Genomic DNA, 85,634 nt, shown 5'->3' on the forward strand with positions numbered 1-85,634 from the left:
CCGGTTGGAGGCATAGGTACCCTTGGTCTCGGGCAAGGCCTCCCGCAGTACCCGCACAAAGGGCTCCCCCATGTAAAAATCGCCATAAAGTTCGTCCAAAGTACCCTGGCTCCAGTCCCCATCCACCTCGGCCTCCGCGGTAACCAGGATGCCCCGGGTCATGGGCACCAGGTGGGGCACAAAGGTTAAGCGCACCTCCCCCACCGGCCCGTGGGTCCTCACCCTCGGCCCCTGGGCCAATAGACGCCCCAAGTTTCTCTCCATCTCCGGGATATGGCGGTGGGTACCCCCTACCTTGTAGGGCTTGAGGTTCTCGTTGACCTCGGCAAAGAAAGTCCCTTCCCCCTCTCTCCCCGCCCCGGAAACCCCGCTAAGGCCCACCACAAAAGCCCTCCGCAGGACCCCTGCCGAGGCCAGGGGCGCCAGGGCCAAGGTGGCGGCCGTCACGTAGCAACCGGGATTGGCCACCAGCCTCGCCCCCTTTAGCTCCTCCCGGTGGAGTTCGGGAAGGCCATAGATGGCCACCGGGTAAAGCCCCGGGCTCTTATGGGGGATGCCATACCAAGCCTCGTAGACCTCCGGCGGAAGCCGATAGTCCCCGGAGAGGTCTATTACCCGTTTACCCGCCTCCAGGAGCTTGGGGGTAAGCTCCATGGCCAGACCGTTGGGCAGGGCCAGGAAGACCACCTCGGCCCGGTCCAGGACCTCCTCTTGGGAATGAAAGGGCCTACTATCCCACAGCTGGGGCCAGGCAGCCGAAAGGGGCTTCCCCTCGTATTTGCGGCTGCTAAACCCCACCACCTCCACCCCGGGGTGGGCCTTCAGCAAGCGGAGAAGCTCAGCCCCCCCGTACCCCGAAGCCCCCACAATCCCCACCCTCACCACGGCACCTCCAAAGGGATCTCGCCCCTAGCTTAGCAAGCGCAGGAGGACGGCCTTGGCGGTGTAAAGACGGTTCTCTGCCTGGTCAAAGACCCGGCTTTGGGGCCCGTGCACCGCCTCCTCGGTGGTTTCCTCCCCATAATGGGCGGGAAGGCAGTGGAGAAAAATGCCCTCGGGCCGGAGAAGCTTCAAGAGCTCCCCGTTAACCTGAAAGCCGTGGAAATCCTGGAGCCTTCTTTCCCGTTCCGCCTCTTGGCCCATGCTGGTCCAGACATCGGTGTAAAGGGCATGGGCCCCCAGGGCCGCCTCCTTGGGATTATGGGTTAAGAACGCCCCCGCCTTTTGCAAAAGGCCAGGATCCGGCTCGTACCCCTTGGGCGTGGCCACCCGTACGCGAAGGCCTACAAAGGGGGCCACCTCCAGAAGGGAGTTCAAGACATTGTTCCCATCCCCCACCCAGGCCACCTCGAGGCCCTCCCATCCCCCGAAGGCCTCCTTTAGGGTGAGGAGGTCCGCCAGGGCCTGCAGGGGATGGGCCCGGTCGGAAAGGGCATTGATCACGGGAATCCGGGCGTGGCGAGCGAGTTCCTCCACGGTTTCGTGCCGGTACACGCGAGCAGCGATCCCCTCCACAAAGCGCTCCAGGTTCTTGGCAATATCCCTGACAGGCTCTCGCTCGCCGATGCCCACCTGCTTTTGGTCCAGGTAAACGGCATGCCCTCCCAGGTGAAGCATGGCCACCTCGAGGGTGGTGCGGGTACGCAAGGAGGGCTTCTCAAAGAGCAGGGCCAGGACCTTCCCCTTAAGGTCCTCCCCGCGGTAACGCTCCCTTTTCAGCCTTTCCGCCAAGGTCAGGAGGGCCAAAACCTCCTGGCGACCGTGGGCCGAGAAGTCCAAAAGGTCCTTGGGCCGAGTGAGGGCATCTCCCACCATGAGGCTTCCAGGATACCGCACCTTTGCAAACTTATGCAACCCCGAGGCCCTCGTTGACAGGCGGGAAGCCTGCGGGTTAGCATCCCCATAGCCTCCGAGCCCGGATAGACCCTCAGGGCCTTCCGGGCCGGGCTTCTGGCCCCGGGGTGTCGGGGGCAACCCCGCCGCCTGCCGCGGTTGCAAAGGAGGTAAAGATGTTAAAAAACAGCCTTCTGGTGGTTTTCCTAGGGGTCCTAGGCCTTAGCCCAGCCTGGGCCCAGCCGAGGCAGGTAAGGGTGGTAGCCGCTGCCGACCTGCAGTACGCCTTATCGGACGTAGCCAGGGCTTTTGAAGCCCAGAACCCAGGCATCCGGGTGGTCCTCACCTTCGGCTCCTCGGGGAAGTTCTACACCCAGCTCACCCAGGGCCTCGAGGCGGACATCTACTTCTCCGCTGAAAAGATCTACCCCCAGCTCCTGGAGGAAAAAGGGCTTGCTGAACCGGGTACCCGCAAGCCCTACGCCATAGGGCGCATGGTGATCTGGCTGGATCGGAGCCTAGGCCTTAAGCCAAGCCCCGAGGCCCTCGAGGACCCCAGGATCACCCGGCTCGCCATCGCCAACCCCATGCATGCCCCTTATGGCCGGGCTGCCGTCACCCTCTTGGAGCACTATGGTCTTCTCAAGCGCCGGGCTGACGCCCCCATTTCCGGCCTCAAGAAACCCTTCCTTAGCCTCTCCTGGGAGGAGATCCCTTGGGAAACCCTGTCCCGGGGTGTGGAGGCCTACTGGGACGCCTCACCCCTCCGCCAAGGCAAGTCTAGTTTTGAGTTCGTGTACGGGGAAAATATCTCCCAAACAGCCCAGCTGGCCCTCACCACCACCAAGGCCGGCATCCTGGCCCTCTCCCTTGCCGTGCATGAGAACCTATCCAAACCCGGGGTCTACTGGCTTTCCCCCTTAGGGAGCCACCTTACCCTGGAACAGGACTACGTGATTCTGAAAGGAAGGATGCGGCCTGAGGTTATGGCCTTCTACCGGTTTGTGGGAGGCCCTGAGGCCCGGGCCGTCTTCAAGCGGTACGGGTTCCTACTGCCCGGAGAGAAACCTGAGTAGCCATGGACCCCCTCTTTTGGACCGCCCTCCGCCTATCCCTCCAGGTGGCCCTCGTATCCTCCCTAATCCTTCTCCTCCTGGGCATTCCCCTGGCCTGGACCCTGGCCTTTCATCGCTTCCCAGGAAAGTCCCTGCTGGAAGCCGTCTTTCTCCTTCCCCTGGTCCTACCGCCCACGGTGCTGGGCTTTTACCTTCTCCTGTTCCTCGGGCCGGAGGGCCTCTGGCCCAGGATCACGGGCCTCTCCTGGGCCTTCCGCTTTGAAGGCCTGGTCTTCGCCAGCGTCCTCTTCAGCCTGCCCTTCGCCCTCACCGCCTTCCGGGAGGCCTTTTTGGCCCTGGACCGCAACCTCCTGGAGGTGGCCCGGACCCTCGGGGTGGGTAAGGCCAAGATAGGGACACGGGTGGTCCTACCCCTGGTCTGGCCGGGTCTCCTTTCCGGGACCCTCCTGGCCTTCGCCCACACCCTGGGGGAGTTCGGGGTGGTCCTCATGGTGGGGGGCTCCATCCCCGGAAAGACCCAGATGGTCAGCATTTACATCTACGACCTCGTGCAGGCCCTGCGTTTTGAGGATGCAGCCAAAGCCGCACTGGTCCTCCTCGGTCTGAGCCTAGCCGTATTGGTGGCCGTGCGCTCTTTGGAGGCTAAGGGGCGGGCATGGAAGTCCATTACCTGATCAGAAAGCCCATTCTCCTCGAGGCCCGCTTTCACATCCGGGGCTTCACCGTCCTCTTGGGGGAAAGCGGGGTGGGCAAAACCACTTTGCTCAGGGCCTTGGCCGGCCTGGTAAAGGCCGAAGGCACACCGTACGGCGGGCTTCCCCCGGAACGAAGGCCCGTGGGCTACCTGCCCCAGGACTTGGCCCTTTTCCCCCACATGACCGCCTGGGAGAACGTGGCCTTTCCCCTAAAGGGCGGAAACCTCAAGGAGAGGGCCCTTGCCCTTTTACAACGGGTGGGGCTTCTGGAGCATGCCCATAAGCGCCCGCACCAGCTTTCCGGTGGGCAGAGGCAACGGGTGGCCCTGGCCCGGGCCTTGGCCAGAAGCCCGGAACTCCTCCTCCTGGACGAGCCCACCAGCGCCCTGGACCCCCTCACCAAGGACCGCATCCTGGGGGAGCTGGTGGACCTCATCCGCCAGGAGGGGATACCGGCCCTGGCCGTCAGCCACGACCCCGCCTTGGCCCGCATGGCCGACTGGCTCTTGGTGATGGGGCGGGGGAGGATCCTTCAGGAAGGCCCCCCCGAGGAAGTCCTGGCCTCCCCCAAGGAGGTGGAGGTGGCCCGGCTTTTGGGGTACGAGAACCTCTTTCCTGTGCGCATCGGGGAAGAAGGGGTCTGGCTTGGCCCCGTCCACCTACGCCTTCCCCTTCCTCCTTGGGCCCGCCCAGGGCAAGAGGCCTGGCTGGGGGTGCGGGCGGAGGAGGTGATCGTGGTGCGGGAGGATCGGCCGCCCCCACCCCAGAATGTGCTGGAAGGCGTTCTAGAAAGCCTGTATCCCGAGGGGTTGGCCTACCGTGGGCACTTCCAAGGACCTGTGGCCTTGAGCCTCCTCCTGCCCCGCCACGTGCAGGAAAGGCTGGGCCTGCATCCCGGCCAACGGCTTCGCGTGGCCTTGAAGCCCCACTACCTGCACCTGATGCCAGGCCAGGCGGACTAGCTCCTCCTCGGGCAGACCGAACTTGTTCCTAAGGCCCCTCAGGTAAAACCGGGCCCGGTGCGGAGGAATGCCAAGATGTCGGGCCAGAGCCCCGCCCTTGGGAACAACCCCCTGGCCCAAGGCCCAAAACACCCCCCACTCCCCAGGCAAAAGCCCTAATCCCCCCTTCCCCTGAAGCCCCTCGGCCAGGGTCCTAGGGTCATCCTTGCGGGTCAGGAAAAGCTGGTACCTGGGATCATAGGCCCGAAGGCCCCAGGAGGTCCGCCAGCACCACACCCAGCCTTTCTCCAGATGGGCCAGGTCCGCCAGGACCAGGCCCTCTCCACTTTTCCAAGACACCTTCCAACCTTTTTCCGTCAGTGCTGCGTGGATTGCGGCATATAGCGCAAGGTCCTCGGTGAACACCACCGCTCGCATTCATCCCTCCTTTCGCCCCACAAGCCCTATTGGCCGAAACCCCTAGGCTTGGGCGAAAGGAGGAGCCCGCGGGACAAGGAAGGCCCCCACGGGCGCTGGGAAACCCCTTTCCGAGGAAAGGCGTTCCTTGAGGACCTGCAGGAGGGTAGGGGGCGCAGGGCCCTCCATCAGGGGAAGCCCCGGGGCCACCTGGAGGCCGCAGAAGAGGGAGTGGTCCACCTCCTTCTCCTCCCCGGGGGCCTGGCAGAGGTCCGCCCTAAGCCCAGGGTTTTGCACCTGCATGAGGTACACCTGCAGGGCCACCCCGGTGGAGGCGGTGAGGGTGAGGAGGATGTAGAGGAGGACCCCTGCTGTCCACCCTAAACCCCTCTGGGCCATGGCCCAACTATACAAAGGGTTGCGGTAAAGTGTAAAGGTATGGCGGTTCGCGGCGCCAAGGACCTCTTCGGCGTGGAGCTAAGGCTCCACCAGCAGATCGTGGCCACCGCCCGCCGGGTTTTGGAGGCGGCAGGGGCTTTGGAGCTCATCACCCCCATCTTTGAAGAAACCCAGGTCTTTGAAAAAGGGGTGGGGATCGCCACCGACATCGTCCGCAAGGAGATGTTCACCTTCCAGGACCGGGGCGGGCGCTCCCTCACCCTCCGCCCTGAGGGCACCGCCGCCATGGTGCGGGCCTATCTGGAGCAGGGGATGAAGGTCTGGCCCCAGCCGGTAAGGCTTTGGATGGCGGGGCCCATGTTCCGGGCGGAAAGACCCCAGAAAGGGCGCTACCGCCAGTTCCACCAGGTGAGCTACGAGGCTTTGGGCTCGGATAACCCCATCCTGGACGCCGAGGCCGTGGTGCTTCTTTGGGAAAGCCTTAAGGAGCTGGGCCTGAGGCGGCTTACCCTGAAGCTTTCCTCCGTGGGGGACCCGGAGGACCGGGCCCGCTACAACGCCTACCTGAGGGAGGTGCTCAGCCCTTACCGGGAAGAGCTTTCCCCCGACTCCCAAGAGCGCCTCGAGCTCAACCCCATGCGCATCCTGGACTCCAAAAGCGAAAAGGACCAGGCCCTTTTGCAGGAACTTGGCGTCAAGCCCATGCTGGACTTCCTGGGAGAAGAGGCCCGAGCCCACCTGAAGGCGGTGGAACGGCACCTGGAGAGGCTCTCCGTGCCCTACGAACTGGACCCAGCCCTGGTGCGGGGCCTGGACTACTACGTACGCACGGCCTTTGAGGTGCACCATGCGGAGATCGGGGCGCAAAGCGCCTTGGGAGGCGGGGGAAGGTACGACGGGCTTTCCGAGCTCCTGGGGGGACCGAGGGTACCCGGGGTGGGTTTCGCCTTTGGGGTGGAGAGGGTGGCCCTGGCCCTGGAGGCGGAGGGGTTCCGCCTTCCCGAGGAGGGAGGACCCGACGTCTACCTGATCCCCCTGACGGAGGAAGCGGTGGCCGAAGCCTTTTATCTGGCGGAGGCCTTAAGACCCCGCATCCGGGCGGAGTACGCCCTAAGCCCCAAGAGGCCCGGCAGGGGCGTGGAGGAAGCCCTAAAGCGGAACGCGGCCTTCGCGGGCTTCTTGGGAGAGGATGAGCTGAAAACCGGTGAGGTCACCTTGAAGCGCCTGGCCACCGGGGAACAGGTGCGCCTTCCCCAAAGGGAGGCCCTGGGCTTCCTCCTTTCCGCCCTGGCGTGAGAATCCGTTAAGATTTGGGGGATTATGCGCCGCACCCACTTCGCCGGAAGCCTAAGGGAAGAACACGTGGGGGAGGAGGTGGTCCTCGAGGGGTGGGTGAACCGCCGCCGGGACCTGGGGGGGCTCATCTTCCTGGACCTCCGCGACCGCGAAGGGCTGGTCCAACTGGTGGCCCACCCGGAAAGCCCCGCTTACCAGGAAGCCGAACGCGTCCGCTCGGAGTGGGTGGTCCGGGTAAAGGGCACCGTGCGCCTGCGCCCCGAGCCCAACCCTCGCCTGCCCACGGGGAAAGTGGAGGTGGAGCTTTCCTCCTTGGAGGTGCTTTCCGAAGCCAAAACCCCTCCCTTTCCCATAGATGCCGGCTGGCGCGGCGAGGAGGAAAGGGAGGTCTCGGAGGAACTCCGCCTAAAATACCGCTACCTGGACCTCCGCAGGAAGAGGATGCAGGAAAACCTGCGCCTACGCCACCGGGTCATCAAGGCCATCTGGGACTTCCTGGACCGGGAAGGCTTCATCCAGGTGGAAACCCCCTTCCTGACCAAGAGCACCCCGGAAGGGGCCCGGGACTTCCTGGTGCCTTACCGCCAGCAACCGGGCCTTTTCTACGCCCTGCCCCAATCCCCGCAGCTTTTCAAGCAGATGCTGATGGTGGCGGGCTTTGACCGCTACTTCCAAATCGCCCGCTGCTTCCGGGACGAGGACCTCCGGGCCGACCGCCAACCCGACTTCACCCAAATGGACCTGGAGATGAGTTTTGTGGAGGTGGAGGATATCCTAACGCTTAACGAAAGGCTCATGGCCCACGTGTTCCGCGAGGGCTTGGGGGTGGAGCTTCCCCTTCCCTTTCCCCGCCTCGCCTACCAGGAGGCCCTGGAGCGGTTTGGCTCCGATAAGCCCGACACCCGCTTTGGCCTGGAGCTCAAGGAGGTGGGGCACCTCTTCCGGGAAAGCGCCTTTCAGGTTTTCCGGGAAGCGGAAAGGGTAAAGGCCCTGGCGGTGCCCAGGGCCCTCTCCCGAAAGGAGATCGCCGAGCTGGAGGAGGTGGCCAAGCGCCACGGGGCCAAGGGCCTGGCCTTTGCTAGGGTGGAGGAAGGGGGACTGGCAGGCGGGATCGCCAAGTTCTTGGAACCCGTACAGCACCATCTCCTAGAGACCACGAAAGCCGGCCCGGGGCAAACCCTCCTCTTCGTGGCGGGGCCCGCCAAGGTAGCGGCCACCGCTATGGGGCAGGTGCGGCTTAAGCTGGCGGAGCTCTTGGACCTCCCCCGGGAAGGCTTCCACTTCCTCTGGGTGGTGGACTTTCCCCTCCTGGAGTGGGACCAGGAAAGGGGCCAGTACACCTATATGCACCATCCCTTTACCCGCCCCCATCCTGAAGACCTACCCCTTCTGGACACCGATCCGGGAAGGGTCCGGGCCTTGGCCTACGACCTGGTGCTGAACGGCACCGAGGTGGGGGGTGGGTCCATCCGCATCCACGACCCGGTCCTTCAGGCCAGGATGTTCCGGGTGCTGGGCATCGGGGAGGAGGAGCAGCGGGAAAAGTTTGGCTTTTTCCTCGAGGCCCTCACCTACGGGGCCCCACCCCACGGGGGCATCGCCTGGGGGCTGGACCGCCTGCTGGCCCTCATGACCGCTAGCCCCTCCATCCGCGAGGTCATCGCCTTCCCCAAGAACAAGGAGGGCAAGGACCCCCTCACCGGGGCCCCAAGCCCTGTGTCCGAGGAGCAGCTTCGCGAACTGGGTCTTATGGTGATCGCCCATGGCTAGGATTCCCTACGTGATCGTGGACGCCTTTGCCTCCACCCCGGGAACCGGCAACCGGGTGGCCATCGTTTTGGATGCCAGGGGAATGGGCCTGGAGGAAATGCAAAGCCTTGCCCGGCGCCTGGGCGAGCCGGAAACCGCCTTTGTCACGGAAAAACAAGGCACCCTTTTTTCCGTGCGCTTTTTCACCCCTACAGGGGAGGTGGAGTTTTCCGGGCATGCCGCCTTGGCCCTGGGCCTGACCCTGGTGCGCCTGGGCCTGGCCCCGGAAGGGACAGAGCGGCTTTACCTTCACACCCCCACTGAGGCCCTGCCGGTGGAGATCCTCTATGAGGCCGGGGAGCCCAAGAAGGCCCTGGTGCGGGGCCCTGCCCCCAGGTTCCGCGACCTCCCTCCCTACCAGGCCTTGAAGGAGGTCCTCGAGGCCCTGGGCTCCGACGAGCGCTACCTGCACCGGGGACTTCCTTACGGCATCGCCTACACCGGGCTTTGGAGCCTCTTTGTCCCCCTGATTGCCCCCGGGGTAGTGGACGCCCTGGAGCCGGAGATGGAGGCCCTGGCGGCGGTTTCCCGGAAGCTGGAAGTGGCCACGGTGCACGCCTACGCTCCCATGGGGCCAAGGAGCTTCTACGCCCGGGACTTCGCCCCCCTCTTGGGCATCCCCGAGGACCCGGTAACGGGCTCCGCCAACGCCGCCTTGGGGGCCCTCTTGGCCCGGGCTGGGGTGGTGCCCCGGAGGGAGGGCCGGGTGGTCCTCACCATCTACCAAGGCCACCGCCTGGGTAACCCCGGGGTGGTGGAGGTGGTGGTGGAGTATAGCCCCACCGGCCAGCCCTATAGCGTCCAGATCGGTGGGGAAGCGGTCCAGGTCTTCGCTGGGGAACTCTGATGGTGGGGTTGGTCTTCCTAGATGTGGACGGCACCCTGGTGGGCAGGGACGGAGTCCCAGATTGCGTCTGGCCCGCGGCGGAGGCCCTCAGGAACCAGGGGATACGCCTTAGCCTCATCACCGGCCGGCCGGGCCGGGGCCACGCCCTGGCCTACGCCCGCAGGCTGGACCCCACGGGCCTGCACGTGTTTGAGTCGGGGGCGGTGGTCCTGGCCCTTTCCCAGGACCCCCACTCCCCACCTACCCAACCCCTCCTAGTGGAGGCCCTGCCCCAAGAGGCCGCCCGGAGGGCGGTGCGCCTGACCCGCAGGCTTGGGCTTCCCCTGGAGGGCTACACCGCCCTGGGGGACTTCTTCGTGGAGGGGGATAGCCCCCTCCTGAAGGCCCACCAGGAGCTCCTGGGCGTGGCCGCCGAGGAGGCCGATCTCCTCGAGCTTCCTAGCCCCCTGGTCCGCCTCCAGGTGTTGGCCGATCCCCAAGCTCCCCTGGGGGCCCTTATGGACTCTTTGCCCCAAGAACTCCAGGCCCACGTGGCGGAAAGCCCCCGGATGCCTGGGGTGCGCTTCGTCTCCCTCACCAAAAAGGGGGTGAGCAAGCTCACCGCCGCCCGCTTTGTGGCGGAAAGCTACGGCCTTACCCTGGCCCAGTCCGCCATGGTGGGGGATGGGGAGAACGACCTGGAGGTGATCCAAGGGGTGGGCTTGGGCATCGCCATGGGAAACGCTGCCCCTAAGGTGAAAGCCGCCGCCAAACGGGTGGTGGCCCCCGTGGAGGCGTGCGGCTTGGCAGAGGCCCTCCTCGCCCTTCTGGATTAGACTCTAGGGGTATGCGGGTCTTCATAGACGAGATCGCTCAGCATGAGGGCCGGGAGGTGGAGATAAGGGGCTGGCTTTACCAGAAGCGCTCCAAGGGCAAGATTCACTTCCTCATCCTCCGGGACGGCACCGGCTTCCTCCAGGCCACCCTGGTTAAAGGGGAGGTGCCCGAGGACGTCTTTGAAGAGGCGGATCACCTGCCCCAGGAAACCGCCCTAAAGGCCTTCGGCCTGGTGCGGCAGGACGAGAGGGCCCCCGGGGGGTTTGAGCTTTCCGTGCGCCACCTCCAGGTGATCAGCCTGCCCCAAGGCGAATACCCCATTGGCCCCAAGGAGCACGGCATTGACTTCCTCATGGACCACCGCCACCTTTGGCTTCGCCACCGCCGGCCCTTTGCCGTTATGCGCATTCGGGACGAGTTGGAAAGGGCCATCCACGACTTCTTCGCCCAGCGGGGCTTCCTACGCTTTGACGCCCCCATCCTCACCCCTAGCGCCGTGGAGGGCACCACCGATCTCTTTGAGGTGGACCTTTTTGACGGGGAAAAGGCCTACCTCTCCCAGTCGGGGCAGCTCTATGCCGAGGCCGGGGCTTTGGCCTACGGCAAGGTCTACACCTTTGGCCCCACCTTCCGAGCGGAAAGGAGCAAAACCCGACGCCACCTCCTGGAGTTTTGGATGATCGAACCCGAGGTGGCCTTCATGACCCACCAGGAGAACATGGCCTTGCAGGAGGAGCTGGTGAGCTATCTGGTGGGCCGTGTTTTAGAAAGGAGGGCCAAGGAGCTGGCGATGCTTGGGCGGGACCCTAAGGCCCTGGAGCCTGCCGCAGAGGGCCGCTACCCCCGCCTCACCTACAAGGAAGCCGTGGCCTTGGTCAACCGGCTGGCGGAAAAGGACCCGGAGGTGCCACCCCTGCCCTACGGGGAGGACTTCGGGGCTCCTCAGGAGGCCGCCATCAGCCGCCAGTTTGACCGGCCCGTTTTCATAGAACGTTACCCCGCCCGGATTAAAGCCTTCTACATGGAGCCGGACCCAGAGGACCCGGAACTGGTCTTGAACGATGACCTCCTAGCCCCCGAGGGGTACGGGGAGATCATCGGGGGTAGTCAGAGAATCCACGACCTGGAGCTCCTACGCAGGAAAATTCGGGAGTTCGGCCTTCCGGAGGAGGTCTACCACTGGTACCTGGACCTAAGGCGCTTCGGCAGCGTACCCCACTCGGGTTTCGGGTTGGGCCTGGAGCGCACCGTGGCCTGGATCTGTGGCCTAAGCCATGTGCGGGAGGCCATCCCCTTCCCCCGGATGTACTCCCGGATGCATCCCTGATGCTTAGAGCAGATTCATTCCACCGTAAAACCCCTCACGCTCTCTGGCGTGAGGGGTTTTCGCTCCATGGGGATGCAATCAGGGCTTCCTATATTTCACATATCGAAAAATAATACCGAGGCTTGACAAATAAAGCAACTCGTGTTTCTATAAGTGCGTCACCAACCTGCTGCGCTGCTCCCAAAGGTTTTATCGCTCTGTCCTGGAGGGGGACCATGAAGAAGAACCGGAGGAACTTTCTTCGCAAGCTGGTCACTGGCGTGGCGGCGAGCTCAGTGTTTAGCCCTCTTGCCATCGCCCAAGCCCCTAGGTTTCGCTGGCGCATCCAGTCGGCTTGGGATGCGGGCACCGTAGGCTATACCTTGTTCCAGAAGTTCGCTGAGCGGGTCAAAGAGCTCACCGACGGACAAATTGAAATCCAAACCTTCCCTGCCGGGGCAGTGGTGGGCACGTTTGACATGTTCGACGCCGTCAAGACCGGGGTCTTGGATGGCATGCATCCCTTTACCCTTTACTGGGCCGGGAGGATGCCTGTAACCGCCTTCCTTTCCTCCTATCCCCTGGGCCTGGACCGGCCCGACCAGTGGGAAACCTGGTACTACGCCCTGGGGGGATTGGAGTTAGCTCGCAAAGCCTACGAGGAACAAGGGCTCTTTTATGTGGGGCCGGTCCAGCACGACTATAACCTTATTCACTCCAAAAAACCCATCAAGAGCTTTGAAGACTTCAAGGGAGTAAAGTTAAGGGTACCTGGAGGCATGATCGCCGAGATCTTCGCTGCTGCAGGGGCGGCCACGGTGCTCCTGCCGGGGGGCGAGGTGTACCCTGCTTTGGAACGGGGGGTTATCGATGCAGCTGACTTTGTGGGCCCGGCGGTGAACTACAACCTGGGTTTCCACCAGGTCACCAAGTACATCATCATGGGCCCACCTGAAACCCCCTGCATCCACCAGCCCGTGGACCTGGCAGATATCACCCTGAACATCAACCGTTGGCGTGCCCTGCCCAAAAATCTTCAGACACGCTTTGAGGCAGCGGTTCACGATTGGAGCTGGATTCACTATGCCGGTATCCAGAAAGCAAACCTGGAAACCTGGCCTAAATACAAAGCAGCAGGCGTGCAGATCATTCGCTTGTCCACGGTAGATGTGCGCAAATTCCGCCGCGTGGCCATCCCCATCTGGTTCAAGTGGGCCAAACAGGACAAGTACACCCGGGAAGCCTTTGCTAGCCAACTTGAGTACATGAAGGCCTTAGGGTACGTCACCGATGCAGATCTTCGAGGGTTGAGCCTCTAACCTCGAGGGTTGTACCGTGATGCAAACCCTGCTACGTTTCCTCAGCCTTATTGACGCCTTAAGCCTGTGGTCTGGACGCTTGGTCGCCTGGCTTACCTTCCTGGCGGTCCTTATCCTTACGAGCGAAGTGGTACGGCGCTACTTCTTCAACGCCCCCACCCAGTGGGCCCACGAGGTGTCCACGCTTCTCTTTGGCCTCCTATATGTGCTAGCCGGGGCATATGCCCTAAAGGAGAAAGCTCATGTGGGCGTGGATATCTTCTATAGCCGGCTCCCCCGTAAGGGACAAGCCTGGGCTAACATCCTAGGCTTCATCTTCCTGATGCTATTTGCTGGCACCCTTGTGGCATATGGCTGGAAGTTCTTCCTAGCTTCGTGGCAGAACCGCGAGTTTTCCCTCGCCAACCAAGCCATCCCCATATTCCCCTTCAAGCTGGCCATCCCGGTGGGTGCCGCCTTGCTGCTTCTCCAGGGTTTAGCTAACACAATCCGGGACATCCTGGTGCTTCTGGGAAAGGAGGAGGAAGATCGTGCCCATTGAAACGCTCACCTGGCTGATGTTCGGGAGTCTCTTCCTTCTCCTTTTCACCGGTTATCCTCTGGCTTTCTTGATAGGAGGCCTCGCCGTAACCTTCATTGCCTGGCTATGGAGCCCAGACGCCCTGGCCCTGGTGCCCCAGCGCATGTGGAACAACATGACCCAGTACCTTCTGGCAGCCATCCCTCTCTTCATCTTCATGGCTTCGATGTTGGAAAAGTCTGGGCTCATAGAGGAAATCTTTGACGTGGCCTACAAATGGCTGGGACGGGTACCAGGGGGTTTGGCGGTCGCTACGGTTGCGGCCTCCACCCTTCTAGCCGCCATGGTGGGCGTCATCGGCGCAGCAGTGGTAACCATGGCTTTGGTGGCCTTACCTGCGATGCTGCGCCGGGGGTACAGCCCCGTGCTAGCCGCCGGCACTGTGATGGCAGGAGGCACTCTCGGCATCCTTATCCCCCCAAGTGTTCTCGCCATCATCTATGGTCTGGTGGCCAACCAGTCCGTGGGCGAGCTTTATTTGGGCTCTGTGCTTCCCGGGCTGGTCCTTTCAGGTCTGTATATGCTCTTCTCCATCGTCTATGCCCTGCTCTATCCCCAGGCTGCCCCTAGGATCCCCAAAGAGGAAATGCCCACATGGCCGGAGCGCTTGCGCGCTCTAAGGACCATCTGGGCCCCCCTCCTTCTCATCTTTCTAGTGCTCGGTACCATCTTCCTGGGTTTGGCCGCCCCCACGGAAGCGGCGGCGGTAGGAGCCTTCGGATCCTTGGTGGTGGCCGCCCTACACCGCAAGCTTACCTGGCGAAACCTGCAGCTGGCTTTAGAACAGACCGCCAAAGCTACCGCCATGGTGCTTTGGATCGTCTTTGGAGCCAATGCCTTCGTGGCCTTCTACGTAGCCCAGGGAGGGGATCGCTTTGTCAGCGAACTTCTTCTGGGCACTGGGTTATCCCCTTGGGGAATCTTGATCCTGATGCAGGTGATCCTCATCATCCTGGGGATGTTCTTGGACTGGGTGGGAATACTCCTGCTAGCGGTTCCCGTCTTTGTACCCATTATCCGCAGTCTCGGGTTCGATCCCTTGTGGTTTGGGGTTCTCTATCTGGTAAACATGCAGATGTCTTTCCTTTCTCCCCCTTTTGGTTATGCCCTCTTCTATGTACGTGGGGTAGCTCCCCAGATCTCCATGGGTACCATATACAGGGCAGCCATCCCCTTCCTGCTTCTTCAGCTTACGGGTCTGATCCTCCTCATGCTCTTCCCAGGATTGGCCACATGGTTACCAAGCCTGGTTTACAACAACAAGTAGCCACCCTTACGTACCCGCTAGCTCTAGGAAGTACTGGTGAAGCCTGGGGTCCGGGGTGAGCTCGGGGTGGAAGGCGCTGGCGAGGATCTTGCCCTGGCGCACCAACACGGGAAGGCCCCCTAGTTCCGCCAATACCTCCACCCCCTCCCCCAGGCGGCGGAAGGCGGGGGCCCGGATGAAGACCCCGTGAAAGGGCCCCAGACTCCGGACCTCGAGGTCCTCCTCAAAGCTCTCCACCTGGCGGCCGAAGGCGTTGCGCTCCACGGCCACATCCAGCACCCCTAACCGGGGTTGCTGCGGATAACCCAAAATCTCCCGGGAAAGCCATATGGCCCCAGCACAGGTGCCGAAGACGGCAAGGGAGCCCTCCTCTACCCGCCTTCGCACCTCCTCCTCCAGGCCGTACTCGCGAGCCAGCTTGCCGATGGTGGTGGACTCACCCCCCGGCACGATAAGGGCTTTAACCCCCTCCAGGTGCTCCCTCTTGCGCACCTCCTTGGCCTCGATCCCAAGCCGCTTCAATGCCTCCTTGTGCTCGCGGAAATCCCCCTGTAGGGCCAAAACGCCAACCACGCCCCTCATCCTGGACCTAGGCCCGGCCCCTGTCAAGGGAAGCCCGCACCAGAGCGAAGCCCAAAATCCCGGCCAATAAGGAGGCGGCCATCACCCCCACCTTGGCCTGGTCCAAAAGGTCCCCTTCAAAGGCAAGGCCCGCAATAAAGAGGGCCATGGTAAAGCCGACGCCCGCCAAAAACCCCACCCCCAGAATGGCCTTCAGGTCCACCCCCTGGGGCAAGGTCCCAAGCCCCAGGCGCAGGGCCAACCAGACCATAAGGAGGATTCCCAAGGGCTTGCCCAGCAATAGCCCCAAGGCCACGCCCAGGGCCACGGCTCCAAACTCCAAGCCCACCAAGGCCACCCCTGCGTTGAAAAAGGCAAAGATGGGCAGCACCCCATACACCACCCAAGGGTGGAGGGTGTGCTCCAGGCGGTGCAGGGGGCTTTGCGCCTCCTCCACCTCCTCCTCGAGGCCCTCCAGCTCCCCCTCCAGATCCTCCGGATCTTGGGCAGAAGTAGCTCCTTGGAAGGGCCTAGCCCGCCGCAAAGGAATAGCCAAGGCCAGAAGCACCCCAGCCAAGGTGGCGTGGAGGCCGGACTGGAGGACAAAGTACCAAAGGGGCAATCCCAGGAGCATGTACGGCCAAAGGTACCAGACCCCCAAGCGGTTAAGAAAGAGAGCAAAAACCAGCGTCAAGGCCGCCAAGCCCAAAGGGAAGGGTTCCAGGCCCCCGGTGTAAAAGAGAGCGATCACCAAAACCGCTCCCAGGTCGTCCACGATGGCCAGGGCTGTGAGGAAAAGCTTGAGCCCCAAGGGTGCCCGAGGGACTAGGGCCAACACGCCCAAAGCAAAGGCGATATCGGTGGCCATGGGCACCCCAAAGCCCCGGGCCTCGGGCATACCGGGATTGAGCATGAGGTACAGAAGGGCTGGTACCGCCATTCCCCCCAGAGCGCCCGCCAAGGCTAGCCCTGCCCTTCTTGGGTCTTTAAGCTCACCGGAAACCAGCTCCCGCTTGAGCTCCAAGCCCACCAGCAAAAAGAAAAGGGCCATCAAGAGATCGTTGATCCAAAGAAGCAGGGGCTTTTCCAAGGAGAAACCCCCAAAGCGCAGGCCCACCGGGACTTCCCGCAACCCAAAGTAGCCTGACGCCCCCGGAGAGTTGGCCAGCATAAAGGCAAGAAGAGCCGCCAAAAAAAGAACCAGCCCCCCTTTAGCCTCACTCTCCAGAAACTGCTCCAGTAACCGGGGATAACGGCGCTTCGGCATGTCCCGACTATACCCGGCTCCACAGGAGGCGCAAACTGTTCACCGTCACCAACACTAAGGCCCCGTTGTCTGCCAACACCGCCGCCCAAAGCCCTGTATACCCCAACAGGGTAGTAATGAGCACCAACCCCTTGAAGCCCAGCGCCAAAGCGATGTTCTGCCCCACCACCCCCAAGGTCTTGCGGCTTAGGCGTATGGCCCTGGGCAGGGCCGTGAGGGAAAGGAGCCCCACATCGGCAGCCCTCAAAGCAGCCTCCGTCCCCTCCACCACCGCCAGCCCCACCGTGGCCCGGGCCAAAGCAGGGGTATCGTTCACCCCATCCCCCACCATGGCTACCCCACCCCTTTCCGACAGTTCCTCCACCAACCGGAGTTTGTCCACGGGGGAAAGGCCGGCCTTCACCTCGTTGACCGAAAGCCCCAACTCGGCAGCCAAGGCTAAAGCCGAGGCCTCCCGGTCCCCGGTGAAAAGGAAAGGCTTAAGCCCCAAAGAGCGAAGGCCCTTTATGGCCTCCCTGGCCTCGAGCCGGGGTTCATCCTGGAAAACCAAGAGGGCCAAGGGCTCACCTTCCCGCAGCAAAAGGGACAGGCTATACCCCTCCCAAGCCTCCACCTGCCGCCTTAGGTCCTCGGGAAGGTCCGCCACCTCAGGGCGTACCAAGCCCACCTCCTGCCCGCCAACCCGGGCAAAGGCCCCTAGGCCCGGTTGCGTGCGATGCCCCTCACCGGGTAAGGCCACGCCCTCCGCCTCCCGCACCGCTCGGGCCAGGGGATGCCCTGAGCCTTCGGCCACGGCCTTGGCCAGGGCCAAGGCCTCCTCCCGCAAGACCCTAAAGGGAACCACCTCCACCAGCTTGGGCCGCCCGAGGGTCAGGGTACCCGTCTTGTCCAGGGCCACAAAGGTTACCCTGCCCAACCGTTCCAAGGCGGCCCCCGTCTTGAAGAGAACCCCGCTCCGGGCCCCCCGGGCCACCCCGGCGGCGATCGCGGCCGGCACGGAAACCACCAAGGCACAGGGACAGGCGATGAGGAGAAGGGCCAAGGCCTTGTACACGTGTCCTAGGAAATCCCCCTGGAAAAGGGGCAGGATGAAGGCCACCACACCGGCCAAGAGGAGCACCGCCGGCGTATAACGACGGCTGAAGGCGTCCACCACCCGCTCCACCTGGCTCTTCTTCGCCAAGGCCTCCTCGGCCATGCGCTCCATCTGGGCCAGGAAACCCTCCTTGGGCAGGCGCTCCACCCTCAGGACCAGGCTTCCCTCCACCAGGAGGCTACCCCCATAGACCCGGTCCCCTATCCCCTTAGGCTGAGGCAAGGGCTCCCCGGTAAAAGCCGCCTCCTCCACGGCCCCTTCTCCCGCCAGCACCACCCCGTCGGCGGGGACCCGTTCCCCCGGGGGCACGCGCACCAGGTCCCCCACCCCAAGGGCGCTTAAGGGTACCTCCTCCAACCCGCCCTCCTTCAAGCGGTAGGCCCTCTGGGGAAGAAGCTCTCCCAAAGCAAAGAGGGCCTTTCTGGCCTGGGCCACGGAGTAGGCCTCCAGCACCTCCCCCACCAGAAAGAGGAAGACCACCACGCCCGCCTCGGCCTCCGCCCCGATGAGAAGGGCTCCCAAGGTGGCCACCGTGACCAAGGCCTGCATGCTGAAGGGGTTTTGCCGGAATAGGGCCGCCGCCCGACGGGCCAAGGGGAACACCCCCACCAAGGCGGCCAAAGCATAGGCCCAGGTGGCCAGGGACGGTACAAAACGGGAACTCACAAAGGCCCCAAGGAGAAGCCCTCCCGAAGCCAAGGCCCATGCCCAAGGCCCGGGAAGGCGGGGGGTCCATGCCCCACTTTCCTTTTGTCCCCCGATTTCCGACACCTGGGTTGGAACCAGGCGGTAACCCAAGGCGGCCACCGCCATCTCGGCTTCCTTCTCCGCCTGGGGAACCTCGAGGTGGAGATAGGCCTTCCCGCTGGCAAAGCTCACCTCAGCCCGCACCACCCCGGGAACCTGCGAGAGGGCCTTCTCCACCTTCAAGGCGCAGTCGGCGCAGTCCATCCCCTCCACCTGGAACACGCGAACCCTGGGGGCCTCCATGCCCCCAGGGTAGCATCACTTGAGCACTTATTCAAGTGTTTTCTGCCGCATGCTCCAAAGCCCCATCCAGAAGCCGCTCCACATGCTCGTCCGCCAGGCGGTAATAGACCTGCTTTCCCTCCCGGCGGAAGGCCACCAGCCTAGTCTGGCGCAAAAGCCTAAGCTGGTGGCTTACCGCAGAAACCGAAACCCCGGCCAAAAGGGCCAGGTCGCACACGCAAAGCTCCCCCGCCGCCCTCAAGGCCAAGAGAAGGCACATCCGGGTGGGATCGGCCAAGGCCTTGAGGAGGAGAGCGGCTTCCTTAAGCACCGCCTCCTGGGGCAAGCCGACACGGGCCTTGGCCACCCGCTCGGGGTGGATCTCGTAGACCCCGCAGACCGCCTTGGCCATGCCCTCACCAGCCCCGCTTGGCCAAGCGCTCCTCCTCCTTAAGCTGGTCTAGGTTGATGCCCACCATGGGCTCACCCAGGTCCTCGGAAACCTCGGCCAGCACCTCGGGGTCGTTAAAGTGGGTCACCGCCCGCACGATGGCCCTGGCCCGCTTCTTGGGATCACCGGACTTGAAGATACCGCTACCCACGAAAACCCCATCCATCCCCAGGTGCATCATCAAGGCGGCGTCGGCGGGGGTGGCGATGCCGCCAGCGGCAAAGTTCACCACCGGGAGGCGGCCATGCTCATGGACCCAGCGAACCAGCTCCAAGGGAGCCCCGATCTCCTTGGCGTAGGCCACCAGCTCGTCCTCCCTCAGGGATTGGACATAGCGGATCTGTTTCCACATGGTGCGGGCGTGGCGCACCGCCTCCACCACGTTGCCCGTACCCGCCTCTCCCTTGGTGCGGATCATGGCCGCCCCTTCGGCGATCCGCCTCAGGGCCTCCCCCAGGTCCCGGGCCCCGTTCACAAAGGGAACCTTGAACTTCCATTTGTCAATGTGGTGCTCCTCGTCCGCGGGGGTAAGGACCTCGGACTCGTCGATGAAGTCCACCCCGATGGCCTCGAGGATCATGGCCTCCACGAAGTGGCCGATGCGCACCTTGGCCATCACGGGAATGGAAACCGCGGCCATGATCTCCTTGATGACCTTGGGGTCGGACATGCGGGCCACGCCCCCCTGGGCCCGGATGTCGGCGGGCACCCTCTCCAAGGCCATCACCGCCACCGCTCCCGCCTCCTCGGCGATCACCGCCTGCTCGGGGGTGGTCACGTCCATGATCACCCCACCCTTGAACATCTCGGCGAAGCCGGTCTTGATCTGGAAGGTTCCCTTCTCCATCCCGTCCTCCATCCTCCAGCTTACCGCCCAGAGGGTCAAGCCAACAGAAGCCGGGGGCCCAAAGGCCCCCGGTCCGCTCACGTACGCCTAAGGGAGGTAGGCCAAGGGGTTACGGGCCACTCCGTTCACCCGCACCTCAAAGTGCAGGTGGGGACCCGTGGACCATCCCGTAGAGCCCACGTAGCCGATCACCTGCCCGGCCTCCACCCACTGCCCTGGCCGCACCGCAATGCGGGACATGTGGGCATAAAGGGTTTCCACCCCGGCGCCATGGTCCAGCACCACGTGGAAACCATAGCCCATGGAGCTCCAACCCGCCACCTCCACCTGGCCCGCCTTGGCGGCCACGATGGGCGTACCATAGGGTGCTGCCAGATCAATCCCCGTGTGGTAGCGCTGGAAAGCCCCCCGCTGGCCAAAGTAGGCGGTGATGCGGAAACCGGAAAGGGGCCAGCGCATAGCCCCCTCCTGGTAGCTCACCCGGCGCACCTGGGGCCGTTGGGTCTGGGCCTGCTGCACCTGCCGGGTCCGCCGCTGGACCAAGGCCTGCTGCCTGCGCCTCTCCTCCGCCAGGCGCCTAAGCTCCTCCTGGCGGCGGCGCTCCGCCTCGAGGCGGGCCTTGCGCTCCTCCTCCTGCTTGGCCAAAAGGCGCTGGTAGGTGGTCTTGGCCTGGATACCGGGCAGGAGTACCAAATCGCCAGGGCGAAGCTCCGTGGGGTTCTCCACCCCATTGGCTCGGGCCACCTGCACCGGAGAAAGGCCAAAGCGGGCCGCTAGGTCCACCAAGGTTTCCCCCTCGGGCAAGGCCACCAGCAAGCCCTTGGCCTTTTTGGGAACGTACAAAACACTACCTGCCACCAAGCGATCCAGGCTCTCCAAAGAGGGGTTGGCGGAAACCAGTTCCAGGATAGATATTCCAAACCGGCTAGCTAGGCTTTGCAGGGTATCTCCCGGGCGAACGCGGTAGGTCTCCACCCCAGGAGGTATACGGGGAGGACGTTCCTTTTCGGCCGTCAGCGGAATAAGAATCCGCTGCCCAGGTTGCAAGCGATCGCTTTGCAGGCCGCTGGACCACATGATGTGCTTGGGGTCTACCCCATAGCGGGCCGCGACCCCTGCCAAGGTATCCCCAGGCTTGACCTCATAGAGAACCCACCCTTTTTTGGCCGCCCGGCCCACCTCCACCGTGTTCTCGGGAAGGGGAAGGGGGCTAAGAACAGGCAGCTTGGCGAAGGCCAAGGAGGAAACCAAGAGGCATAAAGTTCCCCATATTCCCCGCAACGCTCACCTCCCAACGAACCTAACCCCAACCTCGGGGGGATTATACCAGGGGCAAGCGGGCTAAAGGCAAGGGGCAAAGGACCCTGGGGGGCAAAAACCCCGCCCCCCAGGGAAGAATCCCGCCTAGCGGGCAGCCAAAGAAGCCAGAAACTCCTTGTTGTTCTTGGTGCGCGCCAAGCGGGCGAGGAGCATCTCCATGGCCTCCGCCGGATCCATGTCCGCCAAGACCTTGCGCAAAAGCCACATCTTGTGCACCACCTCCTCGCCCAACAGAAGCTCCTCCCGACGGGTCCCGGACTTCAGGATGTCTATGGCCGGGAAGATGCGGCGCTCCTCGAGGCGACGGGAGAGGTGGAGCTCCATGTTCCCCGTCCCCTTGAACTCCTCAAAGATCACATCGTCCATGCGGCTTCCCGTCTCCACCAAGGCGGTGGCCAGGATGGTGAGGCTACCCCCGCCCCGGATGTTGCGGGCTGCCCCCAGGAAGCGCTTGGGGAAGTAGAGGGCCGCGGAGTCCAAACCGCCGGAAAGGGTGCGGCCCGTGGGCGGGGTCACCAGGTTGTTGGCCCGGGCTAGGCGGGTGATGGAATCCAGAAGGATCATCACGTGCCCCCCTTCCTCCACGATGCGCTTGGCCCTTTCGTGCACGAACTCCGCCACCCGAATGTGGTTCTGGGGCGGCTCGTCAAAGGTGCTGGCGATGACCTCGGCCCCCTGGACGCTTTCCCGGAAGTCCGTGACCTCCTCCGGCCTCTCGTCAATGAGGAGCACGATCACCTTGATGTCGGGCTCGTTCTTCAAGACGGCGTTGGCAATCTTCTTAAGGAGGGTGGTCTTACCCGCTTTGGGTGGGGCCACAATCAGCCCCCGCTGCCCCCGACCAATGGGGGCCAGCAGGTCGATGACCCGGGTGGAGAGCTCATCCGGGGTGGTTTCCAGCCGGATCTGCCGGTCGGGGAACTGGGGGATGAGCTCGTCAAAGCGGGGCCGGTTCTTGGCCGCTTCGGGGTCTAGGTCGTTCACCGCCTCCACCTTGAGGAGGGTGCCGTAGCGCTCGTTCTCCCGGGGCGGCCGTACCCGGCCCACGATGTAGTCCCCGCTTCTTAACGCATACTGCCGAATGAGCCCGGCGGACACGATGGCGACCCTGGATTCCAGGTTGTACAGGTTTTCGGTGATGAAGCCATACCCATCCGGGCTGATCTCCAGGTAACCCTTGACCAGCTGCAAGCCCTCCCCCTGGGTCTGCCGCTCCAGGAGGGCCATGATGAGCTGGTCCTTCTTCATGCGCTTGTAGTTCTCGATCCCCGCCTCCTGGGCCAGGAGGTGAAGCTCCGGAAGGATCTTAGCCGAGAGCTCCTGGTAGGTGAGGGGTACTTCCTGCTGGGTATCCGCTTTTCTCCTCATGGCTTAACCTTCTCCCAATCCTCCATGAAGCGCTTAAGGCCGATGTCCGTAAGCGGGTGCTTGAGTAGCTGTTTGAACACCCCGTAGGGCATGGTGGCGATGTCCGCCCCCAAAAGGGCGGCCTCCGTAACATGACGGGGGTGGCGGATGGAGGCGGCGATGACCTTCACCGGCAGGTTCTGCACCTGGATCAGCTCCACAATCTCCCGCAAAAGCTCTCCCCCATCCCAGGAGATATCGTCCACCCGCCCCAAAAAGGGGGAGACATAGCTTGCCCCTGCCCGGGCCGCCAGGAGGGCCTGGTTGGCGGAAAAGATCAGGGTCATATTAACCTTAATCCCTTCAGCGGCAAGCCGCTTGCAGGCCTGCAAACCCTCCTCGGTGGCGGGCAGCTTGACCACAATCTGGGGGTGGATGGCCGCAAGCCGCCGTCCTTCCGCCACCATGGCCTCCGCCTCCAAGGTGGTCACCTCTGCGGACACGGGCCCCTTCACCACCTCGCATATGGTCCATAGGTGGGCGAACAAAACCTCCTCCGTCAGCTTGGCCCCGCGGCCCGCATACTCCTTCGCCACCAAGGTGGGGTTGGTGGTCACCCCGGAGAGCACTCCCCAAGCAGCGATCTCCCGTATCTCCTCCAAGTTGGCGGTATCCAAGTACAGCTCCATGGGCACTCCTTTTGTCGGGAAGCGGACCGGCTTAGCTCGATTCTAGCAGACCCTACCGGGGCGTTGTCAAGAAAGGGGAAGGGCTGCTAGCATGGGCTTAGCCGCCAACGGGGGATTTTACCCCAGGGGGCATGAGCTGTAAAGGCGAGGATGGGGAGAGTACCCCTTTCCAATAGCCCCAAGCGAGCCGGGGAGGGTGGAAGCCCGGTGGTGAGGAAAGGTGGGAAGATCACCCCGGAGCCGCGGGAGGAAAGGGGCTAAGGGCCTCGAGTAATGCCCGCCGGGAGCGCCCGTGATCGCGCCAATGAGGGCCTGGAGGTCGCCTCCAGGAAGCGCGGTGGTACCGCGGAAGCCCTTTGCGCTTTCGTCCGCGCCCGAAGGGCGCGGGCGTTTCTTTAAGGGAGGTAAGGTATGTTCAAGGAGGTCGGCGAACCCAACTTTCCCAGGCTGGAAGAAGAGGTTCTGGAGTTTTGGAAGCGGGAGAGGATCTTTGAAAGAAGCGTGGAAAACCGCCAGGGAAGGCCCCGTTACACCATTTACGAAGGCCCCCCCACCGCCAACGGCATGCCCCACGTGGGCCATGCCCAAGCCCGCAGCTACAAGGACCTTTTCCCCCGCTACAAGACCATGCGGGGCTACTACGTGCCCCGCCGGGCCGGATGGGATACCCACGGCCTTCCGGTGGAGCTGGAGGTGGAGAAGAAGCTAGGCCTTAAAAACAAGCGGGAGATCGAGGCCTACGGCATTGAGCGCTTCAACCAAGCCTGCCGGGAGTCGGTCTTCACCTACGAAAAGGAATGGGAGGCCTTTACTGAGCGCATGGCCTACTGGGTGGATCTCAAGAACGCCTACGCCACCCTGCACCCCACCTATGTGGAAAGCATCTGGTGGAGCCTGAAGAACCTCTTTGACCGGGGGCTTCTCTACCGGGACCACAAGGTGGTGCCCTACTGCCCCCGGTGTGGCACCCCCCTTTCCTCCCACGAGCTCTCCCTGGGCTACAAGGAGATCACCGACCCCTCGGTCTACGTGCGCCTGCCCCTTCGGGAACCGGGGAGGGTGGGGTTAGAAAGGGCCAGCCTCCTCATCTGGACCACCACCCCCTGGACCCTGCCCGGAAACGTGGCGGCGGCGGTCCACCCGGAGTTCACCTATGGGGCCTTTGCCCTGGGGGAGGAGGTGGTGATCCTCGAGGAAACCCTGGGGCAAAAGCTCCTGGGGGAGGAAACCCCTATCGTGAAGACCTTCAGGGGAAAGGAACTGGAAGGCCTGGCCTATGAACCCCCCTACCCCCAGGTTTTAGAGAAGGGGTACTTGGTGGTCCTGGCGGAGTACGTGAGCCGGGAAGACGGCACGGGCATCGTCCACCAAGCCCCCGCCTTTGGGGCCGAGGACCTGGATACGGCCAGGGCCTACGGCCTCCCCCTCCTCAAGACGGTGGACGAGGAAGGGAAGCTCCTGGTGGAGCCCTTTAAGGGCCTCTTCTTCCGCGAGGCCAACCGGGCCATCCTAAAAGACCTCCGCTCCCGGGGCCTACTCTTTAAGGAGGAAAGCTACCTCCACAGCTACCCCCACTGTTGGCGCTGCTCCACCCCCCTCATGTACTACGCCACGGAAACCTGGTTCATCCGCAATACCCTTTTCAAGGAGGAGCTCATCCGCAAGAACCAGGAGATCCACTGGGTCCCACCCCACATCAAGGAGGGGCGCTACGGGGAGTGGCTCAGGAACCTGGTGGACTGGGCCCTAAGCCGCAACCGCTACTGGGGCACGCCCCTTCCCATTTGGGTCTGCGCCACTTGCGGGAAGGAAGAGGCCATCGGCAGCTTCCGGGAGCTCAAGGAGCGGGCCATCCACCCCCTCCCCGAGCCCTTTGATCCCCACCGCCCCTACGTGGACGGGGTGGAGCTTGCGTGCACCTGCGGGGGAACCATGCGCCGGGTTCCCTACGTCATTGACGTCTGGTACGACTCTGGGGCCATGCCCTTTGCCTCCTTGCACTACCCCTTTGAAAACCAGCTGGAGTTCCAGGAGGCCTTCCCAGCGGACTTCATCGCGGAGGGCATCGACCAGACCCGGGGCTGGTTCAACTCCCTGCACCAGCTTGGGGTGATGCTCTTCGGCTCCATCGCCTTCAGGAACGTGATCTGCCACGGCCTCATCCTGGACGAGAAGGGCCAGAAGATGAGCAAGTCCAAGGGGAACGTGGTGGACCCCTGGGACATCATCCGGGAGTTTGGGGCGGATGCCTTAAGGTGGTACATCTACATCTCCGCACCCCCGGAGGCCGACCGCCGCTTTGGGCCCAACCTGGTCCGGGAAACGGTGCGGGACTACTTCCTCACCCTCTGGAACGTGTATAGCTTCTTCGTCACCTACGCCAACCTGGACCGGCCGGACCTTAAGAACCCGCCTCCCGTGGAGAAACGGCCCGAACTGGACCGCTGGCTCCTGGCCCGGCTTCAGGACCTGATCCAAAGGGTGACGGAGGCCCTCGAGGCCTACGACCCCACCCAAAGCAGCCGCGCCCTGCGGGACTTCGTGGTGGAGGACCTGTCCCAATGGTACGTGCGCCGGGGCCGGAGGCGCTACTGGAAAAACGAGGACCCCCTGGACCGGGAGTCCGCCTACGCCACCCTGTACCAGGCCCTGGTTACCATTAGCCAGCTTTCCGCCCCCTTCACCCCTTTCCTCTCCGAGGTGCTTTGGCAGAACCTGGTGCGCCCGGTCCACCCTGAGGCCCCTCTTTCCGTGCACCTTTCCGACTGGCCGGAGGTGGACCCGAAGCTTCTGGACCAGGAGCTGGTGGCCAAGATGCGGGCGGTGCTCAGGGTGGTGGACCTGGCCCGTTCCGCCCGGGCCAAAAGCGGGGTCAAGACCCGCATCCCCCTGCCCCTTCTTCTGGTCACCGCCCCCAGCGCCTTGGAACGGGAGGGCCTACGCCATTTCGCCTCGGAAATCGCCGAGGAGCTCAACGTGAAGGAGGTTCGGGTTTTGGAGCCTGGGGAGGAAGTGCTCCGCTACCGGGTCCTGCCCAACCTGAAGCTGCTCGGCAAGAAGTACGGGAGGCTTCTCCCCAAGATCCGCGAGGCCATGGAGAAGGAGGCCTCGAGGGTGGCCCATCTGGTCCTCAAAGGGGAAAGGGTACCCCTGGAGGTGGAAGGGCAAACCCTGGCTCTGGAGCCCGAGGAGGTGCTCCTCGAGGCCCAGGCCCCCGAGGGCTACGAGGCCCTGGAGAAGGAGGGGTACGTGGCCGCCCTGGAGGTGCGGGTCACGGAGGAGCTCAAGCTTGAGGGCCTGGCCCGGGACCTGATCCGCCACCTGCAGCAGACCCGCAAGGAGATGGGCCTCAAGGTTTCTGACCGCATCCGGGTGGGCTACGAGGCGGAAGGCGCCTACGGGGAAGCCTTGAAACGCCATGGCGGCTGGATCGCCGAGGAGGTCTTGGCCCTAGAGTTTGGGCAAGGCCTCTTCCCCGGTCATACCACCTCTTTGGAGGATGAGGAAGGCCGGGTGCGCTTCAGCCTGGAAAGGCTAGGATAGGGCTATGGGCCAGCCCGCCCGGAAGCCCCTTAGCCTCGAGGCCTACCTAAGGCTGGAGGAGAAAAGCCCCATACGGCATCATCTGGTGGAGGGAACCCTATGGGCCATGGCGGGAGCAGGCCGGGCCCACAATCAGATCCTGACCCGGTTACTCCTAAAGCTGGGGCCCAAGGCCCTAGAGGAAGGGTGCGAGGCCTTTGCAGTGGATCGTAGGCTTAAGGTGTCGGAGGATACCGTCTTTTACCCCGACCTCATGGTGGTGTGCGGTCCCTCCCCCTCCCTTTACGAGGAAGCCCCCTGCCTTTTGGTGGAAATCCTCTCGGAGAGCACGGAGGACCTGGATCGGGGGAAAAAGCTATGGCACTATCTGCGCCTACCCTCGCTGCGGGCGTACCTTCTGGTGGATAGCCGTCGGGTGAGCCTCGAGGCCTACCTGCGGGAAGGAGACAAGTGGACCTACCTCCGCCTGGGGCCAGGGGAGAGCCTTCCCCTCCCCTGTCCCACCCTGGAGTTGACCGTGGACCACCTGTACCGGGGCGTGAACCTGGAAGAGGGTTAACGGGTGGTATAGTAGGCCCCGTGCTGGAGCCCAAGACCCTCTTAGAGCCCTTGGGGCTGGATGCCCTCTACATCACCCGTTCGGAAAACGTCCGCTACCTTTCGGGCTTTCCCCACCCCGAGGATGCCCAGGTCCTGGTCATGGGGGAAGCCTCCTTCCTCCTCACCGACCCCCGCTACCCCGAGGCGGAGCGGGAAAGCCGCATCCCCGCTAAGGTGCTGAAGCGGGAGGAAAAAGAGGCCTTTCTGAGGGAGCTCAGGGGCCGGGTAGGCTTTGAGGCCGAGCACCTTCCCTACGCCTCCTTGGAGCGCTTGCGGGAGCTTGCCCCTGCGGAGTGGGTGCCCACCAAGGGGGTCATAGAACGGCTTAGGCTCAAGAAAACCCCGGAGGAGGTGGAAAGGATCCGCAAGGCCCAGGCCCTGGCGGAAGAAGCCCTGGCCCACGCCCTCACCCTCCTGAAGCCCGGCGTTTTGGAGCGGGAGGTCGCCTTGGAGATCGAGTTTTTCCTGAAACGGCGGGGGGTTGGGGTGGCCTTCCCTCCCATCGTGGCCTCGGGGACACGGGGAGCCCTGCCCCACGCCGGGGCCTCGGGAAAAGCCCTGGAGGCCGGGGAACTGGTCACCCTGGACCTGGGGGCGGAGGTGGAGGGGTACCACTCGGACATGACCCGCACCGTGGCCTTGGGCAAGGTGGAGGGGGAGCTCAAGCGGGCCTTCGAGGCCACCCTGGCCGCCCTGGAAAGGGTCCTAGACGTCCTAGGCCCAGGCAAAAGCACCAAGGAGCTGGACGCCTTGGCCCGGGAGGAGCTAAGGCGCTTTGACCTGGACCGCTACTTCGTCCACTCCCTGGGGCACGGGGTGGGGCTTGCCGTCCACGAGGGGCCGGGGCTTTCCCCGTACACGGAGGAGACCCTCGAGGCGGGCATGGTGGTCACCGTGGAGCCCGGGGTCTACCTGCCGGGAAGGGGCGGGGTGCGGATCGAGGAGCTGGTCCTCATCACGGATACGGGGATGGAACTCCTCTCCCGCTTTCCCCGCGCCTGGCAGGAGGTTTAGGTGCGCGCCCTAGTCCTAGCCCTTTTCCTCTCCGGCGCCCTGGCCCAGACCTATACCGTACAGAAGGGGGACACCCTTTACCGCATCGCCAAGGCCCACGGCCTGAGCGTGGCGGAACTGAAGAGGTTCAATGGGCTCACCTCGGACCTGATCCATCCAGGGCAGGTCCTCAGGGTGGGCAAGGGGGAGGCTTCCAGGAGGGTTCCCTTTGCCCAGGAGGGTCTGGCCGTCTGGTACGGCCCGGGTTTCCACGGAAGGCGCACGGCCAGCGGGGAACGTTACGATATGCACGCCCTCACCGCCGCGCACCCCTCCTTGCCCTTTGACACCCGGGTGCGGGTCACCAACCTGAGGAATGGCAGAAGCGTGGTGGTGCGCATCAACGACCGGGGGCCTTTTGGGGGCAGATACATCATTGACCTCTCCTACGCCGCCGCCAAGGCCATTGGGGCCCTTTCCGCCACCCGGGTACGGGTGGAGGTGCTGGAGGAGTGAGATGGTGCGCTATGGCTTTCACCTTTCCATCGCCGGGAAAAAGGGCGTGGCCGGGGCCGTGGAAGAAGCCCAGGCCCTGGGCCTCTCCGCCTTCCAGATCTTCGCCAAAAGCCCCCGAAGCTGGAAAACCCGTGCCCTTTCCCCAAGCGAGGTGGAAACCTTCCGCGCCCTAAAGGAAATGGCCGGGGAGCTTCCCGGGGTGATCCATGCCTCCTATCTGGTGAACCTGGGGGCGGAGGGGGAGCTTTGGGAAAAGAGCGTGATGAGCCTGGCGGACGACCTGGAAAAGGCCCGCATCCTGGGACTGGAGTACGTGGTGGTCCATCCAGGCTCAGGTGACCCCAAACGGGTGAAGGAGGGCCTATTAAAGGCCCTGCGCCTCTCCGGGGTAAAGGAACGGCCCACCCTCCTGGTGGAGAACACCGCCGGAGGCGGGGAAAAGGTGGGGGCCCGGTTTGAGGAGCTGGCCTGGCTCATAGAGGACACTCCCCTGGGGGTCTGCCTGGACACCTGCCACGCCTATGCCGCCGGGTACGACGTGAGGGAGGAACCCCAGGAGGTCTTGAGCCAACTGGACCGCCTCGTGGGCCTAAAGCGGGTGCCGGTGGTGCACCTAAACGATTCCGTGGGGGGCCTAGCCAGCCGCATAGACCACCATGCCCATCTTCTCCAGGGCCAGATCGGGGAAGGGCTTAAACGCGTTCTCCTGGACCCCCGCCTCAGAAACCGGGTCTTCATCCTGGAAACCCCAAGAAGCCCCGAGGAAGACGCCTGGAACCTGAAGGTCCTGCGCAGCTGGCTAGAGGAGGCCCCCACCCAAGAAAAGGCGTAAGGCGGAGACCATCATCACCAAAAGGCCCAGCTTAAAAGCCCGTTCCTCCCCAGAAAGCACCCCCAACCCCGCCGCCAAAAGGGCCAGGGGCAGAACCAGCCAGTTGAGCCAGCCCACAAGGGGCAAAAGGGCCGGAAGCAGTAACAAAAGGGACAGCACGGCCAGCACCAGGCTCAGGGTGCGCATGGCCCCAGTTTAGCCGAAGAAAAAGCCAAAGAACACCCTGCGGGCCAAACGCAACACCTCCTGAATGGGCCCCCGCAACACCGTAAGGATGAGGAGGAAGGAAAGCCAGGCGTACTGCTCCAGCCGCCAGAGAAGGGGTTGCCAGGAAAGGGGCAAAAGGCTTTGCAGTATTTTGGAGCCGTCCAAGGGGGGAATGGGCAGGAGGTTGAAGACCGCCAGGACCAGGTTGATGGAGCTGGCGAAGAAGGCGGCCAGCGCCAAAAGTCCCGATAAGGTCTGCTCTTCTCCCCTTAGGGTCAGGACCACCCCAAGAGGATCCAGGGCAAAGATCCCCCGCACTAGGAGGGCGAAGAGCACGGCCAAAGCCAGGTTGATAACGATCCCGGCGATGGAGACCACGAAAAGCCCCAGCCGGTAAGAGCGGAAGGCCGGGGGATAGATGAGCACCGGCCTGGCCCAGCCAAAGCCCACCAGGAGAAGAAGCACCGTGCCCAAGGGGTCCAAATGCTTCAAGGGGTTAAGGGTAAGCCGCCCCTGGCGCTTAGCCGTGGCGTCACCGAAGAGGTAGGCGGCATAGGCGTGGCCCAGCTCATGCAAAACCAGGCTGAAGACCAAGGCGGCAAAGGCCAGTACGAAGGCCAAGGGGTCTTGCTGCCAAAGCCCGATCATAGCCCCAAAGCCCGATAGAAAGTTTCCAGAAGCCCCGCCAGCCCCCGGACCACCGAGCCCGTGACCCCGGTAAACGAGAGGACCAGGAAGATGAGGATAAAGCCCAGGGGCCCGTATGAGGCCACCTGATCCAGAAAACGCCGGGCTTCATACCCGCCCACCGCATAAAGGGCCTTGGCCCCATCCAAAGGGGGCACGGGGAAAAGGTAAATGGCGGCGTGCAGGAGCATGAGCCTTTGGGCCACCCAAAGCCCCTCCCCAAAGGGGTAGGGCAAAAAGCGGGCGAGAAGGCCATACAGGAAGGCGGCCACAAAGAAACCCAAGGGGCCCATGAGGGCCACCATGGCCCCCTTCCTCCCCGGAAGGCCAGTGGGCACGAACCGAGGCCAGCCGAAGCCCAGAAGGACCAAGAGGACTAGGCCCAAGGGCTCCAGGTGGGCCCGGAGGTCCAGGGAAAGGAAACCGTAGCGCCGGGGGGCCGTATCCCCGTACCGGTCTGCCAGGTAGGCTTGGAAAAGGTTGTGGATCACCAGGCCAAAAACGGCAAAGGCGAAGGCCACCAGGAAGACCGGGGGGTCATTGAGGTACGGAAAAAGACCCATCGCCTATCAGTCTACGGGCTAAAGCCAGCTCCTCCTCAAAGGTCCTCACCTCGCCCTTAGCCCGGGCCTCGGCCACCTGGCGCAGGATCTCCCCCACCCTGGGGCCCGGCTTAAGGCCCAGTTGCAAAAGATCCCGCCCCATGAGGACCCGCCTCTTCTCCGTAAGCCAGCCCTCCTTCTCGGGAAAAAGGGCCAGAAAAACGCTCCGCAGGGGCTCCTTCGCCAGGGCTTCCTTTTCCACCTCATTCCAGGAACCCTTCAGCAAGAGGGTTAGGGCCTCCTGAAGCCGCTTGGGAAGCCCCAGGGCTAAGGCCTTCTCCAGGGGATCTTCCTGGAAGCAAAGGAGAAGGAGGAGGCGGGCTTCCACCCTCAGCCGCTCTGCAGGGATTCCCCCCTCCTCGGGGTACCTCCACCTCAACCTGGCAAAGGGCTCCCGCGGCGGAAGCCTAAACCCATAGAGAGGTCCCAGGGCCCCAAGTTCTTCCAGGAGGGAGAGGGCCTCGAGGAAGGTATCCTCCTCCAGCGTGAGCAAAAGCTCGTCTCTCAGGCGGCTTTTGCTGGCGGTCTTCAGCACCTCGGGCAGGAGGGCCGGAGGCAGGGCCTTCAAGGCCTCCTCGGAAAAGCGGAAGGCCAGCCGGCTGGCCAACCGTGCCCCTCGGACGATGCGGCTAGGGTCCTCCACGAAGGACAGGGGATGAAGGGGACGTAGTAGGCGGGCCTGGAGATCCTGGAGGCCCCCGTAAGGATCCAAAAGCTCCAGGGTGGCCGGGGAAAGGGCCATGGCGTTCACCGTGTAATCCCGCCTCTCCAGGTCCTTGGCGATGGGGGCTGGGCGCACCTGGGGCAGGGCACCGGGGTAGGGGTAGACCTCCTCCCGGCTTTCCGCCAGGTCCACGGCAAGGCCGAAAGAGAGGCGCACCCGCGCGGTGCCGAAGGCGTAGTGGAGGCCAAAGCTCCCCCCAAAGCGCTCCACCAGGAAGCGGGCCACCTCCCCCAGCCTAACCCCCGGTTCCAGAACCAGGTCCAGGTCGGGGCCTGACCGGTCCAAAAGGGCATCCCGCACCGCTCCCCCCACGAGGTAGATCCCCTGGGGAAAGGCCTCCCTAAGGGCAAAGACCACCCGCCTAGCCCCCTCCGGTAAGGCCTCGAGGATCTTCTCCCCCAAGGGTTTCTCCAAGGCAGGCCTCTTGCGGTAGAGGTCGGTACGGGTGAAGATCCCAAGAAGCCTGACGCTCTCCCCCAGCTTCTCCCCCACCAAAACCCTTCCCCCGCCGGCCTTTAAGTGGGGCTCCACCTCGGACAGGGGGGTTTGGGGAGGAAGGACCAAGGCCCGGGCCAAAAAGCCCTCCACCGGGTGTTCAGCCAGGCCGAGCCTTTCCGCCTTCCTGAGATCCCTTCTGCGGGCTAGGCCCAAGACCCGCACCCCCCCTCGTTCCAGGGGCTCCACCACCGGCATGGCCCCGTACCCGCGGTCCTCCAGAACCCGGAGGGCCTCCCGCACCGTGGTGGGGCGCAGGGTTTCCACGGGCGAGGTCATAACCTCGCCCAAAGTGGGCTCAGGCTCCAGGTACCGGGGAAGGCTCTCCAAAAGGCGCTTCACCGCATTACGCACCCCCCGCACCCGGGCGAAGGCCGCCCGGGGGTGCCCCCCGCCCCCCACCTGGGAAAGCCAGCGGCCCACATCCAACCGCTCCCGGCTCCGGGCAATGAGGAGGACCTCGCGGGAAAGCCTAAGCACCAGCAACACCCCCTGGGCTTCGTGCAGGTCCAGTAGCGTATGGGCCAGGGGGGCTAGGGCCGGCACGTACCCCTCCTCCTGGGCCCGGGCGATAAGGAGCCGAAACCCCTGGCGCTCCACCACCTTGGCGGTGCGGATGAGGGTCTTCAGGATCTCGCGGGCTTCCTCCCCCAGCTGGGGCCGCACCCACTCGCGCACCCGGGGAATCTCCGCCCCTTGCTGGGCGAGGAAATGGGCGGCCTCCAGGTCCTGGGGGGTGGTGGAGGGAAAGCTAAACCCCCCGGTGTCCTCCCAGATCCCCGCATAGGCCAAGGTGGCCTCCAAGGGGGTAAGCGTCAGGCCCCGCTCCCGAATAAGGGGCACCAAAAGGCTCACCGTGGCCCCCACCTGGGCCACCCTGCCCCCCACCGCAGGTACGTCCCCGGGTGCCCGGGGGTGGTGATCGAAGACGAGGAAGGGTACCCGGCCCACCAAGGCCTTGAAGGGCCCGATGCGCTCGAGCCGGGCGTTGTCCACCAGGATGACCTCGCCCACCCTCCCCAAAGGGATCTCCCCAGCCGGGACCAGATCCAAACGATCCTCCAAAAGGGGAGCGATCTCCTTTAGGGGCCCCTCGAGGCCCCCCACCAAGGCCAGAATGCTCCCCGGGAATAGCCTTCCTGCCAGGACCATGGAGCCCAGGGCATCAAAGTCCAGGTTCTCGTGGGCCACCACCACCCGCACACCACCAGCTTACTTGACGTTAAAAAGGGGCCTTGTTAAACTCAGGCTTGGCACTTGGAGAGGTGCCCGAGTGGCTGAAGGGACACGACTGGAAATCGTGTAGGCGGGCTTAAACCTGCCTCGCGGGTTCGAATCCCGCCCTCTCCGCCAAAGGCCCCTTGCCCTTCAGGGCAAGGGATTCTTTATCTCCACCCCTTTTCCTGCCCTCCGGGCCTCTTCCGCCAAGAAGGTGAGCCGGTGGGCCTGGACCGCCTCGGAGAAGGGCTCAAGAAGGCCCTCATCCCCCCGGGCCAGGGCCTCCAGGAACGCCTTCACGAGGCCAACGTCCCCGCCCCCGTGCCCGCTGCGGATGGAACCCTCCCTTTCCGTCTCCAGGTCGTACACCCTCTCCCCCTCCCCGAACCGGTAGAGCCTCAGGTACCGCCCGTCCCCAAAAAGCTCCCCCCGGGTGCCAAAGATGCGGGTCTCCCGAAACCGCATCCGGCTTAGACCCTCCACGTGCAGGCTGGCCGTGCGTCCGTCCCGGTATTCCAACATCACCACCTGATGGTCCGCCACGTCGTTCCGCCCCAGGTACACGCACTCCCCGTAGGGGCCCTCCTCCAAGGCCTGCATCAGGTTCTCCCAGGCCACCGGGTAGGCCACCACGTCCAAAGGCCAGCCCCGCTCCCCCCTCTCGTAGGCCTCCAGGTAGATGCGTTTCGCAGAGAAGGGGCAGGACCCCTCCACCTCCTCCGGGCAGTCCAGGCACCGGTCCGCCGCCCCTTGGGGCCGGTTCTCGGGGCGGAAGTGGTACAGCCCCCCAAAAGAGGCCACCCGGGCCACCTCCCCCGGCATCAGGAAAAGGAGCCAGTCCAGGTCGTGCACGCTCTTGGCCAGGAGGAAGGGGCTAGACTCCGCCTCCTTCCGCCAGTTGCCCCGCACGAAGCTATGGGCGTAGTGCCAGTGGCCCACGGGCTCCAGGTGTTGCACGGACACCACCTCCCCCACCGCCCCCTCCCCCAAAAGCCCCTTCAGGGCCCGGGCGTAGGGGGTGTAGCGCAGCACGTGGGCCACGGCCACCATCCGCCCCGTGCGCCCCTTGGCCTCGGCCACCCCTTCCACCTCCCGCCAGGTGGGGGCGATGGGCTTTTCCAGGAGGAGGTGGTAGCCCTTTTCCATGAGGGCCACCGCCGCCTCGGCGTGCAGGCGGTCGGGAAGGGCCACCACCGCACCCTCCCCCAGGAGGGGGGCCTCCAAGAGCTCCCGCCAGTCGGCAAAGGTCCGCTCCACGGAAAAGGCCTCTTGGAAGGCCTGGAGGCGTTCAGGCCGGGGGTCCGCCACCGCCACGATGCGGGCGCCCAAGGCTTGGGCATGACGCGCATAGGCCATGCCCCGGTTTCCCGCTCCCAGGAAGACCAGGCTGGGCCCCATGGCCCCATCCTGCCATGGCCTATCCCCTTGGGAAAGACCAAAAGAACGACGCCCGAGGGATGTCCGCACCCCGGGCCTCACACCCCGTAAGCAGTAGTTGTGCAGTAAAACCTACCCCCCGGCCACGCTACCGGGGGGTAAAGCATTGTGTCCCGGACTTGGTGGAGCGGAGGGGATTTGAACCCCTGACCTCCCGCTTGCAAGGCGGGTGCTCTCCCTCTGAGCTACCGCCCCAAGCCTAGGGGAGTATAGCCCAAAAGGGGGGGTTACGCAAAGCCCCTCTTCCCTCTATAATCGGAGAGGTGTGCCGGGCCAGCCCACGGGCAGGGGAAGGTCCCGTGGGAGAGAGGGCGGCGCACAGGAAACGCCAAGCCCAACCTTCCCCGAACGGGAGGAATATGCCTGTAAACATCAGCGTTAAGGAGCTTCTTGAGGCAGGGGTTCACTTCGGTCACGAGCGTAAGCGCTGGAACCCCAAGTTCGGGCGCTACATCTACGCGGAGCGCAACGGCATCCACATCATTGACCTGCAGAAGACCATGGTGGAGCTGGAGCGCACCTTCCGCTTCCTCGAGGACCTGGCCATGCGGGGAGGCACCATCCTCTTCGTGGGCACCAAGAAACAGGCCCAGGACATCATCCGCATGGAAGCGGAACGGGCGGGGATGCCCTACGTGAACCAGCGCTGGCTGGGTGGGATGCTCACCAACTTCAAGACCATCTCCCAGCGGGTAAACCGCCTGGAGGAGCTGGAGAACCTCTTCGCTTCCCCGGAGATCCAAGACCGGCCCAAGAAGGAACAGGTGCGCCTGAAGCACGAGCTTGAGCGCCTGCAGAAGTACCTTTCGGGCTTCCGCCGTCTGAAGCGCCTTCCTGACGCCGTCTTCGTGGTGGACCCCACCAAGGAGGCCATCGCCGTCCGGGAAGCCCGCAAGCTCTTCATCCCCGTGGTGGCCCTGGCGGATACCGACTCCGATCCTGAGCTGGTGGACTACATCATCCCCGGCAACGACGACGCCATCCGTTCCATCCAGCTCATCGTCTCAAGGGCCGTGGACCTCATCATCCAGGCCCGGGGCGGGGTGGTGGAGCCCTCCCCCTCCTACGCCCTGGTGGAGGAGGCCGAGAAGGCCGAAGCCCAGGTCCAGGGGGCATCCGACCTTGGTGAGGACGAGGTGGAAGCATGAGCCAGATGGAACTCATCAAAAAGCTGCGCGAGGCCACGGGGGCCGGCATGATGGACGTGAAGAAGGCCCTGGAGGACGCCGGCTGGAACGAGGAGAAGGCCGTCCAGCTCCTCAGGGAGCGGGGAGCCATGAAGGCGGCCAAAAAGGCGGAGCGGGAGGCTAGGGAAGGGGTCATCGGCCACTACATCCACCACAACCAACGGGTGGGGGTCCTGGTGGAGCTCAACTGCGAAACGGACTTCGTGGCCCGGAACGAGATCTTCCAGAACCTGGCCCGGGACCTGGCCATGCACATCGCCATGATGAACCCCCGCTACGTTTCCGCCGAAGAGATCCCTGCCGAGGAGCTGGAGAAGGAGCGCCAGATCTACATCCAGGCCGCCCTCAACGAGGGCAAGCCTGCCCAGATTGCCGAGAAGATCGCCGAGGGCCGCCTGAAGAAGTACCTGGAGGAGGTGGCCCTTTTGGAACAGCCCTTTGTCAAGGACGACAAGGTCCGGGTCAAGGAGCTGATCCAAGAGGCCATCGCCAAGACTGGGGAAAACATCGTAGTGCGGCGCTTTTGCCGCTTTGAGCTGGGGGCATAGGCCATGCTGGACACCCGGGGTCCTTTAGCCAAGGGGCCCCGGTTTTTCCCTTACCATGAAGTACAAGAGGGTTCTCCTTAAGCTTTCCGGCGAGTTTCTGACCGCAAACGGCTTCGGTATTGAGCCCGAGGCCACCAAGGCCTTGGCCAAGGAGATCAAGGCCGCCTACGACACCGGGATCCAACTGGCCATCGTGATCGGGGCGGGGAACCTCTGGCGGGGGGCGAGGCAGGGCGTGGGGATGGACCGGGCCACCGCCGACTACATCGGCATGCTGGCCACCATCATGAACGCCCTGGCCCTCCAGGACGCCCTGGAATCCTTGGGTATTCCCACCCGCGTCCAGACCGCCCTCACCATCACCCAGGTGGCCGAGCCCTACATCCGCAGGCGGGCCCTAAGGCACCTGGAGAAGGAGCGCATCGTCATCTTTGGTGGGGGAACGGGCAATCCCTTCTTCTCCACGGACACCGCCGCCGCCCTAAGGGCCTTGGAGGTGGGGGCCGAGGTGGTCCTCATGGCCAAGAACAAGGTGGACGGGGTCTACTCCGATGACCCCCGTAAAAACCCAAATGCGGTGCGCTTTGACCAGCTCACCTACCTGGAGGTCTTGAACCGGGGTCTCCAGGTCATGGACACCACCGCCATCACCCTGTGCATGGAGGCCGGGCTTCCCATCGTGGTCTTTGACATCTTTAAACCTGGCGCTCTGGTGGGTATCATCCAAGGGGAAAAGGTGGGTACCCTGATCCACACCTGAAGGAGGTGCTATGAGCCTAAAAGAGCTTTATGCGGAAACAAGGGCGCACATGCAAAAGAGCCTCGAGGCCCTGGAGCATAACCTGGCGGGCCTGCGCACCGGGCGGGCCAACCCCGCCCTGCTCCTCCACCTCAAGGTGGAGTACTACGGCACCCATGTGCCCCTGAACCAGATCGCCACCGTCACCGCTCCCGACGCCAAAACCCTGGTGGTGCAGTCCTGGGACCAAAACGCCCTGAAGGCCATAGAAAAGGCCATCCGCGACTCCGACCTGGGCCTGAACCCCGCCAACAAGGGGGATGCCCTCTACATCAACATCCCTCCCCTCACCGAGGAAAGGCGCAAGGAGCTGGTGAAGACCGCCCGCCACTACGCCGAGGAGGGCCGGATCGCCATCCGCAACCTCCGGCGCGAGGCCCTTGAGAAACTAAAGAAACTTTCCAAGGAACTTCACCTTTCCGAGGACGACACCAAGCGAGCAGAAGCCGAAATCCAAAAGATCACCGACGAGTTCATCGCCAAGGTAGACGAGCTTTTGGAGAAGAAGGAAGAGGAGATCCTGGGCTAAGAGCCCCTGGGTCCCACCCTTGGTCTGCTGTGGCCGGTCTGCCCAAAGGTCATCGCCCCCTCGCCCCCAGGCCCAGGGGGAAGGAGGGGTGATGGAGGGGAAGGAGGACCTTCCCACCCGGGTCCTTTCCGCCCTGGCAGGGGCCCTTGTGCTCCTGTGGGTGCTGTGGGCCGGCTTGCCCTTAATCCTCCCCACCCTGGTTTTCGTCCTGTGGCTGGGGAGTCTGGAGCTCCGGGATATGCTGGCTAAAAGGGGCATCCGGCTGAACCTTCCCTTTTTGATGGGCGGAGGGGTCCTCCTCTTCCTTTTCTCCTTGCCCCAGCTCTACTGGCACTTCCCCCAGGTGCCCTGGCGGGAGGTGGCCCTGGGGCTTTTCCTCTTGGGAAGTTTCAGCTACGAGCTCCTTAAGGGCGCCGACCTCACCCGCTTCGCCTTTACCCTCCTGGCCTTCTTGTACCTGCCTTGGACCCTGGGGTATGTCCTCCTTCTGCGGGAAACCCCGGATGGCACCCTGGGCCTTTGGACCCTTTCCCTGCCCCTGGTGGCCAGCTTCGCCACCGACATCGGGGCCTACTTCGTGGGCCGGGCCCTGGGCCGGCAAAAGCTGGCCCCGGAAATCTCCCCCGGCAAAACGGTGGAGGGCTCTTTGGGGGGGATTGCGGTGAGCTTTCTGGCCCTGGCCCTGTACACTGGCCTGGTACAGGAGGTCTTCCCCTTTGGCCTCTTGGAGCTTTGGCTTTTCAGCCTCCTCCTCTCCTTGGCGGCCCAGCTTGGGGATCTGGCGGAGTCCATGCTGAAACGGTACTGTGGGGTGAAGGACTCGGGGCATTTCCTTCCCGGACACGGAGGGCTTCTAGACCGGATCGATAGCCTTCTCTTCACCTTCCCCCTCACGTACTTCCTGGTGGTGCTCTTCACATGAGGGTGGTGATCCTAGGCTCCACGGGCTCCATTGGGCGGCAGGCCCTGGAGGTCTGCCGCTGGCAGGGCTTTCGGGTGGTGGGCCTGGCGGCCGGGAAGAACCTGGAGACCCTTTCCCAGCAGATCGCCGAGTGGCGGCCTTCCCTGGTGGCGGCGGAAGAAAGCCTTCACGGGGAGCTCAAGTCCCGTTTCCCCTGGCTTAAGCTGGCCTCCCCCGAGGAAGTGGCCGCCTTGGAAGCCGAGGTGGCGGTAGCCGCCATTCCCGGGCTTGCGGGCCTTTCTCCCACCCGGGTGGCGGCCCAGACAGGCAAGCGTATCGCTTTAGCCAACAAGGAAGCCATGGTGGCCGCAGGGCCCCTCCTCTGGCAGGAGGTGGAGGCCCATGGGGCCGAGATCCTCCCCGTGGACTCGGAGCACTCCGCCCTCTTCCAGGCCCTTTTGGGGGAGAGGCGGGAGGACGTGGCCGAGCTCATTCTGACGGCCAGCGGCGGGCCTTTCTTAAAGGAGCCGCAAGACCTCTCCCAGGTCACCCCGGAGATGGCCCTCAACCACCCTCGCTGGCGCATGGGCCCCAAGGTGACGATAGACTCCGCCACCCTCTTCAACAAGGGCCTGGAGGTCCTCGAGGCCAAGGAGCTCTTCCGCTTTCCCTTGGAGAGGATCAAAGTTTTGGTCCACCCTCAGGCCTACGTGCATGGGTTGGTGCGCTTTGTGGACGGAAGCCTCAAGGCCCAACTGGGCCCCACGGACATGCGCCTTCCCATCCAGTACGCCCTCACCTACCCCGGGCGGGCGGAAACCCCCCTCAAGGGCCTTCCCCTCCCCGGGGAGCTGGAGTTTTTGGAGCCAGACCTAAACCGCTTTCCCGCCCTGGAGGTGGCCTTTGAGGCGGGAAGGCGGGGCGGGGTAGCCCAGGTGGCCGTTTCCGCCGCCGACGAGGTGGCGGTGGAGGCCTTTTTGGCCGGCCGGATCCCCTTCACCCACATCCCCAAAATCCTGGCCCAGGTCATGGAAAACACCCCTTCCCTTCCCCTAACATGGGAGAACCTCTTCGCCGTGGACGCCTGGGCCCGGGAGGAGGCCAAGAGGTGGGCATGAGCCTGATCTGGTTTTTGATCATCATCGGGGTCAGCATCTTCGTGCACGAACTGGGGCACTACCTGGCGGCGCGGGCCCAAGGGGTGCGGGTCAAGGCCTTCAGCCTGGGCTTCGGTCCTATCCTGTGGAAGCGCCAGGCCTGGGGCACGGAGTGGCGGCTTTCCGCCATTCCCCTAGGGGGGTATGCGGACATCGAGGGCCTCCTCCCCGAGGAGCGGGGCCGGGGTTACGACGCCCTTCCCTTCCTGGGCAAGCTCTTGGTCCTGGTAGCTGGGGTGGTGATGAACGTCCTCTTGGCCTGGGGGCTTCTGGCCTTCCTCTTTAGCGCCCAAGGGGTACCCGAGGCCACGGGACGGGCGGTGATCCTCGAGGTCCTCCCAGGAAGCGTGGCGGAAGAGGCGGGCTTAAAGCCTGGGGATATCCTCCTGGCCATAGACGGCACCCCCCTTGCCCAGGCCCAGGGGATCGAGCGGGTCAAGACCCCAGGGACCCATACCCTTACCGTGCTCCGCCAAGGGCAGGAGCTCACCCTTTCCCTCACCTGGAAGGAGGGTATGGAGCGGCTTGGGGTGGTGTACCAGCCGGAGGTAACCTTTCGCCGGGTGGGCTTCCTAGAGGGGCTCGGGCTGGCCGTACACCGCACCCTAGCCTTCGGACCCCAGATGGTGAAGGCCTTGGTGGGGGGGCTTTTGGGGGTGCTTGCCGGAAACCCCGACAATGGGGTAGTGGGACCCGTGGGCATCGTGGCGGAAACGGGCCGGGCTGCCCAAGAGGGTCTTTTCCGGCTCCTGGAGCTCACCGTGGCCATCAACCTCTCCTTGGCCCTTTTCAACCTCCTGCCCATCCCCGCCTTGGATGGAGGGCGGATCCTGATCCTCTTCCTCTCCCGCTTCCTCCGCATCCGGCCCGAGCAGGAGGCCATGGTCCACTACCTGGGCTTTCTCTTCCTCGTCCTCCTGGTCATCCTGGTCACCTTCCAGGACCTAAGAAGGCTACTGGGAGGCTAGATGGAGGCCACGGTCCTCATCCCCGCCTACAACGAAGAGGCCACCGTGGCCCGGGTGGTAAAGGTGGCCAAGGAGGCGGGGTTTCCCGTGGTGGTGGCCGACGACGGCTCCCAGGACGCCACCTCTGAGGAAGCCGCCAAGGCCGGGGCCCAGGTGGTGCGCCTTGGCCAAAACCGGGGCAAAGGGGGCGCCGTGGCCCAAGGGCTTAAGGAGGTTACCACCCCCTTCGTCCTCCTCCTGGACGCCGACCTGGTGGGGCTAAAGGCAGAGCACCTCCATGCCCTTCTGGCCCCGGTTTGGGAGGGTAAGGCGGAGATGACCGCGGGGGTCTTCCAAGGGGGCCGGTTTTCCACGGATCTTGCCATGCGCCTCACCCCCTTCCTTTCCGGGCAACGGGCCCTAAGGACGGAGGCGCTAAGGAGGGTGCCGGGCCTCGAGGCCGCCCGCTACGACCTGGAACTCCTCCTTACCCGCCACGCCAAAAGGGAGGGATGGCGGGTCCTTTATCTGCCCCTAACCGGGGTGAGCCAGGTGATGAAGGAGGAAAAGCGAGGGCTCATACCGGGCTTCCTTCACCGCCTGCGCATGTACCGGGAGATCCTCCGCTACTACCTCAGGGCCCAGCTCTAAGGGGCCTCGGGAAGCCTTAAGAGCTCCACCCACGACCCTCCCGTGCGGTAGGCCACCACCCCCAGGCCCGGGACCAAAAAGAGCTCCTTGAGGTCCGTGCCGCCCCTTTCCGTGGTAAAGGCCACCCGCACCCGGTAGGCGTTGAAGGCACCGGCCTTTACCCTCACGCCTTCTATCCCCTCCACCCGGGCGGAGAGGGCCACCCGTTGCCCGCGAAACTGGGCGCTTCCCCCCCAGGAAAGCCCCACCTCCAACCTTGAGGGGTAGAGAAGGAGAGGGGGCGTAAAGGGGAAATACCCCTCGGGCAACCCCACCCCGAGGAGAACAAGCCCCTCGGATCCCCCCTTGAGCCGGTCTTCCCGAAAGACCCGCCCCTCCCTTAGGTAGCGGAGACGGAAGCCCTCCGGGGTGGGCACCAGTTCCTGCACCACGCCATCGGAATACCGGTACCGCCCACCCGCCTGGGGAAAGACCTGGCCCAGGGCCAAGGAAAGGAAGACCGGCACCACCCAAAGAAACCGCCAATGCCCCCCACCCTTAGCACCCCCCATGGGCCTTTACTCCGCTTCTCCCAGCTCGTGCCCCCGCCGGGTAGCCGCCTCCACCGCCTCGTAGAAGGCAGCGCGCAAGGCACGGGCCTCCAGGGCATGAAGGCCGTGGATGGTGGTTCCCCCAGGGCTTGCCACCTCGTCCTTCAGCTGGGCGGGATGGCGGCTTTTCAAAAGCTCCCCCGTGGCCGCCAAGGCCTCCGCCGCCAGGCGCAAGGCCAGGGCCCGGGGCATGCCCATCTTCACCCCGGCATCCGCCAGGGCCTCGGCCACCAGGGCCAGATAGGCGGGCGCCGAGGCGGACATGGCGGTAAAGGGGTCAAAGAGGTGCTCAGGGATCTCGTACACATCCCCCACCGTGGCGAAGAGGGCCTGGGCAAAGGCCAAATCCCCTGCCTCCCTGGCCTCCTTTAAGGCGGTGAGGGCGGTGGAGCTTTCCCCGATCACCGCCGCCAGGTTGGGCATGGCCCGCACCACCCGCCGGGTGTCCAGCCTGCGGGAAAGCACCGCCGTGGACACCCCGGCCATGATGGAGATGTACCCCACCCCGGGATGGGCCATCTCCGGGGCCAGATGGGGAAAATCCCGGGGTTGGACGGCGAGAAGCACCCGTTCCGCCTGGGCGAGTTCCTTCAGGGTCAGGGGGCGGAGGCCAAAGGCCTCGGCCAGCTCCCGGGTACGCTCCGGGGTCCGGCCCACCACCCCCACCTCCTCCGGCCTCAGGAAGCCCCGGTCCAAGGCCCCCTTCAGGATGCTCTTCCCCATCTTGCCCAGGCCCACAAACGCCAGCTTCATGCCCTAGAGTTTACCTTCCTCAGGCGGAGGTAATAAAACCCATCCAACCCCCCTTCCGGGACCACGTAGACCCCGAGCCCCGCCTTGAGAACCGGAAGGGGACAAGGGAAGGGCTCGGGCACAAACTCCGGATGCCGGCCGAGAAAGGCCTGGGCCACCCCCTCCCCTTCCTCCTCCGTCAGGGTGCAGACGCTATAGACCAGCATCCCCCCTTCCTCCGTGGCCCGGGCGGCGGTTTCCAGGAGCTGAAGCTGCAGCCTTGCCATGCGCCCGGGGTCTTGCGGCGCCAAACGGTAGCGCAACTCGGGGTGGCTGCGAAAGGTACCGGTGCCGGTGCAGGGAGCATCCAGGAGGACCTTTTTAGCCTTCTCGGGAAGGGGCTCCCTCAGGTCCTGGGTGCGGTAGGCCACCTGTAGGCCCAGCCTCCTGGCCGTCTTCTGGCCCGCCTCCTGGCGCTTTCGGTTCAGATCGTAGGACACCACCTCCGCCCCCTTGGCGGCCAGGTAGAAGGCCTTAAGCCCCGCCCCCCCGCAAAGGTCCAGCACCTTTTCCCCTGGGGACGGGTTTAAGAGCTGGGCGGCGAAAAGGGAGGCGGGGTTCTGGGGCTGGAGGCCCAAGGAGGAGAAGTCCGTCTTCCCTCCCTCCCAGATGTAGCTATCGGGAACCGGACCTGGCCGCAATCCCTCCACGGGGCGGTAAGCGGTGACGAAGAGGGGGGCGGGTTCGTTGAACCCCTCGGCGAAGGCCACCTGGCCGAAGAACCCTTGCCAGGCCTGGCAAAGCCAGTCGGGAAGGCTTAAGCGCACGCACTCCGGGGCCTCCCGTAGGTGCAGGCGGCGGAGCACGGCGTTAACCAAGCCGGCCAGGCGGGGGGATACCCTCTTGGCCTCCTCCACCCAGGGGCTCACCCGGGCATGGTCCGGCTTGCCGGAAAGCCATTCCCAGGCCCCCAGGCGCAGGATCCAACGGACGGGGGGAGGGAGTTTCTCCGGCCTCTTGAGGTGGGGCTCCAGGATAAAGTCCAGAAACCGAAGGCGGCGAAGGGCCCCGTACACCAAGTGGGTGGCGTAGGCCTTATCCCGCTCTGGCCAGGAGAGGCGATCCAGAGCCCGGTCCAGAAGCAGCTGGGCCCTGCCGCCCCGCTCCACCTCGAGGAGGATGCGAACGGCCAGGGCCCTGGGGCTTTCCGGCCTCAAGACTCCAGGGGATGGGCCTTGATGCTGAACTTAAGGGCGGTCCGCTCCTCGTTCTCCAGGTCCAGCTTGACGAAGGCGGGCTTGACCACCAGGTCCAGGTTATCGGGAGCGATGTACCCCCGGGCGATGGCGATGGCCTTCACCGCCTGGTTCACCGCCTGGGGACCGATGGCCTGCACCTCCACCTCCCCTTTGGTACGCAAAAGCGCCGCAATGGCGCCGGCCACGGAGTTGGGGCGGGACTTGGAAGATACGCGCAACGTCTCCACTTTGACCTCCTGAAAGCTCCTGGGCCACCCTGCTTTGGAAGGACATGGGCGGCTTCAGGCCCATGGTAGAGCAAAAGGGCCCCGTGCGCAACTAGGAGGCCAGAACCCGCTCCTCCAAGCCCTTGAGAAGGCTTTCCACGTTCTCTTGCATGAGCTTTTGCACCAGCTTCTGCAAAAGACCGCCAAAGATGGGTATGGTGAGCTCGTAGGTGAGGCTCAAGACCACCCGGGTGCCCTCCCCTTCCGGCAGGAAGACCCAGGTGCCCTCGTACCGGTCAAAATCTCCCTCGGGGGAGTAGAAGCGGTTTTGGAGGTTTTGGTCGTCCCACTCCTCCTCCTCCAGCCAGCGCACCTTCTTACCCATGGCCACTGCCACCCATTCGCTTCGGGTGCGTTGGCCCTCCTGGGCAAGCACCTTGAGGCTTTCCACCTCCTTGAGGTAGGGCTTGAGGCCCTCCAGGTCCTTGGCCAGGGCATACACCTTTTCCGGTGGGGCCTTGATGAAGCGTTCCGCGCGTACCTCGGGCATGGGCTCTTTTTACCCGCTTTCCTCCTCCTTGACAAGCCGGTAGGCCTCCAAGGCCACGGAAAGAGGGAAACCCCGGCCCTGGAGGAAGCGCACCGCCTTGGCCTTGTCCTGACGCCGGGGGTAGCGGCGGAGGACCCTTAGGGCCGCCTCCAGGTTTTCCTCCTCCCCATAGGCGCCAAGGACCTCCTCCACCACCGCCTCCGGCACCCCCTGGGCCCTGAGGAGATGGCGGAGCTTATGGGGACCGTACTTCCGCCGGGAAGCCACGAAGGCTTCCGCAAAGACCCGGTCGTTCAGGTAGCCCATGTCCTCGAGGCGGGCCAGGACCCTTTCCACCTCCCCTTCGGGAAAGCGGCCCAGAAGCTTCTCCCTTAGGCGGGCCCGGCTCAAGGCCCGCCTGGCCAAGAGCCTGAGGGCGTAGGCCATAGCCTCCGCCTTTTCCATACCCATAGGGTACGCTATGGCCCATGCGGGTCTTCGCCATCGCCGACCCCCACCTCTCCCGCCTCCATCCCAAGCCCATGACCATCTTCGGCCCCAACTGGCAGGGACACCCGGAGGCCTTCTTCCGAGGCTGGCGGGAGGTGGTGGGGGAAGGGGACCTGGTGATCGTGCCCGGGGACATCTCCTGGGCCATGCGCTTGGGGGAGGCCTTGCCGGACCTTTTGGACCTGGCCGCCCTTCCCGGAACCAAGGTGCTCCTAAAGGGCAACCACGACTACTGGTGGCCCTCCATAAGCCGCTTAAGGGCGGTCCTGCCCCAGGGTATGTACGCCCTACAAAACGACGCCCTGGTGCTGGAGGGGGTGGGGGTGGCGGGCACTAGGGGCTGGCAGTACCCACCCCCTACCCCTGAGGACGAGAGGATCTTCGCCCGAGAGGTGGAAAGGCTTAAGCTCTCCCTCCAGAACCTAAGGGGCAAGCCCCACCGCTACCTTGTGGTGGCCTTCCATTTCCCTCCTTTTGGCCCCAAGGGGGAGGCCACCCCCCTCTTGGAGCTGGCCGCGCAGGCCAGGCCCCAAGCCATCGTCTACGGCCACCTGCACGGGGCGGATCCAGAAAAGCTTCCCAAGGAGTACCAGGGCATCCCCCTCCACCTGGTGGCCGCCGACGCCCTGGGCTTCCGGCCCAAGCTGGTCCTGGAGGTGGAATGAAAAGGTGGCCTAGGGCCTGGCTTCCCGCACCCTTGGGCCTCCTCTTTTTCCTCCAAGGGATCCTTCTCCTCGTTGGGGCCTCGGGCATGCTCCTTTTGGGGCTGCCCTTTGGCCAAGGGAGCCTAGGGGGACTAGCCTTGGCCCTGGGCCTTCTCCTAGCCTTAGCCCTTTTGGAAGAAGCTTTCCGCCGGCTTTTCCCCTCCTCCTTCCCGGAAGCGGAAAGGCTCCACCGCACCTTGGGCCAAGCCCTACGCCAGGCAGGGGCAGGTCCTTCCCTCCTGCTCCTCCTGGCCCTCCTTTCGGGGGTGGCGGAGGAGGTCTTCTTCCGGGGCCTCCTGCAAAGCCTCCTGGTAGCCTGGCTGGGGCCATGGGGGGTCTTCCTTCAGGCCCTGGTCTTCGCCCTCCTGCATCCCGCCCCCAAGCGGGCCTTTGCCTATCCCCTTTACACCGGGCTTGCCGGGCTCCTTTTCGGCCTCACCTACCTCCTCACGGGAAGCCTCCTCCCCGGTATTCTGGCCCATTTCCTCCACAATGCCCGGGGGTTCTACGAGATCTCAAGGAGCTAGAGAAGCTTAGCGCAAACCCTCTTCTCCGGCTAGAACCGGGGCCACATTCTCCGCCCAGAACCTGCTACAATAAAGATATAGCTATCAAAACCCGTCCCTAGCCGGTATGAAGGAGGGCGTCCATGAACGAACTGGAACGCATCCGTCGCCGTCAAGACCTCGAGGCCTACCGGGCCCTGAGCTGGGAGGGTTCCTTCGCCGATTACCTAAGCCTCCTAAAGCAGGACCCCAGGCCCCTAAGGACCAGCTTCCAACGGGTCCATGACATGATCCTCTCCTACGGGGTGGAGGAGTATACCCTTTTCAAGGAAAAGCTCCTCCATTACCGCTTCTTCGACGACCCCTTTGAAGGGGGGAAAGACGCCATCTTCGGCCTGGATAAACCCCTCATGCGCCTGGTGGCCACCCTAAAGGCCGCCGCCCACCGCCTGGGGCCGGAAAGGCGGATCCTCCTCCTGCACGGGCCCGTGGGCTCGGCCAAAAGCACCATCGCCCGGCTTCTCAAAAAGGGCCTCGAGGCCTATAGCCGCACGGAGGAGGGGAAGCTTTTCACCTTCTACTGGAAAACCCCAGAAGGTCCCCTCCCCTGCCCCATGCACGAGGAGCCCCTCCTCCTCCTGCCCAAAGAGATTCGGAATGAGTTTTTAGAAGAGCTGAAGCACCTCCATCCCGAGTACCCTTACCCCCTCGAGGTGGAAGGGGACCTCTGCCCGGTGTGCCGCTTCCAGATGCGGGAGGCCCTAGCCCGGCATGGGGGGGATTTGGCGGCGGTATTGGAGGAGGAGGTCGTGGTCAAGCGCTTGGTCCTTTCGGAGAAGGACCGCATCGGCATCGGCACCTTCCAGCCCAAGGACGAGAAGAACCAGGACTCCACCGAGCTCACCGGGGACATCAACTACCGCAAGGTGGCCATCTACGGTTCCGACTCCGACCCTAGGGCCTTCAACTTCGACGGGGAGCTCAACATCGCCAACCGGGGCCTGGTGGAGTTCATAGAGATCCTCAAGCTGGACGTGGCCTTCCTCTACGACCTCCTTACCGCCAGCCAGGAGCACAAGATCAAGTCCAAGAAGTTCGCCCAGACGGACATAGACGAGATCATACTTGGGCACACCAATGAGCCTGAATACCGCAAGCTCCAGGCCAACGAGTACATGGAGGCCCTCAGGGACCGCACCATCAAGATAGACGTCCCCTACATCCTGCGGGTTTCCGACGAGGTGAGGATCTACCAGCGGGACTTCAGCAGGGTTAGGGCCAAACACATCGCCCCCCATACCCTGGAGATGGCCGCCACCTGGGCGGTCCTCACCCGGCTGGAACCCCCCAAGCGGGCGGGGCTTACCCTGATGCAGAAGCTCAAGCTCTACGACGGCAGGCTCCTTCCCGGCTGGACGGAGGAGGCGGTGCGGGAGCTCATGGCCGAGGCCAAGCGGGAGGGCCTGGAAGGCATCAGCCCCCGGTACATCCAGGACAAGATCTCCAACGTCCTGGTCACCTCGGAGGAGCCCTGCATCAACCCCTTCATGGTGATGAACGAGCTGGAAGAGGGGCTCAAGCACCACTCCCTCATCTCCGACGAGAAGACCAAGGAGCGGTACAAGGCCCTCTTGCAGGAGGTAAAGGCGGAGTACGCGGAGATCGTGAAAAACGAGGTGCAAAGGGCCATCGCCGCCGACGAGGAGGCCTTAAACCGCCTCTTCCACAACTACATTGACCACGTGAAGGCCTACGTCCTGGGGGAGAAGGTGAAAAACCCCTACACCGGCGCCCCCGAACCCCCCAACGAGAGGCTCATGCGCTCCATAGAGGAACGCATAGAAATCCCCGAGTCCCGCAAGGACGACTTCCGTCGGGAGATCATGAACTACATCGGCGCCCTAGCCCTGGAAGGGAGGCAGTTCACCTACAAGGACAACGAAAGGCTCCGACGGGCCCTGGAGCTCAAGCTCTTTGATGACCAGAAGGACACCATCCGCCTCTCCGCCTTGGTCTCAGGGGTGGTGGATCCGGAAACCCAGGCCAAGATCGACGTGGTGAAAGCCCGCCTCATCCGCGACCACGGCTACTGCGAGCACTGCGCCAGCGGGGTTTTGGAGTTCGCCGCCTCCATCTTTGCCCGGAGCGAGCGATGAGACCCATTGAGCGGGACCTCTTACGTTTTAAGGAGATCGTGCGCGGCGAGGTTAAGAAAAGGGCCCGGGAGTTTCTGACCCGGGAGGAGCTTTTCGGCCAGGTGGAAGGCCGCCTGGTCTCCATCCCCCTGCCCCAGCTGGAGCTCCCTAAGATTGTCTACGGGGAACCCTTAGGGGAGGGCCTGGGCCTTGGGGGCCCGGGAACAGAAAGCCTGGGCCCCGGAGGGCACGTGCCCGTGGCCGAGCTGGAGCTGGAGGAGTTTTTGGACCTCATGGGCGAGGCCCTAAGGCTTCCCCGGCTCAGGCCCAAGGGGGAGGGGGAGGTTACGGAAGAGGCTTTCCGCTACACCACCATCGCCCGCAAGGGACCAAGGGGCCTCCGCCACGTGCGCCGCACCCTTAAGGAGAGCCTCAAGCGGGCCCTCATCACCGGGGAATACCGCCCGGAGGAGCCCCTCTTGGTCCCCGAGCGGGAGGACCTCCGCTACAAGGCCCCCAAGGCCAAGCCCCGCCCCCACGCCCAGGCGGTGGTCCTCTTTGCCCTGGACGTATCGGGCAGCATGCGGGAAGAGGAGCTTAGGCTGGTGAAGACCCTTTCCTTCTGGATCACCCTCTGGATCAAGCGCCACTTCCCCCGGCTGGAAAGGCGCTACCTCCTGCACGACGCCGAGGCCTGGGAGGTGAGCGAGGAGGAGTTCTTCCGCGCCCGGGAAGGAGGGGGAACGAGGCTTTCCAGCGCCCTTCTCCTGGCGGAGGAGATCCTGAAACCCTACCCCGAGGCCTTTTACAACCGCTACCTTTACCACTTTTCCGACGGGGAAAACTGGCAAGGGGACACCCCCCAGGCCCTGGAGGCCCTAAGGCGGCTTCTTCCCACCCTGGCCCTTTACGGGTATGCCCAGGTGGAGGGGCCCTACGGCCAGGGGCGGTTCCTCGAGGACCTGAAGGAAGCCTTAGGCAAGGAGGAAGGGCTGGCCGCCACCGAGGTGCGGGGCAAGGAGGACCTGCCCCTGGCCCTGAGGCGGCTTTTGGGAGGCTAGAGGATGCGCAAGGAGCTTCGCCGCTGGGCCGAACGCTTACGGGAGCGCGCCTTGGCCGAAGGCCTCTCCTTTCCCCCGGTGCTCTTTGAGGAGGTGGGCCCGGAGGAGATGGCCATGCTGGCCGCCTACGGGGGGTTTCCCCGGCGCTACCCCCACTGGCGCTTTGGCAGCGAGTATTTGCGCTACCGGGAAACCTACCGCTATGGCCTCGGGCGCATCTACGAGCTGGTGGTGAACACCCACCCCGTACGAGCCTACCTCCTTGAGGGGAACACCCTCCTCGCCCAGAAGCTGGTCATGGCCCACGTTTATGCCCATGCCGACTTTTTCCAGAACAACCTGGCCTTCAAGCCCATCCCCAAGGATATGCATGAGGAGATGGCTCACCATGCAGCCTTTGTGGAAAAGGCTATGGAGCGGCACGGGGCAAGAAGCGTGGAGGAGTTCTTGGACCTGGCCCTCTCCTTGGAAAACCTCATCGACCCCCAAGCCCTTTACATCCAAAGAAAAGAGGACGCCTCCCCCGAGGAAAGACCCCCTGGCCGCCTGCGGGTACGCCCCTACCTGGATCCCTACGTGAACCCCCCACCCGAGCCCCCAAAGGAGGCCGAGGAAGGGGCAAGCCCCACCCCCCTTCCTCCCCGGCCCACCCGGGACATCCTGGGCTTTCTGGCCCGGCACGCCCCCCTGGCCCCTTGGCAAAAGGGCATCCTGGAGATCATCCGGGAGGAGAGCCTATACTACGTTCCCCAGGCCGCCACCAAGATCCTCAACGAGGGCTGGGCCACCTACTGGCACACCCGGCTCCTCCTCCCCCTCCTCTCCCCGCAGGAGGCCTTGGAGTTTGCCGAGCTCCAGGCGGGGCTTCTGGCCCCCCACGGGTTCAACCCCTACCGCCTGGGCTACCTGCTCCTGAAGGAGGTGGAGGACCGCTGGGATAAGGGGCGGTTCGGCCCGGAGTACAAGGCCCTGCCCCTAGGGGAGCGGCTCACCTACGAGAGGCCCACCGGGGAAGGCCTGAAAAAACTCTTTCAGGTGCGCACCATCCACACGGACCTGGGCTTTTTGGATAGCTTCTTGACCCCGGAGTTCGCCTTAAGGCAGAGGCTAATCTCCCCTGAGGACCTCCCCCGGTTCGCCGAGGCCAAGAAGGCCCTCCTATTCCGCCTCACCAACGGAGGCTATCCCATCGTGGAGCTGGTGGACGCCAACTATGGCAATCGTGGGGAGCTTCTTCTGGAACATGCTTACGAGGGCGTAGAGCTGGACCTGAGAAAGACTAAAGCGGTGCTGGAGAACCTGCACCGCCTTTGGGGCCGGCCCGTCCACTTGAGGACGGTGGTGGAGGGCAAGGAAGCCCTGCTCTCGGCCGGGGGCTAGCGCAAGGCCCTCAGGTACCCAAGAAGGAGGGCTTCGGAAAGCTCCCCCATGTGCCGGGCCACCAGGCGCCCTTCCCGGTCAAAGAAGAAGGTGGTGGGCAGGCCCTGGGTCTTTAGGGCCTGGGAAAGTTGGGTTTCCGGATCCAGGAGCACCCATTCGGGGGCCAGCTTCTGCTCCTCCAAAAAGCCCCGCACCACGGCTGGCCCCTCCCCTTGGCTGGCGAAGGCGAAGCGCACCTCCGGGTTTTCCTGGCTTAGGCGCACCATCATGGGAAGCTCCCGCCGGCACGGGGGGCACCAGGTGGCCCAGAGGTTCAGGACCAGGGGCTTCCCCCGGAAGTCCTGGAGGTTCACCGGGGTACCCCCCAGGCTGGTGAGGGTGAGGGAGGGCAGGCGCACCTCCTCTCCCCCTCGCCTTTGCACCAGGAAAACCCCAAAGACCAAGCCCGCCGCCAAGGCGGAGAACAGGGCATACCGCCAAAGGTTCTTGGGCAGTGCCATCAGCGTGTACCCTCCCGCTGCCAGGATACCCCAAAGGGGGCTAAACCCCCCTTGCCAGACGTAAAGCACGGAGAGGGGGTCCCTGGCGAACACCGAAGCGTTTTCCAGAACGAAGCCAATCCGGGCTCCAAGAAAACCCGCAAGGATGGCGTTGTAGGTCCACGGGGCAAGCCTCTGATCCACCCTTCGGGCCAGGACCTCGGCCACCGCCACCATGGCCAGAAGGGCCAGGAAGACCTGGAACCTGGCCCAGGGAATGGCCAAAGGCCCCACCTGCACCGCATCCATCAGCGAACCAAGGGAAAGCCCGCCCGTTCGATGGCCAGGACCCCGCCTTCAAGGTTGTACAGGTTGGTATACCCCTTCCGCTTCAGGTACTCCGCTGCCTGGCGGCTGCGGTTACCGCTACGGCAGTAGAGGTAGACCGGCTTGTCCTTGGGAAGGGTATCCCCCCATCGGACGATGTCCTCCACGGGCAGGTTGATGGCCCCGGGTACATGCCCCTGGGCGAACTCCTGGGGGGTGCGCACGTCCACCACCAGGGCCCCTTGGTCCAGGGCCTGGTAAAGCTCCTGGGGGCCTATGTTTTGGTAGCTCCCCTTGGGTCCGCAGGCCGAAAGGACCAGGAGGGCGAAAAAGCCGAGAAGCGCCCGCCGGGTCATGCTAGGCGCTCACCCCCACGGCCTTGCGGATGGCCTGGAGGAACTGGGAAAGGGGCTGGGCCCCAAGAACCCTTTCCTTGCCATGGTTCACGATGGTGTCGGGCACCCCGTGGATGTGGTAGCGGTTGGAAAGCTCGGGGAACTCGTTGGCCTCGATCATCTCGCCCCATACCTTGGGAGAGGCGTAGGCCATGCGGTGGGCGGTGCGCACCGCCTGGGGGCAGTAGGGGCAGGTGGGGGTGACGAAGACCTGGAGCACCACCTCCTCGGGGAGGTTGTTAAGCTCCTGAACCACGTTCTCCGGCAGGCCGTGGCCATCGCGGCCCAGCATCTCGATGTCCTCGAGGAGGCTGGCAAACTCATACCCTGCCGGAATCCCCCGGTAGCGCAGGTTGATGGCCTGTGAACCCTTCTCCCGCAGGATCAGGGTGGGGGGATCCTCCACCTTGTGCTCCTTGGCCTTCTCCTTGCCCTCGGGGGTGGCCAGGTCGTAGACCACCAGGTAAAGCTTGTCGGAAAGGGCCGCCAGCTCCTCCAAAAGCTGCTTGGTTTCCTTGCAGTAGAGGCAGGGCTCCTTCCCCGGGGCGATCAGGGTGGAGGTATCGGTGAAAAGCACCAGCTCCACGTCCCGCACCAGGTTGGCAAGCCGCTCGCGTACGATTTCCTGCTCCTTAGGTCCCAGCAACGCCATGTTTTCCTCCCGGATACCCCTACCGGGGTACATCCTCACACCACTATAGCAAAGATCGGGCGCCAGGAGAATGTGCCCGTTAACCCCATCCGGGCTTGACCCATATACCCTAGATGGGTATACTACGGGCCGTGGGGGCAGATGTCCCTACCCGGAGGTGAAGCATGGTTTTCCGGCAAATCTACGAAGAAGGTCTAGCCCAAATGAGCTACTTCCTGGGTTGCGCCGCCACGGGGGAGGCCTTGGTGGTGGACCCCAAGCGAGACATCGACACCTACCTGGAGATGGCCCAGAGCCTGGGCATGCGCATCGTGGCGGTGGCCGAGACCCACATCCACGCCGACTACCTCTCGGGGGCCCGGGAGCTGGCCAAGGCCACCGGGGCCACCCTCTACCTTTCCGATGAGGGAGACGAGAACTGGAAGTACCAGGGCCTGGATGGCCTCTCCTATGTCCTCCTCAAGGATGGGGACGAGTTTGGGGTGGGGAACATCCGGGTCAAGGCCGTGCACACCCCCGGCCACACCCCGGAGCACATCTCCTTCCTGGTGGCCGATGGGGCGGTGACGGAGGAACCCCTTCTTTTCCTCACCGGGGACTTCGTCTTCGTGGGGGATATCGGCCGGCCGGACCTTCTGGAGGAAGCCGCCGGCATCAAGGGCACCGCCCTGCCCGGGGCCCGGCGCATGTTCCGAAGCCTTAGGGAGAAGTTTCTCACCCTTCCCGACCACGTCCAGGTCTGGCCTGGGCACGGGGCAGGCTCGGCCTGCGGCAAGGCCCTGGGAGCCCTTCCCGCCACCACCGTGGGCTACGAACGGCGCTACGCCTGGTGGGCAGAGTACCTGGAAAAGGGCGACGAGGAAGGGTTTGTCAAGGCCCTTTTGGAGGGCCAGCCCGAGGCCCCCACTTACTTCAAGGAGATGAAGCGGCTGAACCGGGATGGCATGCCCATCCTGGGGGGTGTCCCTCACCCTGGCCGGCTCACCAAGGCCCAGTTTGACCGGTACCTGCGGGAGGGCGCCATCCTGGTGGACACCCGGGACAAGTTCGCCTTTGCCGGTGGGCACATGCCCGGGGCCATTAACATCCCTGCGGGGAAGAACTTCTCCACCTGGGCGGGGTGGCTTTTACCCTACGACCGGCCCCTTGTTCTCCTGGCCCACCCTTCCGAGGTGGAGGCCCTGACCCGGGCCCTGATCCGCATCGGCTTGGACGAGGTGGTGGGGTACATCCCGGGCCTCGAGGGCTACGCCGACGGGGAACTGGAAACCGTGCCCCAGATTACCGCCAAGGGGGCCCATGCCCTTTGGCAAAAGGGCGAGGCGGTGATCCTGGACGTGCGGGGCCGGGACGAATACCTGGCCGGGCACATCCCCGGGGCCCTCAACATCCATGCGGGCCGCATCTTGGCTCACCTGGATAAACTCCCCAAGGATAAGCCCCTCATCGTTCACTGTGTGGGCGGGGACCGCTCCAGCACCGCCATCAGCGCCCTCCTATCCCATGGCTTTAAGAACGCCCTCAACCTCACCGGGGGGATCAAGGCCTGGCAAGAGGCGGGCCTCCCCGTGGTGAAGGGGGAGGAACTGGTGGAGGCCTGAATGGCATAGCTGGGGTTATGCCCCAGCATCTATGGAGGAAATCCATGTACGAAGCCCAAGTTAAGGACCTAAGCCCGGAAGAGGCCAAAAAGCTCTACGACCAAGGCGTCCCCTTTATTGACGTGCGGGAGGTGGAGGAGTACGCCCAGGCCCGGATCCCTGGGGCGGGCCTCCTCCCCCTTTCCGAGTTCATGGCCCGTTACGGGGAGATCCCCAAGGACCGGCCCGTGGTCCTCTACTGCCGCACGGGCAACCGCTCTTGGCAGGCAGCCGCCTGGCTTTCCGCCCAGGGTTACCGCCACATCTACAACCTGGAAGGGGGCATCGTGCGGTGGTACCGCTCAGGGCTTCCCGTGGACACCGCCCCGGTGGAGGTGGGCTACGCGGCCACGCCGTACCAGGAGGTGGGCCCCCACGAGGCGGAAAAGCTCCTCGGAGAAGCCCTGGTGGTGGACGTCCGGGAACCTTGGGAGTATGCGGAAGGGCACGTGCCGGGGGCCATCAACATCCCCCTTTCCTCCTTGCCGCAAAGGCTTCCCGAGCTTCCCAAGGACCGGCCCATCCTCTTGGTCTGCAACTCCGGCAACCGCTCGGGGGTGGCGGCGGACTTCCTGGTGGGCCAAGGCTTCCCTGGGGAAAAGGTGTTTAACCTGGAGGGCGGCACCTACGCCTGGATGGGGGCGGGCCTCCCGGTAGAACGATGATCCTCGCCCTCCTCGGCGCCCTTCTCATAGGGCTTTCCTTGGGGCTTTTGGGCTCGGGGGGATCCATCCTCACGGTGCCCGTCCTGGTCTACCTTCTGGGGGAACCTCCCAAACAGGCCATCGCCGAAAGCCTCCTCATCGTGGGGGGGATCGCCCTCCTTGGGGCTTTGCCCTACGCCCTAAGACGCTTGGTGGACTGGCGCAAGGTGCTCCTCTTTGGCCTTCCGGGCATGGCGGGCACCTACCTGGGGGCCTGGCTTTCCCGCTTCGCCTCCGGGGAGGCGCAGCTTCTTACTTTTGCCCTGGTGATGCTCCTTGCCGCCTACTTTATGGCCCGGCCCAAACCCTTAAGGGCGGAAGGCCAGGCCAAGCGCAAGGCCTGGAAGGTGGTCTTGGATGGCCTGGCGGTGGGTGCCCTCACGGGGTTCGTGGGGGTGGGCGGAGGGTTCCTCATCGTGCCCGCCTTGGTCCTCCTGGGAGGGCTTCCCATGCACCTGGCGGTGGGCACAAGCCTTCTCATCATCGCCCTCAAATCCTTCACCGGCTTCTACAAGTACCTGCACCTCCTGCCCCAGTACGGCCTAGGGGTGGACTACCCCGTGGCCCTTCTCTTCATCGCCGTAGGCACCCTGGGGAGTTTTTGGGGAGGGCGGCTTGCCGTGCGCCTGCCCCAGGAGAGCCTGAGGCGGGGCTTCGCCCTTTTTCTGGTGGTCATGGGGGTTTTCATCCTGGGCCAGAACCTGGCCCAAGGGCATTAGACTAAAGGGGTGCCCTTCCGCACCCTCCTGGCCATCCAGGTGGAAACAAGGCCAGAGCACTACCGCACGGAAGAAGCCTTTCGCCAGCGGGTCTTTTCCCTCTTAAGGCCCCTAGAGGGCACCCCCTCCCCCCGCCTAGCCGCCTTCCCCGAGCTTTTCGGGCTTCCCCTGCTCCTCCACCTGGGAGGGGATTTCCATCCCCGGGAGCTCCTCACCTCTCCCCTATCCCCCTGGAAACGGGCGCGGAAGGCCTACGAGGTCTTTCACCAGACCATGGCCGAGGCCGCCCGGGCCTTCGGCACCTACCTCCTCTCCGGCAGCCTGCTCTCCCCTCCCTACGAGGAGGAACTGGCCCGGGGGCGGTTTGCCCGCACTCCCCTCTTTCAGAACCTGGCCCTCTTCTTCAACCCCCATGGCCGCCTTCTGGCCCAGGTGCCCAAGATTGAACTCACCCCCCCTGAGCGCTGGCTCAGGCGAGGAGCCTTTGGCCCCCACCTGGTGCAAACCCGGGCGGGAAGAGTGGGCATCCTTATCTGCCTGGATGGATTTTTTGAAAAGCACGTGGCCCGATTGGACGCCTTAGGGGCCGAGATCCTCCTGCAACCCTCCGCCAACCCCGCCCCCTGGGAAAGGCCCTGGCCCTGGGATAGATCCAGGAAAGAGGGCGAGGTCTGGCTAGCCTCCGCCAGGGAACGGCTAAGGAACCGGGAGAACCTAAGGCTTCTCCTTAACCCCATGCTGAACGGAACAATCCTGGGCCTCACCTTTGAGGGGCAAAGCGGCATCTACGCCCCCGGGGAGGCCCTGGCCCTGGCCGAAGCCCCCCGGGGGGATGCCACCTTGCTGTTGGAGCTATAGCCGCTCAGGGAAAAGCGCCACGGGGTAGGAGCGGATAAGGGCCTTGGAGAGCTTTTCCCAGGCCAGGTCCTGCACGCTTTGAGCCAGCCCCTCCGCCACCTCCTCCAGGGGGTAGCGGCCCGGGGGCACCTGCCTTTCCAAGAGGATCACGTGGAAGCCAAACTCCGTCCCCACGGGAGGGGAAACCTCTCCTGGCTTGAGGGCGAGAAGGGCCTTTTCAAAGGCGGGGATATAGGTGCCTTTCGGCTCGCATCCCAGGTCCCCACCCGCCTCCTTGGAGCCCGGGTCCTGGGAAACCTCCTGGGCCACCCGGGCAAAGGCCTCCCCCTTCGCCAGGCGGGCGAGCACTTCCTTGGCTGCCTCCAGGGTAGGCACCAGGATGTGCCGGGCGCAGTAGAGGGTGGGGTGGCGGTACTCCGGGGAAAGGAGCCAAAGGGCCTTTAGGGCGGCGGGGGACACCTTTAGTGCCTGCCGGTAATGGGCCTCCAGGGCCTCGAGGGCCATGGCCTCGGAAAGCAAGAGGCGGTAGGCATCCAGGTTGGGTATCCCGGCTTCCATAAGCGCCTGGAGCAGGGCTTCCTGGGAAGGAAAGGCCTCGGAGAGTTCCCACACCCTTTTCTCCACCACTTCTTGTGAGGGCCAAAACCCCCTTTTCCGGGCCACCTGGAGAAGGGCCCGTTCCTCCGCCAAGGCCTCCAGGTAAGGGGCCCGGTACTGGGCGAGGAGGGAGCGGGTTTCCCCGTTGTCGGGAAGGCCCAGCTGGCGAAGGGCGCCTTTGGCGAAGAGGCCAAAGCGTAGCTCAAACTGGCTTCTCGTGAGGCTTTCCGGCCCCACCTGGGCCACCACCGGATCTTCTTGGGCAAAGGCCAGAAGGCCGAGGGCCAGAAAGAAAAGCCCCCACAAGGGGTTGCGGGAAAAAAGAAGGCGCATGCCCCATGCTAGCATGGAGGGCGTGAACGACCTCCTCCTCAAGGCCGCCCGGGGGGAGCCCACCCCTAGGCCCCCCGTTTGGTTCATGCGCCAGGCGGGCCGTTACCAGAAGGAATACCAGGAGATCCGCAAGCGCTACTCCCTCCCAAAGATCGTGCAAACCCCCGAGGTCTGCGCTGAGGTCACCCTCTTGCCCGTGCGGCAGCTGGGGGTGGACGCCGCCATCCTCTTCGCCGACATCACCACCCCCCTCTACGGGATGGGGGTGGAGCTGGACCTGGTGGAGGGCAAGGGCCCGGTGATCCATAACCCCATCCGCAACGAAAAGGGGGTGGAGGCCTTAAGACCTTTGCAACCGGAAGAGGCCGTGCCCTTCGTGCTGGACACCATCCGCATTCTAAAAAAGGAGCTGGGAGTTCCCTTAATCGGTTTCGCCGGGGCGCCCTTCACCTTGGCCAGCTACCTCATAGAAGGCGGGCCAAGCCGCCACTTCCGGGAGGTGAAGACCTTCATGTACCGGGAAGAGGCCCTCTGGCACCGCCTCCTGGCAAAGCTCACCGAGGCCATGGCCAGGTACCTGAGGGCCCAGGTGGAGGCGGGGGCCGACCTCCTCCAGGTCTTTGACTCCTGGGTAGGGGCCCTTGCCCCAGCCGACTACCGCCGGTACGTGAAGCCCCACATGGAACGGCTCTTCCAGGGGCTAAAGCCCCTTGGGGTGCCCGTGATCCACTTCGGGGTGGGAACCATGGGCCTTCTAAAGGACATGGCGGAGGCCGGCGGGGATGTGATCGGCTTGGACCACCACACCCCCCTTCCCTGGGCCCGGGAGGCCCTGGGAGGAACCCCCGTCCAGGGCAACCTGGACCCTGTGGTCCTCTTCGCCCCCAAGGAGGTGATAAGGCGGGAGGTGGAAAGGATCCTTGGGGAAAACGCCGGCCAGGCAGGGCATATCTTCAACCTGGGCCACGGCATTCTGCCCCAGACCCCCGTGGACCACGTGCGCTACGTGGTAGAACTCCTAAAGGAGGCGGAAGTATGAATGTACTCCTCATGGCCTACGGCACCCCTTACACCCCGGAAGAGATTGAGCCCTATTACACCGACATCCGCCGGGGAAGGCGCCCATCGGAAGAGCTCCTCAAGGAGCTGGAGGAACGCTACGCCGCCATCGGCAAAAGCCCCCTGAACGAGATCACCCTGGTGCAGGCCATAAGGCTCCAGGCGCTTTTGAACCTCGAGGCCCCCGCTTACCCCAAGCGCCTCCTGGGCCCCTTTGGCCCCCGTACCCCCCAGGGACCGGCCCGGGTCTACGTGGGGACCAAGCACTGGCACCCCTCCATCGGGGAAGCCATGGCCGCCATGCACGAGGACGGGGTAAGGCGGGCGGTGGCCATCGTGGCCGCCCCCCACTACTCCCTTAGAAGCGTGGCCGAGTACCAGGAGAGGGTGGACCAAGCCCTTAAGGCCCTCCCCGAGCCCATAGAGGTGGTCTGGGTGGAAAGCTACGAGGCCCACCCCGGCCTCATCGCCGCTTATGCCAGGAGGCTGGAGGAGGCCATCTGGCGGCTACGGGAGCCCAGGAAGGCCGCCTACGTTTTCACCGCCCACTCCATCCCCGTTTCGGCGGTGGAGCGGGGCGACCCCTATCCCCGCCAGGTGGAGAGGACGGCGGAACTCATCGCCAAGAGGCTTGCCCTTCCCCAGTACAGCGTGGCCTACCAGTCGGCGGGGCGCACCCCTGAGCCCTGGCTGGGCCCGGACATCAACGAGCACCTGAGGGCCTTGAAGGAGGAGGGCGTGGAGGAGGTGGTGGTGCAGGCGGTGGGCTTCCCCGCCGACCACCTGGAGGTGTACTACGACCTGGACCTCGAGGCCCAAGCCACCGCCCAGGAGGTGGGCCTAAGGCTCCTCAGGGCCCGAAGCCTCAACGCTGACCTGGACTATATCCAGGTGCTCAAGGACCTGGTGGAGGCGGCGTGGCTCAAGTAGCCGTGGTGGGAGGGGGATGGGCGGGGCTTTCCGCCGCCTTGGCCCTGAAGGAGGCGGGGGTGGACTTCCAGCTCCTGGAGGCCAGCCTCCGCCTGGGAGGGAAGGTGCGCACCCACAAGGGGGAAGGGTTTTTGGTGGAAGGAGGTCCCGATGCCAGCGTGCGCTACAAAAAGGAGGTGCTGGAACTGGGGGAACGCTTTGGCCTGACCCCCATGGGCACCCTTCCCGCCAAGCCTGCGGCCTACATCCTGCGCAAGGGAAAGGCCCATCCCCTCCCCGAGGGACTTCTGCAAATCATCCCGGGGGACCTCAAGGGCCTAGCCCGCACCTCCCTCCTCTCCCCTTCCGGGAAGCTCAGGGCCCTCTACGACCTCTTCCTCCCCCGGGGGAGCAAGGAAGACGAGAGCCTTAGGGAGTTCGTGGAGAGAAGGCTGGGTCCCGAGGTCTTTGCCGCCCTGGTAGCCCCCTTGGCGGGGGGCATCTACGGGGGGGAGCCCGACGAGCTTTCCCTGAAGGCCGCCTTTCCCCAGCTTCTGGAGCTGGAAAGAAGGCACCGCAGCCTCATCCTGGGAGCCATGCACATCCGGAAAGCCCGGGGAAGCCGCGAGGGAGGAAGCCTTTTCTTCTCCTTCCAGGAGGGACTTTCAGTCTTAACGCGGAAGCTTGCCGAGGAGGTGGCGGAAAGAACCCTCCTGGGTACCCCGGTCCTGGCCCTCGAGCCCCTAGGGGGCCGCTTTCGCCTCCATACCCCCAAGGGCACCTGGGAAGCGGAAGCGGTGGTCCTGGCCACCCCTGCCCCGGTGGCGGCCCAGCTCCTAAGGCCTTTCCTTCCTGAAGCCACAGCCCTTCTCAAGGGTATTCCCCACACCCCCGCCGCCACCGTAAGCCTGGCCTTTTCCGAGGCCTTGCCCGTAGAGGGGCACGGGCTTCTCATCGCCCCTGGGGAAGGGTACAGGGTACGGGGTTTCACCTGGACCCACAGGAAGTGGCCGGGAAGGGCCCCCGAGGGCTGGTCCTTGGTGCGCGCCTACTTTTCCGGAGAGGTGGCCAGGCTTTCCGAGGCGGAGTTGGCCAAGGTGGCCCTGGGGGACCTCCGCCTTTTCCTGGGCCGGGAGGTGCGCCCGGAGCGCACCTTTGTCTTCCGCTTCCCCGAGGGCATGCCCGCCTACCGGGTGGGACACCTGGAACGGAGGGAAAGGCTGGAGATGGCCCTCCTCAAATCCCCAGGCATCTTTCTGGCGGGGAACTACCTGGAGGGGGTGGGCCTGCCCGAGGTGGTACGCTCGGGACGCAAGGCGGCGGGAAGAGCCCTAGGCTACCTGGCCCTGGCCCCCACCCCCTAGGCAAGCACAGGGGGACTGGATAGGATAGACCAAACATGGGGCTGCCCTATCCCGTGATCGCCTTGGGCTCCCTCCTTTTGGGGCTTTTGGCCGGGGTTTTGGGCTACGCCGACCCCTACATCCTCCCCTGGTTCATGATCTTCACCGCGGCCACCGCCAGCGTGTACGGGCTTGGCTTTGGGTTGGCGGCGGCTTCGCTCTCCACCTTGCTTCTCCTCCTTTTCCCCGGCTTCAACCTCATGGCCTTGGCCCTCCTTCTCCTTTCCGCCTACTTGGCCCACGGCATTGGGGAAAGCCTGAGGAAGGCCCACCGCCGGGCCAAGGCCTTGGCCAAGGTCCAGAAGCTCCTGGCCGAGGCCCTCGAGGCCCTGCCCCTGGCGGAGAACCGCCAGGCCCTTCTCGCCTCCCTCCCGGGCCGCCTCGCCGCCTTGGGCACGGGGGGGCACGTGGGGGTTTGGGTGCCCACAGGCCACGGCTTCCGCCTTCTTTCCAGCTTCCCTCCCCTGGCCCTGGAAGAGGTGCCGGCCACCGGGGTGTTGGGCCGCGCCCTTCGGGAAGGCCAGCCCGTCCATGTGCCCCACGTGGACCAGGAACCCGGCTACATTCCTGCCCCGGGCTTAAAGGTCCTCTCGGAGCTAGCCCTTCCCCTACGGGAACGGGACGAGGTGGTGGCCGTGTTAAATCTGGAGCGGGACCGACCCTTTCTCCCCGAGGAGGTGGAGGGGCTTACGCGCTTTGCCCAGGCGGTGAGCCTAGAGCTGGACCGGCTTGCTGACCTGGAGGAAAGAAAGCTTCTAAGTGAACTTTCCCTGCGCTTGCAAAGCGCCGCCACCCTGGAGGAAGGGGCGGGAAAAGCCTTACGCCTTCTCCTCGAGGTCCTGGGCCTCGAGGCTGGCACCCTGTGGGAAGCCCGGGGCGAGCGCATGGTGGCCCTGGCCTACCAGGGGGTGGCGGTTGAGAAGGAGCCCTCCCTCCTGCAGGTGCTAAGGGAAGGTCTCCCTTACGGCCAGGGCCTGGCCTGGGAGGTCTACCAAAGGCAAAGCCCCCTTTACACGGCCCGCTACGTGGAGGAGGCCAAGGCCATCCCCGCCCTTAAGGCCCTGGGCTGGCGCACCCTGGCCGCCTTCCCCATCCCCTCCCCCAAGGCCCAGAGGAGCCGGAGGGTCCTGGTGGTGGGGCAAAAGGGGGCGCGCCTTTGGCGAAAGGCGGAGCTGGAGCTTCTCCTCTTGAGCTGCCGCACCCTGGGCCTTGGCCTAGAGCGGCTTACGGAAAAGGCCCAGCACCAGCGGGTAAACCAGCTTTTCTTAGAGCTTCTGGAGAAACCCCCGGAGGAACTCTACGGGCGCATCTTAGAGGAGGCCATCCGCCATGTCCCTGGGAGCGAAACGGGAAGCCTCCTGGTCTGGGAAAACGGGAGCTACCGTTATAAGGCCGCCTTGGGCTATGACCTGGAGGGCCTCAGGACCGTAGCCTTCACCCAGGAGGATCAGCTCCTCTGGTACGGCCTAGGGATGGATAAGGCTCAGCGGGCCGAGCCTCGCATCCTCAGTCTGGAAGAAAGGCCCATCGCCGAAATCAGCCACCAAACGGCGCCGGCAGAGGTCATCGACACTGCAGGCCGGGCGCTTGAGATCCAGGCCAACCTCTGCCTGCCCATTCCCTATAAGGGGGAGGTTCTCGCCTTCCTGAACCTGGACAACCTCCACGACCCCAGGGCGTTCGGGGAAGATTCCCTGGAAGCTGCCCGCTTCTTCGCCGCTCCCCTGGCCACCCTGCTCCATGAGAGCCGCACCCGCGAGCTCCTAGAGGAAGCCGCCCTCACCGACCCCCTCACGGGCCTGGCCAATCGCCGGGCCTTTGACCGCTTCTTGCAGGAGGAGTTAAAGCGGGCCGAACGCTACGACTATCCCGTTTCCCTGGCGGTTTTGGACCTGAAGGGATTCAAGGCGGTGAACGATCGGCTTGGGCATGCCGTGGGGGACCTAGCCCTCATGAAGGTGGCCGAGGCCATGGAAAGGGAGAGGCGCAACGGGGACCGCCTTTTCCGCTGGGGCGGGGACGAGTTTGCCGTCCTCTTCCCCCATACCGCCAAAAGGGGGGCCATAGCCGCTCTCCTCCGCTACGCCAAGGCCATCCAGGGCCTCTGCTTTGACGGAATCTGCCTGGGGGTAAACATCGGCGTGGCCACCTACCCCGAGGACGGCACCACCCCAGATGAGCTCCTTTCCGCCGCCGACACCCGCATGTATGAGGCCAAGGCCCAGGGACAGGTCATGGTGGCTTGACCTTTTCAAAGAGGGCTGTATAGTGGACTTGGCCTAGCCATGAAAAGGACCTTGGGCCTAGGCCTATCCCAAGCTCTTCTTCCCCTCCTGCACCAAGGGTTAGGGGGACTTCCACAAGCGCTGGCGCATGTGGGTCGGCTCCTCATGGCCGACCGCGCTTACCTGTTCCGTCTGGAAATCCAGGGGGGCACCTGGTACACCAGCCAGCTTTCGGAGTGGGCGGGGCCGGAGGCCACCCCGCAAATCCAGAATCCCGCCCTGCAACACCTCCCCATGCGGGAAGAAGGGTATGGGCGCTGGCTGGATCTCTTCCTGCAGGACCGGGCGGTGGCCGGGCCTGTGGCCTCCTTCCCCGAAGAAGAGCAACCCCTTTTGCGAGCCCAGGAGATCCAAAGCCTCCTGGTGGTGCCCATCTGGGTGGAGGGCAGGCTCTGGGGGTTTTTGGGGGTGGACGACTGCCAGCGGGAAAGGGAGTTCACCCCAGAGGAAGAAGCCTTCCTGCGTGCGGTGGCCGAGGTCCTGGCCCGCATTCTGGAGCTTTGGGAAAGGGAACGCTGGCTAGAAACCCTGCTGGAGTCCTCTCCCTTGTACCTGGCCCGCTTGGACAAGGAGGGCCGCCTTCTCTACACCAATCCCGCCCTGAAGCGGGCCTTTCCCCGGGGACTTACACTGCCCATAGCCGAGGCCCTGAAGGCCCCAAACCAGCCCCACGCCCACCTCTTCCAGGAAGGCCGGGTGGTGGAATGGACCCTGGTGGGCATACCGGGTCCAGGCGAGGAGGTCCTCGAGGTTCTGGCCCTAGGCATAGACGTCACCGAGCGGAAGGAGGCAGAAATCCGGGAAGCCCGCTGGAGCCTCTTCCGCAAAAACCTCCTGCGGGTTTACGAAACCCTGATGGCCGAGGGGCTTTCTGACTCCGTCTTCGGGCTGATCCTGGAGGCCGCCTTGGACACCCTCCCCCCCGCCCAGGCGGGAAGCGTCACCGTGCTCAAGGAGGATGGCTGTTATCACTTTGTGGCGGCCAAGGGCTACGACCTTAGCGCCCTGCGGCAGGTGTGCCTGCGCCCTGAGGAACCCCTCTCCCTCACCGGCCACCGGGAGGCCCAGGTGTTCACCTGGAAGGACCTGGAACGCTTCAATGCCCGCCTGGATGAAAAAAGGCGCAAGATCATGGAGGAAGCCGGCAGGGCGCGGGAGATCAAGGCCATCCTCTCCGTCCCCGTGCACCTGGCCGGTGAGCGCAAGGCCTTCTTGTACCTGGATAACTTTGAGCGGGAGGATGCCTTTACCCCCCTGGACCTGGAGCTAGCCCAGGCCTTTGCCAGCCAACTGGGCTTGCTCCTGCGCCGCATGGAGCTGGAGGGCCGAATCCAGCACCTGGCCTACCACGACCCCCTAACGGGCCTCCCCAACCGCCTTTTCTTCATGGAGAAACTGGCCCAAGCCCTAAGCAAGGAGGCCCAGAAGATCGCCGTCTTGTACCTGGACCTGGACGGGCTCAAGCGGGTGAACGACCTGGATGGGCATGCCACCGGGGACGAGGTGCTGAGGGTCATGGCCGCTCGTTTCCGGGCTGCCATCCGCCCCCGGGACCTGGTGGCCCGGCAAGGGGGGGATGAGTTCTTGGTGCTCCTCACCGGCATCAAGGGTTCGGGGGAGGTTATTGCCGTGGCGGAAAGGCTTTTGCAGGTAGCCCGCATGCCCTGCCCCGTGGGGGAGCGGGTCTACCATCTTTCCACCTCCCTTGGTATCGCCCTGGGGGAAGAGGGACTCTCACCCGGGGAACTTCTTGCTCGCGCGGACCTGGCCCTATACCGGGCCAAGGGAAATGGCAAGGACCAGCTGGCCTTCTTCGAACCCCATTTGCAGGAAGCCCTGCGACGGGAAACCCACCTAATCGAGGCCTTAAGAAAGGACCTGGAGCAGGGTAAAGGACTTTGGCTGGCCTACCAACCCATCGTGGATCTGCACAGCGGAAAAGAGGTGGCCCTCGAGGCCCTCCTGCGCTGGCAGCACGCCCCCCCTGCCGAGCTCATCCCCCTTGCCGAGCGCCACCGCCTTATGCCGGAACTAGGCCGCTGGGTCCTTCGCCGTGCCTGCCAGGAGCAAGCCCTGCACGGGCTTACGGTGCACGTGAACGTAAGCCCTCAGGAGCTTCTGAACCCCTCCTACCCTTACCAGGTGGCGGAAACCCTCGAGGACACCGCCTGTCCCCCCCACAGGCTGGTCCTAGAGGTTACCGAAAGCTCCCTGATCCCCGACGAGCGGGGGCGGGATGCCACCCGGGCCCTCCAGGCCCTCAGGGAACTGGGGGTGGGCATCTTCCTGGACGACTTTGGCTCGGGGTACTCCAGCCTGGAACGGCTGGCCGAGCTCCCCGTGGACGGGGTTAAGCTGGGTCAAGCCTTCGTCCAACGCCTGGGTAACGCACCCAACCCGCAAAGCCCCGCCGCCCGGCTGGTAGCGGCTGTCTTAGCCCTGGCCAGGGCCTTGGGCCTGCGGGCGGTCGCCGAGGGCATAGAGAATGATGCGGTGTTGGCCTACTTGCGGAACCTGGGTTTCCCCTTGGGTCAAGGGTACCTTCTTGGCAAACCCCGGCGCATTTAGGCCCGTATACTGGGAGTACGTGAAACTGAGCCCTTTTAGGATCACCCTTTTTTACATTGTCTTTTCCCTCTTTTGGGTCCTCGGGAGCGACCATCTTGTCTTGCTCTTTGCCCAGGACCTGCAAGGCCTAAGCAGATGGCAATCCCTGAAGGGGGGCTTTTTCGTACTCCTTTCCTCTCTCATAGTCTATCTTTTGGCCAAGGCCCAGGAGTACACGGAAATGCAGAGGCGAAAAGCTTTGGAGGCCCAGGAGGAACGCTTCCGCCTTCTTTTCCAGGCCCACCCCCTGCCCATGTGGGTGTACGACTTGGAAACCCTTCGTTTCCTCGAGGTCAACCACGCGGCAGTGGAGAGGTACGGCTACACCCGGGAAGAGTTCCTCACCATGACCCTTTTGGACATCCGGCCCGAAAGGGAACGCCCCAAGCTTCTAAAGGACCTAAAAAACCCGAGGCCTCCCCTGCAACACTCGGGCCCCTGGACCCACCGCCTCAAGGACGGACGGGAGATCCAGGTGGAGATCTTCTGCCATCTCCTTGAATGGGAGAAGAGGCCTGCGGTGCTGGTGGTAGCCCTGGACGTAACCCAACGCCTTCAGGCCGAGGCCACCATGCGCCTCTTGCAAAACGCCCTGGAAGCCGCCCATGAAGCCGTGGTCCTTACCGACCGCTCGGGGCGCATACATTGGGTAAACCCTGCCTTCACCCAGCTTACCGGCTACACCCTGGAGGAAGCCCTAGGGAAAAACCACCGCATCCTAAAATCTGGGGTGCAGGACAAAGCCTTTTACAAGAATCTTTGGGACACCATCCTCGCCGGAAGGGTCTGGGAAGGGGAGCTGGTGAACCGGCGCAAGGACGGCACCCTGTACACCGAGCACATGACCATAACCCCCGTGCGGGAAAACGGGGAGATACGCCACTTCATCTCCATCAAGCGGGACGTCACCGAGGAAAAGGCCCGGGAAAGAGCCCTGGAGGAATCCGAGACCCTCTTCCGTACCCTAGCGGAAACCGCACCCGCCTTGATCCTTTTGTGGCAGGAAGAGCGTCTCACCTTTGTCAACGAGGAAGCCCTGCGCCTCACCGGGTACACCCGGGAGGAGCTGGGTAGCCGCCCCATCTGGGAGTTCGTCCACCCCGCCGACCGGGCCATGGTCCGGGAACGGGGCCTGGCCCGGATCCGCGGGGGAACCCCTCCCAGCCGCTACACCTTCCGCATCCTCACCAAGGAGGGAAAGGTGCGTTGGCTGGACTACTCCGCCGCCCGGGTGGAGATCGGCGGTAAACCCGCTGTGTTGGGCGTGGGATTGGACATCACCGAGGCCAAGGAAAGGGAACTGGCCCTAGAGGCCTTCGCCCAGGTCAGCGTGGCCCTCCGGCAAAGCGAGGAGCTAAAGAAGATGATGGAGGCCGCCCTGGATACAGCCCTCAAAGCCCTCGAGGCCCCGGTGGGCAGCATCCTCCTTTACGACGCCGAAACGGGGCACCTGGAGGAAGCGGCAAGCCGGGGCTGGCTTAGGGAAATCCCTACTCCCGAAACCCTGCAAGGAGAAGGGCTGGTGGCTAGGGCCTTCCGGGGTGAGGTGGTGGTAAGCCTGGACCTCAAAGGGGATCCAAGGGTGCGCCCTGGGGCCAAGCCCTTGGTCCCCGAGGGGTGGAGCGGGGTGGTGGCCCCCCTTTTGGCAGGGAAAGAGCCGGTGGGTGCCCTCACCGTGGCTTGGCCCCACCCCCGCACACCCACGGCTTCTGAGGTGGACCGGACCCTCCTCCTGGCCGAGGCCATAGGCAACGCCGTCCGCCGGGCTAGCCTCCGGCGCAAGTTGGCCCGGCGGGTGGAACAACTGGAGGCCTTGCGGGCCGTGGACCAGGCCATCGCCGCCTCCCTGGAACTGGAGCCCACCCTGGAGGTTTTTTTCAACCAGGTGATGCGCCTTCCCCTGGATGCCGCAGCCCTTTTCCTCTACGACCCCAAGGAAAAGGCCCTGGAGCTCCGGGGCCTAAGGGGGTTCTATACCCCCAAGCGGGCCATGCCCCGCCGCATTCTCCTGGGCCAGGGCCACCTGGGCAAGGCCGCCCTCATAGGACAGGTAGTCTTCGTCCCCGATCTCACCCAAGACCCTGGGGCTGAGCCCGAGTTCACCTTAAAGGAGGAGCTGGTGGCGGAAAAGGTCTACCCCCTCTTAGCCAAAGGACGGCTCCTTGGGGTTCTTGCGGCCCTCACCCGCAAGCCCTGGAACCTCTCCCCCGAGGACGAAGAGTTTCTGGAATCCCTGGTATCCCAAGGTGCCGTGGCCTTGGACAACGCCCTCACCTTCCAGGAGCTCCTAAGAAGCCAGCGGGAGCTGGAAGCCGCCTACGACCTAACCCTTTGGGGCTGGGCCAAGGCGGTAGAGCTCCGGGACCAAGAGACCGCTGGCCACACCGAGCGGGTCACGGAACTCACCCTACGCCTGGCCCGGGTGCTGGGGGTGCCTGAGGAGGATATAGAGCACATCCGGCGCGGGGCCATCCTGCACGACGTGGGCAAGATTGCCATCCCTGACAGCGTTCTTCTCAAGCCTGGCCCCCTCACCGAGGAGGAGTGGGCCATCATGAAAAAGCATCCCGTTTACGCTTACGAGTGGCTTTCCGGCATCCCCTTCCTGAAGAAGGCCCTGGAGATTCCCTACGCCCACCACGAGCGCTGGGATGGCTCGGGCTACCCCAGGGGGCTAAAGGGCCTGGAAATACCCCTTTCCGCCCGCATCTTCGCCGTGGCGGACGTTTACGACGCCCTCACCTCCGACCGCCCCTACCGGAAGGCCTGGCCCAAGGAAATGGCCCTGGCCTACATCCAAGAGCAAGCAGGCCGGCAGTTTGATCCTGCTGTGGTGGAAGCCTTCTTGCGGACCCTAGAGGAAAGCGAGGACCTCACCCCCTGAGCAGGATCAAACCCAGCCCAAGAGTTTCCTAGCCTCCGGGGAAAGGCGGTCGGGAGTCCAGGGGGGTTCAAAGGTGAGTTCCACCTCCACCTCCTCTATCCCCGGGATGCGGCTTAAGGCCTGGCGCACGGCATCCCCCATGCTGTCGTGCAGGGGGCAGCCCGGGGTGGTGAGGGTCATGCGCACGTAGGCCTTGGGGGGCTCCACCTTAAGCTCGTAGATGAGCCCCAGGTTCACCACGTCCAGGCCCAGCTCCGGGTCATAAACCGTCCGCAAAAGGTTCCACGCCTGTTCCTCCAAAGGGTTCATCGCCGCATCACCTCCCAAAGGGCGTAAACATGGGGGAAAACCCCGGCGAGGTAGATCCACCCCGCCCAGGGAAGGAAGGGAAGAAGAAGCGCTCCAAGGGCTAGCAAAGCTCCTGCCCCATACCCCGCTCCCTCCGGGAGCATTTCCTTAAGCAGGGGCACCTTTTCCTTCCCGGCCCTGGGAGCATACCGGTGGGTCCAGACCAGAAAGGGCAGGATCTTGTAGAGCATCCCCGTCACCACTAGCCCCACGAAACCCAAGGTGAACCAAAGACCAGCCCAGACCGGGTGAAAGGGCAGGGCCAAAAGGGCCAGGCCCAGGAAGAAGAGGCCCAGGAGGTAGTGCCGCACCCCGATATCCAGAGCCTTCTTCATGCGGTTCTTGAGGATGCGCCAGGTGTCGTAGAGGGCGAGGGCATAGGCCAAAAGGAGGAGGAGGTAGCCCAACCTCTCCCCCATGGCCAGGCCCAGAAGCCCCGGGTTGACCGCCCACAGAAGGAGCCCCAGAACCCGCTCGTCCACGCCGTGGGTGAGGGTGAACATGGAAAGGAGCTTGTACCCCACGCCCAGGATGGAAAGGAGGAAGACCCCGCCAAGGCCCGCAAGGAGGTGCCAGGCAAGCCTTTCCGGGTCATAAAAGCCGTAGCGCTGGGAAAGGGCCTGCACAAGCCCCAAAAGGGGGGTAAGGACCAAGTAGAAGACCACCCAGGCCAAGGCGGTGGCCACCCGGTTCCACCGGGGAGCCTGGCGAAAGGTGAGGTAGGCGTGGTAGGCAAAAAAGAGAAGGGCCAAAAACGCCAAGGCTCCTCCTACCGGGACTAAGAAAGGGGCCTGAGCAAAGCCCCAAGCCAGGAGCACCACCCCCAAGCCCCAAAGGGCCATCACCGGATACCCCCACCCCGGGCGGTACAGGGGCGCCTCGAGGACCACGGGCAGAAGCTGATGCATGGCCCCAAGGAGCACCCCCACCCCAAAGCCCAAAAGAAAGAGGTGGGCCATGGCCAAACCCCAAGGATGCCGGGGTAGGAAAAGGGCCTCGGGGTGAAGGGCAAATAGGAGGCTGGCCGCTAGGAAGAAGGCCTCCCCCAGGAAGACGAAGCCGGCAGGGATGGCGAGGGGGATCACGCGGTTATGGGCAGTGACCAACATCGGCTTAATCTTGAGCTACCCGCTCGGGATTGGCCATGACCTAGGTCAACGCCCCCTCAGCGGCCCGGGGGCAGAAGGGTGAGGAGGTCCCCCTCCCGCAAGGGGGTGGCCAGGCCCTCGAGGTAGCGCACATCCCGGCCGTTGAGGAGGACCGTCCAACGAGGCCGAAGGCGCCAGAAGGTCTTGGGTTCCAACCAAAGCCCCGCCTCCTCCTCGGCGGCCAGGGCCTCCAGGGCCAGGTCCCTGAGGGCGGGGTTTACGGCAAAGGCCTTGAAGAGCGCCTCCCCCACGCTTCCTGCCCGCAAGGAAAGGGGCCTGGGCAAGGCGGGGTGGGCCAGGCCCAAGGCCTGAAGGCGCACCGCCGTCTTGCCCTCCCTCAGGGCCGAGGCAGCGTCAAACCCTTTCCGCATCACCTCCTCTTGGGCGGAGAGGTAGACGAGCCAGGGGCGCACATCCCGCACCCTCTCCGCCACGTACCGCCCCACCTGGGCGAAGGAAAGGCCCACGTACTCGGGGGGAATCCAGGCTCCCTTGGGGCCCAAGCCCCCGTGCCAGAGCCCCGCCCGGTACACCTCCCGGGCGAACTCCACCGAGGTGTCCACCCCGATGGTGCGGGCCAGCCAGGCGGAGAAAAAGGCCCGCCGCAAGTAAAGCTCCTCCTCCTTAACCCTCCCCTCCCAGCCTAGGGCCCGGGCGGTACCCGGGTGGCGGCTTAAGTGGTCGTAGACCCCCGCCACAAAGGAAGCTGCTCCCTCCAGGAGTCTTTCCGCATCCAGGCGCATGGCCCTCTTTTCCTCTTCCCCTACGCCGCCAAAGGCGAGGAGGTCGGCAAAGACCTCCTCGGGCAGAGGCGGAAGGTCCAGGACAAGGGCTTCCTCAGGCGGTGAGGCCAGCCTTTTCATCCTCCCCTCCTTTCTCTCTCCTCGCGCATTTTCCTCAGCATATCCCCCGTGACCACCCGCCTGTGCATGGCGGAGGCAAAGACCAAGGTGGCCAGGAGCTGAAGCCCACCGGACACCGCAAGCCAAGGGCGCAGGCCCTCCTGGCCTAGGAGGTGGAGAGGCTCCAGGGCAAGCCTTAGAAGTAGGCCAGCGTTGAGAAGAACAAAGGTGAGCCCCTCGAGGCGATCCTGCCTCAGGCCCCCGGGCCTGGGCATCATCCAGTAAGCCACCCCCATCACCATCTGCAGGAAAAAGCCCACCAGCCCGGCGTGCACGTGGGAAGGGCGGAAGGACCCCACCAGGTTGGGGAAGAGGTAAAAGAGGGTGCCCAAGAGAGCGGCGTAGAGGAGGTAGAAAAGGGCTGCCCGGATGAAGAGGAAGTGCCAGAAACCCATGGGCCTAGAGGGCCTACCCCCCTTTTCGGATCAGGATCTTCACCTGCCCCGGGCCCAGGTCCTTGAGAAGGTAGGCGTGCCCCTCCTCCTCGAGGCGGGCCAGGAGGTGCACGGGACGGCGCACGTGGTGGACCAGGAGCTTCTCCCCGGGCTTCAGTTTGGCAAGGGCCTCCAGGATCCGCATCATGGGCAAGGGAGGCTCTAAATTTTCCTCAATGTAAACCTCGGCCTGGTAGCTTTCCCAGTCCACCTCACTAAGGGCAGGGCTGGAAGGGACACCGCCCCCTTTCCCCGCCCCCTGGCGGTAAAAGTGCACCCGGTAGTGCCTCTCCCCAAGCCGCTCGCACCAGGCCAAAAAGCCCTGCTTCCCCAGGACCTTGTAAAGGGGAATCGGCTCAAAGAGCACCTCCAGAACCAGCTTCTCCCCCGGCTTCACCTCCTGGGCCGCCGCCATGATGGCCTGGAAGGGTTCCCCTCCCTTCTCCAGAATGGGCCGCACGTCCAGGTGGAAACCTAGGGGAGCGGAAAGCCAAGAGGGAGGGGGTGTACCCAGGAGGCTTTCCCCTTCCCTGGCCACCGGCACCGCCGGCCCGGCCTCCACCCCCAAGGCCCGGTTGAGGCGAGCCACCAGTTCCTCCGGCTCTAGCCCCCCGATCCTGGCCGCCTGGGCCACGGTGACCAAGTTGGGCATAGTCCTGCGCAAGAGGGGGTTTTTGAGCTTCTGGAAGGCGGGACTCGCCTCCACCAGGACCTCGAGGAGGTGGGGCCAGCGCCTTAAGACCTCGGCCACCTTCATCTCGGGCCGGACTACCTCTTGCCGATCCTCACCCGCCATACCTCCGGTCCCTCCTCCAGGTACGCCCAGTCCACCTGCCCCGGCCTTTCCGCCATGAGCTGGTAGTAAAGGGGCTTAGGGTCGTGGTCGTTGACCAGGACAAAGCTCTCTCCGGCCTTCAGGTTGTCAAACAAAGCGAAAATCCGGGGATGCCGCTCCCGGGGAGGTAGGTTACGCACATCCAGCTCCATGCTTTAAGCCTCGCCTGCCTCTCCCTTCCCCGCCATGACCTGGGTCAAGGGAAGACCCGGGCAAGGATGCCCTTGCCCGGGAGCTTTCTCTAGCCGATCCTCGCTCTGGCTTGCTCTCCGACCACCCCGAGGTAGACCTTCCGGCAAAGCCTTATCGGGGCCCCCACCCTGGCCCTGCCAGGGTGGGGTGGCATCAGCAGGGCTTCTCCGCCCCCTTGCGGGCGTAGTAGTACCAGTTCAGGAAGAGGTTCAAGGCGTAGAAGACCATGAGGCCATAGAAGAAGGCGGTAAACCCTCCGGTGGCCTTCTGGGTGTAACCAGCAAGGGTAGAGAAGATGAAAGGCCCATAGGCAGCGATGGCCGCCGTCCAGCCGATAACCCCCCCCGCCTGCCTGGGCGGGAAGATCATGGGCATCTGCTTGAAGGTGCTGGCGTTCCCCACCCCGCTGAAGAAGAAGACCAGGAGCATGGAAAGGACAAAGAGGGGGAACTGCTCCAGGGAGGTGGGCCGGGTGAAGAGGGTGACCAGAAGGGCGGCAAAGAAGATCCCGATGGCGGAAACCTGGGTGACGATGGCCCCGCCGTAACGGTCCGAGATGGGCCCGGCGATGACGCGGGCTAAAGAGCCCACCAAGGGGCCTAAGAAGGCATACTTCAAGGGGTCTGGAGCCCCGTCAAACTTCCCGTAGACCTCCCGGATCAAAAGGGGAAAGATGGCGGAAAACCCGGAGAAGGAGCCGAAGGTCATGATGTAGAGGCTGGTCATGATCCAGGTGTGTTTGTCCCGGAAGATGTCCAACTGCTCGCGGAAGTTGGCCCGCACCGGGACGCTCCTTAAGTACACCCAGGCCAGCCAAGACCCCACGAGGACGAAGGGCACCCAGAGGAAGGTGGCGTTCTGGAGCCAGATGGGCTGGGAAACCCCGGGCTTCGGGGTAAAGGTTTGGGGCCCCCCCAGGAGGGAGCCGAAAAGGGCGAAGCCGATGACCCAGGGGGTCACGAACTGGACCACGGAAACCCCGAAGTTGCCGATCCCCGCCTGCAACCCCAGGGCCGTCCCCTGGAGGCGCTTGGGGAAGAAGTAGCTGGTGGAGGGCATGAAGCCGGAAAAGTTCCCCCCACCGATCCCCGCCAAAAAGGCCAAGAGGAGAAGGATCCAGTAGGGGGTGTGGGTGTTTTGCACGGCAAAGCTCCAGCCCAGCAAGGGTATGAGCAAAAGCAAGGTGGAAAGAGTCACCAGGTGCCGGGTGCCCAAGATGGGGGGCAAAAAGGTCCAGATGATGCGCAAGGTGCCTCCCGCCAGTCCCGGCATAGCGGTGAGCCAGAAAAGCTGGAGGGTGGAAAGCTCAAACCCCACCTTGGGAAGCCGGACCACCAGGGCGCTCACCACGAACCAGGTGATGAAGGCCAGGGTGAGGTTAAAGGTGGTGATCCAGAGGGTGCGCCAGGCCAAGGCGGGATCCCAGCGCTTGGGGTCCTCGGGGTTCCATTCGGGGATCCAGGTGCCCTTGTAAGCCTTTATCATGGGCGGTCTCCTTTCAGTTCAAACTCGTTTTTCAGGTGCTTGGCCTCCTGCTGCAGGAGTTGCACCACGGTGATGTGCATCCACAGGAAGCTGATGGCCGTGAGCAGGAAAAGCACGAAGAAGGTCATCTGGGGCAGGCCCGTCCAGGCCTGGGCGTAGGCGAAAAGGGGCGGCAGGAAGAAACCCCCCAAGGCCCCCAGCATCCCCACCAGGCCCCCCACCGCCCCCACGTCCTTGGGGAAGTAGGTGGGGATGTGCTTGTAGACCGCCGCCTTGCCCACCCCCATGCCCACGCCGATCAGGAACACAAGGGCGGTGAAGAGCCAAACGTTCATGGTGAACTGCATGACCTCCTTTGTTCCTTGCTTGGTGTAAAGAACGATATGCCCCTCGGGCATCATGAGGATTCCTGAGGCCAGTCCGATGATGCCAAAGGTCCAGTACATGACCCGCCGGGCCCCAAAGCGGTCGGAAAGGTAGCCCCCAAGGGGCCTTAAGAGGCTTGCGGGGAAGATGAAAAGGGCGGTGAGAAGAGCCGCCTCATGGAGGGGCAGGCCGAAGACATCCACGTAGTACTTGGGAAGCCAGGCGCTTAGGGCCACATAGGCCCCGAAGACCACCACGTAGTAGAGGCTGAAGCGCCAGACCCTCACGTACCTAAGTGGCCTTAACATCTCCAGGAAAGGCCTTCCCTGGCCCGGGCGCTTATCCTGCCTGGGGGTGCCGAACCACATGAGAAAGCCCATGAGCACCAAAAGCACCGCATAGAGGAAGGGAACGAAGCGCCAGCCCCCAGGGATCAAGCCTCCCAGGTAGCCCGCTGGCGGGATGCTGGCGATGAGGGCCGGCCCGATGAACTTGGTGACGCTGGCCCCCACGTTGCCTGCGCCAAAGACCCCCAGGGCAAAGCCCTGCTGCTCCTTTGGGAACCAAGCGGAGTTCCAGGCGATGCCCACGCTGAAGGAATTGCCGGCAAAGCCCACCAAGAAAGCGTAAAGAAGGAGTTCCTGATAGCTTCCCGCCCGGGAGACCAGATAGGCGGGAATGGCGGTGAAGAAGAGCATGAGGGTGAAGACCAGCCGCCCCCCGTACCGGTCGGTGAGGATCCCGGCGAAAAGCCGCCACAGAGAGCCATTCAAGATGGCCACCGCCGAGAGCCAGGAAAGCTCTACGTCCGTGAGGCCAAACTCCTTGCGGATGGGGACCCCCAGCACCCCGAACATCAGCCACACCGCAAACATCACTGTGAAGCCGATGGTGGAGAGCCAAAGAACCCGGAGACGGTCAGGACGTTCTTTTTCCAGCTGAATGGGATCGTGAACCATGGTTCACCTCGCCAGCTTGCGCACCCAGATGACGATCTGCCAGGGCCTCAAGACGTAGCCCAAGGGCACCGTGATGATGTGGACCAGCCGGGAGAAGGGGAAGACTGCCAGGAAGACCCAGAAGTTGAAAACGTGGAGCTGGGTCCAGAAGGGCAGGTCGGCGATGAGTTCCGGCCGGGGTTTTAGGGTGAGGACGGACCAGAGGTACGGGGTCATGACCGCGGGGAACCAGTAGCTCCCGTAGCGGTAAAAGAGGGCGGTGAGGACCCCGGAAAGGGCAGACACGAGGATTACCACCAAGACCAGGTAATCCATGGAGGTGGAAGCCGCCCGCACCCGGGCCACGGAAAGCCTGCGGGTAAGAAGCACCCAGGTCCCCACCAAGGCCCAAAGCCCTAGGCCAAGCCCGGTGATCTCCAAGAGGTAAAGCCTTATGGGCACAGCGTTCCAAAGAAGAAGCCCCTTGGGAATCAAAAGCGCCAGCAAATGGCCAAGGAGCACCAGGATCAGCCCCCAGTGCATGGCGATGGAGCCATAGAAGAGGCGCTTTTGCTCCAGAAGCTGGCTGGACTGGGCGGAAACGGAAAAGGGCCTATAGACCATGCGGTAGGCGGTGACCACCACCGCCAAGGTGAGGGCGATGTAGGGGAAGATGCCAAAAAGAAGCGCATTCCAGTTCATCCTTCACCTCCTCGCCAAATCCCCCTGCAAAGCCTCCTGGACCCCCTCGAGGACCAGGAGATAAGGGTTCTTGGCGTCCAGGGTCTTGAGGGTTTTGTGCATCTCATTGAGGGCCTTGGGCAGGATTTCCAAGAGCTCAGGAAGGGGATGTTCGCACCGGGCCAGGTAGCGGAGGACGTTGGCCAGGTGGTCGGGAAGCTCGCTTCCTGGGTCCAGGTTGATCTCCCGATAGGCCCGCACCAAAGCCGCCAAAAGCTCTCCCCGCTGGTAGCTTTCCCCGTAAACGGCAAAGCCCACATAAGGGGCGGTGGTGGGGGTGAGGTCCAGGGTGCGGGTGTAGAGCTCCTCCCACTCCCCTAAGGAAAGCTCCTCTACCTGGCGCAGGAAACGCTCCAGTTTCTGCTTGGCCGGGCCCCTGGGGCAGGCGATCCAGCGCCGCCAAAGTTCCTCCATGCGGCCCGGCATGGGGTAGTCCAAGGCAAGGGCCAGGGTTTCCAAAAGGGTGGCGTTGCCCATGGTTTCCTCCTACTCGCCCCGCACGGGCGGCTGGATGTAGCCGAAGCCCGTCTCCCCCTTGTGGGCCAGGGGGTCCTTCCACACCTCCGCCGCCATCTCCCGGTGGTAGGGGGGCAGGACGAAACGCTCCTCCAGGGTGGGAAGGGTGGTGAGGCGGTAGATGGCCTCGGCCTCCTCGAGGGTGAGCCCCGCCTCCCGCAAGACCTTCTGGGCCCTCTCCGTCACACCGCCTTCCAGGCTTTCCTGCCGCTTCAGGATGCGCACCGCCAGCATCTTCTTAAGGGCGGGCACGATGAGGCTTTCGTTGCCGGCGGTGAAGAGGTTGGCCAGGTACTTCACCGGCATCCTGGCCTTTTCCAGGCTTTTGTAGACCTCAAAGTCCAGGTCGGTTTCCGGAAGGTCCAGCCGCACCAGCCCGTCCCTCCCCTGGCTCGCCCTCAGGGCCTTCTCCAGGGTGGACACCACCGGGGAAAGGGGCGGGACGTAGAACATCATGGCCAAGGTGCGGTACTCAGGGTGCAAGGGGAAGGCGAGCCGCCAGACCTTCACGAACTTGTAGATGGGGGAGTTCTGGGCCGCCTTGATCCAGCCCTCGTCAATGCCCTCGGCCTTGGCGGCGGCGATGACCTCGGGGTCAAAGGGGTCCAGGATGATCCCAAGCTGGGACTCCACCAGCCGGTCGTCGGGCACCATGGCCGCCTCGGGGATGCGGTCGGCATCGTAGAGGAGCACCCCCATGTAGCGGATCCGCCCCACGCAGGAATGGGCGCAGGCCGGGGCCTGGCCGGTTTCCAAGCGGGGGAAACAGAGGATGCACTTCTCGCTTTTGCCGGTGGCCCAGTTGTAGTAGACCTTCTTGTAGGGGCAGGCGGCCACGCACATCCGCCAGGCCTTGCACTTGTTCTCGTTGACCAATACCACCCCGTCCTCCGCCCGCTTATAGATGGCCCCGGTAGGGCAGGCGGCCACGCAAGCGGGGTTCAGGCAGTGGTTGCAGATGCGGGGCAGGTACTGGAAGACCACCCCCTCGATCTCGGAAAGCTGGGCGCGCACCTCGGGGTCCAAACCCTTCAGGTTGGGGTCGTTTTGGGCGTAGAGGGGGCTTCCCCCTAGGTCATCGTCCCAGTTGGGACCGGAGGCGGGGGTCATCACCTCCCCGGTGATCATGGAAACGGGAACCGCCGTGGGCTGGTCCTCCCCTTCTGGGCTGGTGAAGAGGTCGCTATAGCGGAAGGTGTAGGGGTCGTAGTAGTCGTCTATGGAGGGCAAGGCGGGGTTGAAGAAGAGGCGGAAAAGCCCCTGGGTGCGGGAGTGCAAGCGAAGGTCCAGGTGGCCGTCCTTATACTCCCAGCCCCCCTGGAAGCGGTCCTGGTCCTCCCAGCCCGTGGGATAGCCGGCACCAGGCCGGGTTTCCACGTTGTTCCACCACATGTACTCCGCGCCCTTGCGGTCGGTCCAGAGGTTCTTGCAGGCGATGGAGCAGGTGTGGCAGCCGATGCACTTGTCCAAGTGGAAGAGCATGGACATGTGGGTTCTAACCTTCATGGCGTTCCTCCTTTACCACTCCGGGGGCCGCTCCAGCTTGCGTACGAAGACCCAGGTGTCCCGGTTCACCCCCACCGGACCCCAGTAGTTGAAGGCGTAGGTGAACTGGGCGTAGCCGCCGGACATCAGCACGGGCTTGAGGCGGGCCCGGGTGATGGAGTTGTTCATGCCAGCCCGCTTGCCCCTTAGGGGGCTTTTGGGAATACCCACCGTGCGCTCGGTGGCGTGGTAGACAAAGACCGTCCCCCTAGGGATGCGGGCGGAGACGATGGCCCTTTGCACGAAGACCCCGTTGTCGTTAAAGAGTTCCACCCAATCGTTGTCCCGTATACCCAGCTCCGCGGCATCCTTGTCGTTGAGCCAGACGGGGTACCCGCCCCGGGAAAGGGTCATCATCCGGTGGTTTTCCGAGTAGGTGGAGTGGATGGACCATTTCCCATGGGGGGTGATGTAGTTGAGGAGCTTGCCCTGGGCCTCCTTGGCGCTCTTTTCCGTCTCCTGGAGCATGTGGACATCCGGCCGGGGCTTGTAGGTGGGGAGGTGCTCGCCGAAGGCCAGGTAGTTGGGGTGGTCCAGGTAGAAGTGCTGCCTGCCGGTAAGCGTCCGCCAGGGGACGAGGCGCTCCACGTTTAGGGTGTAGGGGCTATAGGCCCGGCCCTGGTTGATGACGGCGCTCCAGGTGGGGGTGGTGAGCTGGCGGCGGGGCTGGGCCACGAGGTCCTTAAAGGAGATGCGCACGTGGCGGCTGCCCTCGGCCAGCTCGGTGAGCCTGACCCCGGTCTTCTTCTCCTCGTCCAGGAAGGCCCGGTAGGCCAGCTCCCCGTTGGAAACGGGGTCCAGGAGGAGGATGGCCTCGGCCACCTGGCGAGCCTCCTCGAGGCTCGGCCGCTTCTCCCCCTGGAACACCCTGGGTTGGCGTTCCGCCAACTCCTTGTAGAAGTCCTCCACCGGGATGGTAAGCCCGTGCATTCCCACCCCCACCTTCTCCACCACCGGCCCCAGGGTGACCATCTTCTCGTAAAGCTGGGTGTAGTCCCGCTCCACCACCCGGAACTTGGGCATGGTCTTGCCAGGGATGGGTTCCACTTCCCCTTTCTTCCAGTCCCGGTCCTCGGCCTGGGCCAGCTCGTCCGGGGTGTCGTGCTGCAGGGGGATCATGACCAGGTCCTTCACCGGGGTGGGCAGGTGGAGGCGGGCCAGTTCGGAAACCTTTTTGGCGATGGCCTTAAAGATCTCCCAGTCCGGCTTGGATTCCCAGGCGGGGGGCACCGCCGCCTGCAGGGGGTTGATGAAGGTGTGGAGGTCGGTGGTATTGAGGTCGTCCTTCTCGTACCAGGTGGCGGCGGGGAGGACGATATCGGAGTAGAGGGCGCTGGTATCCATGCGGAAGTTGAGGTCCACCACCAGGTCCAGCTTCCCCTCGGGGGCCGGCTTGCGGTAAACCACTTCCTGTACCTGCCCCTCCGCCTTCTCCTCGGCGATGGTATTGGTGTGGGTGCCCAGGTAGTGCTTGAGGAAGTACTCGTGCCCCTTGGCGCTGGTGCCGATGGCGTTCCCCCGCCAGATGAACCAGACCCTGGGCCAGTTCTCAGGCGCGTCGGGGTCCTCCACCGCGAACCTCAGCTCCCCCCGCTTAAGGGCTTCCACCACGTACTGGACGATCTCCGCCTCGGTCTTGGCTCCCCTGGCCTCCGCCTCCTTGACCACCTCCAAGGGGCTCTTGTTGAACTGGGGAAAGAAGGGGAGCCATCCTTTGCGCACCGCCCGCACCTGGTGGTCTACGGTGTGGTCCGTTAGACCCGCCGCCGTCTTGTCGTAGGCGGAAAAGCCCCGCTCGTAGCGCCACTGGTCCGAGTGGACGTAGTGGAAGCTGGGGGTGTTCTGCTGCCTGGGCGGATAGCCCCAGTCGGTGGCGAAGGCGATGGGACCCCAGGAGGCCTGGTTGGCCAGCTTCTCCTGGCCCACGTAATGGGCCAAGCCCCCGCCGTTCACCCCCACGCTCCCCGTGAGCATGAGGGCCACGATCCCCGCTCGGTAGAGGAGGTTGTTGTGGTACCAGTGGTTGACGCCCGCCCCGATGATGATGAGGTTTTTCCCCTTGGTCTTGAGGCCGTTTTCCGCCCAGGAGCGGGCGTACTTGAGGAGGGTATCCCGGTGGATCCCGGTCCACTTCTCCTGCCAGGCGGGGGTGTAGGGAAGGTCCTCCTCGTAGCCCTTGGGGTAATCCCCAGGCAGGCCCCGTCCCACCCCGAACTGGGCCATGAGGAGGTCAAAGACCGTGGCCACCGCCACCCTTTCCCCCTCCTTGGTCACCACGTACTTGACGGGCACGCCCCGCTTCAGTTTCCGGTCAGAGGAGAAGTCGTCGAACTCCAGAAGGAGGACCTCGTCCTCCGCCCCCAGGAGGCTTAAGCGGGGGTTTAAGGGCTCGCCGGTTTTGGGATCCTCTAGCTTCAGGTTCCACTTGCCCTTCTCCTTCTGCCAGCGGAAGCCGATGGTGCCCCCAGGCATCCTGGGGCCCTTCTCCTCATCCCACAGGAGGAGCTTGAAGTCGCCGTTTTCCTCCTCGGCGTAGTCCACGAGGCGGTTGGCCCGCAGGTAACGCCCAGGGCGGCCATCCCGAATCTCAATCAGAAGGGGGGCATCGGTGTAGCGCTTCAGGTAGTCCAGGAAGTAGGGCACCTCCCGCTCCGCGTAGTACTCCTTGAGGAGGACGTGGTTCACCGCCATCCAGAAGGCTCCATCCTGACCTGGGTTAATGGGAATCCACCAGTCAGCGTACTTGGCAACCTGGGAAAAGTCGGGGCTAAAGACGGTGAGCTTGGCACCCGCATGCCGCACCTCGGAGATGAAATGGGTGTCGGGGGTGCGGGTCATGTTGAGGTTGGAGCCCATCACCGCGATGAAACGGGCGTTGTACCAGTCGGCGGACTCGTGGACGTCGGTCTGCTCTCCCCAGATCTCGGGCGAGGCGTTGGGCAGGTCGCAGTACCAGTCGTAGAAGCTTAAGGGTACCCCGCCCAAAAGGGAGAGGAAGCGGCTTCCCGCGGCATAGGAGATCTGGCTCATGGCGGGTATGGGGGAGAAGCCGATGACCCTATCGGGGCCGTGGCGCTTCACCGTGGAGACCACCGCGGCGGCGATGATCTCCAGCACTTCATCCCAGCTGGCCCGCCTGAAGCCTCCTTTACCCCGGGCCTTCTGGTAGCGCTTGCGTTTGTGGGGGTCGTTCTGGATGGCCTCCCAGGCGGCCACGGGGTCGGGGTGCTGCTTCTTGGCCTCCCGCCAGAGGTCCAGAAGGGCTCCCTTGGCGTAGGGGTACTTCACCCGGATGGGGCTATAGAGGTACCAGCTGAAGCTGATGCCCCGCTGGCAGCCCCGGGGCTCGTAGGGGGGAAGGCCCGCCTCGAGGCTCGGGTAATCCGTGGCCTGAAGCTCCCAGGTGACCACGCCGTCCTTGACGAAGACCTCCCAGGAACAAGAACCCGTGCAGTTCACCCCGTGGGTGGTGCGCACCCTCTTGTCGTGTTGGAAGCGGTTGCGGTAGAACTCCTCCCACTTCCTTTCCGCTGGGCTTTCAATCTCCTTGATCCAGTCCCTCATGTCTACCTCCTAAGCTGGCTTTGAATGCGTTCCGAGAGGCTCTTGGGGCGAAGCTGCCAAAGGATGGCCTGGTAAAGGAGAAGGATGGCCAGGAGGACCAGGCCGGCCACCAAGAAACGGCCCAGGTATAGGGAAGAGGGCCTTGGCACCTCCTGGGAAACCTGAACCAGGAAAGCAGCCAGAGCCGCCGCCTCGGCCTCGGTGAGGGGCCTCCCCTTGTAGGCTTCCCGCATTACGGGGAAAGCGGGGTTTTGCAAGAGCGCCGCAAGCCCTGCCTCGCCCCCTAGGCGTTTGGCGGCATCCGTGAGGTCCTTCCCCATGGACCCCCCGCCAAGGAAACCCACTCCTGCCACCGTGTGGCAGGCCTGGCAGGGAGCCCCACCGTTCTGCAAGGCCTTCTGGCCCAGGTACAGGGCCCGGCCCAAAGCAGGATCCCCTGGGACCTGGGGTGCGGGCGCTTGGGCCTCGGCTTGGGTGCCCGACAGACCCTTTAGATACTGGGCGATGGCCCGGGCCTCGGCCTCGGATACCTGGGGCAGGGGAGGCATGATCCCGTTGTAGGTCACCCCGTTCACCTCCAGGGGGCCGGAAAGCCCTTGACGCACCACCTTCACCACATAGGCCTCGTCCTCCACCTTGGGGTTCCCCGCCAAAGGGGGGATAGCCCCGGGGATACCCTGCCCTTCCGACCCATGGCAGGAAGCGCAGTACTGGCCATAAGGGGCCTTCCCCTCCTGGGCTAGGGCCAGGGAAAGCCCGAGGAGCAAGGCCAGGGGAAAGAACCAAGTGCCCTTCATCCTCACCTCCAAGCCCCACGATGGCAGGGGGGCCTTGCGCCCGCTGGCAGGGATCGGGACATATGTCCTACCCGAAGGGGGTTTGCGGGCTTTAAACTGGAAAGGAAGTGAAGCCCTTGGCCCGGCTCAAACTAGACCCCCAGGGAGTGGCCACGGTCCTCGAGGCCGACCCCTCCTTGGGCCTTAAGGGAAGCGGCCTCCCCTGCGCCCTCCTGGTCCGGGGGCAGGATCCCTTTGGCCGCCCCCTTTGCCCCCGCTGTCCGGTGCAACGGGAGCTTAGGCGGGGAGCCTATCGGGCCAGCACCCCCCTCCTCTTCCAAGGCAGGCGCCTCCGCTGCCAGGGATACCGGGAAGGAGGAGGCTTTTTAGTGGAGCTCTATCCCGAGCGGGCCGAACCCCCCGACCTCCTTTTAGAACTTTCCCGCCTGACCCACCACCTCCTGCAAAGCCCCGAGCGGTTTCCCGAAGCCCTGGAGGACTTCCTAAGGGCCCTACGCCTGGCCTTACGCATGGAGGCTGCCGAGCTCTTCCTGATAGACCCCGAGGGGCACCACCTGATCCTTACCGCCTATGAGGGCCTCCACCGCGAGGCTTTTCTGGAAAGACCCTGGTTCCAGATGGGGGAAGGCTATCCCGGCATTGTAGCCTTGAAGCGTGAACCCCTCTTTACCCACTCCTTGCATAACGACCCCCGGTATCTGCGCCAAAAGGTCAAGCAGCTGGGTTACCAAACCTATATCTGCTACCCCCTGGAGCTTCCCCAAGGGCTCATCGGGGTCCTGAACCTGGCCTCCCGTGATCCGAACCTGGACCACCAGGATCCCCTGGAAACCCTCTCCCGCATCGGCCCCCTCTTCGCCAGCACCCTTTACACCCTCCTTACCCGGCTGGGAGAGGTGGGCTTACAGGCCATCCACCAACACCTTTACCGGGGTGAGATTTCCGAGGCGCGCCTTACCCTGCTCAAGGAGCTTCAGGACCTGAGCCAAGCCACCGGGATTCGCCTGGTGGCTCGGAGCGGGGAAAGGTGGGAAAGGGGCCTTGTTCCCCCTTGCGAGATGCGAAACTGCCCAGCCTGGCGGGGGGAGGTGGTGGGTTACAAAAACGGGCTTCCCGACTGCCCCGAAGCCCAGGGGCGCCCCAGGACCTGCCTGCCCCTTTGGGCCCGGGGAGAGGTGGTGGCCATGGTTACCCTGTTCCATGCCCGCCCCCCCAGGCCCGCCACCCGCCCGGCAGCCCCTACCCTGTGGCTCTCCAGGCTGGCTGTTCCCTTTCTCTTTCCTTCCCCACACCAGGAAAAGGCTGATTCCCCAGAGTTGGAGGTCTACGCCCTGGGGCAGTTCCGCCTACGGTACCGGGGGAAAGAGCTGGGCCCCAAAAGCTTCGGGCGAAGCGGAGCCTTCCAGCTTTTCAAGTACCTCCTGGCCAACAAGGACCGGGTCCTTTACGTGGAGGAGCTTTGCGAAACCCTCTGGCCCGACCTCCCGCCGGACAGGGCACGGCAGGAGCTGTACACCTTGGTTTACCACCTCCGCAAAACCCTGCCTGGCATCGTGGAACGGGAAGGAGAGTATTACCGGCTCAAGCTTCCCGAAAACCGCTTCCTTGACTTTGAGCGATTTGAGGAGTTGATGCGCAAGGCCGATCTCGAGGAAGGTCTTTCTGCCTTTAAAACCCTCCGGCAGGCCCTGGAGCTCTACAAGGGCCCCCTTTTCGGGGACGACCCTTACGGGGAGTGGGCGGAGGCAGAAAGAAACTACTTACAGGACCGGGCCCTCTCCGGCCTCCTGCGCCTGGGGGAGCTGGCCGAGGCTCTCGGTTACAGGGAGGTGGCCAAGGAAGCCTACGCCCGCGCTTTAAAGCTAGAACCTTATCTGGAAGAAGCACAAAAACGCTTGAGCTTCTTGAAGGGGTAAGGGATGGACCTCAGGCTGGTTCCCCTATTCCGAGACCTGGCCCTCGAGGACCTGGAGGCCTTGGAAGGTGAAGCCCGGGCCAGGCGGCTCAAACGGGGCGAGGTGCTCTTCCTCGAGGGGGAGCCCGTGCGCTCCCTCTTCGTGGTGGAGAAAGGCCTCATCAAGGTGTACAAGCTGGACCCCGAGGGGCGCAAGCAGGTGGTGCTTCACCTGGAAGGCCCCGGCCGAGTCCTGGCCGAGGTGGCCCTCTTCCTGGACCGCCCCACCTACCCCGCCAGCGCCGAGGCCCTGGAGGATAGCCAGGTCTTGGCCATCCCCAAGGAGCGCTTCTTCCAGCTGGTGGAAGCCCGCCCCCCCTTGGCCCGGGCCCTGATCCGCTACCTGGCCCGCCGCCAAGGGCAGCTTCTCCACCTCTTGGACCGCCTGGTCTTTCACGAGGTGCGGGAGAGGCTTTGTGAGTTCCTTTTGCAGAAGTTGGCGGAGGAAGGCCAAGGCTTCCACCTCCCCACCAATCCGGAGCTCGCAGCCCTTTTGGGCACCGTGCCCGAGGCGGTTTCCCGAAACCTGGGCCAGCTGTACCGCCAGGGCCTGATCCGGCTAAAAGGGCGGCAGGTGGAGATTCCCCACCCTCAGGCTCTGATGGAGCTGATTAGGTGAAAGTCCTTCGTTTGCTACTTGACACCACTAGCAGACATGAGAGATAAGGGGGGTGCCATGCGCAAC

Annotated in this window: 80 protein-coding genes, 2 tRNA genes, 1 riboswitch and 1 other annotated feature (1 of these 84 only partly in view); of the genes, 42 read left to right on the forward strand and 40 right to left on the reverse strand. The window is 64.1% G+C overall.

From position 1 onward, the window contains the following. Positions 1 to 876, reverse strand: the 5' portion of a protein-coding gene (gene argC / locus DK874_RS07385) for an N-acetyl-gamma-glutamyl-phosphate reductase (protein ID WP_114313464.1). The gene continues 165 nt to the left of window position 1, outside the view; only the first 876 of its 1,041 coding nucleotides appear in the window; it begins with the start codon at positions 874 to 876; its stop codon lies beyond the left edge, outside the window. 33 nt (positions 877 to 909) lie between these two features. Beyond that, positions 910 to 1,815 carry an ornithine carbamoyltransferase gene (gene argF, locus DK874_RS07390; RefSeq protein ID WP_114313377.1) on the reverse strand — a complete coding sequence of 302 codons (906 nt, stop codon included), beginning with the start codon at positions 1,813 to 1,815 and terminating at the stop codon, positions 910 to 912. 80 nt (positions 1,816 to 1,895) lie between these two features. Further along, positions 1,896 to 2,019: riboswitch (molybdenum cofactor riboswitch) on the forward strand. On the opposite strand from argF, the gene modA reads away from it, so the two are divergent. From modA to DK874_RS07405, 3 genes are all read left to right on the forward strand, one after another. Continuing rightward, the gene (gene modA / locus DK874_RS07395; RefSeq protein WP_114313378.1) at positions 2,010 to 2,909 is read left to right on the forward strand and encodes a molybdate ABC transporter substrate-binding protein; all 900 of its coding nucleotides are present in this window, start codon (positions 2,010 to 2,012) and stop codon (positions 2,907 to 2,909) included. Its footprint overlaps the riboswitch before it by 10 nt. Positions 2,910 to 2,911: 2 nt before the next feature. Then, the gene (gene modB, locus DK874_RS07400) at positions 2,912 to 3,583 is read left to right on the forward strand and encodes a molybdate ABC transporter permease subunit (RefSeq protein ID WP_114313379.1); all 672 of its coding nucleotides are present in this window, start codon (positions 2,912 to 2,914) and stop codon (positions 3,581 to 3,583) included. Continuing rightward, on the forward strand, positions 3,565 to 4,566 hold the full coding sequence (locus DK874_RS07405; RefSeq protein WP_114313380.1) for an ABC transporter ATP-binding protein: 1,002 nt from the start codon (positions 3,565 to 3,567) through the stop codon (positions 4,564 to 4,566). Before modB ends, DK874_RS07405 begins: the two co-directional genes overlap by 19 nt. A 459-nt stretch (positions 4,567 to 5,025) precedes the next feature. Here the strand turns inward: DK874_RS07405 and DK874_RS07410 are convergent, their stop codons facing one another. Next, the gene (locus tag DK874_RS07410) at positions 5,026 to 5,361 is read right to left on the reverse strand and encodes a hypothetical protein (protein WP_114313381.1); all 336 of its coding nucleotides are present in this window, start codon (positions 5,359 to 5,361) and stop codon (positions 5,026 to 5,028) included. A gap of 39 nt (positions 5,362 to 5,400) precedes the next feature. On the opposite strand from DK874_RS07410, the gene hisS reads away from it, so the two are divergent. From hisS to DK874_RS07450, 8 genes are all read left to right on the forward strand, one after another. After that, complete coding sequence (hisS, locus tag DK874_RS07415; protein ID WP_114313382.1) at positions 5,401 to 6,657, forward strand: histidine--tRNA ligase; 1,257 nt, start codon at positions 5,401 to 5,403, stop codon at positions 6,655 to 6,657. Between the two features lie 24 nt (positions 6,658 to 6,681). Then, the gene (gene aspS / locus DK874_RS07420; protein ID WP_114313383.1) at positions 6,682 to 8,427 is read left to right on the forward strand and encodes an aspartate--tRNA ligase; all 1,746 of its coding nucleotides are present in this window, start codon (positions 6,682 to 6,684) and stop codon (positions 8,425 to 8,427) included. Beyond that, positions 8,420 to 9,313 (forward strand): PhzF family phenazine biosynthesis protein, encoded by an 894-nt coding sequence (locus DK874_RS07425; RefSeq protein ID WP_114313384.1) that lies wholly within the window; start codon positions 8,420 to 8,422, stop codon positions 9,311 to 9,313. The genes aspS and DK874_RS07425 overlap by 8 nt, the downstream gene beginning before the upstream one ends. Further along, positions 9,313 to 10,128 carry an HAD family hydrolase gene (locus DK874_RS07430; RefSeq protein ID WP_114313385.1) on the forward strand — a complete coding sequence of 272 codons (816 nt, stop codon included), beginning with the start codon at positions 9,313 to 9,315 and terminating at the stop codon, positions 10,126 to 10,128. The genes DK874_RS07425 and DK874_RS07430 overlap by 1 nt, the downstream gene beginning before the upstream one ends. A gap of 11 nt (positions 10,129 to 10,139) precedes the next feature. Continuing rightward, positions 10,140 to 11,456 carry an asparagine--tRNA ligase gene (gene asnS / locus DK874_RS07435; protein ID WP_114313386.1) on the forward strand — a complete coding sequence of 439 codons (1,317 nt, stop codon included), beginning with the start codon at positions 10,140 to 10,142 and terminating at the stop codon, positions 11,454 to 11,456. Positions 11,457 to 11,671: 215 nt separating this feature from the next. Continuing rightward, positions 11,672 to 12,754 carry a TRAP transporter substrate-binding protein DctP gene (gene dctP / locus DK874_RS07440; RefSeq protein WP_114313387.1) on the forward strand — a complete coding sequence of 361 codons (1,083 nt, stop codon included), beginning with the start codon at positions 11,672 to 11,674 and terminating at the stop codon, positions 12,752 to 12,754. A gap of 19 nt (positions 12,755 to 12,773) precedes the next feature. Next, positions 12,774 to 13,295, forward strand: coding sequence for a TRAP transporter small permease subunit (locus DK874_RS07445; protein WP_114313388.1), 522 nt, complete (start codon positions 12,774 to 12,776; stop codon positions 13,293 to 13,295). Next, positions 13,285 to 14,601 (forward strand): TRAP transporter large permease, encoded by a 1,317-nt coding sequence (locus tag DK874_RS07450; RefSeq protein WP_114313389.1) that lies wholly within the window; start codon positions 13,285 to 13,287, stop codon positions 14,599 to 14,601. Before DK874_RS07445 ends, DK874_RS07450 begins: the two co-directional genes overlap by 11 nt. A gap of 6 nt (positions 14,602 to 14,607) precedes the next feature. On the opposite strand, the gene pdxT is transcribed toward DK874_RS07450, so the two are convergent. From pdxT to fsa, 8 genes are all read right to left on the reverse strand, one after another. Then, positions 14,608 to 15,183, reverse strand: coding sequence for a pyridoxal 5'-phosphate synthase glutaminase subunit PdxT (gene pdxT, locus DK874_RS07455; RefSeq protein ID WP_114313390.1), 576 nt, complete (start codon positions 15,181 to 15,183; stop codon positions 14,608 to 14,610). A 7-nt stretch (positions 15,184 to 15,190) separates the two neighbouring features. Beyond that, positions 15,191 to 16,429, reverse strand: coding sequence for a Na+/H+ antiporter NhaA (nhaA, locus tag DK874_RS07460; RefSeq protein ID WP_114313391.1), 1,239 nt, complete (start codon positions 16,427 to 16,429; stop codon positions 15,191 to 15,193). Between the two features lie 7 nt (positions 16,430 to 16,436). After that, positions 16,437 to 18,515: a heavy metal translocating P-type ATPase gene (locus tag DK874_RS07465; protein WP_114313392.1), complete on the reverse strand. Its 2,079-nt coding sequence runs from the start codon at positions 18,513 to 18,515 to the stop codon at positions 16,437 to 16,439. A gap of 31 nt (positions 18,516 to 18,546) precedes the next feature. Further along, the gene (locus tag DK874_RS07470; protein WP_114313393.1) at positions 18,547 to 18,906 is read right to left on the reverse strand and encodes an ArsR/SmtB family transcription factor; all 360 of its coding nucleotides are present in this window, start codon (positions 18,904 to 18,906) and stop codon (positions 18,547 to 18,549) included. Between the two features lie 4 nt (positions 18,907 to 18,910). After that, positions 18,911 to 19,792, reverse strand: coding sequence for a pyridoxal 5'-phosphate synthase lyase subunit PdxS (gene pdxS, locus DK874_RS07475; protein ID WP_162798746.1), 882 nt, complete (start codon positions 19,790 to 19,792; stop codon positions 18,911 to 18,913). An 87-nt stretch (positions 19,793 to 19,879) separates the two neighbouring features. After that, positions 19,880 to 21,043: a LysM peptidoglycan-binding domain-containing M23 family metallopeptidase gene (locus DK874_RS07480; protein ID WP_439144806.1), complete on the reverse strand. Its 1,164-nt coding sequence runs from the start codon at positions 21,041 to 21,043 to the stop codon at positions 19,880 to 19,882. Between the two features lie 153 nt (positions 21,044 to 21,196). Beyond that, a complete protein-coding gene (gene rho / locus DK874_RS07485; RefSeq protein WP_114313396.1) occupies positions 21,197 to 22,480 on the reverse strand; it encodes a transcription termination factor Rho in 1,284 nt (427 codons plus the stop codon). Beyond that, on the reverse strand, positions 22,477 to 23,148 hold the full coding sequence (gene fsa, locus DK874_RS07490; RefSeq protein WP_114313397.1) for a fructose-6-phosphate aldolase: 672 nt from the start codon (positions 23,146 to 23,148) through the stop codon (positions 22,477 to 22,479). Before fsa ends, rho begins: the two co-directional genes overlap by 4 nt. Before the next feature lie 138 nt (positions 23,149 to 23,286). Further along, positions 23,287 to 23,523: a binding site (T-box leader), on the forward strand. Positions 23,524 to 23,559: 36 nt separating this feature from the next. Here fsa and ileS point away from each other — a divergent pair. Genes ileS through nfo form a run of 5 tightly spaced genes read left to right on the forward strand, consistent with a single transcriptional unit; the run spans position 23,560 to position 29,632 of the window. Next, the gene (ileS, locus tag DK874_RS07495; RefSeq protein WP_114313398.1) at positions 23,560 to 26,691 is read left to right on the forward strand and encodes an isoleucine--tRNA ligase; all 3,132 of its coding nucleotides are present in this window, start codon (positions 23,560 to 23,562) and stop codon (positions 26,689 to 26,691) included. A 4-nt stretch (positions 26,692 to 26,695) separates the two neighbouring features. After that, positions 26,696 to 27,250 (forward strand): Uma2 family endonuclease, encoded by a 555-nt coding sequence (locus DK874_RS07500; protein WP_114313399.1) that lies wholly within the window; start codon positions 26,696 to 26,698, stop codon positions 27,248 to 27,250. 23 nt (positions 27,251 to 27,273) lie between these two features. Next, the gene (locus DK874_RS07505; protein ID WP_114313465.1) at positions 27,274 to 28,305 is read left to right on the forward strand and encodes a M24 family metallopeptidase; all 1,032 of its coding nucleotides are present in this window, start codon (positions 27,274 to 27,276) and stop codon (positions 28,303 to 28,305) included. Then, positions 28,306 to 28,800, forward strand: coding sequence for a septal ring lytic transglycosylase RlpA family protein (locus DK874_RS07510; protein ID WP_114313400.1), 495 nt, complete (start codon positions 28,306 to 28,308; stop codon positions 28,798 to 28,800). A 1-nt stretch (position 28,801) separates the two neighbouring features. Beyond that, a complete protein-coding gene (gene nfo, locus DK874_RS07515) occupies positions 28,802 to 29,632 on the forward strand; it encodes an endonuclease IV (protein ID WP_114313401.1) in 831 nt (276 codons plus the stop codon). Here nfo and DK874_RS07520 read toward each other — a convergent pair. The 4 genes from DK874_RS07520 to DK874_RS07535 are packed head-to-tail and all read right to left on the reverse strand — an operon-like array spanning position 29,600 to position 33,550. Next, positions 29,600 to 29,818 carry a hypothetical protein gene (locus DK874_RS07520; RefSeq protein WP_114313402.1) on the reverse strand — a complete coding sequence of 73 codons (219 nt, stop codon included), beginning with the start codon at positions 29,816 to 29,818 and terminating at the stop codon, positions 29,600 to 29,602. The two genes, nfo and DK874_RS07520, sit on opposite strands and share 33 nt — an antisense overlap. A 9-nt stretch (positions 29,819 to 29,827) precedes the next feature. Further along, positions 29,828 to 30,487 (reverse strand): site-2 protease family protein, encoded by a 660-nt coding sequence (locus tag DK874_RS07525; protein WP_114313403.1) that lies wholly within the window; start codon positions 30,485 to 30,487, stop codon positions 29,828 to 29,830. Next, positions 30,484 to 31,089 carry a site-2 protease family protein gene (locus DK874_RS07530; RefSeq protein WP_114313404.1) on the reverse strand — a complete coding sequence of 202 codons (606 nt, stop codon included), beginning with the start codon at positions 31,087 to 31,089 and terminating at the stop codon, positions 30,484 to 30,486. The genes DK874_RS07525 and DK874_RS07530 overlap by 4 nt, the downstream gene beginning before the upstream one ends. Next, positions 31,064 to 33,550, reverse strand: coding sequence for a CBS domain-containing protein (locus tag DK874_RS07535; RefSeq protein ID WP_114313405.1), 2,487 nt, complete (start codon positions 33,548 to 33,550; stop codon positions 31,064 to 31,066). The genes DK874_RS07530 and DK874_RS07535 overlap by 26 nt, the downstream gene beginning before the upstream one ends. 56 nt (positions 33,551 to 33,606) lie before the next feature. Between DK874_RS07535 and DK874_RS07540 the strand changes: the two genes are divergently transcribed. Continuing rightward, positions 33,607 to 33,700 (forward strand) — tRNA-Ser (locus DK874_RS07540). A gap of 15 nt (positions 33,701 to 33,715) precedes the next feature. On the opposite strand, the gene DK874_RS07545 is transcribed toward DK874_RS07540, so the two are convergent. Beyond that, a complete protein-coding gene (locus tag DK874_RS07545) occupies positions 33,716 to 34,963 on the reverse strand; it encodes a Gfo/Idh/MocA family protein (RefSeq protein WP_114313406.1) in 1,248 nt (415 codons plus the stop codon). 159 nt (positions 34,964 to 35,122) lie between these two features. Then, positions 35,123 to 35,197, reverse strand: a tRNA-Ala gene (locus DK874_RS07550). Positions 35,198 to 35,361: 164 nt separating this feature from the next. On the opposite strand from DK874_RS07550, the gene rpsB reads away from it, so the two are divergent. The 8 genes from rpsB (at position 35,362) to DK874_RS07590 (ending at position 41,721) form a co-directional block, all read left to right on the forward strand. Next, a complete protein-coding gene (gene rpsB, locus DK874_RS07555; RefSeq protein ID WP_114313407.1) occupies positions 35,362 to 36,150 on the forward strand; it encodes a 30S ribosomal protein S2 in 789 nt (262 codons plus the stop codon). Next, positions 36,147 to 36,737, forward strand: coding sequence for a translation elongation factor Ts (gene tsf / locus DK874_RS07560; RefSeq protein ID WP_114313408.1), 591 nt, complete (start codon positions 36,147 to 36,149; stop codon positions 36,735 to 36,737). The genes rpsB and tsf overlap by 4 nt, the downstream gene beginning before the upstream one ends. A 55-nt stretch (positions 36,738 to 36,792) precedes the next feature. Continuing rightward, complete coding sequence (gene pyrH / locus DK874_RS07565) at positions 36,793 to 37,497, forward strand: UMP kinase (protein WP_114313409.1); 705 nt, start codon at positions 36,793 to 36,795, stop codon at positions 37,495 to 37,497. 10 nt (positions 37,498 to 37,507) lie between these two features. Then, on the forward strand, positions 37,508 to 38,065 hold the full coding sequence (frr, locus tag DK874_RS07570) for a ribosome recycling factor (protein WP_114313410.1): 558 nt from the start codon (positions 37,508 to 37,510) through the stop codon (positions 38,063 to 38,065). A 91-nt stretch (positions 38,066 to 38,156) separates the two neighbouring features. Next, positions 38,157 to 38,987 carry a phosphatidate cytidylyltransferase gene (locus tag DK874_RS07575; protein WP_114313411.1) on the forward strand — a complete coding sequence of 277 codons (831 nt, stop codon included), beginning with the start codon at positions 38,157 to 38,159 and terminating at the stop codon, positions 38,985 to 38,987. Beyond that, positions 38,984 to 40,084, forward strand: a complete 1,101-nt coding sequence (dxr, locus tag DK874_RS07580) for a 1-deoxy-D-xylulose-5-phosphate reductoisomerase (RefSeq protein ID WP_114313412.1) — start codon at positions 38,984 to 38,986, stop codon at positions 40,082 to 40,084. Before DK874_RS07575 ends, dxr begins: the two co-directional genes overlap by 4 nt. Then, positions 40,081 to 41,091, forward strand: coding sequence for a M50 family metallopeptidase (locus DK874_RS07585; protein WP_114313413.1), 1,011 nt, complete (start codon positions 40,081 to 40,083; stop codon positions 41,089 to 41,091). Before dxr ends, DK874_RS07585 begins: the two co-directional genes overlap by 4 nt. Further along, the gene (locus tag DK874_RS07590) at positions 41,092 to 41,721 is read left to right on the forward strand and encodes a glycosyltransferase family 2 protein (protein ID WP_114313414.1); all 630 of its coding nucleotides are present in this window, start codon (positions 41,092 to 41,094) and stop codon (positions 41,719 to 41,721) included. Here the strand turns inward: DK874_RS07590 and DK874_RS07595 are convergent. The 6 genes from DK874_RS07595 to DK874_RS07620 all read right to left on the reverse strand — a co-directional run bounded on the left by DK874_RS07595 (position 41,718) and on the right by DK874_RS07620 (position 45,508). Beyond that, positions 41,718 to 42,272 carry a hypothetical protein gene (locus DK874_RS07595; protein WP_114313415.1) on the reverse strand — a complete coding sequence of 185 codons (555 nt, stop codon included), beginning with the start codon at positions 42,270 to 42,272 and terminating at the stop codon, positions 41,718 to 41,720. The genes DK874_RS07590 and DK874_RS07595 overlap by 4 nt on opposite strands. A 6-nt stretch (positions 42,273 to 42,278) precedes the next feature. Then, entirely contained in the window at positions 42,279 to 43,064 is a 786-nt protein-coding gene (gene proC, locus DK874_RS07600; protein ID WP_114313416.1) for a pyrroline-5-carboxylate reductase, read from the reverse strand. After that, positions 43,061 to 44,260 (reverse strand): transcription antitermination factor NusB, encoded by a 1,200-nt coding sequence (locus DK874_RS07605; protein ID WP_114313417.1) that lies wholly within the window; start codon positions 44,258 to 44,260, stop codon positions 43,061 to 43,063. Before DK874_RS07605 ends, proC begins: the two co-directional genes overlap by 4 nt. Next, positions 44,257 to 44,529, reverse strand: coding sequence for a stage V sporulation protein S (locus DK874_RS07610; protein ID WP_014515944.1), 273 nt, complete (start codon positions 44,527 to 44,529; stop codon positions 44,257 to 44,259). The genes DK874_RS07605 and DK874_RS07610 overlap by 4 nt, the downstream gene beginning before the upstream one ends. Before the next feature lie 91 nt (positions 44,530 to 44,620). Further along, a complete protein-coding gene (locus DK874_RS07615; RefSeq protein ID WP_114313418.1) occupies positions 44,621 to 45,058 on the reverse strand; it encodes a type II toxin-antitoxin system RatA family toxin in 438 nt (145 codons plus the stop codon). A 9-nt stretch (positions 45,059 to 45,067) separates the two neighbouring features. Then, complete coding sequence (locus DK874_RS07620) at positions 45,068 to 45,508, reverse strand: regulatory protein RecX (RefSeq protein ID WP_114313419.1); 441 nt, start codon at positions 45,506 to 45,508, stop codon at positions 45,068 to 45,070. Positions 45,509 to 45,525: 17 nt separating this feature from the next. Here DK874_RS07620 and DK874_RS07625 point away from each other — a divergent pair, with 17 nt between their 5' ends. The 5 genes from DK874_RS07625 to DK874_RS07645 all read left to right on the forward strand — a co-directional run bounded on the left by DK874_RS07625 (position 45,526) and on the right by DK874_RS07645 (position 51,333). Then, entirely contained in the window at positions 45,526 to 46,212 is a 687-nt protein-coding gene (locus DK874_RS07625; protein ID WP_114313420.1) for a metallophosphoesterase, read from the forward strand. Continuing rightward, positions 46,209 to 46,778: a CPBP family intramembrane glutamic endopeptidase gene (locus DK874_RS07630; protein WP_114313421.1), complete on the forward strand. Its 570-nt coding sequence runs from the start codon at positions 46,209 to 46,211 to the stop codon at positions 46,776 to 46,778. The genes DK874_RS07625 and DK874_RS07630 overlap by 4 nt, the downstream gene beginning before the upstream one ends. A 122-nt stretch (positions 46,779 to 46,900) precedes the next feature. Further along, positions 46,901 to 48,913: a PrkA family serine protein kinase gene (locus tag DK874_RS07635; protein ID WP_114313422.1), complete on the forward strand. Its 2,013-nt coding sequence runs from the start codon at positions 46,901 to 46,903 to the stop codon at positions 48,911 to 48,913. Beyond that, complete coding sequence (locus DK874_RS07640) at positions 48,910 to 49,953, forward strand: DUF444 family protein (RefSeq protein WP_114313423.1); 1,044 nt, start codon at positions 48,910 to 48,912, stop codon at positions 49,951 to 49,953. Before DK874_RS07635 ends, DK874_RS07640 begins: the two co-directional genes overlap by 4 nt. Positions 49,954 to 49,956: 3 nt before the next feature. Beyond that, on the forward strand, positions 49,957 to 51,333 hold the full coding sequence (locus DK874_RS07645) for a SpoVR family protein (protein WP_114313424.1): 1,377 nt from the start codon (positions 49,957 to 49,959) through the stop codon (positions 51,331 to 51,333). Here DK874_RS07645 and DK874_RS07650 read toward each other — a convergent pair. The 3 genes from DK874_RS07650 to pdo are packed head-to-tail and all read right to left on the reverse strand — an operon-like array spanning position 51,330 to position 53,186. Next, complete coding sequence (locus DK874_RS07650; RefSeq protein WP_114313425.1) at positions 51,330 to 52,121, reverse strand: TlpA disulfide reductase family protein; 792 nt, start codon at positions 52,119 to 52,121, stop codon at positions 51,330 to 51,332. The genes DK874_RS07645 and DK874_RS07650 overlap by 4 nt on opposite strands. After that, the gene (locus tag DK874_RS07655; RefSeq protein WP_114313426.1) at positions 52,121 to 52,495 is read right to left on the reverse strand and encodes a rhodanese-like domain-containing protein; all 375 of its coding nucleotides are present in this window, start codon (positions 52,493 to 52,495) and stop codon (positions 52,121 to 52,123) included. The genes DK874_RS07650 and DK874_RS07655 overlap by 1 nt, the downstream gene beginning before the upstream one ends. A gap of 1 nt (position 52,496) precedes the next feature. Further along, positions 52,497 to 53,186: a protein disulfide oxidoreductase gene (pdo, locus tag DK874_RS07660; protein WP_114313466.1), complete on the reverse strand. Its 690-nt coding sequence runs from the start codon at positions 53,184 to 53,186 to the stop codon at positions 52,497 to 52,499. A 164-nt stretch (positions 53,187 to 53,350) separates the two neighbouring features. Between pdo and DK874_RS07665 the strand changes: the two genes are divergently transcribed. The 4 genes from DK874_RS07665 to DK874_RS07680 are packed head-to-tail and all read left to right on the forward strand — an operon-like array spanning position 53,351 to position 57,107. Further along, the gene (locus DK874_RS07665) at positions 53,351 to 54,787 is read left to right on the forward strand and encodes an MBL fold metallo-hydrolase (protein WP_114313427.1); all 1,437 of its coding nucleotides are present in this window, start codon (positions 53,351 to 53,353) and stop codon (positions 54,785 to 54,787) included. A 44-nt stretch (positions 54,788 to 54,831) separates the two neighbouring features. Continuing rightward, positions 54,832 to 55,491: a rhodanese-like domain-containing protein gene (locus tag DK874_RS07670; protein ID WP_114313428.1), complete on the forward strand. Its 660-nt coding sequence runs from the start codon at positions 54,832 to 54,834 to the stop codon at positions 55,489 to 55,491. Continuing rightward, positions 55,488 to 56,249 carry a sulfite exporter TauE/SafE family protein gene (locus DK874_RS07675; RefSeq protein WP_114313429.1) on the forward strand — a complete coding sequence of 254 codons (762 nt, stop codon included), beginning with the start codon at positions 55,488 to 55,490 and terminating at the stop codon, positions 56,247 to 56,249. Before DK874_RS07670 ends, DK874_RS07675 begins: the two co-directional genes overlap by 4 nt. Before the next feature lie 9 nt (positions 56,250 to 56,258). Beyond that, the gene (locus DK874_RS07680) at positions 56,259 to 57,107 is read left to right on the forward strand and encodes a nitrilase-related carbon-nitrogen hydrolase (RefSeq protein ID WP_114313430.1); all 849 of its coding nucleotides are present in this window, start codon (positions 56,259 to 56,261) and stop codon (positions 57,105 to 57,107) included. Here the strand turns inward: DK874_RS07680 and DK874_RS07685 are convergent. Continuing rightward, complete coding sequence (locus tag DK874_RS07685) at positions 57,102 to 58,037, reverse strand: peptidylprolyl isomerase (protein ID WP_240307626.1); 936 nt, start codon at positions 58,035 to 58,037, stop codon at positions 57,102 to 57,104. The genes DK874_RS07680 and DK874_RS07685 overlap by 6 nt on opposite strands. Positions 58,038 to 58,050: 13 nt before the next feature. Here DK874_RS07685 and hemE point away from each other — a divergent pair, with 13 nt between their 5' ends. Genes hemE through DK874_RS07715 form a run of 6 tightly spaced genes read left to right on the forward strand, consistent with a single transcriptional unit; the run spans position 58,051 to position 69,184 of the window. Continuing rightward, complete coding sequence (hemE, locus tag DK874_RS07690) at positions 58,051 to 59,076, forward strand: uroporphyrinogen decarboxylase (RefSeq protein ID WP_114313432.1); 1,026 nt, start codon at positions 58,051 to 58,053, stop codon at positions 59,074 to 59,076. Next, positions 59,073 to 60,026, forward strand: a complete 954-nt coding sequence (gene hemH / locus DK874_RS07695; protein ID WP_114313433.1) for a ferrochelatase — start codon at positions 59,073 to 59,075, stop codon at positions 60,024 to 60,026. The genes hemE and hemH overlap by 4 nt, the downstream gene beginning before the upstream one ends. Further along, entirely contained in the window at positions 60,014 to 61,369 is a 1,356-nt protein-coding gene (gene hemG / locus DK874_RS07700; protein WP_114313434.1) for a protoporphyrinogen oxidase, read from the forward strand. Before hemH ends, hemG begins: the two co-directional genes overlap by 13 nt. A 35-nt stretch (positions 61,370 to 61,404) precedes the next feature. Next, positions 61,405 to 63,654 (forward strand): diguanylate cyclase domain-containing protein, encoded by a 2,250-nt coding sequence (locus DK874_RS07705; RefSeq protein WP_114313435.1) that lies wholly within the window; start codon positions 61,405 to 61,407, stop codon positions 63,652 to 63,654. Between the two features lie 39 nt (positions 63,655 to 63,693). After that, positions 63,694 to 66,261: an EAL domain-containing protein gene (locus DK874_RS07710; protein ID WP_114313436.1), complete on the forward strand. Its 2,568-nt coding sequence runs from the start codon at positions 63,694 to 63,696 to the stop codon at positions 66,259 to 66,261. A gap of 19 nt (positions 66,262 to 66,280) precedes the next feature. After that, entirely contained in the window at positions 66,281 to 69,184 is a 2,904-nt protein-coding gene (locus tag DK874_RS07715; protein WP_240307627.1) for a PAS domain S-box protein, read from the forward strand. A 6-nt stretch (positions 69,185 to 69,190) separates the two neighbouring features. On the opposite strand, the gene DK874_RS07720 is transcribed toward DK874_RS07715, so the two are convergent. The 13 genes from DK874_RS07720 to DK874_RS07780 all read right to left on the reverse strand — a co-directional run bounded on the left by DK874_RS07720 (position 69,191) and on the right by DK874_RS07780 (position 82,995). Then, positions 69,191 to 69,493, reverse strand: coding sequence for a metal-sulfur cluster assembly factor (locus DK874_RS07720; protein WP_114313437.1), 303 nt, complete (start codon positions 69,491 to 69,493; stop codon positions 69,191 to 69,193). Further along, positions 69,490 to 70,641 carry a hypothetical protein gene (locus DK874_RS07725; protein WP_114313438.1) on the reverse strand — a complete coding sequence of 384 codons (1,152 nt, stop codon included), beginning with the start codon at positions 70,639 to 70,641 and terminating at the stop codon, positions 69,490 to 69,492. Before DK874_RS07725 ends, DK874_RS07720 begins: the two co-directional genes overlap by 4 nt. A gap of 56 nt (positions 70,642 to 70,697) precedes the next feature. Next, positions 70,698 to 71,543, reverse strand: coding sequence for a protoglobin domain-containing protein (locus tag DK874_RS07730; RefSeq protein WP_114313439.1), 846 nt, complete (start codon positions 71,541 to 71,543; stop codon positions 70,698 to 70,700). Further along, entirely contained in the window at positions 71,540 to 71,977 is a 438-nt protein-coding gene (locus DK874_RS07735; RefSeq protein WP_114313440.1) for a hypothetical protein, read from the reverse strand. Before DK874_RS07735 ends, DK874_RS07730 begins: the two co-directional genes overlap by 4 nt. A 13-nt stretch (positions 71,978 to 71,990) precedes the next feature. After that, a complete protein-coding gene (locus DK874_RS07740; protein WP_114313441.1) occupies positions 71,991 to 72,812 on the reverse strand; it encodes a DUF2249 domain-containing protein in 822 nt (273 codons plus the stop codon). Beyond that, on the reverse strand, positions 72,785 to 73,003 hold the full coding sequence (locus DK874_RS07745) for a DUF2249 domain-containing protein (RefSeq protein ID WP_114313442.1): 219 nt from the start codon (positions 73,001 to 73,003) through the stop codon (positions 72,785 to 72,787). The genes DK874_RS07740 and DK874_RS07745 overlap by 28 nt, the downstream gene beginning before the upstream one ends. Before the next feature lie 193 nt (positions 73,004 to 73,196). Next, positions 73,197 to 74,528, reverse strand: coding sequence for an MFS transporter (locus DK874_RS07750; RefSeq protein ID WP_114313443.1), 1,332 nt, complete (start codon positions 74,526 to 74,528; stop codon positions 73,197 to 73,199). Beyond that, positions 74,525 to 75,853 (reverse strand): MFS transporter, encoded by a 1,329-nt coding sequence (locus DK874_RS07755; protein WP_114313444.1) that lies wholly within the window; start codon positions 75,851 to 75,853, stop codon positions 74,525 to 74,527. The genes DK874_RS07750 and DK874_RS07755 overlap by 4 nt, the downstream gene beginning before the upstream one ends. 3 nt (positions 75,854 to 75,856) lie before the next feature. Then, positions 75,857 to 76,534 (reverse strand): respiratory nitrate reductase subunit gamma, encoded by a 678-nt coding sequence (narI, locus tag DK874_RS07760; protein WP_114313445.1) that lies wholly within the window; start codon positions 76,532 to 76,534, stop codon positions 75,857 to 75,859. A gap of 3 nt (positions 76,535 to 76,537) precedes the next feature. Next, a complete protein-coding gene (locus DK874_RS07765; protein WP_114313446.1) occupies positions 76,538 to 77,050 on the reverse strand; it encodes a nitrate reductase molybdenum cofactor assembly chaperone in 513 nt (170 codons plus the stop codon). A gap of 9 nt (positions 77,051 to 77,059) precedes the next feature. After that, positions 77,060 to 78,595 carry a nitrate reductase subunit beta gene (gene narH, locus DK874_RS07770; protein WP_114313447.1) on the reverse strand — a complete coding sequence of 512 codons (1,536 nt, stop codon included), beginning with the start codon at positions 78,593 to 78,595 and terminating at the stop codon, positions 77,060 to 77,062. A 12-nt stretch (positions 78,596 to 78,607) separates the two neighbouring features. After that, positions 78,608 to 82,198: a nitrate reductase subunit alpha gene (locus tag DK874_RS07775; protein WP_114313448.1), complete on the reverse strand. Its 3,591-nt coding sequence runs from the start codon at positions 82,196 to 82,198 to the stop codon at positions 78,608 to 78,610. A gap of 2 nt (positions 82,199 to 82,200) precedes the next feature. Continuing rightward, positions 82,201 to 82,995, reverse strand: a complete 795-nt coding sequence (locus DK874_RS07780; RefSeq protein ID WP_114313449.1) for a c-type cytochrome — start codon at positions 82,993 to 82,995, stop codon at positions 82,201 to 82,203. Positions 82,996 to 83,102: 107 nt separating this feature from the next. Between DK874_RS07780 and DK874_RS07785 the strand changes: the two genes are divergently transcribed. Then, complete coding sequence (locus tag DK874_RS07785; protein WP_114313450.1) at positions 83,103 to 84,911, forward strand: AfsR/SARP family transcriptional regulator; 1,809 nt, start codon at positions 83,103 to 83,105, stop codon at positions 84,909 to 84,911. 3 nt (positions 84,912 to 84,914) lie between these two features. Beyond that, entirely contained in the window at positions 84,915 to 85,568 is a 654-nt protein-coding gene (locus DK874_RS07790; protein ID WP_114313451.1) for a Crp/Fnr family transcriptional regulator, read from the forward strand. Positions 85,569 to 85,634 lie beyond the last annotated feature (66 nt).

This window comes from Thermus caldifontis (assembly GCF_003336745.1).
GTDB lineage: Bacteria > Deinococcota > Deinococci > Deinococcales > Thermaceae > Thermus > Thermus caldifontis.

Excerpts from the sequence above, each read along its gene's own strand:
- argF (WP_114313377.1), bottom strand. The coding sequence starts at position 1,815 with ATGGTGGGAGATGCCCTCACTCGGCCCAAGGACCTTTTGGACTTCTCG.
- modA (WP_114313378.1), top strand. The coding sequence starts at position 2,010 with ATGTTAAAAAACAGCCTTCTGGTGGTTTTCCTAGGGGTCCTAGGCCTT.
- modB (WP_114313379.1), top strand. The coding sequence starts at position 2,912 with ATGGACCCCCTCTTTTGGACCGCCCTCCGCCTATCCCTCCAGGTGGCC.
- DK874_RS07405 (WP_114313380.1), top strand. The coding sequence starts at position 3,565 with ATGGAAGTCCATTACCTGATCAGAAAGCCCATTCTCCTCGAGGCCCGC.
- DK874_RS07410 (WP_114313381.1), bottom strand. The coding sequence starts at position 5,361 with ATGGCCCAGAGGGGTTTAGGGTGGACAGCAGGGGTCCTCCTCTACATC.
- hisS (WP_114313382.1), top strand. The coding sequence starts at position 5,401 with ATGGCGGTTCGCGGCGCCAAGGACCTCTTCGGCGTGGAGCTAAGGCTC.
- aspS (WP_114313383.1), top strand. The coding sequence starts at position 6,682 with ATGCGCCGCACCCACTTCGCCGGAAGCCTAAGGGAAGAACACGTGGGG.
- DK874_RS07425 (WP_114313384.1), top strand. The coding sequence starts at position 8,420 with ATGGCTAGGATTCCCTACGTGATCGTGGACGCCTTTGCCTCCACCCCG.
- DK874_RS07430 (WP_114313385.1), top strand. The coding sequence starts at position 9,313 with ATGGTGGGGTTGGTCTTCCTAGATGTGGACGGCACCCTGGTGGGCAGG.
- asnS (WP_114313386.1), top strand. The coding sequence starts at position 10,140 with ATGCGGGTCTTCATAGACGAGATCGCTCAGCATGAGGGCCGGGAGGTG.
- dctP (WP_114313387.1), top strand. The coding sequence starts at position 11,672 with ATGAAGAAGAACCGGAGGAACTTTCTTCGCAAGCTGGTCACTGGCGTG.
- DK874_RS07445 (WP_114313388.1), top strand. The coding sequence starts at position 12,774 with ATGCAAACCCTGCTACGTTTCCTCAGCCTTATTGACGCCTTAAGCCTG.
- pdxT (WP_114313390.1), bottom strand. The coding sequence starts at position 15,183 with ATGAGGGGCGTGGTTGGCGTTTTGGCCCTACAGGGGGATTTCCGCGAG.
- nhaA (WP_114313391.1), bottom strand. The coding sequence starts at position 16,429 with ATGCCGAAGCGCCGTTATCCCCGGTTACTGGAGCAGTTTCTGGAGAGT.
- DK874_RS07465 (WP_114313392.1), bottom strand. The coding sequence starts at position 18,515 with ATGGAGGCCCCCAGGGTTCGCGTGTTCCAGGTGGAGGGGATGGACTGC.
- DK874_RS07470 (WP_114313393.1), bottom strand. The coding sequence starts at position 18,906 with ATGGCCAAGGCGGTCTGCGGGGTCTACGAGATCCACCCCGAGCGGGTG.
- pdxS (WP_162798746.1), bottom strand. The coding sequence starts at position 19,792 with ATGGAGAAGGGAACCTTCCAGATCAAGACCGGCTTCGCCGAGATGTTC.
- rho (WP_114313396.1), bottom strand. The coding sequence starts at position 22,480 with ATGAGGAGAAAAGCGGATACCCAGCAGGAAGTACCCCTCACCTACCAG.
- fsa (WP_114313397.1), bottom strand. The coding sequence starts at position 23,148 with ATGGAGCTGTACTTGGATACCGCCAACTTGGAGGAGATACGGGAGATC.
- ileS (WP_114313398.1), top strand. The coding sequence starts at position 23,560 with ATGTTCAAGGAGGTCGGCGAACCCAACTTTCCCAGGCTGGAAGAAGAG.
- DK874_RS07500 (WP_114313399.1), top strand. The coding sequence starts at position 26,696 with ATGGGCCAGCCCGCCCGGAAGCCCCTTAGCCTCGAGGCCTACCTAAGG.
- nfo (WP_114313401.1), top strand. The coding sequence starts at position 28,802 with ATGGTGCGCTATGGCTTTCACCTTTCCATCGCCGGGAAAAAGGGCGTG.
- DK874_RS07520 (WP_114313402.1), bottom strand. The coding sequence starts at position 29,818 with ATGCGCACCCTGAGCCTGGTGCTGGCCGTGCTGTCCCTTTTGTTACTG.
- DK874_RS07525 (WP_114313403.1), bottom strand. The coding sequence starts at position 30,487 with ATGATCGGGCTTTGGCAGCAAGACCCCTTGGCCTTCGTACTGGCCTTT.
- DK874_RS07530 (WP_114313404.1), bottom strand. The coding sequence starts at position 31,089 with ATGGGTCTTTTTCCGTACCTCAATGACCCCCCGGTCTTCCTGGTGGCC.
- DK874_RS07545 (WP_114313406.1), bottom strand. The coding sequence starts at position 34,963 with ATGGGGCCCAGCCTGGTCTTCCTGGGAGCGGGAAACCGGGGCATGGCC.
- rpsB (WP_114313407.1), top strand. The coding sequence starts at position 35,362 with ATGCCTGTAAACATCAGCGTTAAGGAGCTTCTTGAGGCAGGGGTTCAC.
- tsf (WP_114313408.1), top strand. The coding sequence starts at position 36,147 with ATGAGCCAGATGGAACTCATCAAAAAGCTGCGCGAGGCCACGGGGGCC.
- pyrH (WP_114313409.1), top strand. The coding sequence starts at position 36,793 with ATGAAGTACAAGAGGGTTCTCCTTAAGCTTTCCGGCGAGTTTCTGACC.
- frr (WP_114313410.1), top strand. The coding sequence starts at position 37,508 with ATGAGCCTAAAAGAGCTTTATGCGGAAACAAGGGCGCACATGCAAAAG.
- DK874_RS07575 (WP_114313411.1), top strand. The coding sequence starts at position 38,157 with ATGGAGGGGAAGGAGGACCTTCCCACCCGGGTCCTTTCCGCCCTGGCA.
- dxr (WP_114313412.1), top strand. The coding sequence starts at position 38,984 with ATGAGGGTGGTGATCCTAGGCTCCACGGGCTCCATTGGGCGGCAGGCC.
- DK874_RS07585 (WP_114313413.1), top strand. The coding sequence starts at position 40,081 with ATGAGCCTGATCTGGTTTTTGATCATCATCGGGGTCAGCATCTTCGTG.
- DK874_RS07590 (WP_114313414.1), top strand. The coding sequence starts at position 41,092 with ATGGAGGCCACGGTCCTCATCCCCGCCTACAACGAAGAGGCCACCGTG.
- DK874_RS07595 (WP_114313415.1), bottom strand. The coding sequence starts at position 42,272 with ATGGGGGGTGCTAAGGGTGGGGGGCATTGGCGGTTTCTTTGGGTGGTG.
- proC (WP_114313416.1), bottom strand. The coding sequence starts at position 43,064 with ATGAAGCTGGCGTTTGTGGGCCTGGGCAAGATGGGGAAGAGCATCCTG.
- DK874_RS07615 (WP_114313418.1), bottom strand. The coding sequence starts at position 45,058 with ATGCCCGAGGTACGCGCGGAACGCTTCATCAAGGCCCCACCGGAAAAG.
- DK874_RS07620 (WP_114313419.1), bottom strand. The coding sequence starts at position 45,508 with ATGGGTATGGAAAAGGCGGAGGCTATGGCCTACGCCCTCAGGCTCTTG.
- DK874_RS07625 (WP_114313420.1), top strand. The coding sequence starts at position 45,526 with ATGCGGGTCTTCGCCATCGCCGACCCCCACCTCTCCCGCCTCCATCCC.
- DK874_RS07630 (WP_114313421.1), top strand. The coding sequence starts at position 46,209 with ATGAAAAGGTGGCCTAGGGCCTGGCTTCCCGCACCCTTGGGCCTCCTC.
- DK874_RS07635 (WP_114313422.1), top strand. The coding sequence starts at position 46,901 with ATGAACGAACTGGAACGCATCCGTCGCCGTCAAGACCTCGAGGCCTAC.
- DK874_RS07640 (WP_114313423.1), top strand. The coding sequence starts at position 48,910 with ATGAGACCCATTGAGCGGGACCTCTTACGTTTTAAGGAGATCGTGCGC.
- DK874_RS07645 (WP_114313424.1), top strand. The coding sequence starts at position 49,957 with ATGCGCAAGGAGCTTCGCCGCTGGGCCGAACGCTTACGGGAGCGCGCC.
- DK874_RS07650 (WP_114313425.1), bottom strand. The coding sequence starts at position 52,121 with ATGGATGCGGTGCAGGTGGGGCCTTTGGCCATTCCCTGGGCCAGGTTC.
- DK874_RS07655 (WP_114313426.1), bottom strand. The coding sequence starts at position 52,495 with ATGACCCGGCGGGCGCTTCTCGGCTTTTTCGCCCTCCTGGTCCTTTCG.
- pdo (WP_114313466.1), bottom strand. The coding sequence starts at position 53,186 with ATGGCGTTGCTGGGACCTAAGGAGCAGGAAATCGTACGCGAGCGGCTT.
- DK874_RS07665 (WP_114313427.1), top strand. The coding sequence starts at position 53,351 with ATGGTTTTCCGGCAAATCTACGAAGAAGGTCTAGCCCAAATGAGCTAC.
- DK874_RS07670 (WP_114313428.1), top strand. The coding sequence starts at position 54,832 with ATGTACGAAGCCCAAGTTAAGGACCTAAGCCCGGAAGAGGCCAAAAAG.
- DK874_RS07675 (WP_114313429.1), top strand. The coding sequence starts at position 55,488 with ATGATCCTCGCCCTCCTCGGCGCCCTTCTCATAGGGCTTTCCTTGGGG.
- DK874_RS07685 (WP_240307626.1), bottom strand. The coding sequence starts at position 58,037 with ATGCGCCTTCTTTTTTCCCGCAACCCCTTGTGGGGGCTTTTCTTTCTG.
- hemE (WP_114313432.1), top strand. The coding sequence starts at position 58,051 with ATGGAGGGCGTGAACGACCTCCTCCTCAAGGCCGCCCGGGGGGAGCCC.
- hemH (WP_114313433.1), top strand. The coding sequence starts at position 59,073 with ATGAATGTACTCCTCATGGCCTACGGCACCCCTTACACCCCGGAAGAG.
- DK874_RS07705 (WP_114313435.1), top strand. The coding sequence starts at position 61,405 with ATGGGGCTGCCCTATCCCGTGATCGCCTTGGGCTCCCTCCTTTTGGGG.
- DK874_RS07710 (WP_114313436.1), top strand. The coding sequence starts at position 63,694 with ATGAAAAGGACCTTGGGCCTAGGCCTATCCCAAGCTCTTCTTCCCCTC.
- DK874_RS07720 (WP_114313437.1), bottom strand. The coding sequence starts at position 69,493 with ATGAACCCTTTGGAGGAACAGGCGTGGAACCTTTTGCGGACGGTTTAT.
- DK874_RS07725 (WP_114313438.1), bottom strand. The coding sequence starts at position 70,641 with ATGTTGGTCACTGCCCATAACCGCGTGATCCCCCTCGCCATCCCTGCC.
- DK874_RS07730 (WP_114313439.1), bottom strand. The coding sequence starts at position 71,543 with ATGAAAAGGCTGGCCTCACCGCCTGAGGAAGCCCTTGTCCTGGACCTT.
- DK874_RS07735 (WP_114313440.1), bottom strand. The coding sequence starts at position 71,977 with ATGGGTTTCTGGCACTTCCTCTTCATCCGGGCAGCCCTTTTCTACCTC.
- DK874_RS07740 (WP_114313441.1), bottom strand. The coding sequence starts at position 72,812 with ATGGCGGGTGAGGATCGGCAAGAGGTAGTCCGGCCCGAGATGAAGGTG.
- DK874_RS07745 (WP_114313442.1), bottom strand. The coding sequence starts at position 73,003 with ATGGAGCTGGATGTGCGTAACCTACCTCCCCGGGAGCGGCATCCCCGG.
- DK874_RS07750 (WP_114313443.1), bottom strand. The coding sequence starts at position 74,528 with ATGATAAAGGCTTACAAGGGCACCTGGATCCCCGAATGGAACCCCGAG.
- DK874_RS07755 (WP_114313444.1), bottom strand. The coding sequence starts at position 75,853 with ATGGTTCACGATCCCATTCAGCTGGAAAAAGAACGTCCTGACCGTCTC.
- narI (WP_114313445.1), bottom strand. The coding sequence starts at position 76,534 with ATGAACTGGAATGCGCTTCTTTTTGGCATCTTCCCCTACATCGCCCTC.
- DK874_RS07765 (WP_114313446.1), bottom strand. The coding sequence starts at position 77,050 with ATGGGCAACGCCACCCTTTTGGAAACCCTGGCCCTTGCCTTGGACTAC.
- narH (WP_114313447.1), bottom strand. The coding sequence starts at position 78,595 with ATGAAGGTTAGAACCCACATGTCCATGCTCTTCCACTTGGACAAGTGC.
- DK874_RS07775 (WP_114313448.1), bottom strand. The coding sequence starts at position 82,198 with ATGAGGGACTGGATCAAGGAGATTGAAAGCCCAGCGGAAAGGAAGTGG.
- DK874_RS07780 (WP_114313449.1), bottom strand. The coding sequence starts at position 82,995 with ATGAAGGGCACTTGGTTCTTTCCCCTGGCCTTGCTCCTCGGGCTTTCC.
- DK874_RS07790 (WP_114313451.1), top strand. The coding sequence starts at position 84,915 with ATGGACCTCAGGCTGGTTCCCCTATTCCGAGACCTGGCCCTCGAGGAC.